Origin of the sequence: Dyadobacter tibetensis Y620-1 (assembly GCF_000566685.1) — a bacterium.
GTDB classification, from domain to species: domain Bacteria; phylum Bacteroidota; class Bacteroidia; order Cytophagales; family Spirosomataceae; genus Dyadobacter; species Dyadobacter tibetensis.
Genome location: NZ_AZQN01000003.1, coordinates 1153427 through 1240627, shown reverse-complemented (window position 1 = coordinate 1240627; position 87201 = coordinate 1153427). Strand labels below are relative to the sequence as shown.

Genomic DNA, 87201 nt, shown 5'->3' with positions numbered 1-87201 from the left:
CGCAAAAAGCTCAGAGAAATCTGGGCTTTTTGCGGTGTTGAATGCTATGGAAAGATTTTGGGTGGGGTGGAATATTTGAATATTCCATAATTCTATCAAGCCAGCATATCTGATAAAGTCAGTCCCCCTTAAACCTTATTGATCCTCACGGAGCCCGAAATCCCAGCGGCCATTAATTGCTCTCTTTAACATACCCAGTTGACCACAGTGCCACATGGTATGTTTGATATTCCAGTCTAATGCTTCATAAACGTTGGTTGCTACTGGATGAGGTGTTTTGCCCATTGCCAATTTCTTTTCCAACATATCCTCTGTAATAGTCCCTATAAATTTTAGAGAATAAACTGAAGTAATTTCCAATTGATTTCTAAGAATTTCTGCGGAAATAGTAGCTGGAATGTGTCGAGGATTACCTTTAGTAAAAAGGGCACTGTACTCTTTAACGGGTATCTGACTCAAATATTCGGATTGGTGGCCAAATACAGACACTATTGAATGAAAATAATAACTAATGATCAGATGTCCAACCTGCCAGCAAATATTAGTTTCTATACCTGAGGGTGTCTCCCTCCATGCTTCCATGGGTACACTGGCCGTTAACTTTTCTACCCATTGATAGGCATCCTGAGTCTGTTTCGCAAGTAAATCTATATTTTTCATCTGGTTTTGTAATTGCTACCTGAGTCGTTCCAAGATAGATTGTAAAACTAAATAACCTACCTCCGTTTTACATTGATCCTAGTCAATAAAACCCTTCTGTGCAATTCTTTTCCTTATTCTACTGAGCGTTTCCGGTTGAATATTTAGGTAAGAAGCCAACATATACTGTGGTATGCGCTGAACAAGATCTGGGCGTTGAACCATCAGCTTTTGATACCGTGTTAATGCCGAATCAACCAATAAAGAACGGACCCGATCATGAGAACGAAGAAATAAAAACTCATTCATTTTACTGCTCATACTTTCTACAAAGGAATGTTTGGCTCCCAGAGACATTAGACCCGGCCTATCAATTAGATATATGGAACAGTCCTCTAGGCAGCGAATTTCTTTTTCTGAAGGTAGTTTGGTTAGAAAGCTATAATAATTCGAAATAAAATGCCCTTCAAAAGCAAATTCTTCGATTATCTCTTTTCCATCCTTTACATATGTACAAGCCATTAAGCCCTGACTGATTATGCCGATTTTTTGGCAAATTTCACCTGGTCTGACAAAGAACTCCCCTTTGGCCATGGTGATGTGCACAAAACCTGAAAGAAATAAATCAACCTCCTCCGGTTTTAATGTAAATAAGTGTCTTAAACTTTCCTGAATCGAATCCAATGTTTATCCATTGATACACCTTTTACCGTCAGTAGATTCGTAAAGAAAGCGCTCACCAAGGTTATTTCATTTGAGGGAAATTTATATTTCACCAATAACCTTAAAGAAATGCTGGAACCCTGACTTAACCCAATATATTGAAAAAAAATTCTCTACCAGAATTGGAATTCCAGAGACATTTTCGCTTCAGATTGATAGGTTCGTTATGTCATCGATAAAAGGTAGAGTGTATAATTATTTTCCTCTAGTCTGATATAATCTTTTGACAGCAGTACCAAAGATAGGACGAAAAGAAGGCTTAGAAAAGCCTTTGGAATTCATCTGAAATTGATATTAAATAATACCCAGGATATTCAGCACTGGATCTTTCTACCATACATCACCTTTTCTTCAAACTAAGCCCATACTTCTCACCGATCAACCACTGAATATTCGCTTATTTTTTAAACCGTTTCATTAATTTTAATGATAAGCCCTACCCTATCATTTAGGTCAAATAGAAGGTAAAATACCGCACCTCTATTTCCACCATTTTTTGATTACATATTTTCCACTATCCTGGATAATTTCCTATATTTCCAAGTCATTTATCTTCACTTCTTAATATTATCTGAATGCGCATTACATCAAAAAACTTGCTCTTGTTTTTTCTGCTTTTTGCAGCTACTCTTTCCTCCACCTGGGCCGATAAGGTTTACGAATCCAAGCAGTTAAGAATCGAATCCTTAAGTTCTCATACCTTCGTCCATGTAAGCTACCTTGAGAGCCCGACCTTCGGATCAGTTGAATGCAATGGATTGATATTTATTGATGGGAAAGAAGCCATTGTCTACGACACCCCTATTGACGATATAGCTTCAAAAGAATTGATCAACTGGTTAAAAAATGAAAAGGAATGCACTGTAAAAGCCGTAGTAGCAACTCATTTTCATGCTGATTGTGTAGGGGGGCTCAATGCCTTTCATCAGGAGGGCATTAGCTCCTATGCCAGCTCAGAAACGATTAGGTTAGCAAGAAAAAACAGATTCCCTTTGCCCCAAAAGTCTTTCAAAAAAGACTTGACACTAAAAGTAGGAAACCAACTTACTAAAACTAAGTTTTATGGTGCGGGACATACCCATGATAATGTCGTGGGGTATATACCTTCAGAAAACGTATTATTTGGTGGCTGCCTAATCAAGACCATGGACGCAGTCAAAGGCAATCTGGAAGATGCTGACACCAGCGCCTGGCCTTCAACCGTAAAACGCCTTAAGGCAGAATTACCTGGCATTAAAACAGTGGTTCCCGGTCATGGCCCATGGGGAGATCAATCTTTACTCGATTACACCATCAAATTGTTTGGCGAAGAATAATTCGGCTCCAATTACAACATAAGCAGAGCTTTGGACGATAGCCTTCCATAGTTCTGCTTTGTTGTTTCTATTCTGGCATAATTATGGTAAATTATATGAAAATTCAATAGCATATAACACTTCAACCTGACCATATAAAAAAGGAAGCATATGGAAAAGAAAATGAAGCCAGAAAGCCTTATGATGTCGTATGGATATAAGCCTGCTCTATCGGAAGGGGCCATTAAATGTCCAATTTTTCAGACATCCACCTTTGTTTTCCATACAGCGGAGGAGGGGAAAGCTTTTTTCGAAGTAGCCTATGGTCTACGGGAAAAGGCCGAAGGGGAGGAACTTGGACTTATCTACAGCAGAATTAATAACCCTGATTTAGAAATACTAGAGAACAGACTTACCCTCTGGGATGAAGCAGAGGACTGTGCCGTATTTGAAAGTGGAATGGCTGCCATTACTACTGTATTACTGGAATTTTCAAAACCGGGAGACACCATTTTGATCAGCAGCCCGCTCTATGGCGGGAGCGACCATTTTATCAGAAAGGTACTACCAAAATTCCATATCAATGTGCTCACCTATACCGTAGGTCAGTCTCTTCAGGAGGTAATACGGTTGGTAGAAGATTCGGGGCTGGCCGATTCCATTGCGCTTGTCTACATAGAAACACCAGCCAACCCAACGAATGACCTCATCGATATTGCAGAAAGTAAGACCATTGCAAGGCATTTTTCCAACGATAAAAAAACCGTATATCTTGCAGTGGACAACACCTATATGGGGCCGCTTTGGCAACATCCACTAAAACATGGTGCCGACTTGGTACTTTACTCGGCTACCAAATATATTGGCGGACATAGCGACCTCATCGCCGGTGCCTGCTTAGGCTCCAAATCCCTGCTGCAACGGGTAAAGGGCCTCCGTACTTTCCTGGGTAATATGGCTAGTCCAAATACAGGATGGTTATTATTACGAAGCCTAGAAACATTGAAGGTGCGTATGGATATGCAGGCCAGAAACGCAAACAAGATTGCCGAATTTTTAAATCATCACCCGCTCGTAGAAAAGGTATATTTCTTAGGTAATCTAAGCCCTGCTGATGGTCGGGCTTATGAGATCCGCAACAGACAATGTATGGCCAATGGCGCCATGATCTCCTTCGACATAAGAGGTTCCGAAGTGGAGGCCTTTACGTTTTTAAATAGTTTGAAACTTATAAAACTGGCCGTAAGTCTGGGCAGTACAGAAAGCCTGGCCGAACACCCGGCGACAATGACCCATGTCGATGTTGATCCCGAATTAAAGGCTCAACTTGGCATTACGGAAAGAATGATACGACTTTCTGTGGGTGTAGAATATTATGAGGATATTATCTGGGATCTTAAACAGGCTTTTGAAGCCATAAAAAACCTTTAAGCTTTGGCGAACCTGTCTTCGAAAAAGGCCCACTGAACAGGAGAAAACCTCCCCTCGATGGGCCTTTTTATAATACCTAACCTAACTTATTAAATCACCTACTATTTATTTTACTCTTTTATATCTCTAAATCACCTACCAATGTTCCACTGACACTCCAGTGGTTAAAACTGGTACCCTGATCATCTCCCTGCTTAATATTCAATTGCAACCGGTGCGTACCTGGCTCTAGTCCATCTAAGGGAATTACATAAGCAGGAGTGGGTGTGGCAGGACACCAATTGGATCGACTCAAGTCACTGGAAGACATGCCATTTCCAAAGTTACCAGAGGCGGGATTGAAGTTTCGAAAACTAGCACAGTCGGTACGCCAGGGCATCATACTGAAGTGCAAATGACCATCCACCCGGATCTGATTTAAGGTAGGCGTAAACTCATCCCCAGTTCCCCAGCCACCATGTCCTGTGCTGGTATATAATAGTTTAAGATTCTTTGCATTTTTGGGGACTTCAAATGTCACCTCCAGCGTATCAATCTTAAAGAGTCGGCCATAATTCTGGCCCGACATCTCCATGATATTTATGGTATTGAATAGCGGAACAATCAGAGGCGTCATTTTCTCTTTTTTCTGGAAAGATGGGTATATATTTAGGTCCAGGTTAACCTTATGCCCGCCTTTATCGTAATTACCTATAAAGACACCTATATATATTTCTTTAGAAGTGGAAGGAAAGACTTCCGTTACATCTTGTTTATAAATTGCAGCATCTTTCCAGTCATAGCCTGCGATGGGCCGGAGATTATTGAAATGACGTACCCCAAAGGAGGTAAAAAATCGCATTAACTCAACCGGAGTCTGATAACCATTTTCTGAGCGAATTCCCTGGTATTCTTTTCCAGCCCTATCGGTATATACCGGGAGCCGGTCCAATCCATGCTGAAAGGCGGCTAACATCGAGCTGTCTGACCGGCCCGAAGGAAGCCAGAAAACTGAGCCTGTCCTATCGTAGGCGTCCCCATCCGACCAACACCGCATATCGACAAATATCTGGTCGCCTGCCTTTAGTACATTCTCCAAACTGATTTTTTTAAGGATAATGGAGCCTTTGGAAAATCGATAGGTTTGATTGAGGTTCAAGGCGGCATCCTGGCTTGGCTTTAACGAAGGATCGAAATTGATGCGCTCATCTTTAAATATGGGCAATACCGTATATCTAGCCTTTATTTTAAGTCCCTCCAGCTCAGCTTCCGAAACCCTTTTAGCCTCTGCTATTGGGTACTTGAGGCCCGGATCCTGAATATTGGCAGCAATCTCCACGGCTTGTAAGGCTCGACTTCCGTTAATGATCAGTTTTAACACTAATGCCTTATTACTGGGGATATAAGATGAATTAGGACTACCTGGAACTCCCGCTTCTTCGGTGTACCATACCTCAATTGTATTGGAGAAAGCGCTAAAAACGGCGTATTTACAATTGAAGCCTAGGATGGTTTCAGACTTATCATCCCTTCGTGGCTGAGGAAGCTTTTCAAATGGCTGTATATGCGCGTATCGTGTAGAGCCTGTTTTCAAAATACTCGCTACTTCCCTTTTATTATAATCAATATAACTCTGAAGATTAGCGTCTTGTTCTGACAAATAAACTATTCCATTCTGATAGATGGTCTTAACCCGGGCTTCTTCAGAAAGTTTGCCATTATTTATTGATGCATATCTTACCGTTGTACTCTTTTGTTGCGCAAAAGAAGTAAAGAATATAAAAATGAAAAAAGGGGTTAGGAATAGTCTCATGTTATATGGCTGGAATAGATCGATTACAAATTAAACCAAAAAACTAATTAAATCAACCCAATATAGTAATATTTTTTAATAAATAGGTATTAGAAAAAGCCTGGTACCTGCAGTGCAGACACTAGGCTTGACTCATTTATCGCAAAGGTGTGTGTGTGTATAATGTATGGAAAATGTTTTTAGTATATTTTCACGTTTCATGCGAGCCATTCCAAAAACAGACGGAGTCCAACTCCGAGGCTATCTACTTAGCCTATCTCAATGATCAGAGCTCTCAACACCCAATAATAAAGCAAATAAATATTCGAATTCTGAACCAGGCAAGCCATTATTCGTCACAAATCTAGTTAATTCAATTATGGCCAAACCCGTGAGACAAAAGGTTTAACAGTAGCATAATATTTGGCAATCAATTTGTTAACACGATCTTACATGGGATCGGATAGCGATTTCATAAAGGAAATTACCTGTTCCATTTCATTTTGCGTTAAGTTTAGTTTATCCGAAGCTAAGGTTTGATGTGTCAGGTTCAGTCCTAACCCTGCCCCTCCCCCTTCATTATAAAATTCCATCAGCTGTTGCAAATTATCATATGCGCCATTATGCATATAAGGTGCCGTTTTTTCAATATTTCTAATCGTGCTGGTTTTAAATGCATTTTTCCATTGAGGAAAGTGGTTATATGCACCTCTTCCCTCATCAGGATCCAGGGTAGGTGAATTCCAGGAGGCGGTGACTGTGACGCCTAACACTTCGGATTCTGTCCTTTGGAAATCGGGAGGGACCGTACCATTGAAAAGTGGAACAAAATGACAGGTACCACAACGCCCTTTACCCATAAAAATATTAAATCCATTTACCTGGTCATCGGTAAGGGCCTTTTTATCTCCTCGCATATAGGCATCGAAAGGCGACTGAAAACTTCCCAGAGATCGTACATACACGGCCAAAGCATTCTGTACTTCCATAGTTCGAACTGAGTCATTTCCTGGGTATGCCTTCTTATAAAGCCCTAAATAATCCTTATCTGACTGAATCAACTGACGAATGGCTTCCAGCGATCCATGCATCTCCTCTTTGTTATGAATGACATTCGCTGCCTGGTCTTCCAATGAGGTTGAACGCAGGTCGTAGAAAAGTCCGCGTTGATAAGCTGCGTAAAGCAGTGTTGGCGCATTTCTATTAATAAATCCAGAACCAACGGCTTTACTGGTTTTCAGCCCATCGGTAAATGCCAAAGCCGGTTGATGACAGCTGGCGCAACTGGTATTTCCATCTCCAGATAATCGACCATCAAAAAACAGCGCTGCTCCTAACTTTATTCGATCGGTTGTGGAGCGCAGATCCGGGTCGGTAATTATATTTTCCGGATCGAAAGCTCCCAAGTCAAACATGGTTGCCGCATCCCCTCTAAGAAGCATTCCACCCTTAACAAACGGAATTCCCGCTTGTTTTTGATTGAGATGTAGAGATCGGGAAACCGGATTGATATAATCTACTATAAACTGGGCTCTATCGAAACGATTGAAATCAGATTGATTACTTACATGCACCAGCGCTCTTTCTACCAAATCAAACAATTCTGTGGACTGGGAAAATTCATTGCGATAGGCATCCAGATAGTCTTTAAAACTCTGTAATACCACTTCGGTCTCGCCGAGAGCATTTCCTGATGCTGGCGTGTCGAATCCGGATATACCCAGGGAGATAAGCCGGAACATATTTAGCCGGAGTGCATCCAGAATCTGTGAATCGGTAAGGCGCATGTCCTCCCATAATTGCTGAATACGTTTCTGACTAACCTGCATTTTACGAACTTCTCTGGTCAAGGTTGAGAATTCTAAGGGTTCATCGGCGTAAAGGAGTTCTTCAATAACCTGCAAACCCCCAGGTTCAAAAACGGCATTTTCTTCATCTTCTATTTCATCTAAAGGAGCCCCATTGATTAATCTGACCGTGGTAGGCGTAAAATACTCAGCGAAGGCTTCTATTTTTTTGTATTGAAGCCTAAGTGTCAAAAATTCTCTCTTAAGGGAATCCCGGTGAGGTTGCGTTTTTATGTATTGATAAAAATCCTCTGTATCCTCTCGGAAGGACTGTAAGTCGCTCTCGAATCGTTGATGAAGCAAATCGGTAGGAAGTTGCGACGATTTGCATGCAGAAAGCAGAATGGCAAAAAGCACTCCTAACAAAGCTCCATAGTATTTTGTCATAGCTGTAAATAAAAAATGCAGGGGGCCTATCAGCAACAGGCCACCTGCATTAGTAAGCAAATGAATTATTGTTTAATTCCACGGACAATTACGGTTTGCCCACCTTCCATATTACTGGACAGTCCACTTCCATCAGCACTTTTATACTTCGGGTCTACCCAGGTGTGTGGATGAAGATTAATCATAAAAGTCTCTGGAATCCCAATAATATCCGATATATCGATCATTGCCCCATATTCCCATGAACTTAATTTATCGAATCCGGTAGGGTTATATTTTGCATTAAAAGCTGCATCTCCCCTGCGGTGATCCATCTGAATCATGGCTTTGCTCTCTTTAGTAGCAATATTATACTGCCAGATCGTTCCATCATGATCATTATTGGCATAGAAAGAATCCCCGTCTTCCTGTACATAAACATAATTTTTTGTTACGCAGATATTGTCGGGGTTGACGATAAAATTACCTGGGCGATCCGCTCCATCCATTACGATCTGCAATTTGCCAATAAGGGGATTTTTATCATCCAGACGCAGGTGGTATACCCGGCCCCACATCGTTTTCCCGGCAACAGGCGATATCTTATCACCCTGGCTCACACCAGTGGCGGTAAAGTAAATATTCCTGCCAGCACCATTTCCTCCTTTTTGATAATCAATATCCTCTACGCGAGCAAATTGAATCATTTTCTTGGCTACAGTTTGTGCCTGTAACTGGGCTCCAGTGCTCGATTTGACATCATCGAAAGGAACAAATTCTACATCGTACCAATTCCCCTGAGCCATATCTGTTTCAATAGGACTTGGATTTGCTCCTGCACGACGGAGGGCATATAATTTACCATTATTCAAGTCGCCAACCACATCCGTAACATAGGCCACCAACTGGCCGTCTCCATCGTCTTCACCAATAATAATGACTGTTTTACCAGCGAAAGCATCTTTAGGCAGTGGAACAGCATTTTCAGCGCTCCATTTCCCAAAGGCACTGATGGTCCGTGATTGATTTTTCTTGTCTGCTGGAGCTAAGATATCGATGGCATGGGTCATGGATTCTGCACCACTTTCACCAGCAGTCAAAAATACGGGTCCAAAACCATGTTCCTCCTTCGTAGCCAAAGTAGCCGAACAAAGCCTCCATTGTCCACCCTCATAATCTACAATATATTCGCCTTTGACGGGTTTAAGGTCGTTGTCTAAAAATACCCGGGATACAGAACGGTGAATTTCATGGTTGTTCACCATGATATAACCAGATCCATTCGGATTATTAATAAACGCTCCTCCATCGGGTTGAGCTCCATAGATAAAGTCCGGAGAATCTGGTAACACATCATCCGAACTAATCAAGGTGGTAATTTTTAAGTCTTCAAAACCCGGCAGAGCTTTAATCAGTGAAGGGTTAACCGAGCGATCGACAAGTTTGTCGGGGGACAGGGGTGGATTATTATGATCTTTGGTGCAACCATTGAACATAAGTCCGCCACAAACCATAGCGGCCAGGGCAGTAGATGCGGTGAGTTTGTAATGGAATGTCATAGATATAGCATTTATTTTCTACAAATCTACATCCTGAATTCCATCACAATGTAACCGCAATATTAAGTAATAATGATATTGACTTAACACGCGCAGAGGCTCATTTCCAAGCCTTTCGCAGGAGGCGCAACCAATTATTATGCAATACTTTATCAATGTCCTCTTCGGAATATCCCCTTTTGGCTAAAAGTGGATGAAGATTTTGTAGATCGGCTATGGTCTCCAGGTCATAAGGTGATTGTTCTTTTCCGAACATTCCGTCCAAATCGCTTCCAATGGCTATATGATCGGCATTTCCTGCAAGTTGGCATATATGATCGTAATGATCGATAATTTTCTCTAATGCTGCCCCATCCCGTAAAGGGTCGGACACACCCCGAACCCAGTTAGGAACAACCATCCAGAGATCCAGAGAGCCCCCAATTACGCTGCCCCTGGCGATAAGTTGTTTTATCTGGTCGTCTGTAAGCTGGCGCTGATGATCTACCAGACTTCGGCAGTTGTGATGACTTGCCCAAACAGGCCCCTGATAAAGCTCCATAGCCTGCTGGAAACCAACATCAGTGAGATGGGTGATATCCAGGATCATGCCAAGGCTATCCATTTCACGAAGCAGGTCAAGTCCCTGAGGATGAATTTTGCCGGTAGTGCCCGTCCCATCGGCATATCGGCCTGGTCCATAATGGGCAGGGCCTAAGGCGCGCAAACCATTTGTGTAAGCCTTATGTAAAAAGTCAATATTAACTAAAGAGTCAGCGCCTTCTAAACTTAATATAAAACCTATAGGCTTCTCTGCACTCTTTATTTTTTGGTCATTCCAAAGCTGGATATGGTTCTCCAGGCCCGCAAGGTCAGTGATTTGCACCATTTCTCCCATGGTTTCCATGGCCTGATACCAAGCTAGCTGGCCCTGACTTTGCGCCCAGGCTTGTTCGGGGGAGTGCCAACCGGGCAGGCTACTCCCTTTTTCAACATAACGTGCAATCTGAGTGGCTACCACCAATCCTACCTTCCCTTCTCGAAGTGCAGGCAATGACACTACCCCTTTGCCCCGATCAACCTTATCTGTAAGCCCCATCTCACGCTCCCTAATCTGGGAAACGCTCAGTTTCAGATCGCGATTCCACTCCAAGGCATTCATAGCCAAATCTAAATGTGCATCAATTAACATAATTATAAGGGTTAGGGTGAAAAACGAAAGTTAGTCTGGCGTGTTTAAATATTAACTAAGGTAAACAGAAAAAAATAATCCTTTTTATGATCTTTCAAGCTTACGCTTTACCACGTCGGCGGGGTATTGAAGCGCTAGCTCCCTGATTTTATAACTAAATTCGGTGAAGGTCGCTTCCCATAGCTGTGCTTCTTCTGGTGTGTAATCATAAAAACCCTGTGCATTGGACACCCCCTTACCCCCTGCCTGCACAATCTTATCGATGAGTTCCGGGACTTCCGTCCCATTATGCAAGGTCGGCAGCAAGTCCTTCATTACGGTATGGTAGGCGGGGACTCCAGTCAGATCCATCCAACGAAATACGCCTACCAAAGTCATCCAATACCCTGTATTATTACGACAGGCCCTATCTACATCCTCTACCGTGGCATACCCATTTTCAACCAAATATAAAGCCTCTCTATACATGGCATACATCAGCCTGTTACCTATGAAGCCAGGGATATCCTTGCGCACCAGGATAGGTTCCTTAGCCCAGCCATGTGAGCGTTCATATAAATACTCTCCCAATGCCATATCACTATAGTCCCCACAAATAATCTCCAGAAATCGGGTAGTATGAGCAGGTTCTGCCCAATGTAGCCCAAAAAAACGATTCGGATGCAGAGTTAAGGCTTGCAGTTCAGTTATAGGAATGGCTGAGGTATTGCTGGCAAGAATTGCGTCCGAAGCTATTTCCGCCTCTATCTTTTTGAATACCTATTCTTTTATGGCTTTATTTTCAAGCGTACACTCAATCACAATACGGCAAGGCCACAAGTCCGCATAATCCTCAGTGATAGTCAGCCGGTCCAGAAAATCCTCTGGCGACTTCTCAAGCATGCCATGCGCTACTGACCGTTGCAAATGATCGATAATTCGTTTTCGAGCATGTAGTAAATCTTGAGAAATGGGGGCTACTGCTATTACAGGATGGCCGGCTATGAGCATGCAAGTGGCAATGCTACAGCCCATTAGCCCCAGACCAACGATACCGACTGGAATTTCTTGTGATTTCATCATCTTATTGGATTTAGGTGGTAGAATAAAATATATGGCCTTTTAAATGCGAACCCAACAGACACATGGGAACAGAGACTCTTCGCTATTAAGTTTAGAGCAGGATCGCCAGGCATCTCCTGGCATCAAGGCGTTAGAAAAGAACATACTACATTAGGTCACACGATACAACTTCTGAGCTTAGCAGGAGCTATCATTCTCATTTCGTATCAGCCAATAAAAAAAGGCCAATACTGGCCTCCTTTACTTACAAACTAATGTGTTAAGTATTATCTGACATGATACACTAACAAGGGAATATGGGTGTGCACCAACATTTCCTTGGTCAGGCTAGGATTAAAGAGGAGCTGTTCCAGGAAGTCACGCTTCCGAGTCGACACTACCAAAAGATCGGCCTCCTGCTCTTCACAAAACAGATCAATACCTTTCTCAATACCCAGTCCATCGCTGGTTCGTACCACTATATGATTGGGTGATATTTTTAAACGCTCGGCCCAGCTGGCAATGATTTCCTGTTCCGCTTCCCGATCAGCTTCGTAGGTGTAACCTATATGAATCAAACTAAGGTCGGCACCCAAAGAATCAGCTATGAATTTTACTTCCCCAGCAATATGAAGTTCTGAGGCTTCAAACTGTGTGGAAAAAACTATTTTTTCAATGACTTTATGAGTCATTTCCATCGGCACCACCAATACCGGACAAGGAGCATCCAGGGCAATTCTGGTAGCAGAGCTGCCAATTAACTTGTCTAAAAATCCCCCCTTTCCTGTGCGACCAACCACAATCAGATCGGCAAGTATGTCCTTCGCAGTTTCGATGATGGCTGTATATATACCGTCGCTGCGCCAAATACTCTCAGCAGTAAAACCTTCACTACGTGCCTGGTCTACATATTCTGCGAGTGTTTTGCGATAATCAGTCTCTAGCTGTTCATAAACAGGCATGCGGGGAATGGAAGCCGGCGTAGTCAGATCGCCGATATAGGGGGTGTAAACATATAAAAATGTGAGTGCTGCCCCAGTTTTATCTGCCATTTGTTTGGCAATGACAATGGCCTTTTGAGCGTTCTCCGAAAAATCGACTGGAATCAGTATTTGTTTCATAACATGAACATTTTACGATGGAAGTATGGATCAACAACGATACTAAGAAGATAGATTTTGCAGTTTCGCCCAATACCCACTCATGCGCGCTATGTTTGAGGCAGGGATATGGCGACGGTATTATGTAAGGGAGTAACCTCCATTAAAGATGCAAATAATCATCCTCAAAACAAAGCTAATGAATATGGCTTCTATGAATCATGCGCAGTATCAGGTTTTAAACATAGAAAGATCAGGTCCACTCACTCGCAAGCATCATCCCCATTGTCTTCTCAGCACTCGTCAGGAGCCTCCTTCTTCTTTTAAAATAGATCCATTTCTATAATTGTAATCAGGATAATAGAAGATATATAAAATATAAAATTCCGGAAATATGAACAGACCATGTATGGCATCAAAATATTTGGTACACAGATATATAAACAAAGTCGCCCGGAACGAAATCGATCCGGGCGACAAAAATGCTCATAAGACTCCTCCTATTGTTTCTGCTCCGCTAGAAAAGTCACCAAAGAAGCGAATTCTTCATATGAAAGTGCATTAGCAAGTCCTTCCGGCATCATCGAGTTTTCTAACTCCTGGCGCGAAATGATGTTATCGACCTTAATGGTATATACCTGACCGGCGATATCCCTCAGGGTTAGCTTAGTAGAAGTCTCCTCCGTAACAAAACCCATATAAGTCTTATCTCCTTTGGCCGTAATCAGTACCGAGGCAAAGCCCTGAGAAATGGATGCATTGGGCTTTAAAATGGACTCTGCAATCTGCTGACGATTCATTATAGAACCTACCTGTCCCATATAGGGCCCTTTCATAACGCCCCCCTTTTCTATACTGTGGCAGGCCACACAGCCCTGCAGGGTAAACAGCTTTTTGCCCAAGGCGGCGTCCCCAGGTATTTTTTCAATGGCCAACATTACGTCTTCAATTGAAGATTCTCCTACCTGTCCTTTTTTATTTTTTATTTTCTCCAAATCAATTTTCTTCTCCTCCTTAGCTAAAGGCTGTTCCTCTCCACCAAATTCGGCAATTCCTAGTCTTAGTTTGCTATTCATTTCGGCGAAGAAATCTTTGCCTTGCTGATCGGCTTTGTTAAACGCTGTCATCAGCAGCGTCTTAATCCGAGGTGAAGAAGACCATTCAACGCCTTTGTAATAGGGTCCGCGGGTATCTGGGCGGGTGCTCCACCACCAGCTACCATCATAATCGGCCTCCTTCTGATACAATCTCGCCAGGGCCATCAACAGTTCCTTTTTCTGATCTGTAGTCTTGGCCTGTCCGTATGCTCCAATCAGACCGTCAACGGCCTTCTCATCGTGCATATACCGAAGAGCCCATAATGCAAGGCGGTTATTTTTAGTGCCAATTGCAGCCACACATGCCTCCACTGCATGAAGATTCACCAGAGCCTGAACCGCAATATGGGCGGGAATGATCTCCGCATTAGGCTTTGCATGGGGGCCTTCTGTACCCTTCTCCGGAGCTACAAAGGAGGCGGGGACAGGGGTATTTAACAGGGCCTCGGCTACTTCTTTCCTTCCCATGCGCCCTAGACCAATGGTAGCAGCTACCCGCAGACGGTCAGATCCAGAGTTCAAAGCCTTTATGAATGGCTCTGTAGGGACTTTCGCCAGGGTTCCTTTTCGATCTGTAAGGGCCCTAAGCACTGTCTCTTCCAGATCTTTGTCGGCAGTGAGTTTCAACAGGTTTGGAATTGCTTTTTCTCCTTCAATCTGTGAATAAGTATAAATAGCAGCAGTCCGTACGGACTTAGAAAATTTAGCGTTGCTTGCTGTGGCCCAGGCGATTTTACTCGCGGCCTTTGCGGGGCGACGAAGTAGCTCCTGCTGAGCGGCGAGACGAGCTACAGAACCGTCAGCCTGAAGCAAAGTGGCCAGTTCTTTCATTGACATTTTTCCTACTTCAGGAAACGGCTTATAAATCCAGTCCTTGGGTACAGCACGAACGACGAATCCCTTCCCAGGATTGCCAGAATAGCCCGCTCCATCCCAGGCCGACAAATACAACCGTCCCGAACCATCTACATCTAAATCCGTTATCTGAGCTAGTTTTATAAATTCCTCCTCTTCCTGTTTATAACTCGCTCCATTAGCAACTACCCGGTGGATATATAACTGACTGCGTCCCCAATCCGCCATCATAGGCACATTATTGTATTTTTCGGGCCAACTTGGATCATCCATATATAATGCGCCTGTCCCCGATCCCCCGCCGACATCCACTAATGCTGGCAGAATCTCCTCTGTAAAATTCTTAAATAATACAGGGTAACCATATTCACCAGTTTGAATCTGATGGCTGAAGCGAACATTCCAGCCTCCCCCATCGTTGGTATTCCCGCGGGCAAAAATATTCATATAGGGGTCTATTGCCACATCATAAATATTACGCAGACCATGCGTATAAACTTCCATTTCAGTTCCATCCGGCCGCACCCTTAGTACGCCTCCACCCAGCATGGTAAGCTTGGTTCCCGATCGATCTATCGCTTCATGAAATCCAAAATCGCCTACCGCGATATATATCCATCCATCTATACCCATGCGAATTCCATTGGTTGCATGGTCCGTTCCTCTGTTTCGGAGAAACGTGGCGTTGCTTACATGTTCAATAAGCGGTTTCGACGGTCCATCTGCAATTCCATCCTGATTTTTATCTTCAAATACAACCAGATCCATTCCACTGGCTTTCCCGGTTTCCTTGGAAAATACCGTGTGCAGTACAAAAACCTGGTTACCATTGACGATAATGCCACGAGGATTGTCGGCAAGGGCAAAAACAGTATGCTCGTCAACCTTTCCATCGTTGTCCCTGTCTACTAGCTTAACAATACTTCCCTTACCCGGCTCCTTTCCTAAGGAACCCATTTTATCTACTCCTACATAAACATCGCCATTAGGCGCCACAGCAAGGCAGGCTGGACTGGGCGTAAGATCGGAGGTGGAGAAGTTTGAGATATTAATCTGGTCTGGCCAACTTTTGGCATTGGGAAGTGAATCGGTAACCGAACCTATCGCTAGATCGGCTACTCCCGATTCGGGAACTGGTGTCGGGTAAAACCAGTACATCAGCAAAAAAGCAAAAACCAGGCTGGAAGTAATTTTCAACATAGGTATTAGAATAAATTAAGCACGTTTAGGAATTAAGACAATTCCTGCAAAATAAATCAATTTTAGGGAGTTGTTTGTGTTATTGAAACACAATTTTTAGCTTAAGATGCAAATACCTATTTGTTTTATGCAAAAGTAATGGCCAATAACAGCAACAAGAATTGACTTTTACGCTGACCTTTCCAACTCTAAAAGAAGAAAGTCCCACTCAACTTGGCAAAGAACGGGGTTCCTGGTGTAAAATGAATCTCTGAAACGGGTTCCAGCTCATGTTCCAATCGGCTTTCCGTATCAAATTGGGTTTCTTTCCATTTCGTATTGAAAATATTCTGAACAGACATTCCGAAAGTGAAGCGCGGTAAGCTATAATTAAGTTGCAAATCGTTGACAAAGTATCCTTTAGCCTTCACAGAATAGTCTTCGTTGGCGGGCCTGTTGGCCATATACCTATAGCGTAAAGAACCGCTCAGACCATTGTTAAGCTGCATGGTAAGACCTCCCGTGGTCGTAAAAAGGGGAGCCAGCGGGATATAGTTCAGGCCCTCCTGTTCCTCCAGTGACCTGGGTTTAGCAGTACTAACATCGACATCTGCATAAATGGTCTTACTCAACTGGTAACGTACCGAAACATCTATGCCCTGCCGTTGGGATTTTCCACTCGGTTCCACCACCCCTGCATCGCCTACATATACAAATTCCTGCTCCATCCATAAATACCATAATGCAGCATTGACCAACATTTTCGGGAATGGTTTGAAAATCATTCCCAGATCAGACCCATAGGCTCCGGGCAATATTTGCTTCCCCTCCAGAGGGACTACCACGCGCGTGTCATTGGAATGAAATCCCTTTCCGGTATTCAGATATAATTGTAGTCCAGGATTGAAAGTATAATAAAAGTTCAATTTCGGTGACAGGATGGTAGCTGAAGCTCTTTGTGTATCGACAGGCTGTCCGAGGAGGTCTTCATAGGCATTTCGGAAATAGTCGAATCGAAGCCCAGCATTGATCATCAACCGATCATTAATTTGTACTTTTTCATCGATATAAAGGGCCATGTTCATCTCATTGATATTCCCATACTTATATCGTTCCAAAAGTATATTTCTGTTTTGGGTATGTGATAATCCTATATTACCGACGATATCCTGTCGGAACTGAGCGCCAAGGGTACTCGTCCAACTTGTTTTTCCCAAGTGATGTTCCCTGCTGATACTCCCGTTATAGCCAAATAGATTTCTGTTATCTTTCTGACGTATCTGATCACCATTTACAGGATCTTCCAGAAAAAAAGTAAAGTTAGAGAATAACTCGAATTGATAATTGCTGTAGAAAAACTGGTTTTTGACCACATCGTTTCTCGGAGTTACTGTAGCCAGCTCCGCATTAAAATTAGTCCTGCCGGTGCTTCCACCTTCCGTGGGATCAATGGCCCCGTAGAAGCCAATCTGCCCCGACTCATAGGCACGATCCGGGATCTGCCCCGATGCATCCCATTGACTCCAGAAGGTTGAGCCTGTCAGACGTAGCGTGCTATTTCCTAAATGTCGGTGGTATTTACCGACTATGTTAAGGCGATTAAAGTGCTGAGGGCTATCGAAAAACCCATTGGAAAAAGAGTATTCCGAAGCCAAATATGCGCTCTGATTTTTTTCTTTCCCTTTTTTCCCCAATAAATCGATACCTGCAACTGCGCGAAAAGTATCGAACTGTCCGCCTTCCATTTTTACAAAGGATCGCTCCAGCGCATCTTTTGTCCTCAGGTTGACCCAGCCAGCGGTAGTAAAATTGCCCTTATCGGCGTGATACGGTCCCTTTTTAAAATCCACCCCTTCAACGAGCTCAGGAATCACGAAATGAAGGTCGGCATAGCCCTGTCCATGAGCATGTGAAACCATGTTCACGGGCATGCCATCCACCATAAGATTGATATCGGTACCATGATCGATATCGAATCCCCTTAGGAAAATCTGCTCCGACTTACCTCCACCTGCATGTTGCCCGATAAATAAACCTGGTACCATACGCAATATCTCCTGTGCGTTATTAATGGGTCTGAGCTTAATATCTACCCCATTGATAAGCTGCTGATCGTGGGCACTTTGAGAGGAAATTATAACTTCAGCCAAATCGATATCATCTGCGGCCAAAGAGGTTTTCACAGTTAACTGCTGGTCATCGACTACCGCTATCTCAATGGTAATGCCTTTATACCCTACATGTGACAACTCAATTTTATAGAGTGATTCCACCAAATTACTAAAGCGATATTGTCCCAGTTCATTGGTGCGGGTGGACTGGCCCGATCCGGTCAATTGTACGCTCACATTTTTTAAGGGCAAGCCAGTCTGTAAGTCCTGAACGGTGCCAAGTATGTTTCCCTTGTGGGCAAAGGCAGTTAGCGATACAATATAAAGTAAAATAAAAAGGAGGGTGGTACGCATGTTAAAGTGCTATAGACTAAATATTTGGCAGTAAAAATTAAATACAAACTGAGGGTCGGAGGGACCTTAAAAAACTTGGCAACCTCCACATCTTATGGTAATACAAGCTGAACTAACCTATTTCTGGGTATTATTTAAGTTTCAAAACTTCCGGTTACCAGTGCAAGTTTAATAGGTTCTTCCGCCTTTAAAAAATTTTTTTCAATAGCCTTAGACTAGGAAACGGGGATTAATTGGCAACTAACTTAGAAGATTGCCTTAGCCTACTCATCAAAAACAGAACCGTGCTCTATTAGCCTATTATGGGCCACCCTGGAAAGCGTAAATTCTCCCTGCCCCTCGAGTATGAATCCTCGCGTGCCTGGCAGCTGCCTTCAGATCGTGATATGAGAGCGGCTCTTTTCTCCTTACCAGGCATCATTATCGATTTATTCCGCGCCAAGAGAAGAAGGTAAATTCATAATTCATTTCAGCCTGATTAAACACTTATGTTCTTATATTATTTTAGAGATCCAATCCAATATATCTCCCATTAAATGAACCCTTTTTGTTGGAATTTTAAAAATATTGTCTTCTAAATATTGAGTTTCCTTCCTCCCCGCTCGTTCCATTTTCTCTAGTTTAAACCATAGCATCGCTCTATTTATTTAATCCTATTTATAAATTTTAAAAAAAATATACTCTACTATATCTATAGACTTAATATTTTATAATAATATTGCATTGAAATTATCACTAAGAAAATAGAGAGCAACCATATGAGCAGGTACATTTTTACAATTTTGCTAACCATGGCAACCCTGACGGGAAAGGGACAAGCCTCCTTCCACAGGCTGGTCGGAAGCATTACTGACCAGGAAACCCTTAAGGGGCTACCTGGCGTCAGTATACAAATCAAAGGGGGGTATGAAGGAGCCATTTCTGATGGACAGGGGCAGTTTGAACTTATCTCCAGAACACCACTACCCTGGAACATACACCTTAGCTCCATAGGTTATGCTAGTCGGGATATCACTATTACCGAAATTCAACCTATAATTATAGGTCTCACTCCAGAAGCTATTCTTGGTCAGGAGATTGTGATCACTGCTTCCAGAGTGGAAGAGACCCTATTGAAGTCCAGCATGGCTATTGAAATGCTAGATCTTAAAGCGATCAGAAATGCGGCAGCCCCTGGTTTCTACGATGCTCTGGAAAATCTGAAAGGTGTTCAAATGACAACTTCCAGTCTCACCTTTAAGGTCCCCAATACCCGGGGTTTCAACAGCCCTAATAACTTCCGATTCACGCAATTGGTAGATGGAGTTGACATGCAGGCAGCAACATTGGGTGTACCCTTGGGAAATGCCATAGGACCCACAGAGCTGGACATCGAAAGGGTAGAAATCATACCCGGTGCTGCATCAGCTATATATGGGATGAATGCCATTAATGGTTTGGCCAACCTGTCGACCCGGTCTCCTTTTACCCATCAAGGATTAAGTATCTATCAGAAAGTTGGCGTTAATCATATAAACGGGCCGGAGCACAGTGCCGCGGCCCTTACCGAAACAGCCCTTCGTTATGCGGGCGTAATACGCAAAAAATTCGCTTTCAAAATCAATGCAAGTTACCTGAGAGGTACAGACTGGATTTCGGACAACCGTACCGATCAGAACCCAAATGATATGGTTACGGCCAACCCTTCCTTTCCCTCCCTATCGTTGGCAGACCACCCGGCTTATGATGCCTGGAACCGCTATGGAGACGAAGCCAATAATAATAGTCCGGTATCCATACAATATGAAGGCAAAACCCATACATTCAATGTCAGAAGGACAGGCTATTGGGAAAAGGACCTTTACGACCCTTCCGTTAAGAACGTCAAGGTAGACGCAGGATTGTTTTACAAAATTTCGGAAAACTTAACCATTTCGTATCAATATCGCTTCGGTCAGATGAATGGTCTGTTTCAAAGAGGTAACAAGATCAAATTAGAGGATGTACGAATCCAGAATCATCGGATTGAGTTACAGGGCAATGGGCTCACATTTAGGGCCTATACCACTTTGGAAAATACGGGAAAGTCCTACAATTTAAAGCCACTGGCTGACAACTTAGACCTAAATAACGGCTCGAATTCCGAGTGGGGACTCCGCTTCCAGCAGGCTCTGCAGGAAGGTGTTGATGGGGGGATCTCCCTGCCCAAAGCCTTTAGCAATGCCCGGTCGGTTGCCGACCAGGGGCGTGTAGAACCTGGCACCAAGGCTTTTGCCGACTTGAAAAATACCATTATTGGTATTAATAATTGGGACATCGCTGCCAATGTCCAGGGTGCTCCACAGACGGGAGGGGCCGCATTATGGCAGAACAGCCGAACCTATCATGCAGACCTTCAGTACCATTTTGCTGAAAATATAAAGTTTATGGACCTCTTGATAGGAGGAGATTTCCGTTTATATGAAGTCATTCCCGATGGAAACAACTTTGTGGACTTCAAACGTCCCTTAGCCGAAAGAACCAATCAAATGGAGGATGGCAGTTTCGGAAGTAATGTTTATTATAGTAAATATGGAGTTTTCGCTTCTGCAACCAAAATGCTGTTTCTTAACCGGCTCAAACTAAACATTTCGTGCCGATTGGATCATAATCCCGAATTCAGCCCCAAATTCAATCCTAGACTTGCCTTGGTATACACCGCATGGGAACAGCATAATTTCCGGGCATCTATTCAGAATGGGTATCGGTTCCCTGCCCTTTTCGAAGCCCTGTCCTATGTAAACAATGGCAATGTTCGCAGAGTAGGAGGACTTGCCAAAATAAACGAAGGTTTAGGTTATAATGAAAATTCATATACACAAGTATCTATCAATCAGTTTATAGCGGCAGTAAATCAGGATATAGCCAATGGAATGGAAAAGAATTTGGCTGCCCTTCGCAATCGGGGTACTTTGGTAGGTGCGAACCTGGGCAACTTACGCCCTGAAAGGATTTTATCCTATGAAGTGGGCTATAGAAGTATCATATTAAATAACAAACTTGTCATCGACTGGGACGCTTATTTGAATCGTTATGATAATTTTCTGGGTCAGGTAGAGGTTTCAGTACCTGTCGATGGCCAGATCGGGAGTGAGGCTGCGGTACTGAATATGCTGGCCAGAAGCAAACAGACCCGCTATAGGGTATATACGAATGCCAAGAATATCTATAGCAGTTATGGATCTTCGCTGGGAATTCAATTCTGGCCCATCAAAAAATATCACGTCAGCGCTAATATAAATTATAATAACATCAGGGCCAATACCGAAGCCGACGTATTTGTTACCGGATTTAACACCCCTAGGCTGGTGAGCAACCTAAGCCTTAGCAATCCGTCCTTATATAAAAATTTTGGCTTTAATATAACATACCGCTGGCAGGAGACCTTTCTATGGCAGAGTCCTCTTGCCAATGGCATGGTTCCAGCCATTCATCAGGTGGATGGTCAAATTAGCCTCACCATTCCCCGGCAGCAGCTCCGTATCAAAGCAGGCGGAAGTAATTTATTTAACAAGCGTTATTATCAATATGCCGCAGGTCCAAATATTGGCGGGATGTATTATGCGTCTGTAACCTGGGAAGGAATTTTATAAGTATTATTTATTTTTTACATAGCCTGACCGTCAATCAACTTATGATTTGACAGTCAGGCTATTACTATTAAATATGAGGAAGATTAACCTATCATTTAACCTTCAGGATACAATTAAAACAAAAAATAATTAAATATCTTGTACGGAATAGGATGCCCTTTACTTGTCTTACAGGCAAGAACCATGGCATTACTATTTTTAAGAAAATTATCACTTACGAAATATGAAACTCAATACTGCTGGACACTCGGATAATGAGCAGGAGAGATACTTGTTAAGTCCCTCCCAGCAAGAAACTGATTTGGGAGGCCAGAAGGGATTCGTGGTAGAAGACGAATTATTTATTAGAAGGAGTATCCAGCAGGATCCAAAAAAAGGAGTAGAGCTATTATTTTCCAGGTACTATCGTGTACTCTGTACGCATGCTGTCAAATTTGTAGGATCCAAACAAGTAGCCGAGGATTTGGTTTCTGATATATTTCTGCAATTTTATACCAACCGCACCTTTGAACATATTACTTGCTCTTACCGTGCCTACCTATTCAAAACAGTACGAAATCGGGGTTATAATTATCAAAAATGGGAAGCGACGAAAAAAATATCGCTCACTGAAGGCTATGATGTTTTAGATTCCGAGCATCAGCAGCCCGACCATATTACCCAATACGAAGAACTTTATCAGGATTACGAAAAAGCAATTAACGCTTTACCCCTCAGCCGTCGCCATATCTATCAGTTGTATCATACGGATGGTAACAGTATGAAAGAAATTGCGCAAAAGCTCAACATTTCAACCAGAACGGTAGACACACAGATTTATCGCGCTTCGCAAACCATTCGGGAAGCAATCAAAAACAAATGGTTTCTATCCTTGCTGGTCATGGTCAATATCCTTTAAGAATTTCAATTAACCTATAAGGGCAACTTCCTGTTGCCATACCATAAAAAACCATGGATGCACAAATTTCCAAGGCTATCCTTTTCGATCACTTTGCCGGCAACGCTACCGTCATGCAGCGAAGAATGATCGACGAATGGGTAAAAACACCAGAAAATGAAGAGCTGTTTTTCAAATATCTGGAAGAATGGGAGTCCTCCCGGCCCCAGTTCCCGATCGATCTTAATCGGGCCGAAACCAATTTTCGGCAGAAGCTGAGACATTATGACATTCAGGAGAAGGTTCAACAAACTACAGCTCCCACGAAATGGGTTCGAACGGCCCTCTGGATCGCTGCCAGCCTGCTATTGCTGGCAACCTCAGCCGTTTTAATGAAGGATACAATCCGTTATCGGGAGTTTAGTACCGATGCGGGGGAAGTCAGATCCTGGCAATTATCGGAGGGAAGTGTGGTCACCCTGAATGCCAACTCCACCCTACGCGTTCCCAGATGGAATTTTGGAATCAGTACCAGGGAAGTAACCCTCAAGGGCGAAGCGGAATTTAAAGTGACACATCTTAAAAACGATCAGAAATTCATCGTGCGTACTGACAATCAGGTTGATGTCATCGTCCTCGGCACCGAATTCACTGTATACAATCGTAACCGTAAAACAGAAGTGGTCCTAAAAAAAGGGAAGGTGCGCATAGAAAAGCAAAAGGGAGAAACCCGTAACAATCTGGAAATGGTGCCCGGGGATATGATCTCTGTAGAAAAAACAGGGTCGGTCCATAAGAGGCGCCTGAAAGCAGAAGTCCTTTATGCCCCGTGGAAGGACGATCGTTTTGAGTTCGACCAGACTCCCCTTTTCGAAGTAGCCACCCGGCTGGAGGAGCATTATAATTATAAAATACTGATCGTAGATAAATCCTTAAAGGAACTCACCATTTCCGGTTCTTTCAAAGCGAGCAATGGTCCCGAATTGATTGAGTCGATTGCCAAAATTCTGGATGTAAGCTATAGCATTCAAGGGAATAAAATTGAATTTAAACCTACCTCGTAACACATCCAATAATGACAAAACCACTACCTAATTCTCTCTAAAACATGAAACTACAACTTGGAATACTTTCGCTTCTGGTGCTGGGATTCAACCCACCAACTAAGGCACAGACACTTGCTTTTCAGCAACCTGTAGCGCCTTACACCAAGGAAAGATCGACTGCCTCCGTTAAGCTAACGGATCTTTTGACAAGGTTTAAACAGCATTACAAGGTCGACATTCTCTACGCCGATCGATCGGTACGCGATCGGCTGATTCTCGCTTCGGATATCGACTGGAACCGCAGTTTGGAACATAATCTTGGGAAAATACTCCCAGGTGTCGGCTTAGAATTTGAAAGGCAAAAAGGAGGATCATATGTAATTCTCAAGAAGGGAAGGCAGGAGCAAAACATGGATCGTTCAACAGGGAATATACCTAACGAACATCCTGGAGCACCCAACTTCTTAAGTGCTGAGCATGGGGCAGTGAACTATAAAACGGTCGAAAAAACGATTACTGGTTCCGTTCTCGACGAAAAGAACCAACCCCTACCTGGGGTCAGTGTGGTCATCAAAAATACGCAACGTGGAACCGTGACAGACGTAAACGGCAAATTTCAGCTGGACGTCCCCGAAGAAGGTGCTACTCTGGTTTTTAGTTTTGTAGGCTATGTAAAAAAGGAAATCCCTATCGGCAACCAATCGGTTCTCGACATTACCCTTGAGACCGATGAGAGCGCACTTGCCGAAGTAGTGGTCATCGGATATGGACAAGTTGAAAAGAATGATCTGACGGGGGCCGTCGGCTCCATCCAGTCTAAGGACATTGTGAGAGGCAACCCTGTTCAAGCCGCAAAAGCCTTACAAGGTCAGGTTGCCGGAGTAAATGTTCAAAAGACAAGTAATAAGCCTGGAGCCGGTTACAGCATTGATATTCGAGGTGAAAGCAGTATCAATTCTACCAATGAGCCTTTAGTCGTAATCGACGGGGTTATGGGCGCCAACCTCAACAATTTGAATCCCAGCGACATCCAATCGATGGATGTGCTCAAAGACGCCTCCTCAACAGCCATATACGGATCCAGAGGAGCCAATGGGGTAATCATCATCACCACGAAAAAAGGAATTTCCGGCAAGCCCAGGGTAAGTTACGATGCTTATGTAGGCCAAAAGAGCCCAAATCACTTGCCCGACCTCATGTCGGCCCAAGACTTTTACAAGGCCTACCATGACGACCGTCTGATGGATGGAGGAGTTTCGGAAAAATTCACCTCCACAGAAATGGCCACGGTAGAATCGGGCCAGTCTACCAATTGGCTTGAATTATTGACCCAACCTACTTTACAAACCAGTCATTCTATAGCGGTATCAGGGGGTAGTGACAAGACAACCTATTACTTCTCAGGAGGCTTTATGAAAGAAGGAGGAAGCGTGGCCAAGACTGGTTTTAAGCGTTATAGTATCAAAGGAGGGCTCGATAGTCAGCTCAACAAGAAAGTGAAAGTAGGCTTTACCTCCTATTACACTTACAACCTTTTTGAGCAGGGCTCCAACGAAGCAATCCGCTCGGCCTATCGTGCCCGGCCTACCGGGGTGAACAGCTTTGCCGACCTGCTCAACCCCGCCGAAAGCAGCGATATAGATTATCAGGGCTATGCGGTATGGATGGGCATTAATGACAAGCAGGTAATAAACCCAATCGTAGAGGGCCAAAGGGATAATTTCCGACATGAGATCCAGGGTTCAGCAATATTGGCCAATGCCTATGCAGAAATTGAGTTGGCAAAAGGGCTTAGCTTTAGGTCGTCGCTATCTACAGCCTATAATACTGAACGGGAGGGAGACTATAGAGGAACCTATACCAAGTCGCAGCTTACGACCCAAAAACCCAGGGCACAGTATGACAACCGGATTGAAGGGTCATTTACCTGGGATAATGTATTGAACTATAATATAAAGAAGGAGGCTCATAACCTGACCGTAACGGCCGTCCAGAGTGCGTTTAAAAATCGATACGAAACCTCTAACATTTCTGTCAACAACCTGCCTTATTCATCAGGCTGGTATGCTTTGGGAACAGCCGAAAACATTACCGGGGTTGGGAGTAGTCTGCGCGAAAATAGCCTACTTTCCTATATGGGTCGCATTAACTACGGTTTCAGGGACAAATATTTATTAACACTTACGGGTCGTTCCGACGGGGCATCTCAGCTCTCAGAAGGCAATAAATGGGCGTTTTTCCCCTCTGCAGCCTTGGCATGGAGAGCAGGTGACGAAGGATTTATTCGTGACCTGAATGTGTTCTCCGATCTTAAATTCAGATTGAGTTATGGTGTAGTTGGTAATGCTACTGTGAGCCCTTACGGAACCCAGGCCAATATTTCTAAAACAAATTATGACTTCGGTGGCACTCCAGCCTATGGCTTTACTCCGAGTAATCTTGCCAATAAGGATTTAAGATGGGAGAAAAGCAAAGAGTTTAACCTGGGAATCAACATGGGCTTTTTGCGAAATCGGATTACCACTGCCATTGAGCTTTACGACAGAAAAACGGTTGATCTTATTTTGGCCCAAAAAATCCCTAACTCCACAGGATTCGACCAGGTTACGGCCAATGTAGGAAAAATACAGAATAAGGGAATAGAAGTTAATTTGAACACGATTAATCTCGATACTAAAGGATTCAAGTGGAGTACAAACTTTAATTTCTCTACCAATAAGAATACCATATTAGAATTATATGGTGGAAGCATTACTGAAGACAAGGGCAATAGTCTATTTGTAGGTCAGGCTGTTAAAGTCAATTATTCTTATCAGTTTGACGGTATCTGGCAGACCAGCGAAGCAGATCAAGCCAAAGTTTACGGACAGGTACCAGGTTCTGTACGGGTAGTGGACCAGAATCAAGATGGCAAAATATCGTCAACAGAAGGCATCGACGATCGGGTGGTAATAGGTTCACAAATGCCCAAATGGCTATTGGGTGTAACAAACCGTTTTAACTATAAGAATATAGACCTTTCTTTCTTCGTCTATACGCGCCAGGGAGCCCAGTATCGTAATAACATGCTCAGTGGCACGATGGGTGATATTAGCAGTGGCCGCTATAATCATCTTAAGCTGAATTATTGGACTAGCCAGAACCCATCCAATGATTATTATGGTGTGGTAGCAGCGAACCCCTATCGGGCTGCGGTACAGTATCAGGATGCCAGCTTTGTCCGTGTGTCCGATATTACGCTGGGATATACCTTACCTTCCAAACTACTAGAGCGATATGGTATGAGTAACCTAAGAATGTATGCCCAGGCTTCGAACCCCTTTGTCTTCCACAAGTTTGATGGTCTGGACCCTGAATATAACTCCAGCGCTTACGATGACGACGTGCCCAGTTCTGTTCTGCTCTTTGGCATTAATTTATCCTTCTGATCCTAAAATATCATTCTCATGACTAATATATTAAAATCTAAAAAGTTGGCCACCTTTGGTATCATGGGCCTACTTATGCTGGGAGGATGCCAGGGTTTTCTAGATGAGAATCCCGTGTCAACTCAAACTGCCGATAGTTATTTTATAGATGCAGCCGGATATGAAGACCTCGTCAAGGCATGCTATCCCCTATTAAGGAAGATCACCGAACAGCGGGATCTGGTTTTTGAAGGTACCGATTTGTTTACCAATGAGGGCTGGCATAAAGCTACAGCGGGCAATACCGGTGATGCGCTTAACCAATATGATGTCCGTTTCAATTCTTCCAATGGGAGTGTCAATGCTTTCTGGACGCTCTTGTATCAGCAAATCGGGCGTACTAATACCGCGATAAGCCGGGCAAAGGATATACAGGGCATGGCAGAATCCTTAAAACAGGTTAGACTCTCTGAGGCTAAATTTTTAAGGGCATACAGCTATTTTCACCTGGTGCAGCAGTTTGGCGATGTGCCCATGCCTTTGGAAGAGTCGACAACCTATAGTAAAGAAGTAACCCGGGTCCCTTCGGCTCAGGTGTATAGCCAAATCATAAAAGATCTGACTGAAGCCGAACAGGTTCTTCCTGTAACCGCCACAGACTATGGCCGTGTAACGAAAGGTGCTGCGCAGTTTTTATTGGCCCGTGTATACCTTACCCGCGGCTGGAACTTCAATAACGCTTTAGGAGGTAGTAGCAACGACTTCAACCTGGCTCTATCCTATGCCGATAAGGTTATCGAGGCCTATCCCTTGACTGCGAAATATACTGATCTTTTTCCCAAGCACTCTAAAAATCCTCTGAAAGAGACCTTCCCTACTCAGAATGACAGGAATCCCGAGATCGTGTTTGCTGTGCAATACAGTGAAGATGTACTCACCTATGATGGGGGAAATAATGCGCACTCGATTTTTGGTAGCGGGGCTGAGGATATTCCTGGGTCCAAGGGACGCTCCAGTGATTATAATCGTCATCTGAACGACTATACGGTAAGCCCCAGCGCATATCGGCTCTACGACCCCCAACTCGATACCAGGTATGCTCATAATTTCGTAGACGCACTTTATGCGCTTCAGCCTGTGAAGGATTTCAAACCGGTCTTGGGAAATTCTACATTAAAAATTGATATTGCCGTAGGCGACACGGTGGTCTATTTCAGCCCCTGGAACAGGCCCGCCACCGAATCCGAGAAAGGTATCGATGTAGGAGGAACGAAAAGATATGCTGTACTCAATACCGATCAGTTTGCCATCAGCGCTCAGTCGGCTTACCATGTGCAGCAGAAATATCCTATGATGTGGAAATTTTGGCAGCCAGGCATTCCCTATGGTGATGCTTATGGCACCTTAGATTTTATTTTGTTCAGGTCGGCCGAGGCCTACCTGATCGCCGCAGAAGCCATCCTTAAAGGAGCCACTGGAGCAAAACTAGGTACTCCCGATGTCTATTATAACAAAATCGTGGATCGGGCTCTCGGCACCAACGCAGGCAAAATCCCTATGGGTGCTGCAGTTCCTGGTGACTATGCCTCTCTGGCCAGCAAGTCTTATAGAGCCGAAGCAGGTGGCCTCACCATCGATATGATATTGGATGAACGCGGAAGGGAACTCTTAGCCGAGGGAATGCGCTGGTACGACCTTAAAAGAACCAACAAGCTAATTGAAAGGGCTAAAGCGATGAACCCCTGGACTAGAATTAGTAATAAAATCGCTTCGTTCCATTTGTTACGACCCATTCCTCAGCAGGAGCTCGATCGTGCCTCGTCGGTTATTCCACAAAATGAAGGCTATTAATTAACGATTGCACAATTGAAAATGCGCTCATTCCCACTTGTCAAAATCAATTAAATAAAACCTTTTCACAAAAAAACAATAAACTATCATGTACATCTTGCGGTAAATATACCACAAGATGTACATACCACTGAAGGAAGTTTGGCGTATTCGGTTCCTTCTATGGCGACTGCAGCAAGCAACTTCCTGAAATCGATTTAAAGGTTAGTTAAAATGGCTGGTAATCTATGATCGCCGGTCATTTTTATTTCATAATCAGTCTTGTTCATACCATCTCGATGAAAAGTAGCTATGCCTTATCCTGTCTTTTTGTAATGGCCGTATGGGCTAAAACCTTACCGGTTCTAGCTCAAGCCTCTTCCGAAAACCACCCACGCATTCTAATCCACTACGATCAAAAAGATTCATTCTTAAAATCGCTGGAAGGGACCAAATGGAAAGCAAAGTACGTAGAATCTCTGCAATCAAAGTTAAAGCCCTATATGGCTTATTGGAAGGCTGATACAACCTGGCTGGTATCCAGATTACAAATGAACTGGAATACGAGACATAACCAGGTCTTTGTGAAGGGGGGCAAATTTTCGCATTCTGCGGGTGATGCACCTGTTCCCACGGTTCGGTTTTCGGGCAGTAGGGACTGGGCTTCAGACTATCGCGCGCCCCGTTTAGAAGATATAATTCCTTATCAGGACGACAAAAGAGGAGTTCGCCTAATCAATAAAAAAACCGGTGAACCTGAATGGATTCATCCCAGTGCATCGGGCAATATTATTGAGGGAATTAATCATACGATTTTACTTCTGGCCCAGGATGCCGCCTTTTTGTATTGGCTCACTGGAGAGAAAACATATGCCCAATTTGCGCAGCCCATATTTCAAACCTATATCAATGGTATGTATCACCGGCAGGCTCCCATCGATCTGGATAAAACGCACCAACAAGACATCATTGGCCTAGCTACTTTCGAAGTCATACACGAAAAAAGCCTGATTCCACTGGCATTGATCTATGATTTTTTACATGACTATTTAGAAATCGCCAATCGGCCCCAAACCATTTCAGTATTTCAGAAATGGGGCAACCAAATTATTAAAAATGGGGTAGCAGATAATAACTGGAATCTTTTTCAGGCCAATTTTTTGATGTATGTAGCATTATTATTGGATGAAAATTCTAAATATGACAATGGACAGGGTAGGCAATATTTCCTCGATCACATTTTCAAAACCTCTACCGACCGGCAACTGGCTATCCAGGAATCGATTCGGGTATACGATCAAGAAACGGGTATATGGCCTGAGTCGCCAGCTTATTCATTACATGTTACGGAGTCCATTCTGCACATACTAACCCTGCTGGCCCACCATACCGGAAATAATGAGCTTAAAAGCTATCCAATTATCGAAAAATCGGTCTGGGCCTCTTTTCAGTACTTATTTCCAAGCGGCTATACGGTCGGCTTCGGAGATACCCGGCATAGCTCCATCCCCCCGGCAACTTTTGAATTGATGATCAGCAATTATCAAAAGCATAAGGAAACTGACAAGGAGAAGCAGATAGCCGCAATGCTAAACAGGTCTATTCAACAGGGGCAATATCAAAGGAAAGCCCATGACCTGTTCGACCTTTTCTTTTATGTGGATCAGCTTCCAGAAACCGATGCACCTGCCAGTATAGACCTGCTGACGACTCCCACCTTTTATGCTCCAAACGTCAGCCTATTTATCCAACGTATGACACAGGTAAAAGGAGGCCTCATGGCCGCCACGGTAGGTTCCTATGGCAACCATGCCCATGCAAATGGTATAGCCTTAGAATTTTTTGCTAATGGCTATGTCATGGGGCCTGATATGGGGAAGGGCCCCAGTTACTGGCATCCGGACCACCGGGATTATTATGCACAATTTCCCGCTCATAATACGGTAGTCGTAAATGGGAAGTCGGGACACGCTGCCATGCGAGGGCAACATCCCTTTACCCTGGATGCTCATTATCCTGAGGCTAATCGTCCGAAGCCTGGATTCGACAAAATTTCCTTTGCTCAGATGTCTTTCAGTGAACCAGCTACCCAGGCCGACCAGCAAAGAACTACCATCCTTATCCAAACACCGAGTGGCCATGGCTATTTGCTTGATGTCTTCCGCTCGGAGGTTCGAACTGAAGCCAAGCAAAGACACGACTATATTTATCATAATATAGGTCAAAGACTCAGCATGATAGGGATGGATCAGCAAGCATATACACTCGAACCGGCTAGCGAGCTGGGCCTAGAGGCAGGCGATCTCAAAGCTTATCAATACCTTTCACGGAAAAAGGGACTTGCCGGCAACCTGCCCCTTCGAGCGGAGTTTAGTCTGGCCGTCGACGGCGCACCTGAGCTTCTGATGAATCTATGGATTAAAGGCGCAGACAATCAACGTATCTTTACGGCGCTGTCTCCCCCATCAAATGCACTGTCTGAAGGCACGGCACCCAGGGCTATGCTTCAGGACTCTATCCCTACCCTGATTGTCCAACGTCGTACGGCGGCTTGGCAAAACCCTTTTACGGTGCTTTATAATCCCACCATAAAAGATTCGCTGAACCCCATTCGTACCGTAGAATATGCATCCGAAAGCCCCCAGGCACGGGTCCTGATGGAAGGGGAAATATCAGATATTATCACCTGCCTATCGAATAGTAACAGGATTGAACAACAGAAAGATTTTTACCAAAAAGGGCTGTTGTCAGTAATACGCCACAAGCACGGCGACGCTGGTGCCCAGTTTATATTTGCAGCAGACACCTATCAGATTGATTATCAAGGTTGGAGTATGCATGCACTAGGTAGTTCTTTTACGGGAAGTCTTGAGAAGAGCCCCCAGGGTTACCGCTTGGAAGTCGACCAGCCAATTCTATTACGGATTCCTGATCCCGGAGGAGAGCACTACCCTTTGCTATTCACCTACCGTAATGGCGAAATATTAGAGAAAATTGGCGCCACACCCAGCCGGCAGAAGCCCGGGCACCTGGAATACAGGATAAGCCAGGCTATCGACTTCGCTGAACTAAATCTTAGTACCGAATAATTCCCTCGTATTCCCTTTAACTAATCTATACATCATATCATCCAAAACCCCATTAACCATGTTTCGAAAGACGTACCATTTTGGTTTAGTATGTTTAACCCTTTTCCTATTTTCCTTTAAGGCCAGGCAGGAACCAGTGGATCTGGTCAATCCCTTTGTAGACTCAGCCAATTCGCGTTGGTTCTTCTTCAGCTCGGCTACAAGACCTTTTGGTATGGTCAATCTGAGCCCGGACATGGTCCTGAACGGAGCATGGAATTCGGGATATCGCTACGACGAACCATATATACGCGCATTCAGCCATATCCATGCCTGGCAATTATCGGGCATCCCTGTGATGCCTTCAACAGGTGAATTTAAGGGGCATCAGGGCCCTGAGGCTTATAAATCCCGATATTCGCATGACAAAGAGATCGCCAAGCCAGGCTACCATAAGGTAGTATTGGACGATTACCAGATCCAGGCGGAGCTTACTTCTACAACTCGTGTAGGCTTTCATCGTTACACCTTTCCTGCTTCCGCCCAAAGCCATATACTTTTTGATCTAACTACCGTATTAGGTCCCTCAGAACAGGAGGGAGGCAGCATACGGATGATTAGTGATAAGGAGATTAGTGGCTACGCCATCATGGCTGCCACCAGCCGGCGGCCAAAACCAGTAAAGGTGTACTTTACGGCAATGTTCGATAAGCCATTTGATTCCTTTAATACCTGGCAGCACGGATCGCTAAAAGGAGTTAGCAAATCCATTCAGGGAGAAAAGATAGGGGCGTATCTAAGCTTTACCACAAAAAAGGATGAAGTCAGAAAAATGAAGGTGGCCATTTCCTATGTGAGCGAAGAGCAGTCTAAGCTGAACTTAGACACAGAACTTAATCACTGGGACTTTGACCGGGTGGTAGCAGACGCCAGGGCTGAGTGGAACGAAAAGTTAGGGCGTATCCAGATAGAAGGAGGTACCGATACCCAGCAGAAACGCTTTTATACCGATCTGTGGCACGCTTTACAAGGCAGACGTATCATCAGCGATGCTAATGGAAAATACACGGATAATACTGGCGACACGCCAAAAACAAAACAAATCCCCCTGGATAAAGCAGGCAAACCCCTGTTTACCCACCATAATTCTGATTCTTTCTGGGGAGCACAGTGGTCATTGAATACGTTATGGCACCTGGTTTATCCGGAAGTCACGGAGTCTTTTGTTCAATCGATGTTGATGATGTATGACGACGGCGGACTTATACCTCGGGGTCCCTCTGGAGGGAATTATACTTATGTAATGACAGGAGCTTCCTCTACCCCTTTCATAACCAGTGCCTACCTGAAAGGAATTCGTGGTTTTGATATTGAAAAGGCCTACAAAGGGCTTGTAAAAAATCATTTACCAGGAGGCATGATGAGTAAAGCTGGCTACGAGCATACCACCTTCAAAGGAGGAGGTATCGAAAGTTATATAGAAAAAGGCTATATCCCCCACCCTTTGAGTAAAAAGCGCTATGGAGGCCATCAAGATGGTTCGGCTCAAACGTTGGAATACGCCTATCAGGATTATGCCCTGGCGCAGCTGGCAAAAAAGCTTGGGAAGACCGAGGATTTTCAAAGCTTTTCGAAAAGGGCATTAAACTATCAAAACATTTATAATAAAGATATAGGATGGATGTGGACCCGGGATAGTTTAGGGCAATGGACACAACCAGTAGATATATTACGGTATATGAATGGCTGGGTAGAAGGAAATGCAGCCCAATATACTTGGTTTGTACCTCACGATCTAAAAGGACTAATTGGCCTAATGGGCGGCAAAGAGGCCTTCAATAACAAGCTAAATCAATCCTTTGAATATGCTCAGAAACATGACTTTGTATCCGGGAAAAATCATGCGGGGGAAACACTTGAGCATAATAGAAAAGTATATATCAACTATGGAAATCAGCCTTGCATGCAGACGGCCTATTTGTTCAATTATTCGGGAGCGCCCTGGCTTACACAGTATTGGACGCAGCAAGTTATTGAAAAAGTATATAGCGACCTCTCTCCGCAATACGGCTATAGTGGAGACGAGGATCAGGGTTTGATGGGTTCGTTGGCTGTACTGCTTAAAATTGGAATTTTTTCTACCAACGGAGGCACCAGTGAACAACCTTTTTATGAAGTTACTACTCCCCTGTTTGACAAGGTGACCATCAAGCTCAATCCTAAATATTATTCAGGAAAAACGTTTACAATCGAAAAGAACTTAAAGGGAGCTAAAGGGGCCATTTATATACAGAATGCTTCATTAAATGGATCCAACCTTAATCAGCCCTGGATTCTGCACGAAACGCTGACCAAAGGAGGAAATATGAAACTATCTGTCGGGGAAAGTCCCAATAAAACATGGGGAAGTGCCCCAGAGCAGGCACCGCCTTCTATGACACCTTGATCTAGATAGTCTGAATTGAGCCGTTTGTAATGCAGACGTACAACGCAATGGGCTAGAGAAAATTCGATTTCAGCTGTTTTAATTTCGGTTTCCAGACGACCCCTATAGCATGTTCACGCCTTTAGTGCTGGACATGCTATTTTTTTAGTTCTTCCTTTTAAATGGTTCAAAGACCCATGTTTACTGCTTGGAGCTATAGCTATTCTCTGTTGGATATAGGGAAATAATTGACTCATCGGCCCCCGGCGAAGTGAAAGCACTTAGAATTTAAGCAGGCCAATTGCCAAGATCAGATACCCTGAATACCAGGATTAGCTACTTCACTTGCCATTATGGATCTTTACCAGTTCCTTAGAATACTAGTTCTGGCAATAATAGTTTCTAGTAGTATTGGTATAATAATAAATAGGCTGCAAGCACAATGCCCACAGCCTATTAACAAATGTACGTATTGCCCTTTATTCGATCACTATTTTATGTATTTCTGGGGCTTTGTCCTTATAGTTCAATTTTATGAAATATAATCCAGGCTGAATATTATCCAGCTTGAGGACCGGGAGAACTAATTTTTGCGGACGGCGCACGCTATTACCTTTTAAATCTAAAAGCTCCAGTGCTACCACTTTATCCCAATCCGGGCTTTCGATTCGTACCCGATCAGAAGCCGGATTCGGATACACCTGAGCCCGTATCTGATTGCTATTCCTGAAATTTCTGATCGTACTAAACGCGAACTCTCCATTCAAATCGATCATTTTCAAACGGTAGAGGCTCTCACCGACCAGAGGAAAATTATCTTCAAAGCTATAATCCTGGCCAGTCGCGGTGTTACCCATGGCCAGGACCGACCCAATGCTTTCCCAGGACTTCCCATTATAACTCCTCTGTACTACAAAGCGCTCGCTGCTAATTTCTTCGCTGGTTTTCCAAGACAGTTCCGCGACGGTTGAATTTATCTCCGTCTTTATTTCGGTTACTCTAAAAGACTGCAGTGTTACAGGCAGGACCGATTCATCATTTGCCAGAGCGAATGGCGAGAAATTGGTAATTCCAGAAAAACTTACCTGGTAGTCGGTCCCTGCACCCGTTTGAGCAGTGGTAGCAGTTCCAACGGTCTCCCACTGGGTAGTTAATTTGTTGAAATGATTCAACCTTAATGGGAAATCCGATTTGAAACCTGGGTTAGCATCGGACTGGTTAAATCCGAATGTCAGATTTGTAGCTGAAATAGTTTCTGGAGTTATATCCCAAGTTCTATTAATAAAAAGAGATGGGTTGGACCATTCTGTAGCAGTTACATTTCCCTTAGAAACCTTAATATCGAAAACGGTCGTAACCGCAGGATCTACCCATACAGGATTCTGAAGCTCTCCATCATTAAGCCAGAAAGGTGTTTTTTTACCAGCCTCAGCCAACATCTTAAAACTCCCCGTCTTCTCCTCTCCAACTATAGAAAAACCCTGTGTAGGAGCCCCTCCACCTACAAATGTCAGATACGTGGGTGCTTTTGAATAATTCCCGGTCGAGACCACTGTAATACTTGTAACTACCCCATCCGTGAGGTTGCCAATGGCAAAGGTTGGAAACGAATTATTATTCAATGTTCCTCCTTCAAAAATAATATAAGGTGGTGTAAGATAGCCAGCGCCCCCTGATCCGGTAAAGGAATAGGTTCCTATATTCGGATTGAAACCATTCAAGGTTACTCCGCCCAAATCTGAAGAAGAAGCAGGAGTGCCTGTAAAATTACTACTGTTTACACTTTGACCTGAAAGTTCGAATATTTGTTGTAAAGGACGATCTATTGCAGCAACCATAGCCCCATCCGCTATATTAACGGCCAACTTCTGCCCATTCATAAACCGATAAAAACGTATCGTCTGACCCAGTAGCAGGGTCCCAGTAACATTGACGATTACTTCGTTATTGGCGCTCTTCTGATTGGTATACAAGTTAAATTGGGCATTGCGACAATCCATCGTGCCATGAATGTTATAGATCATTTGTCCTCCCGACGAGTTGGCCACAGTACGACCATAAACCGTGCCATATCCACCGTGTAAGGCTCCGCTATCGTTATAGCTATTCAAGGAAAGTGTTTTTCCTTCGTTCAAAACGAACTCTTTAACGCTGGAACCTACATTGCCATTCTGAAGTGATAAGCTAGCTACACCCGTCCCTGCCGAATTACGGAGTTCCATGTCCATATCTACTACGATGGTTTGAGAGGTAGTATTATTGCCAGTAGGCGCCAGTCGGGCAATATTACATACCCCAGGTCCTGTGAAAGTAGTGGTGCCTGCTCCGCTGACAAATATTCTGATTCCTGAACCTACTGTATTTGCCGGTGAGTCTTTGGGAGCACCGAGTCTACCGGCGATCTTCAAAGTTATCGATTTATTGAGGTTTAAGCTCATCACCGATCCGGCAGCCACTGTAGTTGATTCCAGAACACCGGTCGATTCTATACTAAAATCATTGACAGAAAGAGTATTGGACATAGTATGCTGCCCCTTAATAATGGTATTCCCTGAAACTGTGAGTGCCGATTGTTGAAGCAAAGTCGCTCCCTGTTCTACCGTGAGGGTGTTGATGGTCGTCGCTGAACCCGATAAGGTTACTGTATGGCCCGGCAATATATGCACATTAACAGAAGTATTCGGGGCTGAAGTAGTAGTTCCCGAAATACCCCCATTCCCATCGGCAATATTCCAGACTCCCCCATTCCAGCTCATATCCCCTGAAGATAGGTAATCACCTGCTGATATTCCAGAAACAACCAGATCCTGTTTTTGAGCAATAGCGGCCTGATAATGGTCATTACCCGCCTGCAGAGCCGTAATGGTGGTAACGCCTGCGCCCACGATATGAATCTGATTATTCACAATAGTTGCCACTCCTTGGTTTGAACTGGTATAAAGCACCGTTAGTCCCGAGCTCGCTGTAGCCCCAGGATCGAAGTCTGCGGCTCCTACCGATTTGGAGGGTATGGGGGCAAATTCAATCGTTTGTTCCTGTAGAGCCGAATGAAAAACTACGTCGATATGATTCAGCGAAAAAGCCTGGCTAACACCGGCAATAAACATCCGTAAACTATGTACCCCCGCCTGTAAGGTAAGCTGTTCTACCACCACCATGTCTTTCCAATCATCTGCGCCTGTGGAGTAGGAAGCTCCATGAGGTACAATAACAACCCCCGTTTTATCGACACCATCTACCTCAAACCGGACCCCTCCCCCACTCATTACAGAGGCATAGCGTAAATTTATATTGTAGCGCCCAGGAGTAGGAACAGCAACGGTATAATTGATCCATTCTCCAGCCTCGAGGCTTGTAACCTGAAACCCTCCTTCATTACAAGCAGCAATATCTACTGCCTCGTCGGGACGGTACTGTCCACCTGTATTTATTGTCGTGAGGTCATGAAAGGTCTTTCCTTCTCCGCCAGTCAGCATAAAGTCAAAATTTTCGGCTTGTATTACTCCTGGCAATTTGGGAATACCGTAGGTTCGCTGCCCAGCGACCATGGCTATAGGATCTCCCGGGCTTAGCGCTGGTCTGCGATAGGTAAGTGCTCCCCAGCCAGGGGCATCCAGTTTAAAACCAGAGGTTTCATAACCAAAGGTTTCAATAGCCAGATCCCTGGACCTCACTGTCCATTTGACTGACTCTTCGGGCAGCTCCATCCTGGAGGCATAATGGGCTGATAACATTTCCCATGAAGGATGACTCAAGGGGTTACCACGTGTCCATCTGGTATAATCCGTCCCCACGTATGGATTAATTTTTTTAGAAAACCATCGGCCAGTTCGATCCCTGACCTGAATAAACTCCCCTGATTCGACAGTAGGTTCCCATGGTGTAGGCTGATCAGGATACGCTTTCAGATAGGATGTATTATAGCGCAAGGTGTATTCCGATCCTAGCAAGATTCTATTGTCACTTAAGCCGTAAAAATTATCACCTTGATTCCAGGCTATCTCTCCAGCTTCGGCAAATGTTCCTATTCCCAAACTGGTATGACTCTGATCCCGGCTAGCTTCCTGACATTGACCATTCTCGTAAATATAATTGGTAAGAACCCCATTATAGCCATAATCTTCGGGTATCGTCGGATTGGCGGGCATACTTCGGTTATATTCATCGTAATATTCATTAGAACTAATGAAATTATTGACCGGGGGCCCTCCGGCGTAGGGAAGATCCCCTTCCAGATGTGGGAGTCCGGAGATATAGCGTAACCCACGCTCATACATGGTTCTATTATTCATAAAAATCCCCATAGCCATCACCGATTTCATCGGTATGATGTCCTGATTTCCATGTCTGGCCGGATCACCGGCATAAATACGCCAATAGAATGTTACTTGGTCGTTGGCTATGGCAGCAGTAGGCACTGTGGTAGTGGAGTAGCCAGGATAAACCAGCATGTTCTCAAATTTCTCTATGTCTGCCTGTTTCCAGCCGGCCTCGGTATAGCGGATTATCTCCGCGGCATTCAACAAGTGAGAGGTATAAATTCCGGCAGAGAGCGGCTCTGTTCCCCCACCATAAAAATTGGTAAGATTGGACCAGGCCATCAATATTTCTATTGCTTTATCTGCATGACGCTGATCTTCTGTAATATACCACATCAGGGAGTTGAGATAGGCGGCCCTGGCATCTGATTCAAATTGGCTACACTGGTCACATGGATTTTCCCTTGACAAGGAATTATTACTGGGGTTCTTCTGAACTTGATAGGTATAACTGGACTTGGAGTCCAGAACCAACTGATCAAAGGAGGACTTCCAGGGATCCTTATTGGCTTTAACCATATGTTTCATTCGATCCAGGTCCGATCGTTTATGCCAAATGCCTGGATGAATAAAATCCTGGGCGCTTAGCGGAGCGACCCAGCATATTGCCCCCAGCAACCACAATAGGGTAACTGTAATATTTTTCTTCATGAGTATACTTAAATTGAAATGATAGATACCTGAACATATCACCTAAAGTACTGCCGGCCTCCCCTTGGGAATATGCCGGCAGTTCAGTAGCTGTATGCTTATAGTTTTAGGAATAGCAGTATATACGTAAACTCTATACGTCTTTTAAACTTTATGATTGAATTGATACCCTGAAATATTAGGTAAACCTAATCGGGAGTATTATCCGGAAGTGCCATTAATGGACAAATCTGACTAGAAAGCCGTCTAAATGAATAATTTGGGATTATTTTTAGCGTAGGTTCATTACTCCTGCGTAAGCAGACTATGAAATGTTCTTGATTTTTCATTCTTTTGTTTAGTTAAATCGCACATGGTTTGACAATAGGCAGCCCTTTCATTTTTTCCAAAATGAAAAATTTGATTTCCTCGGGCAGCCTTACTAAACCGGAGATGCTGGAACATCTTCGGTTTTTTTCTCACTTATTAATTCATCATTTCATTTTTGAATCGAAGTCACCCCCTGTCGGGACAAACGTAGCTTCGAGTTCACGGCCCGGTATCAGATCATTAACCGAATGCCAAATAAAAGATGAGCGAACGCTTTGAAAGTAAGTAAAGTCCATGGGTGATTAACCGCAAATAGTATCAATTATTCTATATTATTTTATATAGAACCTTGAATATTGCACGGTATTTCTTTGTTTTATACAAAACATTAAAATAAGAAGGGGCATGACCAGCACAGGATAAGGCTGAAGTCTCTGAGATGAAGACGCAGAACTCCGAGGGCCTTATGTAGATGATATTCAACTGTTCTTTCAGGAATGCTAAGCAGAAGAGATACCTCCTTAACGGATTTGTCTTCGAGTCGATTTAAGCGGAAGATATCCTGGGTTTTCTTAGGAAGTTCCCCAATTCCGCTGCTGATGGCATTATGCAGATCGTTCAAAGCCAATATATGCTCGGTATTGCTGTCAAAGTCCCTATCGAGCTCCATACGCTCCGTTTGATAAGTCCTCCTGATGACCTGAGATTTGATATAATTAAGAGCCTTATACTTAGCGGCTCCGAACAGATAACTTTTAAGATCGGCCACCTCCAACCGGTGTCGACGTTCCCATATATCCACAAAAATATCCTGAACCATCTCTTCTGCATCGGCTTCGATCTTCACTTTCGACTTGATCAGCATATACAAGCGAAACCAATACTTTTCATAAATCTGCTGAAAAGCCTCATGGTTCCCCCCTACCAACAATTCTACTAATAAATCATCCGAATTTACGATGTCCTGCATAACTTTCATTCAAATTGCCCCTCAAATCGGAAACGACTCCCCCATATATATCAGCGGAAATCTTATAATGATTCAATATGATATAAAAAAATTGGTATATCCAACTGAATAAAGGACGAATTTGCTACAAAATACCCTCTGTCCAAGTATCTTTAATTCTATGGTCGGTTACCTTCTATAATAAAAAAACAAAAAATGGCCTATTCCAGTACCCTCGCCAGGTATAGGAATAAGCCATGAAATTACATTCTTTTACTCTTAAATTACTATAATATAGATTGAAAATTAAGGCTGCAATCGTTTAGTGGTATAGCTGCTCCTTCACGAATTCTTTAAATTCACCGTCATTATTTTTCCACATCATTTTTAATTGAGCGGGATGGTTCTTGTCCGCATGGTAACGGATTGAAACGGGGTGCATACCTTTTTGAAGCATTATAGATCCCTCAACAGATTGGCCTGCTTGGTAACCATAGCTGGCATCCAAAACTATTGACTTATGTATCCGCATCAGAAAAGCGTCTTTTCCTTCGGCCTTAAAATGATAAGCACCGTCGGCAGGCACTTGTATATATCCTGTTAGCAGCACCATACCAGCCTGTGTTTTAATCGATGATAAATCGATCTGCTCCATAACACCTTGCTCGGTAACCTGAGTCAGGTCCTCTCCAGAAAGCCATGGAAACGCTCCAGCCTGATGGCTCCATTTCAAACCAGTGCTAAGCCGACCAGCAGTAACTGAGGGTACCAGAGCCTTATCGTATGGCCTTGGGGCCGCTTCATCGATACGTCGCAGTCGAAGTACCTCATCTTTGAAATAGCGCTGCAGTTGGCTTTGAGCTGGGTCGCCGGCCAGGTTGTTCGTTTCCTGAGGATCGGTAACCACATTATAAATTTCGAAATCATCGTCAGCAGAAGTGATGTTATAGCGAACGCCTACATAATCTCCTTTGCGAATTTTCTGCATTTGATTTCTCTTTCTGTCTCTATGATTAGCCGAAAATTCTTGAAAATTAGGAGTCTTTCCATTTTGGGCATATTCAATATAGATCTGACTATCCTGTGACGACCCTTCACCAGTAAGCTGAGGCAGAAGCGACACCCCATCTACCCGAGCTGGAATGGGCAGCTTTGCTGCATGCGCAAAGGTTGCCAACCAGTCGTAAGAAGCGCTGGGTTTATCGATCACCTGACGTCCTTTTATCTTAGCCGGCCAGCTTACCAAAGTTGGCATACGTACCCCTCCTTCCCAGACATCTCTTTTGATTCCGTCGAAGGGACCAAAACTATTGAAAAAAGTTGGAGAATAATTTACGTAGCTTTCCGGCAGGTACGACTCTAAACTAGGTCCATTATCTGAAGTAAATACGACCATCGTATTCTCGTCAATCTTCAGATCTTTCAATAATTTGAATATATCACCAATCCCATCGTCGATACGGCGACATAGGGTGGCGTAACGTTTATACGTTTCGGGCCAGGCTTGTTCTGCTGTTGCAGGATCCCCATCATGGTCATATGTAGCATTCATATAGTCTGGATGAATATAGGAATCTGGAGTTCCAGAAGCGGTATTGATCATTCTGCCCGGTTTTCCGACCCATTGAAGCCCGCCTTTTAAGCCTCCCCCTTTTGGGTAAGCCTGGGTAGGCAATTCTAATACGGCATGTGGCACATCATAGGCAAGGTATAAGAAAAATGGATCTTTAGTCTTCGAGTCTTTGGTCTGCTGAACAATCCAATTTTTAGCAGCTGCTGTCCACAAATCCGTAGTGAAACATTTGTCCAGGTCTTCTGAAACCTCTTTACGATCTTCCCATACCTGCTTTCTACCCCGATAGATACCCTCTTTGGGATAATGCTCATGACCATCCACATGCCGGATATAGGCATAAGAATAATCAAAACCTCTGTTCATCGGATGAGCAGGCCAGTTGGGGCCTTCTTTCCCTTTCCCCTGTAATCCCCACTTGCCTACCAATCCCGTATGATACCCAGCCTTCTTTAGTACATTTCCTAGCGTATAAGTATCCTGGAGTTCTTTATCAAATTGATTGTCCCGCACATTGGCATGCCCCTGGTGTACCCCCAGGAGTATTGAAGCCCGCGAAGGAGCACATACTGGTGCAGCACAATAATGGTTGGTGAGCATCGCTCCTTTGGCTGCCATTGCATCTAATTCTGGTGTAAATTGCCAGGGCTCCGACCGGTCATTTTTCTTCATCCGCTGATTCTGCCAAAAAGCACCTACATCGCCCCAGCCCATGTCATCCACCAAAATAAATATGATATTGGGTTTGGTCTGAGGTTTCTTCTGGGCCTGGGTTTGGACTATTAATAAGAGCAAAAGACCTAAAGTCCCCCATAATTTTCTTTTGAACATGTTAGTATCAATATGATTTCTAATAAAATTCTAGAAAGAAAATTTCCCCTTATTATACTCGTTTAAACTAAAAAACCTTCTCCGGTATGCACTGGACATTAAAAAACCCCTGCATTACTTAATCCATGCGGGGGCTTTTTTGATATATCAAAAGAATACTATATTCTTTTCCTTAAGGCAACTCCAACAATAATTGAATGGTATCCCAATTGCTTCGGTGGGGGGGAGCTTGTGCGGGCGTAACCCGAATGGATGGCACGAACAAGAGGCTGCCCGTTCCTGGAGTAGTACTTTTTACACCCAAATGGGCATAGTAATTAGCATAGGGTCCAGATTCCCGCATTTTTAATTTCCGCCCATCACTAAGTTTAGCAGTAATAGTATATTTGCCAACAGGAATATTAACAAGCGTTGTACGAATTGCCCCGGCCGTCTTTTGAATTTTAAATGATTTTTTGTCTCCGAATATCCCAGGCCCATCGGGTGTAAGCTCCAATACGATGACGTCACCTTCCTGCAAATCATTACCCGTGTTCCAGTCTAAAAAGTAATCGATGGTCAATGCTCCACCATAATAGGTGCTGGCATAGCCAGGGTATTGTAACACATCATCTTTATTGGCCTGTCCGTATGATTGAAGGACGAAGTTTTTGACCATCCCATTTTCGGAAGCAAAACCCGAGCTATTATCATCGGCAGGATGTAGCCCTACTACTGCTTTTCCTGAACCGTAGTCTATCGTATATCCGGCAGCATAATACTCTACCGTTCCGTAAGGTAATTGAATCTCATAATAACCATTTTCGTCGGATTCTCCTGAGGCACCGGAATAATGCCCCCCCACCATAGTGACTCTCACCCCGATATAGGCACCCTTTAATGGCTTCCCTGTAATGTCGGCTACATACCCTCTTACAAACCCCTTCTTGATACCAATCTTGGGGAATTTGGGCATCGGAGCCTGGTCCTGCCCCATCAGATTGACATAGCGTTCATTGGGTCCAATATTAATGCTTGCTTGTCCCGATAAGGGGCTATAGGCCGTCTGCTGAGGCCAACCACCACCACCTCCCTCTCCGTCTTCGGAGGGCAGATCTGCATTTTCGCAGCACATACCTGTTACCAACAGGGCTGCCATAATTAAGTAATTAATACGTTTCATAACATTTATTTTCATGGATAAGCACAAAAATAAAGAGGTAATAATCCATACTAAATCGAAAACGACATACAGTCCACTTTGGTCGACAAGGGTTCATAATAACGGACAAAATCCCTTTGACGATTATTGAGAATCGTAACTAGGACCCTCCGATAAACCTTGAAACAGAGGTAAATGGACAACCCGGAAATACAAAGGCCGGGTACGCACTTATTATAAGGTTTCTATGAAATAGTCTCGAGAAAGATACCCTCAGGATAGCCCACTTCCACCAAAAACAGTCCCTGAGCCGGAGCTTGGGGTCCGGCATATTTTCTGTTCCGAGCTTCTACGATATCTCTTAGTTCACTGACAGGCCGTTTACCCCTACCTATTTCGAGCAGAGTTCCTACAACCGCTCTGACCATCCCTCTCAGAAACCGGTTAGCCTGGATATGAAAAATAAGAATATCGCCCGCCATAACCCACTCGGCCCGGGATATGCTACAACGGAAATTATTAACATTGGTATGTACCTTGCTAAAACTTTCAAAATCATGTGTTCCCAGCAGCAAAGCTGCGGCTTCATTCATAAGACCTATGTCGAGCTCGGCAGTTAGTTCGTGTGAAAGCTGAACTTGAAATGGATTTTTTACCCGGGTGATTCGGTACTCATAGCGTCTATAGGTAGCCACGAACCGTGAGTTGAGTTCCGGCGCAACCAGATGAAGGTGCCGAACGGCAATGTCTTCAGGCAAGAGACTGTTGATCCTATATAATAAACTAGGAACTAGTTGGGTCCCTTCGGGTAAATCAAAATGAGCAAATTGCTGAGTAGCATGCACTCCAGTATCTGTGCGGCTACTACCAGTAACCTCAATTGAAGTTCTAAGAATCTTACTTAAAGCTCCTTCCAGAACTTCCTGAACGCCCAAAGCGTTGTTTTGTTTCTGCCAACCATGATAGGCCGAACCTTTGTAACCGAACTCAATGAAATAACGCATGGGGCAAAATTAATATAAAGTCCCTGGATTTGCGATTTCAGCCTTTAGATTGCGAAAATTCATTCCAAGTCCATTAACTTTGAATTCCATTTATTTTTTAAGGATAGCATGCATACCGAAGAGAAAAAAGAAGAGAAAAGTCTTAATTTTTTAGAAGACATTATCGATACGGATCTGCGTACCGGCAAATACGACCAAATCGTGACGCGTTTCCCCCCGGAACCCAACGGCTACCTGCATATTGGTCATGCCTCTAGTATCTGTCTGAACTTTGGTCTGACCAAGAAGTTTCCAGGCTATACCAACCTTCGGTTCGATGATACCAATCCCACTACCGAGGATACAGAATATGTGGAGAGCATCAAAAATGATATTAAATGGCTTGGTTTCGAATGGAAAAACGAACTATTTGCTTCTGACTATTTTGATACACTTTATGGCTATGCCGTGGAGCTGATCAATAAGGGATTGGCTTATGTTGACGATTCTACTTCGGAGGAAATTGCTTTGCTAAAGGGGACTCCCACAGAACCAGGAAAAGACAGTCCTTACCGGAATCGCTCTATAGAAGAGAACCTGGAGCTTTTTGCTCAGATGAAGGCGGGGGCTTTCCCGGACGGTGCTAAGACCCTTCGTGCCAAAATCGATATGAAGCATACTAATATGCTCATGAGAGATCCTATACTTTATAGGGTTAAGCATGCACACCACCATCGTACCGGCAATGCCTGGTGCATCTACCCTATGTATGACTTTGCCCATGGCCAAAGCGATTCATTGGAGAAGGTGACCCATAGCCTCTGTACACTGGAGTTTATGCCTCACCGCGAACTATACGACTGGTTGATAAAACAATTGGGCATCTACCCCTCCCATCAATACGAATTTGCTCGCAGAAACCTGAATTATACCGTAACCAGCAAGCGTAAACTTCTTCAGCTTGTTAAAGAGGGACACGTGAGTGGCTGGGACGATCCACGTATGCCCACCATCAGCGGGCTGCGCCGCCGGGGTTACACTCCTCATAGCATTGTCGATTTCTGCGATCGGATTGGGGTTGGTAAAAGAGAAAATATGATTGATGTAGGTCTACTTGAATTCTGTATTCGGGAAGATCTCAATAAAATTGCCACGCGCCGCATGGTGGTGCTCGACCCATTGAAACTGGTGATAACCAATTTCCCTGAAGGAAAAGTGGAATGGCTGACTAGTGAAAATAACCCGGAGATAGAAAATTCCGGGGAGCGAAACCTTCCTTTCACCCGTGAACTTTATATCGAAAAGGAGGATTTCATGGAAAATCCTGCTAAAAAATACTTCCGGCTTGCTCCAGGAAAGATGGTACGACTCAAAAGTGCCTACATTATTCAATGCGATGAGGTGGTTAAAGACGGAGATGGAGAAATTGTTCAGGTAAATTGTAGTTTGATAGAAAACTCAAGAAGTGGAGCCGACAGCTCAGGAATTAATGTCAAGGGCACTTTACACTGGGTCTCCACTTCCGAATCGGTACCTCTGGAAGTGCGGCTCTACGACCGTTTGTTCGCAGTGGAAGATGCTGCTGGTCAGGAAGGGGACTTTAAGGAGTATCTAAACCCAAATTCTTTGCAGATCGTCACTGCCTATGGCGAACCCGCTTTGAAGGAAGCTACTGTGGGTGAAGGATTTCAGTTTTTAAGAAAAGGGTATTTTAGCATGGATCGCGATAGCACCAAAGATAAGCTGGTATTTAATCGCACGGTTACCTTGCGTGACAATTGGGCTAAATCCGGCAAGTAAACAATTGTTTCCTGATTACGATTATTAAAATATAACAAACCCATCGATTACCCATATTGATGGGCTTGTTATATTTACTTAGAATGTTTTAAAATAAACTTGTCCGTTAAAACTAGATAGTTTATCTTTGCAGGCAGTTATCAGTAATCAATTTATCCCCCCGGTGAAAGCATTGAACGAGTTGTTTTCCGTCCCTTTTGGAACCTGTCACCAATGTGACAAGACCTCCCGTATTTTATTGCAGTACAAGGACATTGAAGCTTCTTTCAGAATCAATGATTTTTTGAGTTTTCGCAAGCTAATCAACCGCATCGATTTAAGACACAAGTTATTCGATTTAACCGATGAAGGAGATTACGCATCTGTAGAAGTCCCCAAACTGAATCTATATCAAAAGCTGGGATTATGCGAATTCATTCAACTTCGAGAGTTAGTCAATGGCACACATTTTGCTATTGAATTAAACTCCATGCTGCACGAAGTGCTTTATCAGGATTCAGCAATCGCCTAAAACTGTATTGCCTTCGTATTAGACCAATTATAAATTTATATTGGTCTTTGCTAGTCTGGAAAATACTATTCAATTTGCACCTATAAAGTATCACTTGAACGACTAAGCAATGAAAGATCTATTGAGACAACATACTTCTTTGAAAGAGGAAATCGAAATATTATTGAACAACCAGGTAAAAATGGAAGCAGAAGCTTCCTCCAAATATCTGGCCATGGCCTCTTGGTGCGACCGGAATGGTTTTAAGAATAGCGCCGCTTATTTTCTTCGTCAATCGGATGAAGAAAGAGCCCATATGCTTAAGCTTTTTAACTATATCATGACGGTAGGCGGAACGGCCGTTGCTCCTGAAGTGGGGCCCGTAAAGCAGGACTTCAGCTCTTTTAGAAGTGTTTTTGAGGCCGCCTTACAGAGTGAAATCAGCGTTACCCAGTCCATCAACCGATTGGTAACGGCAAGCCGTACTGCCGAAGATTACGCCACAGAAAATCTGATGCACTGGTTTGTGAGCGAGCAGGTTGAAGAGGAAGATAATGCTCGACGTGCCCTGGAATTATTCGACGTGATTGGCGAAGAAGGAACTGGCTTATATCATATAGATAAGGCGGTTAATAAGATAAGTTCAGGAGCTGGAACAGCTGCCAACTAAGAAACTGATAAGAATAAGCCCCATCCTTTAGCAGATATATGCAGGATGGGGCTTTTTTTTTGGGGTCTTAGCAACTCGACGTTGTCAGTCTTCAATCTTCTCGAAACGTGCCTCCTTAATAATATACTTCGCCCTTTCTTTAAAAAAAAGTTCTAACTCCTGTATCATCTTGGGAGCCCCTACATAAATAGAGTTTCGCTGATGAAACGAGATGGGTGTGACGTCCAGGATATCCGATTCGCAATCGATTGCTTTGGCACCAGCTTGTTCGGCCAAAAAAGCCATGGGATAACACTCATACAGCAAACGTAATTTACCCTGAGGATGACTAGGAGTAGGAGGATATAAATAAATTCCGCCTTTCAGCATATTGCGATGAAAATCGGCTATCAAAGACCCGATATACCTTCCTGACATTCGCTTTTTCCGGCAACTCATAATATAACGCTGAGTATAATCGTAGAAGTCGTCAAAATTGCCCTCGTTTACAGAATAAATCTTGCCATCCTCTGGGGATTTTATATTGGGATGGGATAAAAAGAATTCACCCAAGGAATTTTCATAGGTAAACCCATTGACTCCATGCCCAGTAGTATATACCAAAATAGTGGAAGAACCATATAGAATATAACCTGCGGCCACCTGCTTACGCCCTCCTTGCAGGAAGTCTTCCTTGGTAGCTCTGGTACCACGTGGGGTTACCCGGGTATAGATAGAAAATATGGTCCCAATCGATACATTCACATCAATGTTCGAAGATCCATCCAAGGGGTCGATAGCTACAACATATTTTGCGTCGTCGTTACCGGTATAGATAATCTCATCCTCTTCCTCTGTTATGATTGCACATACTTCTCCACCATTTTTCAGGGCTCTAATAAACCGGATATCGGCAATCACATCAAGCTTCTGTTGATTTTCTCCCTGCACATTGGAAGTCCCTAGCGCACCCGTTATATCAACCAATCCGGCCTTATTAACTTCCCGGTTGATAATTTTTCCAGCTAAGGCAATATCTCGTAAGAGTTGAGACAACTCTCCGGAAGCAAATTGGAAAGAACCCTGGTTCTTTTTAATAAATCTGTCAAGCGTCACCCCTACAGGTAAGGCCATTTTTTCAACTTTAGAAGTCATAAGCACTGGATGTTTTAGAAAACAGAAATTGACCCTCCACCACCAGATCATCGGTGGACAAATGGTCTTAGTATAATTTTCAACAAAATTATTTCATAGTAACTTGCACAGTATCCTTTAGCATCCTGCCTGATAACAAACAAATTATGTTTTAAGAGACGCAGTATTACCTTCCTACCCGGACGATGCCAGCAATTCAATTTTTTGATAAAATTAACATTACTCTGATCATTTTACGCATAAATTCTAGCAAAATCACCGGCAACGTTACCGGAAAAGACTAATTATAATAAATATAATTCAATTTTTTTTAGCAATCTTACACTACTTTCTATTAGATAATTTTGACTTAAAAACGTACAAAAGTGTTCAGGATTAACTTTTAAAAAATATCATGACCTTCATCCGAATTTGGAAATGACTGAAACCAGCTACATATCAATCCTGATGAAAACTTTTTATCAAAATCTGCTTCTCACAGGGATGATAGCTGAATAGAGCCCTATTGTTCTGATTTGATCAGTACCGAAACCTGCTTAATATATCGTCTACCCCGGGATATCTGATGCCCTCTCCTATAGGCAAGGTATTAAAGAAAACATATGACTATTTCGAAAATCAGGGTCAGTTTAGAGTAGTTGAGGAGGGTATCTCACTTTTCTTGACGTTACATGATGGGGCCACTGAAAACAGTATGATCCTCCCTTACTTAACGCATGGCCAAAATTTAGAAAGGCCTAAATTTCCCACCAAAAAATCCGATGAACAGTGAATAACCGACTGCTATTTTTTCTCTTAACTGTCTTATTATCGCTTGGCACACAGTCTGTCGATGCTAAAGTGAGACTTCCGGCTATTCTGTCTTCTAATATGGTGCTGCAGAGAAACACGGAAGTAGTAATATGGGGGTGGGCCGATCCACAGGAAAAAATCACCGTGGAAGCGTCTTGGCTCCAGTCAAAAATAAAAATTCAGGCAGACGCTGCCGGCAATTGGAAGCACAAGATCAGCACTACACTCAGCAAAGACCCACAGACCTTAACAATCAAAAGTAAGGATACCGACATCCGTTTAGAGCAAATCCTTTTTGGTGAAGTTTGGTTATGCTCCGGACAGTCCAATATGTACCAACCCATTACTGGTTATACCGGCCAGCCCACATACGGCAGCAACGAGGCTCTGCAAAAGTCAAATAATGCTAATTTGCGACTTTTCAGCGTGGCAAGAGTCGGATCTAAAGAACCTTTGACCGACATCAAGGAGTTCAGCTCATGGGAGCAGGCTTCGCCCAAAAACGTCGCTAGTTTCAGTGCTATTGGATACTTTTTCGGTCAACAATTACAAGCATCACTGGACGTACCCGTTGGCATAATCCATACCTCTTGGGGAGGGAGCTATGTTGAAGCATGGATGAGTGAAGAGGCACTGAGTCCTTACCAGAAAATCAATATAGAATCGGCGGATTTGCGCATAGCACAAACGGTTCAGACGGCGCTCTTTAACGCAATGATCAATCCTATTATCCCCTTTAACATAAAAGGGGTGCTATGGTACCAAGGTGAATCAAACCGCAACCAACCAGAGGCATATAAGAAGCTTTTTCCCGCCATGGTAAAAGATTGGAGGGAGAGATGGCAGCTGGGAGACTTCCCTTTTTATTATGTTCAAATAGCTCCATACGATTATAAAAATATCAATTCGGCTTTTATCCGGGAAGCACAACTGCAATGCCTGGACCTGATACCCAACAGTGGAATGGCTGTGACGATGGATTTAGGATCGGAAAAGGATATTCATCCACCAAAGAAAAAGGAGGTTGCCGATCGCCTACTATATCTGGCCTTAAATAAAACCTATGGCATCCCACAGATTGACGCTACGGGCCCTACCTACGCCCGTCACGAATTTTCAAACGGTACCGCTATTTTACATTTTGATCATGCAGAGTCGGGTCTTTATGCTTTTGATGGACTAAAAGGCTTTGAAGTAGCCGGAGCCGATAGGATCTTCTACCCTGCACGTGCCGTAATCATGTCTCGTAATGTAATTCACGTCAGAATTGAGAAAGTTCCAGAGCCTGTGGCGGTACGATATGCCTGGAAGAACTGGATAGAAGGTACGCTTTTCGATACCAATCTCCTCCCGGCCTCCTCTTTTAGAACCGACAATTGGGAAGAGCCAGTCCGTTTGGAAAAAAAATAGGTCAAGAGCGGGACCATTCTTAGCATTATCGAATAGACCTGACATGGAATCAAATTGAATTTCAGAATCTACTGAACCGAAACGTATGGGCCTGTCATGGAATCTGCCAATGTTTAAAGAGAAGACCTTTATATTCTTTTAGATGAGACATCTTCACCTTGGACCAGTCTAACGCCTGGAATGATGTAAGTGCTCTGAAATTTTCGCACAGGTTCCCTCTTGAAGTTAGCAGTATATTAGCTTCCCAATTTTTCAGGATAGCATCTTTAGATAGGCGCCCATCACGAAGGCCATTCCACCATGCCCCCCAATCTTCTTTGCCAATTCCCCTATACGCTTTACGATTTCGGGCCGATATTTCTCTTCCAATTCCTTGAAGGCCTTCTCGTCGATCCATTCGTGCCCGGTAGCAATTAGCCCAGAATTTACAAATACAGGAAGCGGATACTTTTGTGCAGATCCTTTTGCCCCACCGTTCAGATGCAGACGGGAATAGACCCTGGAAGAGGTGACATCGTGCTGAAGCATGATCGTTTTTCCTTTGGCCGTTCGGATGGTCGTAGTATTCATATTCCCTCGGAAAGTTTTTCCTTTAAACTCGGCAAAATCAGGTTCAGAAGCAGCCAACTGCTGGGCGCGGGCCTCCAACATAAAATCGTTACTGGCCATACTCACTAAATAATCCATTCTATCATCCCGATTGATGTCCATGATTTGTGCGATTGGGCCCAATCCATGGGTAGGATAGAGATTCCCACTCCGCTGGTTTTCTGTCAACCTCCACAAGTTTTTAACTTGATCCCCGATACTGCACGATACTGTGCGATAGCAAATAAATGAAAAAAGCCGCTCTAAATCAAATTAGAGCGGCTTTAGTAAATGTTGAAAGTGCAAACGCACGGTTTTGTGACCCATAGGGGAATCGAACCCCTGTTTCAACCGTGAAAGGGTCGTGTCCTAACCGCTAGACGAATGGGCCGACTGGTCTCCTACTTCGCGCGTTTTTTCAACACTTTTTTTCACTTTCCGATTCCGTTTCGCTGAATCGTGGTGCAAATATGCACGGTTGATTTTTAATATGCAAGCACGTCATTAAAAAATTTTTTACGTATTTTTACTACCCCCTCAAATTCAATATTTTATCTCTTAAAATAATTTTAAAATTAATTTTTAGGTAATAATACCAGCTCCAATTTTTACATTTGATGAGCCTCAAATTCGTTTTAACAATATCAAGCATATGTTCCGAATTTTCCTTATCCTGATAAGTGTTCTTAGCTTCCAGCTCGCTTCTGCCCAACATCCTTCTCCCGAAAGTTTCCTGGGGTATCCGCTGGGCAGCCAATTCGCCTATCATCATCGTATAGTTGCCTATTTCGAAGAGATGGCCAAAGCCTATCCCTCACGAGTCAAGCTTCTAGAATATGGCCGCACCACCGAAGACCGCCCCTTAATTGCCGCTGTTATTACCTCCGAAGAGAATTTCCAATCCTTAGAGCATATTCGTCAGCAACACTTGCAGCGTATAGGGCTGCTCGAGGGAAGCCCGTCGCCTGGGGGATTACCCATCGCCTGGCTTAGCTATAATGTTCACGGCAATGAGGCAAGTTCAGCCAACACGAGCATGATGGTCCTCCACGATCTTTTAGACCCGGAAAATGCGAAATCAAAAGATATCCTCCGTCAGTCTGTCATTATCATTGACCCTTGTAGCAATCCGGACGGCTATGCCCGATATACCCATTGGTACCAGGGAATAAAAAACAATTCTCCTGACCTCAATCCTATCGCACGAGAACATGACGAGCCCTGGCCGGGAGGCAGATTCAATCATTATTTATTCGATCTTAACAGGGATTGGGCCTGGCAGACACAGAAGGAAACCAAGGCGAGGGTGGCATTATATAATCAATGGATGCCTCATATTCATGCCGATTTTCATGAAATGGGTAGCAATAGAAGTTACTACTTTCCTCCGGCTGCCCGGCCCATTCACAATCACATTACCCCCTGGCAACTTGAGTTTAACGCAATGCTGGGAAAATACTGTCGCACTGCCTTTGACAAAAAAGGCTGGAGGTATTTTACCCGTAGCGAGTATGATCTTTTTTACCCTAGCTATGGCGATACTTGGCCGACCTTTAATGGCGCTATTGGTGTGACCTTCGAACAAGGAGGAGGCGCTAAAGCAGGGCTGGGAATCTACCGAGAAAATGAGCGGGATACCCTTACCTTGAACGAACGCATAGCGCATCATTACGCCACCAGCATGGCTACACTAGAAACCATGATTTCCGGTAAGGATAAGTTACAGAAAGAATTTATATCCTACCATACAAAGGCAAGACAAGACCCGCCAGGTTCCATTAAAACTTATATTGTCCAACCTGACAAGGACCCAACCCAGATCGATCAACTAGTAGCCTTACTGACAAGGCAGAATATTAAAGTAGGCAGTCCTCAAAAAAATCAGACTTTAAAAGTTACAGATTTGAATACAGGTACACCGGCACTTATCAAGCTAGATTCTTCTTCACTGCTGATAAGTGCCTACCAGTCTCAGTCCAATTTAGTGAGGGTTCTTTTTGAAACGAGCCCCGACTTAGAAGATTCACTTACCTACGACCTGACCAGTTGGGGACTGGGGTACCAATTTGGCCTCAACTTGTACGGTAGCAAGGAAGTGTTACTTCAAAAAACTTATATACGAGACCAAAATATCTATCAACCCTCTCAAGATAGACCCTATGCTTTTATTGCCGCCTGGAACGGACTTTCCTCGGCTAAGTTTTTGGCAGAATTATTACAAAAAAATATCCTTGTCCGGACCACAAACTCTGCCTTACAAACCGACAGTGTATCCTTTGAAAGAGGAGCACTGATCATTACCAAAAAGGGCAATGAATGGCTAGACTTCGGAAAAATTGTGGCTGAGGCTGCCCAAAAACACGGTATCGTGATAAGTGAGTTGAGCACGGGTTTTATCACGTCCGGCATTGATCTGGGTCACGATAATATACGCATCATTACAGCACCAAAGGTATTAACCCTTGCAGGGGAAGGGGTATCTCCTACCGCTCTGGGAGAGCTATGGCATTTTTTTGAAACACAGCTTCAGTACCCCCTAAGTATTGTGAACTTAAGTCGCTTAGAGCATCTATCCCTCGAAAGGATCGATGTCCTGATACTTCCAGATGGATCTTATGCCGGACAGTTGTCAGACGCAACCCTTAATAAACTGACGGAATGGATTAAGGAGGGAGGCAGGTTGATTGCCATGGAAAATGCCACCGATACCTTTTTAAATAAGGCCGAATTTGGTCTTTCCAAGAAAGAAGCAGAGAAAGTACCCGATCAGGAATTACTCAGGCAGTATGATCAGCAGGAGCGGCAATCAATAAGCAAGAGTTCACCGGGTAGTTTTTTTCAGGTCCAGTTCGACCCAACCCATCCCCTTTCTTTTGGCTGGTCGGGATCTTACTATGCTCTCGTCCGCCAGGCATACAATCGTGCTTATTTAAAAGACGGATGGAATGTAGGGTATCTTCAGCAGGACAATTACCGTGCTGGTTTCGTAGGCTCTGCCCTTTCCCCAAAACTAGAACACACCCTCTTATATGGAACCAAGGAAATAGGCAGAGGCCAGGTGATTTTTATGATGGACAATCCTCTTTTTCGAAGCATGCTCTACAAGGGAAAAATACTCTTTACCAATGCCGTTTTCCGATAGCTTATAAGGCAAGCAAGTACCTCAGTGCAAATTCATAACCCTGTAGCCCTAGGCCACAGATCATTCCTTTACATCGGCTGCTCAGGAAGCTATGATGACGATAGGACTCTCTGGCATGAATATTGGAAATATGAACCTCCACCGCAGGGCTGGTAACCGAGGAGACAGCGTCAGCCAAGGCTACAGAAGTATGGGTGAACCCACCAGCATTGAGGATAATACCATCGTACGCAAATCCTATTTCATGTATCTTATCAATCAGTGCGCCTTCATGATTGGACTGGAAATAATGGAGCTCGACCTCCGCAAACTGCATGGAAAGTTGCTTATAATAGTCTTCGAAAGATAGGTTTCCGTAAATGGCAGGTTCCCTTTTCCCGAGAAGATTCAGGTTGGGACCATTAATAATGATAATTTTTTTCATCTTCTGCTCGTTGATCGGCATACATTAAAACATTTTTAAACTTATGTGGCAAAGCTACATCAAACATTTCAAAAATTACCTGCAACTCGAGCGTTCCTTCTCACCCAATTCCATTGCTGCCTACCTTCGCGATGTGGAAAAGCTCGCTGAGTATTGCAGTCTACAATCAAAACCTATTACGCCCAATCATGTTAAGGAAGAACATATTACAGGTTTCCTACAATATATTGCGGAATTAGGGTTAAGTGCACATTCCCAGGCACGCATACTATCTGGAATTAAAGGTTTTTATAAATACTTATTGTTAGAAAAGGAAATTGCCCATGATCCCACTGAGCTTATGGAGTCTCCACGCCTCCCCAGAAAACTTCCCGATGTATTGGAAGTGCATGAAATACAACAGATACTCGAAGCCATAGACCACGCTACTCCCGAAGGAACCCGCAACAGGGCCATACTAGAAGTACTTTACAGTTGTGGCTTACGGGTTTCTGAATTATTAAGCCTTCAGCTCACCGATTGCCATTTTGATGCGGGCTTCATTCGAATTATTGGGAAAGGCAATAAAACAAGACTGGTACCTATTGGGCAGCAAGCAATTAAATATTGCAAAATTTACACCGAACATATCCGCAAAAAACAGAAGATTAAACGAGAGAGTGAAAATATTCTATTCCTTAATAAAAGAGGAGGTGCCCTGTCCAGAGTTATGGTTTTTTTGATAATCAAAGACCTTACCTTAAAGGCTGGACTGAACAAGAACATCAGCCCCCATACCTTCCGCCACTCATTTGCAACCCATCTTATAGAGGGAGGAGCCAGTTTAAGGGCCGTACAGGAGATGCTCGGTCATGAATCTATTATAACCACAGAAATATACACCCACCTTGACCGGGATTACCTCAAACAGATCATCAAAGAATTTCACCCCCGGGGATAGCGCTTTTATTCTACTTCTTTGAGAAGGGAATCGAGCCGTAGGCTGTCTGCATCCAAAGTGGCTCCCGGCAGTACTCTGTTCAACTGCTTTTTACGGTTCCATGGTGCCGTGGTACGCTGGGCCATATCGTATGATATATAAGCAAATAAGGCTACAAAGCCCAGAAAAACGATGATAAATATCCTTCTATTACGACTTCCCTTATTCATTTTTTATAATCCTTCTCGAACCTGTTTTGGGGTCATGTACATTTTATAATTACCAGTAGAATAGGATATTTCGGCCCAATGATCGGTATCAAAATCGATGATTACAATACCTGCTTTCTTCATTGACCCTATATTTCCAGGACTAAGATAGTCGGCAAAGAAACTGATATCTGGGTTATGGCCCACCAGAAGCAGACATTCTGCAGGCTCAACGGTTTCGTTGACCGCATGCAGATAACCCCGAGATCCGGCATCATAAATATCCCGATCCTGGATAATGGAGCGACTGTCTGCCCCTATTTCCTGAGCCATGATTTCTGCTGTCTGAAGAGCACGAGCTGCGCTGCTACTATGGTACACATCGGGTCTGTAACCCTGATCCATCAACCAGTGAGCCATCAATGTCGACTCCTCCCTCCCCTTCTCTATCAACCTTCTGTCAAAATCACCTCTGGTCAGACTCGCATCTTCTGCGCTTGCGTGACGCACCAAAATAAGGGTCTTTGTCATTGTAAATTAACGTTTTATGTTGAACCAACAATTCCGTAAACTACTGGAGATAAAAGAAAAGGCATTAACATCCCCCTTTCTCCTACCAAAAGGCAATAAGCCAATTTTTCTCCAATAAATCATTCATTGAGAACGATAATTTACCGTTCAATGTGAGGATTGCTCCATTTGACCAATAAATACCATCTATCTGGATGAATAAATGGCTAATTTTGTTCTCAAATAAAATTCTAATACCATTCCAACCATAGATTTATGTTACAATTCCTAAAATATGTACTTGCCACAATGGTTGGCATTTTCGTATTCTTCGTCGTATCCCTGATGATATTGGCAGGGATCGGCTCAGCGCTTTCCTCGGACGAAAAAATCAGTATAGATGAAAAGTCTATATTAAAATTGGATTTAAACGTGCCAATTCAGGAAGTGGGGGTCGAAAACCCATTTGCTGATCTAGGGGGACCATTTGGAAATAATGAAAATGTACTAGGCCTTAAAGATATCATTGAAGCCCTTAAAACGGCTCAGAAGGATGCCAATATAAAAGGAGTTCAGCTCCAGACCGAAGGCCCACAAGCGGGATGGGCCACTTTGGAAGAAATCCGAAATCAACTTATAGAATTTAAAAAATCTGGAAAGTTTGTTACCACCTACGGAGAGACCTATAGCGAAAAGGGATATTACCTGGCTTCGGTAGCCGACAAAATTTATCTTAATCCAGCTGGTGGAATGGAATGGAACGGCCTTTCAGTTGAATATAGCTTTTTGAAAGGCACCTTCGACAAGTTGGATATCAAACCCATAATCTTCCGGGTTGGCGAATTTAAAAGTGCTATAGAAATGTTCTCCCGTTCGGATATGAGTGAGGCTAGCAAAAAGCAATCTCTAGAGCTTATCACTGCTATTAATAACAACTTCTTGGACAATATTGCCGCGTCTCGGAAAATTCCTGTAGAACACCTTAAAGGCCTTGCAGACTCTTTAGCAATCGACAATCCGGAGGCAGCTTTGAAGAATAAGCTGGTTACTCATCTTGGTTACTGGGATCAGTACGAAGCTCAGTTAAGAAAGGATCTGGGAATAGATTCGAAGAAGAAAATATCGACTTATGGTGTTGAGAAATACCTTAAGAGTGGTGCGGTTAAGACGGAAGGCGATTATAATAAGCGCGTAGCGGTACTTATCGCAGAAGGGGAAATCAACTCTGGGCAGGGTGGTGATAACACCATAGGCTCTGAAAAATTCATTACTGAGCTTAAGAAAATCAGAGAGAACGATAAAATAAAATCGGTTGTAATTCGCATTAATTCACCAGGCGGAAGTGCACTGGCTTCCGATGTTATGTGGAGAGAAATAAAGCTTACCTCTGCTGTGAAGCCGGTAATAGCCTCCATGTCTGATGTTGCCGCCTCAGGAGGATATTATATGGCCATGGCCTGCGACACCATTGTTGCCCAACCTAATACCATTACAGGATCCATTGGGATATTTGGACTCATTTTTAATGTCAAGGATTTTATGAATAACAAACTGGGCATCACCTTTGACGGAGTAGGCACGAATCCCCATGCCGACTGGCCTACGGCAACCCGTGATATGACGCAATTTGAAAAGGATATGATCCAGAAAAGTGTCAATGAAGGCTATGCCACTTTTACTAAAAAAGCCGCAGAGGGGCGTAATATGCCCGTAGAAAAACTCAGAAACCTCGCTCAAGGCCGTGTATGGTCCGGCATAGAAGCCAAAGAAAATGGACTGGTAGATGTGCTGGGAAGCCTGGACGATGCAGTAGCCCTGGCAGCGAAGGCCGCAAAAATGAAAGCAGGAGACTACCGGGTGCGCTATTACCCTGAAAAGAAAAAGCCCCTGGACGAATTAATGTCTAAACTGATGGGAGATAAAGAGGATCAGATTTTAACCGAAAAACTGGGCGATATGGCTACCTATGCCAAAATATTCAAGCGACTGACCAATATGGGGGGCGTGCAGGCTCGTATTCCCTATGAACTGAAGATTCAATAAGCATTTAGCAAGCACCCTTTGCCACAGCTATTTCGAAAACCAAGGCCAAGAATTGCAGGTTAATCCCCCCTGCAATTCTTGGCCTTTCTCTTTCCTGTAGGGTATGCCAATATACATTCAGCCTGACCCTGGGACCTCTGGCCTACCCGACAAAGAGGGGAAGAGCTTAAAAGAAATTAGAATAATACAAATACACGAATTAACTACGCCTTTTATTTAGTAGCGAAGAACCAATCAGTTATTGTACTATTAGTATATTCGTATAACAATTCAAAGATTATACTATCACCAAAGAAAGAACTTTCTTACACCCAGACCAAGCCTATTGACTTTGTTACAATAAGTTATCTAACTTTGACCTGTCGAATTAGAAAAACACAAGGTTGTAATTAGCCAGTTCTATACATTCGACATCTAAAACAAGAATAGTACAAAAACAAAAATATTCACTACCTAATTTTTAAGATGATGAAAAAGTTAATTTTAAGCCTCGTAATTCTTTTTAGTATTAGCACTTCTGTTACTAGTATGGCGAAAGAGAATGATAAAAACACAGCTGCCAAAGTAGAACTTTCTACTGCAGGAGGGCTAAAATTCAAACTCTCCCTTTCTGCAATTGAGTCTGGATCATCCATCGCTATTAAAGACAATTTTGGTGAGACCTTATACTCGGCCAACCTGCCAAAATCGGAAAGCTATTCGAAAGTATTTGATCTATCGACTTTGAATGACGGTAACTATACCTTTATCATTAATAATGGTGGAGAAATTGTTGAGAAGCCTATTTCAATAGAAACACGTACTACCCGTACAGCCACTCCTGCTACTTTGTAAGCGAGGAACATTAACCAAAAAAAGGGTCAGAAGCGTAGCTTCTGACCCTTTTTTTGGTTAAACCCTTAAAATCGAAATAGCCCGAAGGAGCTAACTACCGGTCCACTTCGTTACGTTCGATCAGGACTGCGTGTTTTTTAGGAGCAATGGCCACCCCATCCAGTTTGGCGTAAACTTTGGTAAACTCGGCACCAAAATACAGGATGATTGAGGAGTAATAGATCCAGGTCAGAAGGATGATAATAGAAGCGGAAGCACCGTAGGTTGCCCCTAAATCTGAGCGCCCCAAATAAAAACTTATACCAAACTTACCAATTAGGAATAGAACTGCTGTAAAACCGGCACCTACCATACATTCTTTCCACCTCAGCTCTCCATCTGGAAGCACTTTAAATATCACGGTAAAGAGGGCCGTTATGACAGTGAGTACCATCGCCAAATTTAAAATGTAAAATACCACCACAGAGGCCTCAGAAAAATAGGCTTCAAGCTCGGAACTCATTACCTCAACGATGGCATTGGCCCCCAGTGATACGATTAGTAAAAAACCAAGGGTAAGAATCAAGGAAAATGATAAGAGTCGATTTTTCAAATATTCCAACCAGCCTTTTTCAGGCTTCACTTTTATGGACCAGATATAATTGATAGAATCTTGAATTTCGGCAAAAACCCCTGTCGCACCAATGAGCAAGGTAACACCGCCAATCACGGAAGCTAAAGTAGATTTATTAGAAACCTGAGCATTTTGAATAATCTCCTGTACCTGTTTGGTAGCGGCTGGACCTACCAAGCCCTCTAACTGTCCGAACAACTCTCCTTGAATAGTACTCCGCTCCATAAAGAAACTTAAGGCCGAAATAATGACCAGCAACATCGGAGCAAGGGAGAAAATAGTATAGTAGGATAGGGCTGCACTTAGCTTCAATCCTTTGTCATTCATAAATTCACTGAAGGATTCAGCGAGCAAAGAAAAGAATGTCTTAATAATCTTCATAGTGTAGTAGGATGGTGAAATATATGTTCTTTAAACCCCAATATAGGGTAATATTATCATGCCAGAAAGCATAGCTGGCATAAATTCATATATTTCACACCCCTCACAGGCAGCCACCCAGGATCATTATGCCAGACTTACAAAAGTAGTCCGGCCAGGGTAGCAGACATATAAGAAGCCAGCGTACCGGCTATCAGGGCCTTAAAACCCAGACGTGCCAGATCGGCCCTTCGCGTCGGTGCGAGCTCTCCTATTCCTCCAACTTGTATGGCTATAGAACTAAAATTGGCAAATCCGCAAAGGGCAAAACTCGTGATGACAATGGTTTTATGATCAAGGGTATCTTTTAGCTTAATCAGGTCCAGATAGGCAACAAACTCATTGATTACCATTTTGGTCCCCATCAGAGAACCCGCTACTTCGACATCTTTGGCCGGAACACCCATAGCCCAGGCGAAGACGGCAAAAATTTTCCCTAATAAAAAATTAAAACTTAACTCCGGGAAGGAAAATAGCCCGCCTACTAAACCTAAGATATAGTCCATCAAAGCAACGAGAGCTATAAAACCTATTAACATGGCGATTACATTGAAGCCTACTTTAAGACCTTCACTGGCCCCGGCAGCTACAGCATCTAATAGGTTAGCATGCGTTTTTTTTATTTCAAGCTTAACCGCCCCTTTGGTATTGGACTGTTCGGTTTCGGGAAACATAATTTTAGAGATTACCAGCGCACCAGGGGCCGCCATTAGGCTGGCGGCGATAAGGTAGGGTGCAGGAACACCCAGAGAAATGTAGACAGCCATGACTCCTCCCGCTATACAGGCAAAGCTACCCGTCATGGATGCCATCAGCTCCGAATTGGTCATATTTTTCAAATATGGCTTAATCATGATCTGCGCCTCCACTTGACCAACGAAGGTGCTGGCAACATTGGACACCGCTTCAGCCCCACTTACTCCCATTAGCCAATATACTCCCCGGGCAATGACAGAGACAATTCGCTGCATGATTCCCAGGTGATAAAGCATATTAACCAATACGGCGACAAAAATGATGGTGGGAATCACTTTGAAGAAAAAGACAAAATCGTTACCAGGCCCAAAAGCTTTTTGCATGAGATCGGAGCGCACAAGTGTTCCAAACACAAAATCTGCCCCTTTATCGGAAAAAGACAATAACTTCTGCACTTTCTCACCCAGCCACTGAAACACTCGCTGCCCTGTTTCGGTTCGTAAGATAAAGACGGCTAATCCAAATTGTAGTCCCAGGCCTACCCCTACTGTCCTGTAATTGATGGCTTTGCGATTGTTGGACATTGCAAAAGCTATACCCAATATCAACAGTATGCCGAGCAATCCTGTAAACCTTTCCATTCTTTGATTTTTAACAATTTGTTTTTGAAGGCTGCAAAATAACGAACAAATTCACAGTAAGCCGCACGGGATAGAAAAAAGTTCTAGCTAGTTTTCCTATAATTAAACCATGCCCAGGTATTGAGCGCCAAGGCAAAGCCAACCATTTTGACCAGATGACCTTGAAAGTCGTTGAAGGTACTACCCTTCAAAACCACCCCTCGCATGACTTCTATAAAATAAGTGACGGGGTTCAAATAGGCAAAAGCCCTGGCCCAAGGAGGCATGCTGTCGACAGAGGTAAAAAGTCCGCTCATCAACAAAAATATCATTACAAAGAAAAATGCGACCGACATGGCTTGCTGCTGGGTGTCCGTATAGGTCGATACCAACAGGCCAAATCCCAGAATAGCTACCAAATAAATGGCTAAAAACAGGTACAATAGAAATATATTTCCAACTGGGATGATGTGATACAGATAACGGGACACGATGAACTGACCTATGCTAAAAACTACCATGCTTATCAGCCAAAAAGGAATGAGCTTACCAATAATAAAATGATGCTTACTTATTGGTGAAACATTAATTTGTTCGATGGTCCCTATCTCCTTCTCTTTCACGATATTCAAGGCTGACATATAACCTCCAATCATCGTAACCAGGAAAGCCAGTATGCCCGGCACCATAAAGTATTTGTAATCCATATGTGGATTGTACCAGTTCGAAGTCTGAATTGCTATCCTACCTCTCCTCGTTTTGGAACTCTCCTGTTGCTGCTGGAAACGAATATCGGCGTTAAAATCAGCAATAATACGGCTTAAGTAGGAGGCTCCCACGCTGGCTTTGGTTCCATTTATCGCGTTTACGGCCAAAAAAAGATGCCCTTTCCCCTCCCTTATCAAGGTATTTTCAAACTGAGAAGGAATCTCCAGCACCAAATCAGCCCTATCGAGTTCGATGAGTCGGTCGGCCTCCCGGTAAGTGGTGCTGTAGCCCGTCATCTTGAAGTAGCCGGTAGCTTTGATTTTTTCAACCAGCCTATGCGAATAAGTGGTACGGTCATGATCTACGAAGGCCACGTTGATATTTTTAATTTCGTAGTCTGCGGCAAGAGGCAATATGATTAGCTGAATTAAGGGCACCCCCAATAACATCGGCAACAGGGCTTTGTTGCGAAAGATCTGTTTGAACTCCTTCTCTAAAAGAAATAATATGATTTTCATGCTTTAGTCGGTGTTAGCATCCTTTTTAATACGCTCAGGTTTACTCCAGACGAATTTTGAAATTTCTCCAGCTAATCAGCAATAATAGCATGGCCATGCCTGCCAATACTAAAGTCTCTTTCCAAATAGCGGCAATTCCTAATCCCTTAATCATAATGGCCTTAACGATAATGTAATAGTAACGTGCAGGTACCAAATGAGAAATAATCTGTAGTGGCAGGGGCATATTTTCAATAGGGAACATAAAGCCTGTAAAAAGCATGGTAGGAAGCATCATCCCCATCAAAGAAATCAGCATGGCCGCCTGCTGAGATTGGGTTACTGTAGAAATTAATAAACCCAGTGACAAGCAGGTGATGATGTATACCGTACTGACGGCAAAAAGCAAAAGCAGATTTCCATGTATGGGCATCTCCAGCAAAAAGACACTTAAAATCAATATTAAGGTCAGATTTATTAAAGACAATATCAGATAAGGAATGGCCTTTGAGAGGATCACCAAAAGGGGCTCAAAAGGAGACACCAGCAAAATTTCCATAGTCCCTAACTCCTTTTCCCGAACAATAGAAATGGAAGTCATCATCACACAGATCAGCAATAAGACCAAAGACATGACTCCGGGCACAAAATTTGGTGCTCCTTTCAGCTGCGGATTATACAGCATTCGCAGTTCAGTAACTAGGCCATAGTCTCTTTGCTGAATCTCTGCCGGATTTAATCCTTTCTGAAAATCTAAGATAATATTTTGTAAATAACTGGTAACGGTATAAGCAGAATTGGGATCGGACCCATCTGCAATGATTTGCAGGTCTGCACCCGGGGAGTCGGCATGCACCAAATCCTGTCCGAATCCAGGAGGAATTATCAGGATCAGCTTGGCTTTACCGGCTCTAAATATATCCTCCATCTCCTGGGCATTTTTGAGTATCTCGGAAACCTCAAAATATTGGCTTGCCTCCACCCTTTCTATCAGCCTTAAGGACTCAGAATCCGAAGCTTGATTGAACACACCGATTTTTGTATTCTTAATTTCGTTGGACAAGGCAAAACCAAATAACAGAATTTGAGCAATGGGAAGGCCAAAGAGTAACAGTAATGATTTCCGATCGCGGAAAACATGGTGAAATTCTTTGGCCACAAAGGCCTTCATTTGAACGAATAAAACCTTGGTTGCCTGACTCATTCTCTTTCTTATATTTAATTAAATAGATTAATTTTTCTGCTTCTAAGCAACTCAATCAGATCGTTGCGCTTTTCTTGCCAGTTGATAAAAGACTTCTTCCATACTCCCAGCCTTATACTGTAGCTTTAATTGTTCAGGGCTGTTCATGGCTACCATCCTACCATCCACCATGATCGAAACCCTGTCGCAGTATTCAGCCTCATCCATATAATGGGTAGTAACAAAAATTGTTACACCACGGGCGGCGGCGGCATAAATAAGATCCCAAAACTGTCGTCTGGTAATGGGGTCGACGCCCCCCGTTGGTTCATCCAAAAAAACAATTTTAGGATCGTGCAGAACGGCTACCGAGAAGGCTAGCTTTTGCTTCCAACCCAGGGGCAGGGAGCCTACCAACGAATGTGCCTGTGCTTCCAACCCTAACTCCGCTGTCAAAAGCTTCCCTTTTTCACGGATCTGAGCATAGGTCAGCCCGTAGATACCTCCAAAAAAGCGGATATTCTCTAAAATCGTTAGATCTTCATATAAGGAAAATTTTTGACTCATATAGCCAATTCGCTTCTTAATAGCTTCCGGCCGTCGATAGACGTCGAACCCGGCCACAGAAGCCTCCCCAGAACTGGGCTCCAGCAACCCACAGAGCATGCGCATGGCCGTCGTTTTGCCCGCTCCATTGGCCCCTAAGAAACCAAATATCTCTCCGGCATATACCTCAAAAGAAATTTGGTCCACGGCCTTAAAATGGCCATATGCTTTGGATAGCCTCAGGGTTTTTATAGTAATATCGGAAGTCATAGGCGCGTGGAGGTCATGGGTTTTGAATTCATCAGATACATAAAACAATCCTCAATGGTAGGAGCAATTTTATTTATTGTGAGGCTATCATGTCCTTTTCGGTACAGATATTCCATATATTCCCGGACCAGGTTCGGATCCTCGCCCCGAAATGTCAGATGTAGATACGATCCAAATGCAAAGCAACTACGTGTATTATGGTAAGCTTTACTATCCTGCAGAAGCCGAAATGTATCCTCGGCTTTCACTGCATAGAGGGTTAATGGATAAGATTCGATTATTCCTTGTGGTGTATTGACTTGCATAATTTCTCCAGCCTGGATTAGAGCGATCCGATCACAACGCATTGCTTCATCCATATAAGGAGTCGATACTAGGATGGTTATCCCCAGGGTCCTCAGACCTGCCAGCATCCCCCAGAACTCTTTTCGGGAGACCACGTCCACTCCTGTAGTAGGTTCATCCAGAAACAGCACGGTGGGCTTATGGATAAGCGCACAACATAAAGCCAGCTTTTGCTTCATTCCCCCAGAAAGCTGACCGGCACGCCTATCGCTGAATGGTTCTATCTGTACATATATATCATGAATCAGATCAATATTTGATGATACAGTCGTATTGAATAGGGTAGCAAAAAAGTTTAAGTTTTCCGCTACCGTAAGATCCTGATACAGCGAGAATCGGCCGGGCATATAACCAACCGTCTGCCTAATCATTTTGTAATCTTCGGTTATATCCAGACCATCCACAGTTGCATTTCCTCGATCAGCCTTCAGCAAGGTAGTAAGCAGCCGCATCAGAGTAGTCTTGCCAGCACCATCCGGCCCAATTAGTCCGAAAAGCTCCCCCTGATCAATTTTAAGATTGATACTTTCTACTGCCGTTACAGCACCTCTATGGAAGGATTTGGACAGGCCTTCACAGAGAATTCCTTTTGCTGAGTGTCCCATCGGTTTTCTACTTTTAGATGATTGACCAAAATTGATTTTATCTAAATCGTACTTCTCCGTACATTCCAACCTTAAGCCCACCATCATTTGGCACCCGTACTTTCATTGCATATACCATATTCGCGCGTTCCTTTTTGGTCTGAATGGTCTTAGGGGTAAATTCTGCTTTATCGCTAATCCAGGTAATCTCACCTTCCTGCTTAAGGGAGGCTTCTCTTCCCGAATCAGTCCAAACCTCAACCTTCTGACCAAGCCTGATCGATGGGAGCTGATCTCCCGTAATATAAGCTCTCAAGGATAATGTACTCAGATCGGCCAGCTTATAGAGCACCTTGCCAGGCGCTGCCATTTCATACCTGTGAATATACTTTGCCAGAATTGTCCCCTCCATCGGACTGCGAAGAACACATTTCTCCAGTTGATCATCAATCTGCTCAATTTGAATGAATAAGGGTTTTCTCTCACTGGCCAATCCTTTGGACTGAGTCCCTAACACCGACTTCTGTCCTTGATACTGCTGTTCGAGGACCTCCAATTGCCTGTAAAGTACTGATAGCTGACCATTTATATCATCGAGCTGTTTTGGCGTGGCCGCATTCACTTTTATTAAATTCTCCACCCGCTTCATTTCTATTTCCAGTGATCTGATCTGGGTATGGACAACCCCCATCTGCTTCTTCAATGCGGCTGTCTGAACCTCTATCTGGGGCAACCGGCTCTCGATTCCCGTTAGCTGAGCCAACAGCTGCTGCTTCTTTAAGTGAAGCTGCGTGCTATCGATAAAACCCAAAACGTCACCAGTCTTTACCAATTGCCCTTCTACCAGATCCAGTTTGCGGACAATGCCCGTCACTTCGGCAGGAACCATTATCTCTTCGGCTTCGAAGACTCCAGAGGCGTCATAGTCCATATCTTTCTCCTGGCAGGAGGCCATCAACGATAAAAAAATCAAGCCTATTTTTACCAGTCCCTGATCTAATTTTCTCATATAATTTGGTTCAAAAAATACAACTCAGAGCTTTTAGCGCTACTGTCCCAGCGACGCTTTCAGGTTATAACCATATAGTAGGTACTGTATCTTATGGAATGAAAGATTTTCCCTTGCCAATGCTTCGGCATTCACCTCGCGTATAAAATCTGCGGGAAGGATTGTACCTTCTTTCAACTGCTGGGCGGCTACAGTTTTGATCCTATTTCGCAATTCGATAATGCGCACATCGGAAGTCAGCAGTTGATGCCATTTTTCAATCTCAGCCCTTTCTTTAATGAGGCCCATTTTGGTATGAAACAGGAATAATTCCCGTTGAACCTCCAGAGAGGATAAGTTATTTTCGTAAATAGATTTTTCCCCTTTCAAGGTATAACGGGCAGATAATGGCCAAATCATTCGGAGACCCCCTATACCATATAATTCAAAATTATTACTCAGAAAATTTAAGGCCGGACGGCCGTAGCCTCCCTGAATGAAAAGATTAAATTTGGGTCTGCTTTTTACCAGAAGCAAGCTGGACTGAAGCCCTATAACATTTCTCTGGGCATCAATAACATCGAGCTCAAGCCGGGTAATCTCCTCAGGGATGAATCGAGCTTCTGATGGAATTTCAAGGGTATCCGCAGGTGTTATGGCCTGACCAGTATATTGGGTTAACATTGATAAATACGAATCCTTTAGGATCTTTTGCTCCAAAGCCGACTGATCCAAAACCAGCAACTCCACCCTAATCTGGTCGGTGTGACTAGGGAGAGCCGTTCCATTCATCACCGCCCCTTCTGAAAGTTCGAGCGCTGTCTGCAGATCACGTCTTCTAAGGTCAATCACCTCTAGACGGTTGTCGACCAATAAAATGCTAAAATAAATCTGGTTAACCGATTTCCTAAGTTGATATAGCTCCGACCGTATTTCGGCATGCTCCTTCTTCATCCTGGCCTCTGTGAGCCTTCGCTGGCCCGCCACCGCACCTCCATCATAAACTGTCTGCGTGATTTCCCCATAAAGCTTATACTGATCTTTGCTTATAGGCTCCATCTCGTTTCCGGGCAACTTCAACGGAAGGCCGGTTACGGCAGACTGGTAGGTAGCTTGCCCATAGATATTCACTTGAGGAAGTAAACCCTTCCTGGCATTTTCAAGGGTATAAGCAGCCGTGCTAGCGATTAGATTGCGCTGTTTTACCATAGGATAGTTCGCTTCTGACTGTTCATAACACCAGTTCAGATTTATACGCTTAGGCTGGGCAATTAATTCCGAAGAGCACAGCGTTACAAACAAAAGTAATATTATCATTTTCATATCCGTACAGAATTTAATCAGTTACTTTAATCATTTGATTAATTATTACCCAAAAAAAAGTGTTATGGAGCCTTTACCTGGAGCAAAGCGGCCACCCATAAGGGAATCATCTTTTTTCGTTCAAGCATCAGATCCCTATAGGCACCTTCATTCATCCCTCCAAACTGTTTCAGCATAGGACTTGCCACAAAAGGAAAAACTGTCAACCCTAATAAATTCATTAATATATGCATAGGATTGATCTGTTGAATTTCTCCCCTTTTCATCGCTTCCTTAACTTGCTCAAACATGTTAGAACTCAGGATAATTTTATCCAGGCGCACACGCTGGAAGAGTCCGACAGGGTTGTTTCTGATTTCGCTTAGTATAAAAATAGGCATTTCTGGTTGATTCAGCAGAAGATCGGTATAGCTGCTGGCTAAAAGTGCAAATTTCTCCTGATAACTGGTCGCCTTATCATTCGTGATTTGAGCCAGCCCCAACACAAACTGTTGCATATTATCGGCCATAATCATATCAAAAAGCTTCTCTTTACTCCGAAAATAATAATTCAGCAAGGCCAGATTGATACCTGCCTCTTCGGCTATTTCCCGTGTTTTCGTGGCAGCATACCCCTTTTGAGTAAATAACTTATGGGCTGCTGCTATGATTTTCTCTTGAGTGCTATTGTTTTCCAATGATAGTTCTGGCTCCGTATGTATGCATTTTGGTTCTCCCATGACAAAATTAAAGAAGAATATATTTTAATCAAACATTTTAAACAAATGTTTAAAATATCTTTAAAAGACCGACTGTACTAATCCCCAGGGTATTGCTCACAATTTAGCGAAGACTCCTTCCATAGGTTCATCCTTAAGTACCCATCGGCCATTTCTTCGTACATATACCTCTATCTTCTGAACAATGGTACTCTTTTCTCCTTCTGCTGTATCAAAAATCAATTCGATACGGCGATTTCTAACGGCAAGTTTAGAATTATCATAATAGCGTATGGTTTGATGACTGGGCAGATAGTGTGCTTTTTTGAGAAATCCGAATCTATGATCTACATATGGTTCCAGACTACGGGCGTTTAATTCTAAGTCCTGAGAAGACAGGCGATCAAATGCTTCTTTCTGCACTATAGCATCCGTAAGCGTATCCTTACTTTCACGAACCCCGGATAGATATTCCCCAAACCTATCCTCCGTCTCCAACTGTTGGCTAGCTACTTTTTCTTGTATGCAACAACCTAGTAGGAGCAGAAGGATTAAACCAGCGATGGTCTGTTCGGTTCGAAGGGACATATTCATGGCTAATAGATTATTTGTATTAATTGCAAAGTTCAATTTATCTCAGCGTTCAAAAAAGGGTATAATTACCTAGTTTCCTTCCTTTTACACAAAAAGATCGGGATACAACTTGCGCTGCATCCCGATCTATTACTAAAACCATACCAATAACAGAGATTTAACTGCCCCTTAATAAGCAAGAACTGGTGACAACCATTTCTCTATTTCTTCTAATGGCATATTCTTACGTTTGGCATAATCCATTACCTGGTCTTTATGAATTTTTCCTACAGGGAAATATCTACTTTGGGGGTGGGAGAAATACCAGCCACTCACGCTACTTGCCGGGTACATGGCAAAACTTTCGGTGAGCGTGATACCGACCTCTTCTGCTCCCAGCAGATCGAATAACATTCGTTTTTCGGTATGGTCCGGACAGGCGGGGTATCCTGGCGCTGGTCGTATCCCCTTATAACTTTCCTTGATCAATTCCTCGTTGGACAATTTTTCATCAAGGTCATAACCCCATAATTCTTTACGGACTCTTTCATGCATAAGTTCGGCCAGACCTTCTACCAAACGGTCGGCCAGAGCTTTCACCATAATACTGTTATAATCATCATGATCGCGTTCATAACCTTCCAGCAATGACTCAATCCCAATTCCAGCCGTTACGGCAAAGCCACCAATATAATCGGTGTGACCAGTGCTGAGGGGAGCTACAAAATCGGACAAACAGTAATTAGGAAGATTTTTGGCCTTTTCGCTTTGTTGGCGAAGGTGATGCAATACTACCATATTATCTGCCAGAAGCTCCCCCCCATCTACATCCTGAGTATTGGGCTGGCTGATCTTATATTCAATATGGGTATGAGAACCATGTCTTTCACATTGGACCTCCTTGCTGTTTTCCTCGAAATGATGCAGCATAATATCGTCTTCAATGGAGTTAGCAGGCCAGAACCCAATAACCGCTTTGGCCTTAAGACTTTTATCCTTAATAATCTTTTCAAGCAGGATATTTGCCTCATCAAATATTTTCTTGGCCTCTCCACCAACTACCTTATCATCGAATATCTTCGGGTATTTTCCATGCAACTGCCAGGTCTGGAAAAAGGGCGTCCAGTCGATATACGGAAGGATATCCTGCAAATCATAATCATCAAAGACTCTGGTACCCAGGAATTGAGGTTTGGTTGCCTTAAATTCGGACCAGTCGATATTAGTCTTGTTTTTACGTGCCAGATCGATGGGTACATGAGCTTTCACACCACTTCTTTTGGCATGATCCTCTCTAAGCTTGGCATATTCGCTTTTAATATCAACAAGCACCTGAGCCTGGCTAGCTTCGCTTTGGATTAGCTTTCCGGCTACCGGTACAGAACGAGACGCATCTAAGACATGAATAACAGGACCGGAATAATTTGGGTCTATCTTCACCGCTGTATGAATACGGGAAGTAGTAGCTCCACCTATTAGCAAAGGGATAGTCATTTTTCGACGCTCCATTTCCTTGGCCACCCCTACCATTTCGTCTAAGGAAGGAGTGATCAAGCCTGACAGTCCAATAATATCAACATTATGCTCCAAGGCTGCAGCCAATATTTTGTCTGTTGGGACCATCACACCCAGATCGATGATCTCATAATTATTACAACCTAGGACAACCCCAACAATATTCTTTCCAATATCGTGGACATCACCTTTTACAGTGGCCAGCAAAATCCTTCCGGCCGTGCTTCCTTCGGTCTTTCCTGCCTCAATGAAAGGTTGCAAATAGGCAACCGCTTTCTTCATTACTCTCGCAGATTTAACAACCTGGGGGAGGAACATTTTACCTTCACCAAATAAGTCACCTACAACCCCCATACCATCCATCAATGGCCCCTCGATAACCTCAATGGGTTTTTCGAATAAATGGCGGCACTCTTCAACATCGATCTCGATAAAGTCGGAATTACCCTTTACCAAGGCATGTGAAATGCGTTGCTTTACGGGCATTTCCCTCCAGGTAAGATCCGGCCCCGATTGGCTCTTACCTTTATCTTTCACTGTTTCGGCATAAGTCACCAACCTTTCGGTGGCATCCTCACGACGGTTGAGCAATACATCTTCCACTAGCTCTAGAACGTCTTTGGGAATCTCATCGTAGATTCCAATTTGCCCGGCATTGACAATTCCCATGTCCAGACCAGCACGGATGGCATGATATAAAAAGGCGGTATGAATCGCTTCGCGTACCGGCTCATTGCCCCTAAAGCTAAAGGAGACATTGGACACTCCTCCTGAAACCTTCGCATGGGGCAGGTTTTCTTTGATCCACCTAACGGCGTTAATAAAGTCAACAGCATAATTATTATGCTCTTCCATACCGGTAGCTACCGTCAAAATATTGGGGTCGAAGATAATATCCTCAGCGGGGAAGCCCACCTGATCGACCAATATCTTATAGGCCCTTTCACATATTTCAATTCTCCGTTCAAAATTATCGGCCTGACCTTTTTCATCGAAAGCCATCACAACAGCTGCCGCTCCGTAGCGCATGACGGTCTTGGCCGACTCTATAAATTTTTCTTCTCCTTCCTTGAGCGAAATGGAGTTTACAATCGATTTGCCCTGTACACATTTTAATCCCGACTCTATCACCTCCCATTTTGAGGAATCTATCATAATCGGAACCTTCGAAATATCGGGCTCTGCGGCGATCAGGTTCAGAAAGGTTTTCATAGCCTCTACCCCATCGATCATACCCTCATCCAGGTTGACATCGATTACCTGAGCACCATTTTCTACTTGTTCCCGGGCTATACTGAGTGCTTCATCATAATTCTCTTCCCGCACCAAACGAGCAAATTTCTTAGACCCGGTAACATTACAACGCTCGCCAATATTAACGAAATTAGAAAGTGCGTTGATCCGAACCGGTTCTAAACCCGAAAGGCGCATTACCTGGTCCCGCTGGGGGATGACGCGAGGCTCATACTTGGCGGCGATGTCGGCGATTGCCCGAATGTGATCGGGAGTTGTACCACAACATCCTCCAATAATATTAATCAGGTTGTCCCGTAGAAAACCGTCAATCACCTCACCCATTTGTTCAGGCGACTCGTCATACTCGCCCATTTCGTTGGGCAATCCTGCATTGGGGTGAGCAGAAGTATAAAAGGGAGACTCGTTAGCCAATATCTGAACATAAGGCCGCATCAGATCGGCGCCCAAAGCACAGTTAAGCCCAACAGACAATAAGGGTAGATGCGAAACCGATGTCAGGAAAGCCTCTGTAGTCTGCCCGGATAAGGTACGTCCCGAGGCATCCGTAATGGTTCCGGAAATCATAATGGGTAGAACTCCACCTTTTTGTACCTTCCAGGATGGCAGATGCTCTATCAATCCTTTTCCCGCATCAACAAAAAATTTATCTATGGCGAATAATGCCGCTTTGGCATTCAGGGTATCGAAAACCGTTTCAACCAAAAGCAGGTCGCAGCCCCCATCGGTCAATCCCTTCACTTGTAAATAATAGGCCTCTACGAGCTGGTCAAAAGAAATGGCGCGATACCCTGGATTATTTACGTCGGGAGACAAAGATGCCGTTCTATTGGTAGGCCCCATGGATCCTGCCACAAACCGAGGCTTATCAGGCTGAGCCAGAGTAAACTCATCGGCTACTTCCCGAGCCAATCGGGCCGATTCAAAATTGAGCTCATATACGAGCTCCTCCATGCCGTAATCGGCCATGGCGATCGTGGTACAGGAGAAAGTATTGGTTTCAGCAATGTCCGCACCTGCCTCATAATAAGCCGCATGAATCTCCTTGATCACATCAGGCCGGGTCAACGAGAGCAGGTCATTATTTCCTTTTACATCTTGAGGCCAGTCTTTAAATCGCTCTCCACGATAATCTTCATCCTCCAGTTTATAACGTTGGATCATAGTACCCATGGCACCATCCAATACTAAAATTCTACTTTTCAGTATTTGCCGTATATCCGTTTGTTCCGCTTGAATCATTTTCCAGTTTATTTTTTTGACAAAAGATTGTCTTTCGATACCAGTATAAAAATGGTGAACCGATAGGACAAATTTACCCTTTATAGATGTTTTGTTCAAAAAATTTAAAATAAACAGACAATAAACCTACATTTGAGGTAGTTTGTATTGAAATAATCTATTTCAATGAAAGTTTCAAAGTATTATTAGATAATCTATCTATGCATAAGTTAGATCAGACCGACACACAAATCCTTCATTTTTTACAGGAAGACGCTACTTTAAAAACCAGAGAGTTAGCCGAAAAACTAAATTTATCCTATACCCCAGTCTACGAAAGGGTTCGGCGACTGGAAAAAGAAGGTATCATAAAACGGTATGTAGCCTTAATTGACAGGGAAAAGGTGGGGCGAAAATTAATGGCTTTTTGCAATATTGCTCTCAAGGAGCATTCAAAGGCCATGGGGGAGAAATTTGTATCGGCCATTATAGCCATGCCTGAGGTGATGGAATGTTTCAATATTTCTGGTGATTATGACTTTCTGCTTAAGATCGTGGTGGAGGATATGTCCCAATACCAACAATTTCTGATGCATAAGCTCGGTTCGCTAGACAATATAGGTAGCACCCATAGTCTGTTTGTTATGGGTGAAATCAAGAATTCTACGCTCTTGGAGATGGATGCCTCAAAATAAAAATAAGGGTATCGGAAGACTCCAATACCCTATTCCAACTTACCCCTAACAAAATCTTTTTACAGGCACTTCTATCTGACTCCTATCTAACCCATGGTGTTAAACTGAGGATTAACACGGCAAGGCTGACTACCTCAATGACCCCCAGACTGAAACCGATCAAATGATTCCGCAGCGAATCGGTCTCCCTGGCTAAAACGCCCCCCTGCTCCGTTCCTTACACCCTAAGGTCAATGACTAACTTGATAACGTATCCGCAGCAACCAACCTGTGAATCCCATTTCAAGTACGCAGCCCACAAATAGTGTGTTGCAAGGGGGGGGGGAAAGAAAATAAACTTTTCATTCCTTAGATTTTATGCAACAAAGGGCGAGAAATATGCGTACGTAAATTAATAGAAGACCCATCCCTGACAAACTTGATTTAATAACACTTTGCTATTTCGAAAAAAGACATCTTTTGATGAGAACGATTTCGACTCAGTCGTCTCTGCCTGTATTGCTGGCAATCCGCAAGCGCAGAGATCCTTATATAAGCAGTTCTATGGATACTCCAAGAGTATTTGTATGCGCTATACCAATTCAATGGAAGAGGCCGAAGAGGTAATGAATGAAGGCTTCTTTAAGATCTTTAAAAATCTGGAACGCTACGATCCGGGTCATCCTTTTAAGGCTTGGCTTCGAACCATTATGGTGAACACTGCCATTAGCTATTATCGAAAGCATAAAAAGCACAGCGAAGATGTCATTTCCATTGAAGATGCTCCCTACCCTCATTTCGATGAGAACATTATCGGGCAGATCACTGCAGATGAAATTCTGCAACTGGTACAAAAGATTAAACCCATTTACAAAAATGTATTTTTAATGTATGTAGTAGATGGGTATAACCACCGCGAGATTGCAGAACTATTAGATATTAACGAGGCGACGGTCCGATCCCATTATGTTAGAGCAAGGGCCCGGCTACAACACCTGATACAACAATATTATCCCAACTTATTTCCGACGGGTTGGCCCATTAAGACATTCAAAGGCAATGAAAACTGATCAATTTGATAAAAATATACGCCGAAAACTAGAGAGTATATCTCCAAGCTTCGAAGAGAAAAGCTGGACAGCCATGCAGGAATATATGGATGCACAGTCTCCCCCTACCCTATGGCAGCAATATAAGGGATGGTCGGGCTATGCAGCAGCCGCTTCTGTACTTTTACTGACGGCCCTATTATATGCTGGTCAACTGCAAAAAAACCGCCAGCTTATGAAAGCTGTTACCGGGCTTGAGCAGGAAATGAAAGAAATAAAGTCGGGCTTAACGCCTCCTGTTGGTGTAGCAGCTACTACCGATACGGTGTATATCATGCAGAAAGAATATATAGCACTCCCTGCTCCGGAAGAGGCCTATGCTCAGACTTCTCGCGTATCACCAAAAAGAATGGCAGCTATCACATCAGATTCGGCCCCGCCACTTAGCAAGCCCTCGTTCCTTGACCCAGCTAGCCAGGTTAGCGCAAATCCGTCTGCGCCAAAGATCGCAGCCTCCATCGACTCATCTTCTTCAGAGAATGTTTTGGCCCTAATCCCGGACGACCTAAGGGGCACAGTGGCAGAAGGGCCACGGGAGAAAATGGAACCGGAAAACAGGACGGGTATTTCGACGGAAATCATTGGATCAACCAGGGCTGATTACCCTGTAGAAGCAATAAAATCGTCGCAAACTAACCAAGATATCCGTAACATTACAAGTGATTATCGTATGGAATATGCCTTAAAAAGCCGGATATCTCCTTCCAGAGTTAGCAAAAGTTTGGGCATACAACCTCATATACCAGTTGATCACCAGCTGGCAACCAAAAGCAAAACCCTCCCCGAGCCAAACGGCGGTAAAGGTGCTGCCTTACCATCATCCACTGGTACAATTAAGACCAATGGCTTGGCCCTGGCTGAGAAGGAGGTCAATGCTCTTTCTACATTAGGTACCGAGCAGACCATTCCTGATCTACCTTTAAAAAATCCTTATCGTTTCGGTTTTGGATATGGCTGGGAGGGCAATAGCCAGGTGAAATCATTGGTAGCCGATGTACAGATCAGCAAAAAGTTTTCCCTTATCACTGGTTTGTCCTGGTTGAAAGGAAAACCTCTGGAGTTTCTAAATGAAAAAATGTTTAGAGAGAAGAACAGAACAGATTTCAAAAAAGAACATTACGACAAAATCCCTCAGGCCATGGAAGTGGTAAACATCCGGGTTGAACCTACTACGCTGCAAATTCCACTGACCTTGGCCTTCCGTAGCAATATTGCGAAAGATCTGGATTATTATGTAATGGGAGGCACCCAGATAACGGTATCGGCCAAAGATCGCTTTGACTATAATATGCTACCGCCGGGCTCAGGCTATCAGGGTGACTATTATGACACTGGATTTACCAAGAATAAAAAAATGCCGCTTTTCAATACCTTCAATGCGGGCATGGGAATTGAAAAATCATGGCATCCTGTGGTGGTACAAATGGAAGGGTATTATTTTCATTACTTCACACCCAACAGTCCTGCGAGTCCTAAAAACGGGCCGGGTCTAAGGCTTAAATTATTATATCAAATCGGCAAAGATGCATAAGGAGGAGTACCAGCATACATACAATTAGATTTGGGAATTCCTTGTCAAAAACCCTATTTTTGGGTTTTAAAATCTTTTAGACCACAAACTTTGAAATACGCAGCAATAGATATTGGGTCCAATGGCGCCCGCATGCAGATCTCATCGGTACTGAACGATGAGGGCCGGGTACGTTTTAAAAAAGTAGAATATGTACGTTTCCCCCTGCGCCTGGGACACGATGTGTTTACCATAGGCGAGATTTCTCCTTTCAGTGAAGACCGAATGATAAAGCTTATGCTTGCCTACCAGTTATTAATGGAATTGCATGAGGTTGAAGATTATATGGCCTGCTCGACTTCCGCCATGCGGGAGGCCGTTAATGGGCACCAGGTCCGCGACAATATTCAACAACGTACTGGTATCAACATACAAATAATTGATGGTAAAAAAGAGGCAGACCTTGTCAATAATGTGGTTATCAAATCCTTGGGCGAGGGGCAGTTTCTCCATATAGATGTTGGCGGAGGCAGTACCGAACTTAATGTCTATCGGGATCACAAACAAATCGTTTCCAAATCGTTCAAATTGGGCTCGGTAAGGCTACTGGAGGGCAAGGAAACGAAAGGATCCTGGCAGAAAATAGAAGAGTGGATCCGCAAAAATGTAGATTACACTCAGCCCATCCAAGCGGTAGGAACGGGTGGAAATATTAACAAGCTTTTTGATCTCTCTTCCAAACTCAGTGAAAGTTCCACAAGTCTTTCGGAAATTATCCGGATGAAAGAATATATTGCGCAGTTCACACTGGTGGAGCGAATAAATAAACTCCAACTGAATCCGGACCGTGCCGATGTGATCGTTCCTGCAGGTGATATATACACCTCAGCCATGAAATGGGCAGGAGCCGAGATTATGCACGTTCCCGATGTAGGACTAAAGGATGGGATGCTCCAACAGCTCTACGACAGAGCCCAGGCAAGACAAAAAAATAGTTAGCCTCCCCTTAATTTACCATGCTCTCTCCAGGTCTTTAGCAGTATACCGGTGATTTCGAACTATGAATAAAGAAGATTGCTGATTTCTGGAGAGAGACAATGGATTTCTCCTGCCATATCTGGCCATAAATGCCACAGGGACTAGAATAAAGATATATACTATCGACAACAATACCTTTCCATTAATTAGTCCAAGGACGGCTGCAAGGCGGTACCACGCTTTCACCAATAGGGCCCCCAACCTTGAGGAAACCAAACTAAGAATTCCTACCAACGTGGCTATCCATAGAAAAACATCAGTAACAAATAAAAAATATAGGACGAGCATTCCGGTGACAATAACCAGTTGTGCCTTACTGTTTTCAGAATCGGACATAGCAGTGAAAATTAAGTTGGCAGAGCCTCTCAGGTATAGCCCTGCCTCTCCCTAAACAAATTAAAACAAGGTATAAATGAATGGAGCCACGGCCGAACCGCCGCCAATGACAATAAGTACACCTAGTAGTAGCAAAACCAGAATAACAGGAGCTAACCACCATTTCTTTCGCTCCTTCATAAATTCGAACAAGTCCTTTAGAAATTCCATCGACTAGATTATTTATTTGAACATTCACTTAATTCGATTCAATAAAAATTCAGTTTAGTCTAACACAAACTCCTGCTGCCAGTGATCTTTCTCTTTCCATTGCGGTTGATCCCTTTTATCGAAGAGAAAATCCCCGATTACCAAATAGTCCATTTCAGTCCGCATAAAGCAGCGATAGGCATCCTCGGGCGAACAAACTATAGGTTCTCCTCTAACGTTAAAACTGGTATTGACTAGTACTCCATACCCAGTAAGCTCCTTAAATGCCTGAAGGAGTTCATAATACCGTGGATTGGTTTCCTGATGAACCGTTTGAATTCGAGCCGAAAAGTCAACATGGGTAATGGATGGCAGATCGGAGCGTTGATAATAAAGCTTTTCCCTTAAATCCAAGTCCGTATAATTAGCAGGAAGAGCCATGCGTCTGTTTTCCTTAAAGGGGTGAACCAATAACATATAAGGTGAATCCCCTTCATACTCAAAAAAAAGGCCAACATCTTCTGCGAGAACCGAGGGAGCAAATGGACGAAACGACTCCCTATATTTGATTTTAAGATTTAGTTTTTTCTGCATTTCGGTATTTCTAGGGTCACCCAGAATACTTCTACATCCTAGGGCGCGTGGCCCAAACTCCATCCGCCCCTGAACCCAGCCTATCACCTGCCCACGGGCCAAAAGCTGTGCTACACTAGCGGTCAGTTCCGGAAGATGAGAAAAATACTGAAAAACCGCCTTGTATTTTTTGGACATTAGCTTCACTTCCAAATCTGAAAAACAGGGGCCCAGATAAGCACCCTGCATACTGTCCCGTCCGGGTTTGATTTTTCTGGGTTGACTAAAATATATATGCTCTGCGGCCAGTGCCGCCCCTAGCGCTCCTCCTGCATCACCCGCAGCAGGTTGAATAAATATCTGATTAAAAATCCCAGTTTTTTGAAGTTTTCCATTAGAAACACAGTTCAATGCCACTCCCCCTGCTAAGCAGAGATTTTCTGCCCCTGATAGGCGTTGAGCTTCCTTACTCATCCGAATAACAGCTTCCTCCGTTACCTGCTGAATGGCTAGCCCAAGGTTACAATGCTGACGCTCCAGCGGATCTTCCGGCCTACGTAATTTAAAACCAAAAAGTCCTTCCCATCGAGCCTCATTTACCATCTTCAGGCCGGTAGCGTAATCAAAATATTTCTGGTTTAACCACAGCGATCCATCCGGCTTCAGGTCGATGAGTTCGGTAAGAATAATCTCCTCAAAACGTTTAACTTCTTCAGAATCGGGTTGTCCATAAGGGGCCAAACCCATCAATTTGTACTCTCCGGAATTGACCTTAAACCCTAGAAAATAGGTAAAGGCTGAATAAAGTAAACCAAGAGAATGGGGATAATGAAGTTCCTTGAGTACTGTAAGCCCCTCTCCTTCGCCCAGGCAAATAGAAGCTGTGGCCCATTCTCCAACACCATCTACGGTTAGTACAGCAGCTTTAGCGAATGGAGAGGGGTAGAAAGCACTGGCAGCATGCGATAGGTGGTGTTCAGGGAATAGAACCTTGATGTCTGATTTAGAATCATATCCTAGTTTTCCCAGTTCTACCCTTAATATACGTTTTAAAAATAGCTTTTCTTTAATCCATACAGGCATGGACAGCAAAAATGACCGAAGTCCTTTAGGGGCAAAAGCGTAATAGGACTCTAGAATTCGTTCAAATTTTAATAGAGGTTTGTCGTAAAAGACAATAGCATCCAGCTCGTTCAAACTATACCCACCATACTGCAAACAATAAGCAATGGCATGAGATGGGAAGGTAGCGTCGTGCTTTTTTCTAGTAAATCGTTCCTCTTGTGCGGCCGCGAGGATATTACCATCCACCACTAAAGCTGCAGCCGAATCGTGGTAAAAGGCCGAAATGCCTAATATTTTCATGTGTGTATGCCTTATGTAGTTTGAATTACCACTATTCAAAAAAACCTGACTCTATTAATTCCGCTTTCGAGTCCAAGGGTTTTCTAACTAAACTTAACAAATTCTTTTCTAGGATATAGCAGGCCAATTCCTTATAAAAAACCTGCGCACCTATCTCACTTAAATGACAAACATCACAATACATTACTTTATGCTTAGGGAGCTTTTTACTCATATCTAAATACGGAATTTGCTCTTTTTTTGACACTTTAAGTAAGATCTCATTATGGATATCAATGGCTTTCTGAACATTCTCGGGTCTGCCCCAGGTAGTTACCGGAGACATGCCATAACAGTTGGCAAAGGCTTGCTTGTCCTCTTCCCTTCCTGTTAAATTTTGGCCAGCTGGAAAATAAGGTGCATACTCTACCAATAACAATTGCTCCTTCTTTTCCTTAGCCAGTTGGCATATTTCACTTAAATTATTCTCATAGCTTTCAGCCGTTTTAACTCCGGAACCATAGTCCATAAATTGTGGATCCACCGTTTCCATAGGAATATATTGCTGTTTAATAATTAAGCTTTTAATCTCAGTAAAGACCAGATCCAAAACATAAGGTATAATAGTAAATTTCATTTCTGGATGACGTTCTAAGCGGAGAATTTGCTCATACCATTTAATATGACTGTAATCTGACTTGAACTGTTCGGGTCTTATATTATTGGCTCTGGCCTCGTTAATAGCTTCATAGTAAATCACCAGATCAAACTTAAAGGGTTTTAAGTGCCTGTACTTAATTGCATTATCTAAGGAGGTGTGTCCCGGATGAGCTGCATTATAGATGTTAATTGTCTTTATTTCGGGATACCTGTTCCTTATCAAAGTATCCAGCCTGGATTCTGGCCGGGACCAGTCTGTACTTATCACAGAACCACCCAAAATTAAGATCGAAGGCGCAGAGGAGACTCTGCTCTGAAATTTTTCCTTAATTTTTAGGAGTTGAGGATAATATTTTTCCTCCATAAAATGATGAGGCGTAAAAAATGACATTCCCTGGGTCAGCATAATCAATCTGACTAGAGCTTCTGTAATCAAAAGCATAAGGAGAAATAGCAATAACAAATAGACTAATTTCTTATCCATGCGTCTAAATATTACTATATATCACAATATCATATCCGTCAAGTATCCACAATATAGAAATATTAATATACTAAAGTCAATTATTCCTAAGAATATTTTTACATGCTTATAAATCGGGGGTTATTAACAAATAAGCGCTATCCCAGACCCTATAAATAAGGCCTGAGAGATTACTGTAGTTTTCGAACTTTAAGGCTGTGAAATACGAACAGGCTTATGCTCTTCATCCAGGGCTACAAAGGTAAACAAGCCAGAGACTGCCTTTTCTCGGCCTTCTTCATACATCTGTTCGATAAATATATCTACCCTTACCTTGAGACTGGTATTACCTACCACCTCGACACGCCCTACCAGCTCTATAATGGTCCCAGCGGGAATAGGCTGAGTAAAATCAATGCGATCGGAAGAAACCGTTACACAGCGCAGACGCGTAAAACGTGTAGCTGCCATAAATGCAACTTCGTCCATCATCGATAAGGCCTTCCCCCCAAATAGGGTGTCATAATGATTGGTATCGTTGGGAAACACCGTTTTAAAAACGCTTACTTGTGACAAATTAATTTTCTGTTCCAGGGGGCTCATAAGAATTACAAATCAACCTGGGAGCAGGTTTTCCCAGGTTGATTCAATTTATTAGATTTATAGTTTTATTTTTCACTGAAGGCTACAGCCTCTCTGAGCAAGTTAGCAGCTGCAACCATATTTTGCAAAGCAACCTTCGTTTCCGGCCACTTCCGCGTCTTCAACCCACAATCGGGGTTGACCCATAAATTCCGGGCAGGGATGACCCTTAGTGCCTTTTCAAGTAGGAGCACCATCTCGTCCACTGAGGGGGTTCGGGGGGAGTGGATATCATAAACTCCTGGTCCAATTTCATTAGGATATTTATATTCAACAAATGCATCAAGAAGTTCCATTTGAGATCGGGAGGTTTCGATGGTGATCACGTCGGCATCAAGGTTTGCAATGGCTTCGATAATATCATTAAACTCAGAGTAACACATATGCGTATGAATCTGTGTTTGATCGGCCACTGCCGAAGCGCTCAGCTTAAAGGCACCCACCGCCCATTCCAGATACTGTGCCCAATCTTTCTTGCGAAGCGGCAGCCCTTCCCGCAAAGCGGGTTCATCAATTTGAATGATTCGGATACCGGCCTTCTCCAGGTCCAGTACTTCCTGGCGTATGGCAAGGCCTATCTGCCAAGCCGTTTGCTGCCGGGGCTGATCGTCCCGAACGAATGACCATTGTAGAATGGTAACCGGCCCGGTCAGCATTCCCTTCATAGGTCGGATGGTATTGGCTTGTGCAAAGGCTGACCAACGGACCGTCATGGGAAATGGCCGGGACACGTCACCATAAATGATAGGCGGTTTCACACAACGACTGCCATAACTTTGTACCCAACCATTTTGAGAAAATACAAATCCAGATAATCGTTCCCCAAAATATTCTACCATATCATTGCGTTCAAATTCACCATGAACCAGCACGTCCATTCCTAAGGATTCCTGCCAGCGGATAGAGGCGATAATCTCTTTTTCTAATTCGGAATGATAATCCTCTTCTGATATAGCTCTATTTTTAAAACGGGCACGTAAGGCCCTAATTTCCTCCGTTTGAGGAAAGGACCCAATGGTTGTAGTGGGCAGTAAGGGCAATTTTAATCGATGTTTCTGAATTAATTGACGTTGGGAGAATGTATTTTGGCGGGCCAGGTCGGCAGGCAGAATGGCTGCTACACCGGCTTTTACCTCTGGACGGTGAATGAGAGGAGAATTATTTCGGGCTCCTTGAGCCGCACGATTGGCAAGGAAAATTGGATCAAATTTCCATTTGATAGCCGAGAGTCTTTTAAGCTCCGCTATTTCCGTCAGTTTTTGCCGTGAAAAAGCCATCCAATTCTTTACTTCTGGCGTAAGAATATCTTCCTGCCCCTCCAGTTCCAGGTCGTATGGACAATGAAGTAATGAACAAGAGGGTGCCAACCACACTCGTTCTCTGCCAAGTGCCCTGGTTGCCTGCTTTATTGAGGATAAGGATGCTTCAAAACGATTCTTCCAAATATTTCTTCCATCCACCAATCCCAGTGAAAGTATTTTATTACTGGAAACGAAGGTTTCATAGGACAATATGGCTGGAAGGCTATGTATCGATCGGGTGATGTCGATATGTAGCACATTGATGGGCAGACCGGCGGCTAGGGCTAAATTATCAGCCAGTTCGCCAAAATAAGTCGCCAATATCAGATTTACTTGAGGCACAGCAGCCCGTATTTCCGCATAGGCCTTATGAAATGACACCTGCTCATCCTGAGTAAGTTCCTGCACCAACATAGGCTCATCAAGCTGAATATGAGTAGCCCCTCGGTCTGCCAATTCTTCCAGGATAGAGATATAAACAGGCAATAAATTGTCAAGTAAGTCGATTCGGTGAAAACCTGACTCTTTTTCTTTTCCCAATAAAAGAAAACTTATAGGCCCGAGTAAAACGGGTTTGGTAAGTATTCCCAATTGCAGGGCTTCCACGAACTCATGAATTACTTTGTTGGAGTAACGGGTAAAAGACTGATTTTTAGAAAATTCAGGTACCAGATAGTGATAATTGGTATCAAACCATTTTGTCATTTCCAGGGCATGCAAGTCTATGCCTTCGCGCTGCACTCCTCTGGCCATGGCATAATACAGGTCCATTTCCCGATTGGCTTTCCCGTCGATCAAAGCATGAAATCGCTTAGGAATGGCTCCCACCATACTGGCGGCGTCCAGCACTTGATCGTAGAGTGAAAAATCATTGGAAGGAATCAGGTCTATGCCCGCAGCTCTCTGTGTTTCCCAATTCTGCCGGCGCAATTTTCGGGCAGTCTCAAGCAACGCATCTTTCCCACCGTTTCCCGCCCAAAAAGCCTCGGAGACCTTTTTCAATTCTCTGTGGGCCCCCACACGAGGATACCCCAAATTGTGTGATAACATGTTAATTGTGTTTAAGAGTTGATAAATAACCCTTGAAAACACCCCCGTCCAGTACCAAGCTCCAACAGCTCTTCCTGTACGCATAGCCATCATGTACTTACACAAACCCAGTCTGCCTGGGATTGTTAAGCTATGGAATAGATATGTGGTAAAATCAATACGAAACCTATCCCTATCCGTGAGGGGCAGGTCATTGAGCATAAAGGCAAGTCTCCTGGCTGATGCCGTTTTCACCGCCCTTCTCGCAACATACTAGAAGCAATGGGACTCGAGGGTGAAAATTTATCCAATATTCTGGATAGCAATTACAGTAGCACGTCTGCCCGTGAATTTCACACGGTTCCTTTTTAATTCCTTCCTTTCTTGAAAGTGTTAAAGGTGAAAACCATTATGCCGATTGACGGGTGTTCCAAAGAACGAGGCAAAGGTAAAACACATCATTTAAGGAACCATCAAGGCGTTTGGAATTAAGTGAAGCGCCTCTAAATTCGATAAAGCTTCCGATATTTTATCTTTTTTGAAATATAAATCGTGCGACAAGAGTTAAATTGAACTAGTGGACTGAGCCAATCGCAAATTCCTGGATCGTTTGGGCTATGTATAAAAAGGCTTCTATAGACAGTACTTTTATACAGCTGCTAAGATTTAGTTTAAAAATTCTTCATTTTCCCGGGTCCAACCCTAACTTTACGGAATTGTATAAAATTGTCTATTTTACCCATTATTCATTCATAAAAATCAAATGGAATATCGTATAGAAAAAGATACCATGGGAGAGGTGCAGGTTCCTGCCAACGTGTACTGGGGGGCCCAAACCCAACGATCCATCCAGAATTTCCCGATCGCTGCGGATATCAACAAAATGCCCAAGGAGATTATTAAGGCTTTTGCTTACTTAAAAAAGGCTGCTGCCATCACCAATATGGAAGCAGGAGTACTAGCTCCAGAGAAAAGTGAGCTGATAGGTAAAGTATGCGATGAAATATTGACGGATCAACTTAATGATCAATTTCCCCTGGTCGTTTGGCAAACTGGTTCGGGAACCCAGTCCAACATGAATTGTAATGAGGTTATTGCCTACCGGGGCCATGTGTTGCAGGGAGGCTCACTGAGTGACAGTACAAAGTTTCTGCATCCTAACGATGATGTAAACAAATCGCAATCGTCGAATGATACCTTCCCGACCGCTATGCATATTGCGGCTTATAAGATATTAATAGATACAACCATTCCGGGGATTACCAAATTAAGAGATACGCTCAAAGCCAAGGCTGAGTCATTCCGGAATGTGGTAAAAATAGGCCGTACCCATTTTATGGATGCTACTCCCCTAACGCTGGGCCAGGAATTCTCTGGTTATGTATCTCAGTTAGACCATGGCCTCAAAACAGTCTATAATAGTTTGTCTCACCTTTCAGAACTGGCATTAGGAGGAACAGCTGTAGGAACGGGTATCAATACCCCAGAGGGCTATTCAGAAAATGTAGCGCATCATATTGCATCACTTACAGGCTTGCCCTTTGTTACTGCGGAGAATAAATTTGAAGCCCTCGCTGCACACGATGCTATCGTGGAAGCGCATGGTGCTTTGAAAACCGTAGCCGTTAGCCTGATGAAAATAGGGAACGATATTCGGATGCTGTCCTCCGGGCCACGCTCGGGCATTGGAGAGATCTACATCCCCGACAATGAACCAGGAAGCTCTATTATGCCCGGCAAGGTGAATCCAACTCA

General features: G+C 43.6%; 59 protein-coding genes, 1 tRNA gene, 1 pseudogene and 1 riboswitch (1 of these 62 running past the window's edge). Of the genes and pseudogenes, 22 read left to right on the top strand and 39 right to left on the bottom strand.

Annotated elements, in window-relative coordinates:
- Positions 1 to 135: 135 nt before the first annotated feature.
- Together X939_RS0111935 and X939_RS0111930 are read right to left on the bottom strand one after the other, a co-directional pair.
- Positions 136 to 660 (bottom strand): DinB family protein, encoded by a 525-nt coding sequence (locus X939_RS0111935; RefSeq protein ID WP_025763504.1) that lies wholly within the window; start codon positions 658 to 660, stop codon positions 136 to 138.
- A 78-nt stretch (positions 661 to 738) separates the two neighbouring features.
- Positions 739 to 1233: a Crp/Fnr family transcriptional regulator gene (locus X939_RS0111930; protein ID WP_025763503.1), complete on the bottom strand. Its 495-nt coding sequence runs from the start codon at positions 1231 to 1233 to the stop codon at positions 739 to 741.
- A 704-nt stretch (positions 1234 to 1937) separates the two neighbouring features.
- Between X939_RS0111930 and bla the strand changes: the two genes are divergently transcribed.
- Positions 1938 to 2678 (top strand): subclass B1 metallo-beta-lactamase, encoded by a 741-nt coding sequence (gene bla, locus X939_RS0111925; RefSeq protein WP_025763502.1) that lies wholly within the window; start codon positions 1938 to 1940, stop codon positions 2676 to 2678.
- Positions 2679 to 2828: 150 nt separating this feature from the next.
- On the top strand, positions 2829 to 4088 hold the full coding sequence (locus tag X939_RS0111920; protein ID WP_025763501.1) for a cystathionine gamma-synthase family protein: 1260 nt from the start codon (positions 2829 to 2831) through the stop codon (positions 4086 to 4088).
- Positions 4089 to 4206: 118 nt separating this feature from the next.
- On the opposite strand, the gene X939_RS0111915 is transcribed toward X939_RS0111920, so the two are convergent.
- From X939_RS0111915 to X939_RS0111875, 9 genes and pseudogenes are all read right to left on the bottom strand, one after another.
- Positions 4207 to 5880, bottom strand: a complete 1674-nt coding sequence (locus X939_RS0111915; protein WP_025763500.1) for a PNGase F N-terminal domain-containing protein — start codon at positions 5878 to 5880, stop codon at positions 4207 to 4209.
- A gap of 428 nt (positions 5881 to 6308) precedes the next feature.
- The gene (locus tag X939_RS0111910) at positions 6309 to 8093 is read right to left on the bottom strand and encodes a cytochrome-c peroxidase (RefSeq protein WP_025763499.1); all 1785 of its coding nucleotides are present in this window, start codon (positions 8091 to 8093) and stop codon (positions 6309 to 6311) included.
- Between the two features lie 65 nt (positions 8094 to 8158).
- On the bottom strand, positions 8159 to 9631 hold the full coding sequence (locus tag X939_RS0111905; protein WP_025763498.1) for an alkaline phosphatase PhoX: 1473 nt from the start codon (positions 9629 to 9631) through the stop codon (positions 8159 to 8161).
- Between the two features lie 100 nt (positions 9632 to 9731).
- Positions 9732 to 10805, bottom strand: a complete 1074-nt coding sequence (locus tag X939_RS0111900) for a dipeptidase (protein ID WP_025763497.1) — start codon at positions 10803 to 10805, stop codon at positions 9732 to 9734.
- Positions 10806 to 10886: 81 nt separating this feature from the next.
- The gene (locus X939_RS24085; protein ID WP_310588050.1) at positions 10887 to 11318 is read right to left on the bottom strand and encodes a 3-hydroxyacyl-CoA dehydrogenase family protein; all 432 of its coding nucleotides are present in this window, start codon (positions 11316 to 11318) and stop codon (positions 10887 to 10889) included.
- Positions 11319 to 11861 (bottom strand): annotated as a pseudogene (locus tag X939_RS24080) (3-hydroxyacyl-CoA dehydrogenase family protein); the annotation flags it as partial.
- A 269-nt stretch (positions 11862 to 12130) separates the two neighbouring features.
- A complete protein-coding gene (locus X939_RS0111890; RefSeq protein ID WP_025763496.1) occupies positions 12131 to 12964 on the bottom strand; it encodes a universal stress protein in 834 nt (277 codons plus the stop codon).
- A 479-nt stretch (positions 12965 to 13443) separates the two neighbouring features.
- On the bottom strand, positions 13444 to 16095 hold the full coding sequence (locus tag X939_RS0111880; RefSeq protein ID WP_025763495.1) for a DUF7133 domain-containing protein: 2652 nt from the start codon (positions 16093 to 16095) through the stop codon (positions 13444 to 13446).
- A gap of 188 nt (positions 16096 to 16283) precedes the next feature.
- Positions 16284 to 18539, bottom strand: coding sequence for a TonB-dependent receptor (locus X939_RS0111875; RefSeq protein ID WP_025763494.1), 2256 nt, complete (start codon positions 18537 to 18539; stop codon positions 16284 to 16286).
- A 758-nt stretch (positions 18540 to 19297) separates the two neighbouring features.
- Here X939_RS0111875 and X939_RS0111865 point away from each other — a divergent pair.
- From X939_RS0111865 to X939_RS0111835, 7 genes are all read left to right on the top strand, one after another.
- Entirely contained in the window at positions 19298 to 22150 is a 2853-nt protein-coding gene (locus X939_RS0111865) for a TonB-dependent receptor (RefSeq protein ID WP_025763493.1), read from the top strand.
- Positions 22151 to 22373: 223 nt separating this feature from the next.
- Positions 22374 to 23048 (top strand): sigma-70 family RNA polymerase sigma factor, encoded by a 675-nt coding sequence (locus X939_RS0111860; RefSeq protein WP_025763492.1) that lies wholly within the window; start codon positions 22374 to 22376, stop codon positions 23046 to 23048.
- A gap of 53 nt (positions 23049 to 23101) precedes the next feature.
- Positions 23102 to 24091: a FecR family protein gene (locus X939_RS0111855; protein WP_025763491.1), complete on the top strand. Its 990-nt coding sequence runs from the start codon at positions 23102 to 23104 to the stop codon at positions 24089 to 24091.
- Between the two features lie 44 nt (positions 24092 to 24135).
- Positions 24136 to 27501, top strand: a complete 3366-nt coding sequence (locus X939_RS0111850; RefSeq protein ID WP_025763490.1) for a SusC/RagA family TonB-linked outer membrane protein — start codon at positions 24136 to 24138, stop codon at positions 27499 to 27501.
- An 18-nt stretch (positions 27502 to 27519) separates the two neighbouring features.
- Positions 27520 to 29331, top strand: a complete 1812-nt coding sequence (locus tag X939_RS0111845) for a RagB/SusD family nutrient uptake outer membrane protein (protein WP_025763489.1) — start codon at positions 27520 to 27522, stop codon at positions 29329 to 29331.
- Between the two features lie 278 nt (positions 29332 to 29609).
- Positions 29610 to 32399, top strand: coding sequence for a heparinase II/III domain-containing protein (locus tag X939_RS0111840; RefSeq protein WP_044199266.1), 2790 nt, complete (start codon positions 29610 to 29612; stop codon positions 32397 to 32399).
- Positions 32400 to 32457: 58 nt separating this feature from the next.
- The gene (locus X939_RS0111835) at positions 32458 to 34824 is read left to right on the top strand and encodes a GH92 family glycosyl hydrolase (protein ID WP_025763487.1); all 2367 of its coding nucleotides are present in this window, start codon (positions 32458 to 32460) and stop codon (positions 34822 to 34824) included.
- Between the two features lie 458 nt (positions 34825 to 35282).
- On the opposite strand, the gene X939_RS23065 is transcribed toward X939_RS0111835, so the two are convergent.
- The 5 genes from X939_RS23065 to truA all read right to left on the bottom strand — a co-directional run bounded on the left by X939_RS23065 (position 35283) and on the right by truA (position 45580).
- The gene (locus X939_RS23065; RefSeq protein WP_025763486.1) at positions 35283 to 39773 is read right to left on the bottom strand and encodes a carbohydrate-binding protein; all 4491 of its coding nucleotides are present in this window, start codon (positions 39771 to 39773) and stop codon (positions 35283 to 35285) included.
- A 697-nt stretch (positions 39774 to 40470) separates the two neighbouring features.
- Positions 40471 to 41052, bottom strand: coding sequence for an RNA polymerase sigma-70 factor (locus tag X939_RS0111820; RefSeq protein WP_044199262.1), 582 nt, complete (start codon positions 41050 to 41052; stop codon positions 40471 to 40473).
- Positions 41053 to 41353: 301 nt separating this feature from the next.
- Entirely contained in the window at positions 41354 to 43435 is a 2082-nt protein-coding gene (locus X939_RS0111815; protein ID WP_025763484.1) for a sulfatase-like hydrolase/transferase, read from the bottom strand.
- 172 nt (positions 43436 to 43607) lie between these two features.
- Positions 43608 to 44597: a hypothetical protein gene (locus tag X939_RS0111810; RefSeq protein WP_131694826.1), complete on the bottom strand. Its 990-nt coding sequence runs from the start codon at positions 44595 to 44597 to the stop codon at positions 43608 to 43610.
- Between the two features lie 224 nt (positions 44598 to 44821).
- On the bottom strand, positions 44822 to 45580 hold the full coding sequence (gene truA / locus X939_RS0111805; protein WP_025763481.1) for a tRNA pseudouridine(38-40) synthase TruA: 759 nt from the start codon (positions 45578 to 45580) through the stop codon (positions 44822 to 44824).
- A 108-nt stretch (positions 45581 to 45688) separates the two neighbouring features.
- On the opposite strand from truA, the gene X939_RS0111800 reads away from it, so the two are divergent.
- From X939_RS0111800 to X939_RS0111790, 3 genes are all read left to right on the top strand, one after another.
- Positions 45689 to 47359 (top strand): glutamine--tRNA ligase/YqeY domain fusion protein, encoded by a 1671-nt coding sequence (locus X939_RS0111800; RefSeq protein ID WP_025763480.1) that lies wholly within the window; start codon positions 45689 to 45691, stop codon positions 47357 to 47359.
- 163 nt (positions 47360 to 47522) lie between these two features.
- Entirely contained in the window at positions 47523 to 47870 is a 348-nt protein-coding gene (locus X939_RS0111795) for a hypothetical protein (RefSeq protein ID WP_229236044.1), read from the top strand.
- 109 nt (positions 47871 to 47979) lie between these two features.
- Entirely contained in the window at positions 47980 to 48519 is a 540-nt protein-coding gene (locus X939_RS0111790) for a ferritin (RefSeq protein ID WP_025763478.1), read from the top strand.
- Positions 48520 to 48603: 84 nt separating this feature from the next.
- Here X939_RS0111790 and fbp read toward each other — a convergent pair whose 3' ends face one another.
- Positions 48604 to 49653, bottom strand: a complete 1050-nt coding sequence (gene fbp, locus X939_RS0111785; protein WP_025763477.1) for a class 1 fructose-bisphosphatase — start codon at positions 49651 to 49653, stop codon at positions 48604 to 48606.
- A 768-nt stretch (positions 49654 to 50421) separates the two neighbouring features.
- Here fbp and X939_RS0111775 point away from each other — a divergent pair.
- Complete coding sequence (locus X939_RS0111775; protein ID WP_025763474.1) at positions 50422 to 51855, top strand: sialate O-acetylesterase; 1434 nt, start codon at positions 50422 to 50424, stop codon at positions 51853 to 51855.
- Positions 51856 to 52107: 252 nt separating this feature from the next.
- Here X939_RS0111775 and X939_RS0111770 read toward each other — a convergent pair whose 3' ends face one another.
- Together X939_RS0111770 and X939_RS0111765 are read right to left on the bottom strand one after the other, a co-directional pair.
- Complete coding sequence (locus tag X939_RS0111770) at positions 52108 to 52641, bottom strand: hypothetical protein (RefSeq protein ID WP_374754297.1); 534 nt, start codon at positions 52639 to 52641, stop codon at positions 52108 to 52110.
- Between the two features lie 121 nt (positions 52642 to 52762).
- Positions 52763 to 52834: transfer RNA gene (locus X939_RS0111765), tRNA-Glu, on the bottom strand.
- 261 nt (positions 52835 to 53095) lie between these two features.
- On the opposite strand from X939_RS0111765, the gene X939_RS0111760 reads away from it, so the two are divergent.
- Positions 53096 to 55585: a M14 family metallopeptidase gene (locus X939_RS0111760; protein ID WP_025763471.1), complete on the top strand. Its 2490-nt coding sequence runs from the start codon at positions 53096 to 53098 to the stop codon at positions 55583 to 55585.
- A 1-nt stretch (position 55586) separates the two neighbouring features.
- Here the strand turns inward: X939_RS0111760 and aroQ are convergent, their stop codons facing one another.
- Complete coding sequence (gene aroQ, locus X939_RS0111755; protein WP_025763470.1) at positions 55587 to 56009, bottom strand: type II 3-dehydroquinate dehydratase; 423 nt, start codon at positions 56007 to 56009, stop codon at positions 55587 to 55589.
- A 43-nt stretch (positions 56010 to 56052) separates the two neighbouring features.
- Between aroQ and xerD the strand changes: the two genes are divergently transcribed.
- A complete protein-coding gene (gene xerD / locus X939_RS0111750; RefSeq protein WP_025763469.1) occupies positions 56053 to 56949 on the top strand; it encodes a site-specific tyrosine recombinase XerD in 897 nt (298 codons plus the stop codon).
- A 5-nt stretch (positions 56950 to 56954) separates the two neighbouring features.
- Here the strand turns inward: xerD and X939_RS0111745 are convergent, their stop codons facing one another.
- Both X939_RS0111745 and X939_RS0111740 read right to left on the bottom strand, forming a co-directional pair.
- A complete protein-coding gene (locus X939_RS0111745) occupies positions 56955 to 57158 on the bottom strand; it encodes a hypothetical protein (protein WP_025763468.1) in 204 nt (67 codons plus the stop codon).
- A gap of 3 nt (positions 57159 to 57161) precedes the next feature.
- Positions 57162 to 57668, bottom strand: a complete 507-nt coding sequence (locus X939_RS0111740; RefSeq protein WP_025763467.1) for a SixA phosphatase family protein — start codon at positions 57666 to 57668, stop codon at positions 57162 to 57164.
- Positions 57669 to 57923: 255 nt separating this feature from the next.
- On the opposite strand from X939_RS0111740, the gene sppA reads away from it, so the two are divergent.
- On the top strand, positions 57924 to 59690 hold the full coding sequence (gene sppA, locus X939_RS0111735; RefSeq protein WP_025763466.1) for a signal peptide peptidase SppA: 1767 nt from the start codon (positions 57924 to 57926) through the stop codon (positions 59688 to 59690).
- A 465-nt stretch (positions 59691 to 60155) separates the two neighbouring features.
- A complete protein-coding gene (locus tag X939_RS0111730; protein ID WP_229236043.1) occupies positions 60156 to 60524 on the top strand; it encodes a T9SS type A sorting domain-containing protein in 369 nt (122 codons plus the stop codon).
- Positions 60525 to 60618: 94 nt separating this feature from the next.
- Here the strand turns inward: X939_RS0111730 and X939_RS0111725 are convergent, their stop codons facing one another.
- From X939_RS0111725 to metH, 11 genes are all read right to left on the bottom strand, one after another.
- Positions 60619 to 61518 (bottom strand): YihY/virulence factor BrkB family protein, encoded by a 900-nt coding sequence (locus X939_RS0111725; protein ID WP_025763463.1) that lies wholly within the window; start codon positions 61516 to 61518, stop codon positions 60619 to 60621.
- 137 nt (positions 61519 to 61655) lie between these two features.
- The gene (locus X939_RS0111720; RefSeq protein ID WP_025763462.1) at positions 61656 to 62894 is read right to left on the bottom strand and encodes a NupC/NupG family nucleoside CNT transporter; all 1239 of its coding nucleotides are present in this window, start codon (positions 62892 to 62894) and stop codon (positions 61656 to 61658) included.
- Positions 62895 to 62977: 83 nt separating this feature from the next.
- A complete protein-coding gene (locus tag X939_RS0111715; RefSeq protein WP_025763461.1) occupies positions 62978 to 64099 on the bottom strand; it encodes an ABC transporter permease in 1122 nt (373 codons plus the stop codon).
- A 40-nt stretch (positions 64100 to 64139) separates the two neighbouring features.
- On the bottom strand, positions 64140 to 65282 hold the full coding sequence (locus tag X939_RS0111710; protein WP_025763459.1) for an ABC transporter permease: 1143 nt from the start codon (positions 65280 to 65282) through the stop codon (positions 64140 to 64142).
- A 51-nt stretch (positions 65283 to 65333) separates the two neighbouring features.
- Positions 65334 to 66077 (bottom strand): ABC transporter ATP-binding protein, encoded by a 744-nt coding sequence (locus tag X939_RS0111705; RefSeq protein ID WP_025763458.1) that lies wholly within the window; start codon positions 66075 to 66077, stop codon positions 65334 to 65336.
- Positions 66074 to 67027, bottom strand: a complete 954-nt coding sequence (locus tag X939_RS0111700) for an ABC transporter ATP-binding protein (RefSeq protein ID WP_025763457.1) — start codon at positions 67025 to 67027, stop codon at positions 66074 to 66076. Before X939_RS0111700 ends, X939_RS0111705 begins: the two co-directional genes overlap by 4 nt.
- Positions 67028 to 67064: 37 nt before the next feature.
- Complete coding sequence (locus X939_RS0111695) at positions 67065 to 68015, bottom strand: HlyD family secretion protein (protein ID WP_025763456.1); 951 nt, start codon at positions 68013 to 68015, stop codon at positions 67065 to 67067.
- Positions 68016 to 68054: 39 nt separating this feature from the next.
- Positions 68055 to 69317, bottom strand: coding sequence for a TolC family protein (locus X939_RS0111690; RefSeq protein ID WP_025763455.1), 1263 nt, complete (start codon positions 69315 to 69317; stop codon positions 68055 to 68057).
- 62 nt (positions 69318 to 69379) lie between these two features.
- Complete coding sequence (locus X939_RS0111685) at positions 69380 to 70036, bottom strand: TetR/AcrR family transcriptional regulator (protein ID WP_025763454.1); 657 nt, start codon at positions 70034 to 70036, stop codon at positions 69380 to 69382.
- A 96-nt stretch (positions 70037 to 70132) separates the two neighbouring features.
- Positions 70133 to 70645: a hypothetical protein gene (locus X939_RS0111680; protein ID WP_198034397.1), complete on the bottom strand. Its 513-nt coding sequence runs from the start codon at positions 70643 to 70645 to the stop codon at positions 70133 to 70135.
- Between the two features lie 132 nt (positions 70646 to 70777).
- Complete coding sequence (metH, locus tag X939_RS0111675) at positions 70778 to 74599, bottom strand: methionine synthase (protein ID WP_025763452.1); 3822 nt, start codon at positions 74597 to 74599, stop codon at positions 70778 to 70780.
- Positions 74600 to 74799: 200 nt separating this feature from the next.
- Here metH and X939_RS0111670 point away from each other — a divergent pair, with 200 nt between their 5' ends.
- The 4 genes from X939_RS0111670 (at position 74800) to X939_RS0111655 (ending at position 78870) form a co-directional block, all read left to right on the top strand.
- The gene (locus X939_RS0111670; RefSeq protein WP_025763451.1) at positions 74800 to 75273 is read left to right on the top strand and encodes an Lrp/AsnC family transcriptional regulator; all 474 of its coding nucleotides are present in this window, start codon (positions 74800 to 74802) and stop codon (positions 75271 to 75273) included.
- A 434-nt stretch (positions 75274 to 75707) separates the two neighbouring features.
- On the top strand, positions 75708 to 76322 hold the full coding sequence (locus tag X939_RS0111665) for an RNA polymerase sigma factor (protein ID WP_025763450.1): 615 nt from the start codon (positions 75708 to 75710) through the stop codon (positions 76320 to 76322).
- Entirely contained in the window at positions 76312 to 77892 is a 1581-nt protein-coding gene (locus X939_RS0111660) for a porin family protein (protein ID WP_025763449.1), read from the top strand. Before X939_RS0111665 ends, X939_RS0111660 begins: the two co-directional genes overlap by 11 nt.
- Positions 77893 to 77982: 90 nt before the next feature.
- The gene (locus tag X939_RS0111655) at positions 77983 to 78870 is read left to right on the top strand and encodes a Ppx/GppA phosphatase family protein (protein WP_025763448.1); all 888 of its coding nucleotides are present in this window, start codon (positions 77983 to 77985) and stop codon (positions 78868 to 78870) included.
- A gap of 12 nt (positions 78871 to 78882) precedes the next feature.
- On the opposite strand, the gene X939_RS0111650 is transcribed toward X939_RS0111655, so the two are convergent.
- The 6 genes from X939_RS0111650 to metE all read right to left on the bottom strand — a co-directional run bounded on the left by X939_RS0111650 (position 78883) and on the right by metE (position 85467).
- Positions 78883 to 79245 (bottom strand): SxtJ family membrane protein, encoded by a 363-nt coding sequence (locus tag X939_RS0111650; RefSeq protein WP_025763447.1) that lies wholly within the window; start codon positions 79243 to 79245, stop codon positions 78883 to 78885.
- A 60-nt stretch (positions 79246 to 79305) separates the two neighbouring features.
- The gene (locus tag X939_RS23785) at positions 79306 to 79455 is read right to left on the bottom strand and encodes a DUF5989 family protein (RefSeq protein WP_198034396.1); all 150 of its coding nucleotides are present in this window, start codon (positions 79453 to 79455) and stop codon (positions 79306 to 79308) included.
- A gap of 54 nt (positions 79456 to 79509) precedes the next feature.
- Complete coding sequence (locus X939_RS0111640) at positions 79510 to 81372, bottom strand: carbamoyltransferase family protein (protein WP_025763446.1); 1863 nt, start codon at positions 81370 to 81372, stop codon at positions 79510 to 79512.
- 31 nt (positions 81373 to 81403) lie between these two features.
- On the bottom strand, positions 81404 to 81988 hold the full coding sequence (locus X939_RS23635; RefSeq protein ID WP_198034395.1) for a hypothetical protein: 585 nt from the start codon (positions 81986 to 81988) through the stop codon (positions 81404 to 81406).
- A 696-nt stretch (positions 81989 to 82684) separates the two neighbouring features.
- Positions 82685 to 83077, bottom strand: a complete 393-nt coding sequence (locus X939_RS0111630) for an acyl-CoA thioesterase (RefSeq protein ID WP_025763444.1) — start codon at positions 83075 to 83077, stop codon at positions 82685 to 82687.
- 65 nt (positions 83078 to 83142) lie between these two features.
- Positions 83143 to 85467: a 5-methyltetrahydropteroyltriglutamate--homocysteine S-methyltransferase gene (gene metE / locus X939_RS0111625; RefSeq protein WP_025763443.1), complete on the bottom strand. Its 2325-nt coding sequence runs from the start codon at positions 85465 to 85467 to the stop codon at positions 83143 to 83145.
- 187 nt (positions 85468 to 85654) lie between these two features.
- Positions 85655 to 85872, bottom strand: a riboswitch (cobalamin riboswitch).
- A gap of 337 nt (positions 85873 to 86209) precedes the next feature.
- On the opposite strand from metE, the gene fumC reads away from it, so the two are divergent.
- Positions 86210 to 87201 carry the 5' portion of a class II fumarate hydratase gene (gene fumC / locus X939_RS0111615; RefSeq protein WP_025763442.1) on the top strand. 412 nt of this gene lie beyond the right edge of the window, so the window shows 992 of its 1404 coding nt (coding positions 1-992); its start codon is at positions 86210 to 86212; the stop codon falls past the right edge of the window.

What these genes read in the sequence shown, in the direction of transcription:
- X939_RS0111935 (WP_025763504.1), bottom strand. Translation starts at nt 660, where the DNA reads ATGAAAAATATAGATTTACTTGCGAAACAGACTCAGGATGCCTATCAA.
- X939_RS0111930 (WP_025763503.1), bottom strand. Translation starts at nt 1,233, where the DNA reads ATGGCCAAAGGGGAGTTCTTTGTCAGACCAGGTGAAATTTGCCAAAAA.
- bla (WP_025763502.1), top strand. Translation starts at nt 1,938, where the DNA reads ATGCGCATTACATCAAAAAACTTGCTCTTGTTTTTTCTGCTTTTTGCA.
- X939_RS0111920 (WP_025763501.1), top strand. Translation starts at nt 2,829, where the DNA reads ATGGAAAAGAAAATGAAGCCAGAAAGCCTTATGATGTCGTATGGATAT.
- X939_RS0111915 (WP_025763500.1), bottom strand. Translation starts at nt 5,880, where the DNA reads ATGAGACTATTCCTAACCCCTTTTTTCATTTTTATATTCTTTACTTCT.
- X939_RS0111910 (WP_025763499.1), bottom strand. Translation starts at nt 8,093, where the DNA reads ATGACAAAATACTATGGAGCTTTGTTAGGAGTGCTTTTTGCCATTCTG.
- X939_RS0111905 (WP_025763498.1), bottom strand. Translation starts at nt 9,631, where the DNA reads ATGACATTCCATTACAAACTCACCGCATCTACTGCCCTGGCCGCTATG.
- X939_RS0111890 (WP_025763496.1), bottom strand. Translation starts at nt 12,964, where the DNA reads ATGAAACAAATACTGATTCCAGTCGATTTTTCGGAGAACGCTCAAAAG.
- X939_RS0111880 (WP_025763495.1), bottom strand. Translation starts at nt 16,095, where the DNA reads ATGTTGAAAATTACTTCCAGCCTGGTTTTTGCTTTTTTGCTGATGTAC.
- X939_RS0111875 (WP_025763494.1), bottom strand. Translation starts at nt 18,539, where the DNA reads ATGCGTACCACCCTCCTTTTTATTTTACTTTATATTGTATCGCTAACT.
- X939_RS0111865 (WP_025763493.1), top strand. Translation starts at nt 19,298, where the DNA reads ATGAGCAGGTACATTTTTACAATTTTGCTAACCATGGCAACCCTGACG.
- X939_RS0111860 (WP_025763492.1), top strand. Translation starts at nt 22,374, where the DNA reads ATGAAACTCAATACTGCTGGACACTCGGATAATGAGCAGGAGAGATAC.
- X939_RS0111855 (WP_025763491.1), top strand. Translation starts at nt 23,102, where the DNA reads ATGGATGCACAAATTTCCAAGGCTATCCTTTTCGATCACTTTGCCGGC.
- X939_RS0111850 (WP_025763490.1), top strand. Translation starts at nt 24,136, where the DNA reads ATGAAACTACAACTTGGAATACTTTCGCTTCTGGTGCTGGGATTCAAC.
- X939_RS0111845 (WP_025763489.1), top strand. Translation starts at nt 27,520, where the DNA reads ATGACTAATATATTAAAATCTAAAAAGTTGGCCACCTTTGGTATCATG.
- X939_RS0111840 (WP_044199266.1), top strand. Translation starts at nt 29,610, where the DNA reads ATGAAAAGTAGCTATGCCTTATCCTGTCTTTTTGTAATGGCCGTATGG.
- X939_RS0111835 (WP_025763487.1), top strand. Translation starts at nt 32,458, where the DNA reads ATGTTTCGAAAGACGTACCATTTTGGTTTAGTATGTTTAACCCTTTTC.
- X939_RS23065 (WP_025763486.1), bottom strand. Translation starts at nt 39,773, where the DNA reads ATGAAGAAAAATATTACAGTTACCCTATTGTGGTTGCTGGGGGCAATA.
- X939_RS0111820 (WP_044199262.1), bottom strand. Translation starts at nt 41,052, where the DNA reads ATGCAGGACATCGTAAATTCGGATGATTTATTAGTAGAATTGTTGGTA.
- X939_RS0111815 (WP_025763484.1), bottom strand. Translation starts at nt 43,435, where the DNA reads ATGTTCAAAAGAAAATTATGGGGGACTTTAGGTCTTTTGCTCTTATTA.
- X939_RS0111810 (WP_131694826.1), bottom strand. Translation starts at nt 44,597, where the DNA reads ATGAAACGTATTAATTACTTAATTATGGCAGCCCTGTTGGTAACAGGT.
- truA (WP_025763481.1), bottom strand. Translation starts at nt 45,580, where the DNA reads ATGCGTTATTTCATTGAGTTCGGTTACAAAGGTTCGGCCTATCATGGT.
- X939_RS0111800 (WP_025763480.1), top strand. Translation starts at nt 45,689, where the DNA reads ATGCATACCGAAGAGAAAAAAGAAGAGAAAAGTCTTAATTTTTTAGAA.
- X939_RS0111790 (WP_025763478.1), top strand. Translation starts at nt 47,980, where the DNA reads ATGAAAGATCTATTGAGACAACATACTTCTTTGAAAGAGGAAATCGAA.
- fbp (WP_025763477.1), bottom strand. Translation starts at nt 49,653, where the DNA reads ATGACTTCTAAAGTTGAAAAAATGGCCTTACCTGTAGGGGTGACGCTT.
- X939_RS0111760 (WP_025763471.1), top strand. Translation starts at nt 53,096, where the DNA reads ATGTTCCGAATTTTCCTTATCCTGATAAGTGTTCTTAGCTTCCAGCTC.
- aroQ (WP_025763470.1), bottom strand. Translation starts at nt 56,009, where the DNA reads ATGAAAAAAATTATCATTATTAATGGTCCCAACCTGAATCTTCTCGGG.
- xerD (WP_025763469.1), top strand. Translation starts at nt 56,053, where the DNA reads ATGTGGCAAAGCTACATCAAACATTTCAAAAATTACCTGCAACTCGAG.
- X939_RS0111745 (WP_025763468.1), bottom strand. Translation starts at nt 57,158, where the DNA reads ATGAATAAGGGAAGTCGTAATAGAAGGATATTTATCATCGTTTTTCTG.
- X939_RS0111740 (WP_025763467.1), bottom strand. Translation starts at nt 57,668, where the DNA reads ATGACAAAGACCCTTATTTTGGTGCGTCACGCAAGCGCAGAAGATGCG.
- sppA (WP_025763466.1), top strand. Translation starts at nt 57,924, where the DNA reads ATGTTACAATTCCTAAAATATGTACTTGCCACAATGGTTGGCATTTTC.
- X939_RS0111730 (WP_229236043.1), top strand. Translation starts at nt 60,156, where the DNA reads ATGATGAAAAAGTTAATTTTAAGCCTCGTAATTCTTTTTAGTATTAGC.
- X939_RS0111725 (WP_025763463.1), bottom strand. Translation starts at nt 61,518, where the DNA reads ATGAAGATTATTAAGACATTCTTTTCTTTGCTCGCTGAATCCTTCAGT.
- X939_RS0111720 (WP_025763462.1), bottom strand. Translation starts at nt 62,894, where the DNA reads ATGGAAAGGTTTACAGGATTGCTCGGCATACTGTTGATATTGGGTATA.
- X939_RS0111715 (WP_025763461.1), bottom strand. Translation starts at nt 64,099, where the DNA reads ATGAAAATCATATTATTTCTTTTAGAGAAGGAGTTCAAACAGATCTTT.
- X939_RS0111710 (WP_025763459.1), bottom strand. Translation starts at nt 65,282, where the DNA reads ATGAGTCAGGCAACCAAGGTTTTATTCGTTCAAATGAAGGCCTTTGTG.
- X939_RS0111705 (WP_025763458.1), bottom strand. Translation starts at nt 66,077, where the DNA reads ATGACTTCCGATATTACTATAAAAACCCTGAGGCTATCCAAAGCATAT.
- X939_RS0111700 (WP_025763457.1), bottom strand. Translation starts at nt 67,027, where the DNA reads ATGGGACACTCAGCAAAAGGAATTCTCTGTGAAGGCCTGTCCAAATCC.
- X939_RS0111695 (WP_025763456.1), bottom strand. Translation starts at nt 68,015, where the DNA reads ATGAGAAAATTAGATCAGGGACTGGTAAAAATAGGCTTGATTTTTTTA.
- X939_RS0111690 (WP_025763455.1), bottom strand. Translation starts at nt 69,317, where the DNA reads ATGAAAATGATAATATTACTTTTGTTTGTAACGCTGTGCTCTTCGGAA.
- X939_RS0111685 (WP_025763454.1), bottom strand. Translation starts at nt 70,036, where the DNA reads ATGGGAGAACCAAAATGCATACATACGGAGCCAGAACTATCATTGGAA.
- metH (WP_025763452.1), bottom strand. Translation starts at nt 74,599, where the DNA reads ATGATTCAAGCGGAACAAACGGATATACGGCAAATACTGAAAAGTAGA.
- X939_RS0111670 (WP_025763451.1), top strand. Translation starts at nt 74,800, where the DNA reads ATGCATAAGTTAGATCAGACCGACACACAAATCCTTCATTTTTTACAG.
- X939_RS0111660 (WP_025763449.1), top strand. Translation starts at nt 76,312, where the DNA reads ATGAAAACTGATCAATTTGATAAAAATATACGCCGAAAACTAGAGAGT.
- X939_RS0111650 (WP_025763447.1), bottom strand. Translation starts at nt 79,245, where the DNA reads ATGTCCGATTCTGAAAACAGTAAGGCACAACTGGTTATTGTCACCGGA.
- X939_RS23785 (WP_198034396.1), bottom strand. Translation starts at nt 79,455, where the DNA reads ATGGAATTTCTAAAGGACTTGTTCGAATTTATGAAGGAGCGAAAGAAA.
- X939_RS0111640 (WP_025763446.1), bottom strand. Translation starts at nt 81,372, where the DNA reads ATGAAAATATTAGGCATTTCGGCCTTTTACCACGATTCGGCTGCAGCT.
- X939_RS23635 (WP_198034395.1), bottom strand. Translation starts at nt 81,988, where the DNA reads ATGAAATTTACTATTATACCTTATGTTTTGGATCTGGTCTTTACTGAG.
- X939_RS0111630 (WP_025763444.1), bottom strand. Translation starts at nt 83,077, where the DNA reads ATGAGCCCCCTGGAACAGAAAATTAATTTGTCACAAGTAAGCGTTTTT.
- metE (WP_025763443.1), bottom strand. Translation starts at nt 85,467, where the DNA reads ATGTTATCACACAATTTGGGGTATCCTCGTGTGGGGGCCCACAGAGAA.